Origin of the sequence: Jeotgalibacillus sp. R-1-5s-1 (genome assembly GCF_004405105.1) — a bacterium.
GTDB lineage: Bacteria > Bacillota > Bacilli > Bacillales > Jeotgalibacillaceae > Jeotgalibacillus.
This window is the reverse complement of sequence record NZ_SORW01000046.1, coordinates 1-115,343: the sequence shown is the minus strand read 5'-3', so window position 1 is coordinate 115,343 and position 115,343 is coordinate 1. Positions and strand designations below refer to the sequence as shown.

At 42.5% G+C, this 115,343-nt stretch carries 114 protein-coding genes, 1 pseudogene and 4 riboswitches (1 of these 119 running past the window's edge); of the genes and pseudogenes, 74 read left to right on the top strand and 41 right to left on the bottom strand.

The features are described 5' to 3' along the window. The 5 genes from E2491_RS14615 to E2491_RS14595 form a co-directional block, all read right to left on the bottom strand. Nucleotides 1–387, bottom strand: the 5' portion of a protein-coding gene (locus E2491_RS14615) for an ABC transporter ATP-binding protein (protein WP_134376369.1). It extends 375 nt beyond the left edge of the window; 387 of the gene's 762 nt are visible here — the first part of the coding sequence; the start codon lies at nt 385–387; the stop codon falls past the left edge of the window. A gap of 101 nt (nt 388–488) precedes the next feature. Next, nucleotides 489–1,493, bottom strand: coding sequence for a sensor histidine kinase (locus E2491_RS14610; RefSeq protein WP_134376368.1), 1,005 nt, complete (start codon nt 1,491–1,493; stop codon nt 489–491). Next, nucleotides 1,490–2,179, bottom strand: coding sequence for a response regulator transcription factor (locus E2491_RS14605; protein WP_134376367.1), 690 nt, complete (start codon nt 2,177–2,179; stop codon nt 1,490–1,492). The genes E2491_RS14610 and E2491_RS14605 overlap by 4 nt, the downstream gene beginning before the upstream one ends. 308 nt (nt 2,180–2,487) lie before the next feature. Next, nucleotides 2,488–3,876 (bottom strand): L-cystine transporter, encoded by a 1,389-nt coding sequence (locus E2491_RS14600; protein WP_134376366.1) that lies wholly within the window; start codon nt 3,874–3,876, stop codon nt 2,488–2,490. 82 nt (nt 3,877–3,958) lie between these two features. Then, nucleotides 3,959–4,062, bottom strand: a riboswitch (SAM riboswitch). Nucleotides 4,063–4,428: 366 nt separating this feature from the next. Next, nucleotides 4,429–5,001, bottom strand: a complete 573-nt coding sequence (locus E2491_RS14595; protein ID WP_134376365.1) for a CotY/CotZ family spore coat protein — start codon at nt 4,999–5,001, stop codon at nt 4,429–4,431. Between the two features lie 309 nt (nt 5,002–5,310). Between E2491_RS14595 and E2491_RS14590 the strand changes: the two genes are divergently transcribed. From E2491_RS14590 to E2491_RS14560, 7 genes are all read left to right on the top strand, one after another. Next, nucleotides 5,311–6,540: an acyl-CoA dehydrogenase gene (locus E2491_RS14590; RefSeq protein ID WP_134376364.1), complete on the top strand. Its 1,230-nt coding sequence runs from the start codon at nt 5,311–5,313 to the stop codon at nt 6,538–6,540. Continuing rightward, nucleotides 6,537–7,310: an SDR family oxidoreductase gene (locus E2491_RS14585; protein ID WP_134376363.1), complete on the top strand. Its 774-nt coding sequence runs from the start codon at nt 6,537–6,539 to the stop codon at nt 7,308–7,310. Before E2491_RS14590 ends, E2491_RS14585 begins: the two co-directional genes overlap by 4 nt. A gap of 56 nt (nt 7,311–7,366) precedes the next feature. Continuing rightward, on the top strand, nt 7,367–7,930 hold the full coding sequence (locus E2491_RS14580; RefSeq protein WP_134376362.1) for a TetR/AcrR family transcriptional regulator: 564 nt from the start codon (nt 7,367–7,369) through the stop codon (nt 7,928–7,930). A 66-nt stretch (nt 7,931–7,996) separates the two neighbouring features. Then, nucleotides 7,997–8,878, top strand: coding sequence for a 3-hydroxyacyl-CoA dehydrogenase family protein (locus E2491_RS14575; protein WP_134376361.1), 882 nt, complete (start codon nt 7,997–7,999; stop codon nt 8,876–8,878). A gap of 13 nt (nt 8,879–8,891) precedes the next feature. Continuing rightward, nucleotides 8,892–9,305: an acyl-CoA thioesterase gene (locus tag E2491_RS14570; RefSeq protein ID WP_134376360.1), complete on the top strand. Its 414-nt coding sequence runs from the start codon at nt 8,892–8,894 to the stop codon at nt 9,303–9,305. Next, on the top strand, nt 9,302–10,360 hold the full coding sequence (locus tag E2491_RS14565; RefSeq protein WP_134376359.1) for a phosphotransferase family protein: 1,059 nt from the start codon (nt 9,302–9,304) through the stop codon (nt 10,358–10,360). The genes E2491_RS14570 and E2491_RS14565 overlap by 4 nt, the downstream gene beginning before the upstream one ends. Nucleotides 10,361–10,387: 27 nt before the next feature. Next, nucleotides 10,388–12,166, top strand: coding sequence for an acyl-CoA dehydrogenase family protein (locus E2491_RS14560; RefSeq protein WP_134376358.1), 1,779 nt, complete (start codon nt 10,388–10,390; stop codon nt 12,164–12,166). A 609-nt stretch (nt 12,167–12,775) separates the two neighbouring features. Here E2491_RS14560 and blaI read toward each other — a convergent pair. The 3 genes from blaI to E2491_RS14545 all read right to left on the bottom strand — a co-directional run bounded on the left by blaI (nt 12,776) and on the right by E2491_RS14545 (nt 15,511). Beyond that, nucleotides 12,776–13,153 carry a penicillinase repressor BlaI gene (blaI, locus tag E2491_RS14555; protein WP_134376357.1) on the bottom strand — a complete coding sequence of 126 codons (378 nt, stop codon included), beginning with the start codon at nt 13,151–13,153 and terminating at the stop codon, nt 12,776–12,778. A gap of 49 nt (nt 13,154–13,202) precedes the next feature. Continuing rightward, a complete protein-coding gene (locus E2491_RS14550; protein WP_134376356.1) occupies nt 13,203–14,945 on the bottom strand; it encodes a BlaR1 family beta-lactam sensor/signal transducer in 1,743 nt (580 codons plus the stop codon). Between the two features lie 374 nt (nt 14,946–15,319). Next, nucleotides 15,320–15,511 carry a DUF6440 family protein gene (locus E2491_RS14545; protein ID WP_134376355.1) on the bottom strand — a complete coding sequence of 64 codons (192 nt, stop codon included), beginning with the start codon at nt 15,509–15,511 and terminating at the stop codon, nt 15,320–15,322. 631 nt (nt 15,512–16,142) lie between these two features. Between E2491_RS14545 and bla the strand changes: the two genes are divergently transcribed. The 4 genes from bla (at nt 16,143) to E2491_RS14525 (ending at nt 20,055) form a co-directional block, all read left to right on the top strand. After that, complete coding sequence (bla, locus tag E2491_RS14540) at nt 16,143–17,045, top strand: class A beta-lactamase (RefSeq protein ID WP_134376354.1); 903 nt, start codon at nt 16,143–16,145, stop codon at nt 17,043–17,045. A gap of 352 nt (nt 17,046–17,397) precedes the next feature. Next, the gene (locus E2491_RS14535; protein WP_134376353.1) at nt 17,398–18,360 is read left to right on the top strand and encodes a response regulator transcription factor; all 963 of its coding nucleotides are present in this window, start codon (nt 17,398–17,400) and stop codon (nt 18,358–18,360) included. Between the two features lie 154 nt (nt 18,361–18,514). Continuing rightward, nucleotides 18,515–19,363 carry an ABC transporter ATP-binding protein gene (locus E2491_RS14530; RefSeq protein ID WP_134376352.1) on the top strand — a complete coding sequence of 283 codons (849 nt, stop codon included), beginning with the start codon at nt 18,515–18,517 and terminating at the stop codon, nt 19,361–19,363. Next, nucleotides 19,363–20,055: an ABC transporter permease gene (locus E2491_RS14525; protein ID WP_134376351.1), complete on the top strand. Its 693-nt coding sequence runs from the start codon at nt 19,363–19,365 to the stop codon at nt 20,053–20,055. The genes E2491_RS14530 and E2491_RS14525 overlap by 1 nt, the downstream gene beginning before the upstream one ends. Before the next feature lie 221 nt (nt 20,056–20,276). On the opposite strand, the gene E2491_RS14520 is transcribed toward E2491_RS14525, so the two are convergent. Continuing rightward, nucleotides 20,277–20,861 carry a CGNR zinc finger domain-containing protein gene (locus E2491_RS14520; RefSeq protein WP_134376350.1) on the bottom strand — a complete coding sequence of 195 codons (585 nt, stop codon included), beginning with the start codon at nt 20,859–20,861 and terminating at the stop codon, nt 20,277–20,279. Between the two features lie 195 nt (nt 20,862–21,056). Between E2491_RS14520 and E2491_RS14515 the strand changes: the two genes are divergently transcribed. Next, nucleotides 21,057–21,914: an alpha/beta fold hydrolase gene (locus E2491_RS14515; RefSeq protein WP_134376349.1), complete on the top strand. Its 858-nt coding sequence runs from the start codon at nt 21,057–21,059 to the stop codon at nt 21,912–21,914. A 663-nt stretch (nt 21,915–22,577) separates the two neighbouring features. On the opposite strand, the gene E2491_RS14510 is transcribed toward E2491_RS14515, so the two are convergent. Next, the gene (locus E2491_RS14510; RefSeq protein ID WP_371414488.1) at nt 22,578–23,666 is read right to left on the bottom strand and encodes a type I restriction endonuclease; all 1,089 of its coding nucleotides are present in this window, start codon (nt 23,664–23,666) and stop codon (nt 22,578–22,580) included. A gap of 176 nt (nt 23,667–23,842) precedes the next feature. Between E2491_RS14510 and E2491_RS17625 the strand changes: the two genes are divergently transcribed. The 4 genes from E2491_RS17625 (at nt 23,843) to E2491_RS14490 (ending at nt 26,928) form a co-directional block, all read left to right on the top strand. Continuing rightward, a complete protein-coding gene (locus tag E2491_RS17625; protein WP_208528081.1) occupies nt 23,843–24,637 on the top strand; it encodes a hypothetical protein in 795 nt (264 codons plus the stop codon). Further along, complete coding sequence (locus tag E2491_RS14500; RefSeq protein WP_134376347.1) at nt 24,615–25,205, top strand: hypothetical protein; 591 nt, start codon at nt 24,615–24,617, stop codon at nt 25,203–25,205. The genes E2491_RS17625 and E2491_RS14500 overlap by 23 nt, the downstream gene beginning before the upstream one ends. Nucleotides 25,206–25,280: 75 nt before the next feature. Then, nucleotides 25,281–26,132, top strand: a complete 852-nt coding sequence (locus E2491_RS14495) for a hypothetical protein (RefSeq protein WP_134376346.1) — start codon at nt 25,281–25,283, stop codon at nt 26,130–26,132. A 31-nt stretch (nt 26,133–26,163) separates the two neighbouring features. After that, nucleotides 26,164–26,928 (top strand): AAA family ATPase, encoded by a 765-nt coding sequence (locus tag E2491_RS14490; protein ID WP_134376345.1) that lies wholly within the window; start codon nt 26,164–26,166, stop codon nt 26,926–26,928. Nucleotides 26,929–27,017: 89 nt separating this feature from the next. Here the strand turns inward: E2491_RS14490 and E2491_RS17850 are convergent. The 3 genes and pseudogenes from E2491_RS17850 to E2491_RS14475 all read right to left on the bottom strand — a co-directional run. Then, nucleotides 27,018–27,224, bottom strand: a pseudogene (locus E2491_RS17850) (manganese catalase family protein); the annotation flags it as partial. Nucleotides 27,225–27,233: 9 nt separating this feature from the next. After that, nucleotides 27,234–27,680 carry a YndM family protein gene (locus E2491_RS14480; protein WP_134376344.1) on the bottom strand — a complete coding sequence of 149 codons (447 nt, stop codon included), beginning with the start codon at nt 27,678–27,680 and terminating at the stop codon, nt 27,234–27,236. A gap of 245 nt (nt 27,681–27,925) precedes the next feature. Continuing rightward, the gene (locus E2491_RS14475; RefSeq protein ID WP_244093971.1) at nt 27,926–28,954 is read right to left on the bottom strand and encodes a serine hydrolase domain-containing protein; all 1,029 of its coding nucleotides are present in this window, start codon (nt 28,952–28,954) and stop codon (nt 27,926–27,928) included. Between the two features lie 136 nt (nt 28,955–29,090). Here E2491_RS14475 and E2491_RS14470 point away from each other — a divergent pair, with 136 nt between their 5' ends. From E2491_RS14470 to E2491_RS14460, 3 genes are all read left to right on the top strand, one after another. Continuing rightward, nucleotides 29,091–29,780 carry a hypothetical protein gene (locus tag E2491_RS14470; protein WP_134376343.1) on the top strand — a complete coding sequence of 230 codons (690 nt, stop codon included), beginning with the start codon at nt 29,091–29,093 and terminating at the stop codon, nt 29,778–29,780. A 113-nt stretch (nt 29,781–29,893) separates the two neighbouring features. Further along, nucleotides 29,894–30,316, top strand: a complete 423-nt coding sequence (locus tag E2491_RS14465; RefSeq protein WP_134376342.1) for a hypothetical protein — start codon at nt 29,894–29,896, stop codon at nt 30,314–30,316. A 312-nt stretch (nt 30,317–30,628) separates the two neighbouring features. Beyond that, on the top strand, nt 30,629–31,288 hold the full coding sequence (locus tag E2491_RS14460; protein ID WP_134376341.1) for a FusB/FusC family EF-G-binding protein: 660 nt from the start codon (nt 30,629–30,631) through the stop codon (nt 31,286–31,288). Nucleotides 31,289–31,391: 103 nt separating this feature from the next. Here the strand turns inward: E2491_RS14460 and E2491_RS14455 are convergent, their stop codons facing one another. The 7 genes from E2491_RS14455 to E2491_RS14425 form a co-directional block, all read right to left on the bottom strand. Beyond that, nucleotides 31,392–32,606 (bottom strand): CapA family protein, encoded by a 1,215-nt coding sequence (locus tag E2491_RS14455; protein WP_134376340.1) that lies wholly within the window; start codon nt 32,604–32,606, stop codon nt 31,392–31,394. A gap of 162 nt (nt 32,607–32,768) precedes the next feature. Next, on the bottom strand, nt 32,769–33,185 hold the full coding sequence (gene arr, locus E2491_RS14450; RefSeq protein WP_134376339.1) for an NAD(+)--rifampin ADP-ribosyltransferase: 417 nt from the start codon (nt 33,183–33,185) through the stop codon (nt 32,769–32,771). 239 nt (nt 33,186–33,424) lie between these two features. Continuing rightward, complete coding sequence (locus tag E2491_RS14445; RefSeq protein ID WP_134376338.1) at nt 33,425–33,826, bottom strand: hypothetical protein; 402 nt, start codon at nt 33,824–33,826, stop codon at nt 33,425–33,427. A 162-nt stretch (nt 33,827–33,988) separates the two neighbouring features. Further along, on the bottom strand, nt 33,989–34,567 hold the full coding sequence (locus E2491_RS14440) for an SCO family protein (RefSeq protein WP_134376337.1): 579 nt from the start codon (nt 34,565–34,567) through the stop codon (nt 33,989–33,991). Further along, the gene (locus E2491_RS14435) at nt 34,567–35,574 is read right to left on the bottom strand and encodes an ABC transporter substrate-binding protein (RefSeq protein ID WP_134376336.1); all 1,008 of its coding nucleotides are present in this window, start codon (nt 35,572–35,574) and stop codon (nt 34,567–34,569) included. Before E2491_RS14435 ends, E2491_RS14440 begins: the two co-directional genes overlap by 1 nt. A gap of 20 nt (nt 35,575–35,594) precedes the next feature. Continuing rightward, nucleotides 35,595–36,353 (bottom strand): ABC transporter permease, encoded by a 759-nt coding sequence (locus E2491_RS14430; RefSeq protein ID WP_134376335.1) that lies wholly within the window; start codon nt 36,351–36,353, stop codon nt 35,595–35,597. Beyond that, nucleotides 36,337–37,122: an ABC transporter ATP-binding protein gene (locus E2491_RS14425; protein ID WP_134376396.1), complete on the bottom strand. Its 786-nt coding sequence runs from the start codon at nt 37,120–37,122 to the stop codon at nt 36,337–36,339. The genes E2491_RS14430 and E2491_RS14425 overlap by 17 nt, the downstream gene beginning before the upstream one ends. Nucleotides 37,123–37,496: 374 nt before the next feature. On the opposite strand from E2491_RS14425, the gene E2491_RS14420 reads away from it, so the two are divergent. Both E2491_RS14420 and E2491_RS14415 read left to right on the top strand, forming a co-directional pair. Further along, nucleotides 37,497–38,360 carry a PPK2 family polyphosphate kinase gene (locus E2491_RS14420; protein ID WP_134376334.1) on the top strand — a complete coding sequence of 288 codons (864 nt, stop codon included), beginning with the start codon at nt 37,497–37,499 and terminating at the stop codon, nt 38,358–38,360. Between the two features lie 162 nt (nt 38,361–38,522). Next, entirely contained in the window at nt 38,523–39,506 is a 984-nt protein-coding gene (locus tag E2491_RS14415) for an aldo/keto reductase (protein WP_134376333.1), read from the top strand. A gap of 66 nt (nt 39,507–39,572) precedes the next feature. Here E2491_RS14415 and E2491_RS14410 read toward each other — a convergent pair whose 3' ends face one another. Next, complete coding sequence (locus E2491_RS14410) at nt 39,573–40,058, bottom strand: hypothetical protein (RefSeq protein ID WP_134376332.1); 486 nt, start codon at nt 40,056–40,058, stop codon at nt 39,573–39,575. Nucleotides 40,059–40,361: 303 nt separating this feature from the next. Here E2491_RS14410 and E2491_RS14405 point away from each other — a divergent pair, with 303 nt between their 5' ends. The 5 genes from E2491_RS14405 to E2491_RS14385 all read left to right on the top strand — a co-directional run bounded on the left by E2491_RS14405 (nt 40,362) and on the right by E2491_RS14385 (nt 43,860). Further along, complete coding sequence (locus E2491_RS14405) at nt 40,362–40,739, top strand: hypothetical protein (RefSeq protein ID WP_134376331.1); 378 nt, start codon at nt 40,362–40,364, stop codon at nt 40,737–40,739. A gap of 8 nt (nt 40,740–40,747) precedes the next feature. Then, complete coding sequence (locus E2491_RS14400; RefSeq protein ID WP_134376330.1) at nt 40,748–41,131, top strand: hypothetical protein; 384 nt, start codon at nt 40,748–40,750, stop codon at nt 41,129–41,131. Nucleotides 41,132–41,180: 49 nt separating this feature from the next. Further along, nucleotides 41,181–41,723, top strand: a complete 543-nt coding sequence (locus E2491_RS14395) for a GNAT family N-acetyltransferase (protein ID WP_134376329.1) — start codon at nt 41,181–41,183, stop codon at nt 41,721–41,723. A gap of 113 nt (nt 41,724–41,836) precedes the next feature. Further along, the gene (locus tag E2491_RS14390; RefSeq protein ID WP_134376328.1) at nt 41,837–43,333 is read left to right on the top strand and encodes a S41 family peptidase; all 1,497 of its coding nucleotides are present in this window, start codon (nt 41,837–41,839) and stop codon (nt 43,331–43,333) included. Between the two features lie 92 nt (nt 43,334–43,425). Next, nucleotides 43,426–43,860, top strand: a complete 435-nt coding sequence (locus tag E2491_RS14385) for an NUDIX hydrolase (RefSeq protein WP_134376327.1) — start codon at nt 43,426–43,428, stop codon at nt 43,858–43,860. Nucleotides 43,861–43,936: 76 nt separating this feature from the next. Here the strand turns inward: E2491_RS14385 and E2491_RS14380 are convergent, their stop codons facing one another. Next, nucleotides 43,937–44,629 carry an AIM24 family protein gene (locus tag E2491_RS14380; RefSeq protein WP_134376326.1) on the bottom strand — a complete coding sequence of 231 codons (693 nt, stop codon included), beginning with the start codon at nt 44,627–44,629 and terminating at the stop codon, nt 43,937–43,939. A gap of 461 nt (nt 44,630–45,090) precedes the next feature. Between E2491_RS14380 and E2491_RS14375 the strand changes: the two genes are divergently transcribed. From E2491_RS14375 to E2491_RS14340, 8 genes are all read left to right on the top strand, one after another. Then, on the top strand, nt 45,091–46,560 hold the full coding sequence (locus tag E2491_RS14375) for an Msr family ABC-F type ribosomal protection protein (protein WP_134376325.1): 1,470 nt from the start codon (nt 45,091–45,093) through the stop codon (nt 46,558–46,560). Between the two features lie 88 nt (nt 46,561–46,648). Beyond that, the gene (locus E2491_RS14370; protein WP_134376324.1) at nt 46,649–47,545 is read left to right on the top strand and encodes a macrolide 2'-phosphotransferase; all 897 of its coding nucleotides are present in this window, start codon (nt 46,649–46,651) and stop codon (nt 47,543–47,545) included. A gap of 127 nt (nt 47,546–47,672) precedes the next feature. After that, a complete protein-coding gene (locus E2491_RS14365; protein ID WP_371414487.1) occupies nt 47,673–47,999 on the top strand; it encodes an ArsR/SmtB family transcription factor in 327 nt (108 codons plus the stop codon). Beyond that, nucleotides 47,996–48,484 (top strand): SRPBCC family protein, encoded by a 489-nt coding sequence (locus E2491_RS14360; RefSeq protein ID WP_134376322.1) that lies wholly within the window; start codon nt 47,996–47,998, stop codon nt 48,482–48,484. The genes E2491_RS14365 and E2491_RS14360 overlap by 4 nt, the downstream gene beginning before the upstream one ends. A 117-nt stretch (nt 48,485–48,601) precedes the next feature. Beyond that, entirely contained in the window at nt 48,602–48,787 is a 186-nt protein-coding gene (locus E2491_RS14355) for a hypothetical protein (protein ID WP_134376321.1), read from the top strand. 197 nt (nt 48,788–48,984) lie between these two features. After that, nucleotides 48,985–49,407, top strand: coding sequence for an NUDIX hydrolase (locus tag E2491_RS14350; protein WP_134376320.1), 423 nt, complete (start codon nt 48,985–48,987; stop codon nt 49,405–49,407). A 206-nt stretch (nt 49,408–49,613) separates the two neighbouring features. Beyond that, complete coding sequence (locus E2491_RS14345; RefSeq protein WP_134376319.1) at nt 49,614–50,450, top strand: formate/nitrite transporter family protein; 837 nt, start codon at nt 49,614–49,616, stop codon at nt 50,448–50,450. A 552-nt stretch (nt 50,451–51,002) separates the two neighbouring features. Then, nucleotides 51,003–52,622 carry an FAD-dependent monooxygenase gene (locus E2491_RS14340; RefSeq protein ID WP_134376318.1) on the top strand — a complete coding sequence of 540 codons (1,620 nt, stop codon included), beginning with the start codon at nt 51,003–51,005 and terminating at the stop codon, nt 52,620–52,622. Between the two features lie 36 nt (nt 52,623–52,658). Here E2491_RS14340 and E2491_RS14335 read toward each other — a convergent pair whose 3' ends face one another. Next, complete coding sequence (locus E2491_RS14335; protein WP_371414486.1) at nt 52,659–52,988, bottom strand: DUF3784 domain-containing protein; 330 nt, start codon at nt 52,986–52,988, stop codon at nt 52,659–52,661. Between the two features lie 159 nt (nt 52,989–53,147). Between E2491_RS14335 and E2491_RS14330 the strand changes: the two genes are divergently transcribed. The 4 genes from E2491_RS14330 to E2491_RS14315 all read left to right on the top strand — a co-directional run bounded on the left by E2491_RS14330 (nt 53,148) and on the right by E2491_RS14315 (nt 56,212). After that, nucleotides 53,148–54,086, top strand: a complete 939-nt coding sequence (locus E2491_RS14330; RefSeq protein WP_134376317.1) for an NAD(P)-dependent alcohol dehydrogenase — start codon at nt 53,148–53,150, stop codon at nt 54,084–54,086. Nucleotides 54,087–54,197: 111 nt separating this feature from the next. Then, on the top strand, nt 54,198–54,392 hold the full coding sequence (locus E2491_RS14325) for a hypothetical protein (RefSeq protein WP_134376316.1): 195 nt from the start codon (nt 54,198–54,200) through the stop codon (nt 54,390–54,392). 360 nt (nt 54,393–54,752) lie between these two features. Next, nucleotides 54,753–55,493, top strand: a complete 741-nt coding sequence (locus E2491_RS14320) for a hypothetical protein (protein WP_134376315.1) — start codon at nt 54,753–54,755, stop codon at nt 55,491–55,493. Then, nucleotides 55,490–56,212 (top strand): hypothetical protein, encoded by a 723-nt coding sequence (locus E2491_RS14315; RefSeq protein ID WP_134376314.1) that lies wholly within the window; start codon nt 55,490–55,492, stop codon nt 56,210–56,212. Before E2491_RS14320 ends, E2491_RS14315 begins: the two co-directional genes overlap by 4 nt. Before the next feature lie 66 nt (nt 56,213–56,278). Here the strand turns inward: E2491_RS14315 and E2491_RS14310 are convergent, their stop codons facing one another. Together E2491_RS14310 and E2491_RS14305 are read right to left on the bottom strand one after the other, a co-directional pair. After that, complete coding sequence (locus E2491_RS14310) at nt 56,279–57,577, bottom strand: M48 family metallopeptidase (protein ID WP_134376313.1); 1,299 nt, start codon at nt 57,575–57,577, stop codon at nt 56,279–56,281. A gap of 86 nt (nt 57,578–57,663) precedes the next feature. Next, entirely contained in the window at nt 57,664–58,230 is a 567-nt protein-coding gene (locus E2491_RS14305) for a TetR/AcrR family transcriptional regulator (RefSeq protein ID WP_134376312.1), read from the bottom strand. Nucleotides 58,231–58,505: 275 nt separating this feature from the next. Between E2491_RS14305 and E2491_RS14300 the strand changes: the two genes are divergently transcribed. From E2491_RS14300 to E2491_RS14290, 3 genes are all read left to right on the top strand, one after another. Continuing rightward, nucleotides 58,506–60,446, top strand: coding sequence for an efflux RND transporter permease subunit (locus tag E2491_RS14300; RefSeq protein ID WP_244093970.1), 1,941 nt, complete (start codon nt 58,506–58,508; stop codon nt 60,444–60,446). A 2-nt stretch (nt 60,447–60,448) separates the two neighbouring features. Next, nucleotides 60,449–62,266: a YhgE/Pip domain-containing protein gene (locus E2491_RS14295; protein ID WP_166805898.1), complete on the top strand. Its 1,818-nt coding sequence runs from the start codon at nt 60,449–60,451 to the stop codon at nt 62,264–62,266. Between the two features lie 430 nt (nt 62,267–62,696). Then, nucleotides 62,697–63,239: a histidine phosphatase family protein gene (locus tag E2491_RS14290; RefSeq protein ID WP_134376309.1), complete on the top strand. Its 543-nt coding sequence runs from the start codon at nt 62,697–62,699 to the stop codon at nt 63,237–63,239. A 69-nt stretch (nt 63,240–63,308) separates the two neighbouring features. On the opposite strand, the gene E2491_RS14285 is transcribed toward E2491_RS14290, so the two are convergent. After that, nucleotides 63,309–63,866: an isochorismatase family protein gene (locus tag E2491_RS14285; protein ID WP_134376308.1), complete on the bottom strand. Its 558-nt coding sequence runs from the start codon at nt 63,864–63,866 to the stop codon at nt 63,309–63,311. Nucleotides 63,867–63,990: 124 nt separating this feature from the next. Here E2491_RS14285 and E2491_RS14280 point away from each other — a divergent pair, with 124 nt between their 5' ends. The 6 genes from E2491_RS14280 (at nt 63,991) to E2491_RS17770 (ending at nt 70,035) form a co-directional block, all read left to right on the top strand. Further along, nucleotides 63,991–65,133 carry a winged helix-turn-helix domain-containing protein gene (locus tag E2491_RS14280; protein ID WP_166805897.1) on the top strand — a complete coding sequence of 381 codons (1,143 nt, stop codon included), beginning with the start codon at nt 63,991–63,993 and terminating at the stop codon, nt 65,131–65,133. A gap of 62 nt (nt 65,134–65,195) precedes the next feature. Beyond that, nucleotides 65,196–66,470: an MFS transporter gene (locus E2491_RS14275; RefSeq protein WP_166805896.1), complete on the top strand. Its 1,275-nt coding sequence runs from the start codon at nt 65,196–65,198 to the stop codon at nt 66,468–66,470. Nucleotides 66,471–66,552: 82 nt separating this feature from the next. After that, nucleotides 66,553–66,655, top strand: a riboswitch (SAM riboswitch). A gap of 117 nt (nt 66,656–66,772) precedes the next feature. Then, a complete protein-coding gene (locus E2491_RS14270; RefSeq protein WP_134376305.1) occupies nt 66,773–68,086 on the top strand; it encodes a Na+/H+ antiporter NhaC family protein in 1,314 nt (437 codons plus the stop codon). 140 nt (nt 68,087–68,226) lie between these two features. Continuing rightward, on the top strand, nt 68,227–68,676 hold the full coding sequence (locus tag E2491_RS14265; RefSeq protein ID WP_244093969.1) for an RNA polymerase sigma factor: 450 nt from the start codon (nt 68,227–68,229) through the stop codon (nt 68,674–68,676). Between the two features lies 1 nt (nt 68,677). Continuing rightward, entirely contained in the window at nt 68,678–69,880 is a 1,203-nt protein-coding gene (locus E2491_RS14260; protein WP_134376303.1) for a hypothetical protein, read from the top strand. A 23-nt stretch (nt 69,881–69,903) separates the two neighbouring features. Next, nucleotides 69,904–70,035, top strand: coding sequence for a hypothetical protein (locus tag E2491_RS17770; protein WP_256369359.1), 132 nt, complete (start codon nt 69,904–69,906; stop codon nt 70,033–70,035). Between the two features lie 132 nt (nt 70,036–70,167). Here the strand turns inward: E2491_RS17770 and E2491_RS14255 are convergent, their stop codons facing one another. The 5 genes from E2491_RS14255 to E2491_RS14235 are packed head-to-tail and all read right to left on the bottom strand — an operon-like array spanning nt 70,168 to nt 74,563. Beyond that, a complete protein-coding gene (locus E2491_RS14255) occupies nt 70,168–71,616 on the bottom strand; it encodes a PTS mannitol transporter subunit IIBC (RefSeq protein ID WP_134376302.1) in 1,449 nt (482 codons plus the stop codon). A 23-nt stretch (nt 71,617–71,639) separates the two neighbouring features. Next, nucleotides 71,640–72,077: a PTS sugar transporter subunit IIA gene (locus E2491_RS14250; protein ID WP_134376301.1), complete on the bottom strand. Its 438-nt coding sequence runs from the start codon at nt 72,075–72,077 to the stop codon at nt 71,640–71,642. Nucleotides 72,078–72,103: 26 nt separating this feature from the next. Then, complete coding sequence (locus E2491_RS14245; RefSeq protein ID WP_166805895.1) at nt 72,104–73,267, bottom strand: mannitol-1-phosphate 5-dehydrogenase; 1,164 nt, start codon at nt 73,265–73,267, stop codon at nt 72,104–72,106. Between the two features lie 30 nt (nt 73,268–73,297). After that, a complete protein-coding gene (gene hxlB, locus E2491_RS14240) occupies nt 73,298–73,858 on the bottom strand; it encodes a 6-phospho-3-hexuloisomerase (RefSeq protein ID WP_134376299.1) in 561 nt (186 codons plus the stop codon). Then, nucleotides 73,859–74,563, bottom strand: a complete 705-nt coding sequence (locus E2491_RS14235; protein WP_134376298.1) for a ribulose-phosphate 3-epimerase — start codon at nt 74,561–74,563, stop codon at nt 73,859–73,861. Between the two features lie 176 nt (nt 74,564–74,739). On the opposite strand from E2491_RS14235, the gene E2491_RS14230 reads away from it, so the two are divergent. The 8 genes from E2491_RS14230 to E2491_RS14195 all read left to right on the top strand — a co-directional run bounded on the left by E2491_RS14230 (nt 74,740) and on the right by E2491_RS14195 (nt 82,801). Beyond that, nucleotides 74,740–75,489, top strand: coding sequence for a DeoR/GlpR family DNA-binding transcription regulator (locus tag E2491_RS14230; RefSeq protein WP_134376297.1), 750 nt, complete (start codon nt 74,740–74,742; stop codon nt 75,487–75,489). 660 nt (nt 75,490–76,149) lie between these two features. Continuing rightward, complete coding sequence (locus E2491_RS14225; RefSeq protein WP_134376296.1) at nt 76,150–76,524, top strand: DUF6173 family protein; 375 nt, start codon at nt 76,150–76,152, stop codon at nt 76,522–76,524. A gap of 270 nt (nt 76,525–76,794) precedes the next feature. Further along, a complete protein-coding gene (locus tag E2491_RS14220; RefSeq protein ID WP_134376295.1) occupies nt 76,795–77,553 on the top strand; it encodes a MerR family transcriptional regulator in 759 nt (252 codons plus the stop codon). Between the two features lie 137 nt (nt 77,554–77,690). Continuing rightward, nucleotides 77,691–78,551 carry an AraC family transcriptional regulator gene (locus tag E2491_RS14215; RefSeq protein WP_134376294.1) on the top strand — a complete coding sequence of 287 codons (861 nt, stop codon included), beginning with the start codon at nt 77,691–77,693 and terminating at the stop codon, nt 78,549–78,551. Between the two features lie 129 nt (nt 78,552–78,680). Next, nucleotides 78,681–79,826 carry a Gfo/Idh/MocA family protein gene (locus E2491_RS14210; protein ID WP_134376293.1) on the top strand — a complete coding sequence of 382 codons (1,146 nt, stop codon included), beginning with the start codon at nt 78,681–78,683 and terminating at the stop codon, nt 79,824–79,826. 114 nt (nt 79,827–79,940) lie between these two features. Next, nucleotides 79,941–80,753 carry an EcsC family protein gene (locus E2491_RS14205; RefSeq protein ID WP_134376292.1) on the top strand — a complete coding sequence of 271 codons (813 nt, stop codon included), beginning with the start codon at nt 79,941–79,943 and terminating at the stop codon, nt 80,751–80,753. Between the two features lie 75 nt (nt 80,754–80,828). Beyond that, complete coding sequence (locus tag E2491_RS14200) at nt 80,829–81,347, top strand: NUDIX domain-containing protein (protein ID WP_134376291.1); 519 nt, start codon at nt 80,829–80,831, stop codon at nt 81,345–81,347. 125 nt (nt 81,348–81,472) lie between these two features. After that, on the top strand, nt 81,473–82,801 hold the full coding sequence (locus E2491_RS14195; protein ID WP_134376290.1) for a hypothetical protein: 1,329 nt from the start codon (nt 81,473–81,475) through the stop codon (nt 82,799–82,801). A 52-nt stretch (nt 82,802–82,853) separates the two neighbouring features. Here the strand turns inward: E2491_RS14195 and E2491_RS14190 are convergent, their stop codons facing one another. Together E2491_RS14190 and E2491_RS14185 are read right to left on the bottom strand one after the other, a co-directional pair. Then, nucleotides 82,854–83,360: a GNAT family N-acetyltransferase gene (locus tag E2491_RS14190; RefSeq protein WP_134376289.1), complete on the bottom strand. Its 507-nt coding sequence runs from the start codon at nt 83,358–83,360 to the stop codon at nt 82,854–82,856. A 3-nt stretch (nt 83,361–83,363) separates the two neighbouring features. Then, entirely contained in the window at nt 83,364–84,353 is a 990-nt protein-coding gene (locus E2491_RS14185) for a glutathione S-transferase family protein (RefSeq protein ID WP_134376288.1), read from the bottom strand. Nucleotides 84,354–84,508: 155 nt separating this feature from the next. Between E2491_RS14185 and E2491_RS14180 the strand changes: the two genes are divergently transcribed. Beyond that, entirely contained in the window at nt 84,509–85,576 is a 1,068-nt protein-coding gene (locus tag E2491_RS14180) for a C45 family autoproteolytic acyltransferase/hydrolase (RefSeq protein WP_134376287.1), read from the top strand. Nucleotides 85,577–85,589: 13 nt separating this feature from the next. Here the strand turns inward: E2491_RS14180 and E2491_RS14175 are convergent, their stop codons facing one another. Beyond that, the gene (locus E2491_RS14175; protein WP_134376286.1) at nt 85,590–86,165 is read right to left on the bottom strand and encodes an HAD-IA family hydrolase; all 576 of its coding nucleotides are present in this window, start codon (nt 86,163–86,165) and stop codon (nt 85,590–85,592) included. Between the two features lie 145 nt (nt 86,166–86,310). On the opposite strand from E2491_RS14175, the gene E2491_RS14170 reads away from it, so the two are divergent. Together E2491_RS14170 and E2491_RS14165 are read left to right on the top strand one after the other, a co-directional pair. Next, nucleotides 86,311–87,129: an undecaprenyl-diphosphate phosphatase gene (locus tag E2491_RS14170; protein ID WP_208528083.1), complete on the top strand. Its 819-nt coding sequence runs from the start codon at nt 86,311–86,313 to the stop codon at nt 87,127–87,129. A gap of 366 nt (nt 87,130–87,495) precedes the next feature. Beyond that, nucleotides 87,496–88,194: a class I SAM-dependent methyltransferase gene (locus E2491_RS14165; protein WP_134376284.1), complete on the top strand. Its 699-nt coding sequence runs from the start codon at nt 87,496–87,498 to the stop codon at nt 88,192–88,194. A gap of 195 nt (nt 88,195–88,389) precedes the next feature. Here E2491_RS14165 and E2491_RS14160 read toward each other — a convergent pair whose 3' ends face one another. Together E2491_RS14160 and E2491_RS14155 are read right to left on the bottom strand one after the other, a co-directional pair. Further along, nucleotides 88,390–88,740, bottom strand: a complete 351-nt coding sequence (locus E2491_RS14160; RefSeq protein WP_134376283.1) for a hypothetical protein — start codon at nt 88,738–88,740, stop codon at nt 88,390–88,392. A 4-nt stretch (nt 88,741–88,744) separates the two neighbouring features. Then, the gene (locus tag E2491_RS14155; RefSeq protein ID WP_134376282.1) at nt 88,745–89,167 is read right to left on the bottom strand and encodes a hypothetical protein; all 423 of its coding nucleotides are present in this window, start codon (nt 89,165–89,167) and stop codon (nt 88,745–88,747) included. A 131-nt stretch (nt 89,168–89,298) separates the two neighbouring features. Here E2491_RS14155 and E2491_RS14150 point away from each other — a divergent pair, with 131 nt between their 5' ends. The 3 genes from E2491_RS14150 to E2491_RS14140 all read left to right on the top strand — a co-directional run bounded on the left by E2491_RS14150 (nt 89,299) and on the right by E2491_RS14140 (nt 92,544). Continuing rightward, nucleotides 89,299–90,249 (top strand): hypothetical protein, encoded by a 951-nt coding sequence (locus tag E2491_RS14150; protein WP_134376281.1) that lies wholly within the window; start codon nt 89,299–89,301, stop codon nt 90,247–90,249. Between the two features lie 96 nt (nt 90,250–90,345). After that, nucleotides 90,346–91,359, top strand: a complete 1,014-nt coding sequence (locus E2491_RS14145; protein ID WP_134376280.1) for an STAS domain-containing protein — start codon at nt 90,346–90,348, stop codon at nt 91,357–91,359. A gap of 87 nt (nt 91,360–91,446) precedes the next feature. After that, nucleotides 91,447–92,544: a serine hydrolase gene (locus E2491_RS14140; protein WP_244093968.1), complete on the top strand. Its 1,098-nt coding sequence runs from the start codon at nt 91,447–91,449 to the stop codon at nt 92,542–92,544. Here E2491_RS14140 and E2491_RS14135 read toward each other — a convergent pair. After that, nucleotides 92,541–93,287: a 2-phosphosulfolactate phosphatase gene (locus E2491_RS14135; RefSeq protein ID WP_134376279.1), complete on the bottom strand. Its 747-nt coding sequence runs from the start codon at nt 93,285–93,287 to the stop codon at nt 92,541–92,543. The genes E2491_RS14140 and E2491_RS14135 overlap by 4 nt on opposite strands. Beyond that, nucleotides 93,254–93,682 carry an NUDIX hydrolase gene (locus tag E2491_RS14130; protein ID WP_134376278.1) on the bottom strand — a complete coding sequence of 143 codons (429 nt, stop codon included), beginning with the start codon at nt 93,680–93,682 and terminating at the stop codon, nt 93,254–93,256. The genes E2491_RS14135 and E2491_RS14130 overlap by 34 nt, the downstream gene beginning before the upstream one ends. Before the next feature lie 80 nt (nt 93,683–93,762). Between E2491_RS14130 and E2491_RS14125 the strand changes: the two genes are divergently transcribed. Beyond that, nucleotides 93,763–94,524, top strand: a complete 762-nt coding sequence (locus E2491_RS14125; RefSeq protein WP_134376277.1) for an aminoglycoside adenylyltransferase domain-containing protein — start codon at nt 93,763–93,765, stop codon at nt 94,522–94,524. Here E2491_RS14125 and E2491_RS14120 read toward each other — a convergent pair. Beyond that, nucleotides 94,477–95,238 carry a hypothetical protein gene (locus tag E2491_RS14120; RefSeq protein WP_134376276.1) on the bottom strand — a complete coding sequence of 254 codons (762 nt, stop codon included), beginning with the start codon at nt 95,236–95,238 and terminating at the stop codon, nt 94,477–94,479. The two genes, E2491_RS14125 and E2491_RS14120, sit on opposite strands and share 48 nt — an antisense overlap. 106 nt (nt 95,239–95,344) lie before the next feature. Between E2491_RS14120 and E2491_RS14115 the strand changes: the two genes are divergently transcribed. Further along, a complete protein-coding gene (locus E2491_RS14115; protein WP_371414485.1) occupies nt 95,345–96,058 on the top strand; it encodes a nucleotidyltransferase domain-containing protein in 714 nt (237 codons plus the stop codon). 157 nt (nt 96,059–96,215) lie between these two features. On the opposite strand, the gene E2491_RS14110 is transcribed toward E2491_RS14115, so the two are convergent. Both E2491_RS14110 and E2491_RS14105 read right to left on the bottom strand, forming a co-directional pair. Next, a complete protein-coding gene (locus E2491_RS14110; protein ID WP_134376275.1) occupies nt 96,216–96,734 on the bottom strand; it encodes a DUF3231 family protein in 519 nt (172 codons plus the stop codon). 67 nt (nt 96,735–96,801) lie between these two features. Beyond that, nucleotides 96,802–98,334, bottom strand: coding sequence for an FAD-dependent oxidoreductase (locus E2491_RS14105; RefSeq protein WP_244093967.1), 1,533 nt, complete (start codon nt 98,332–98,334; stop codon nt 96,802–96,804). Between the two features lie 437 nt (nt 98,335–98,771). Here E2491_RS14105 and E2491_RS14100 point away from each other — a divergent pair, with 437 nt between their 5' ends. The 11 genes from E2491_RS14100 (at nt 98,772) to ptsG (ending at nt 114,906) form a co-directional block, all read left to right on the top strand. After that, complete coding sequence (locus E2491_RS14100) at nt 98,772–100,088, top strand: short-chain fatty acid transporter (RefSeq protein ID WP_134376273.1); 1,317 nt, start codon at nt 98,772–98,774, stop codon at nt 100,086–100,088. A gap of 598 nt (nt 100,089–100,686) precedes the next feature. Next, a complete protein-coding gene (locus tag E2491_RS14095) occupies nt 100,687–101,238 on the top strand; it encodes a cysteine hydrolase family protein (protein ID WP_208528082.1) in 552 nt (183 codons plus the stop codon). A gap of 20 nt (nt 101,239–101,258) precedes the next feature. After that, nucleotides 101,259–102,728, top strand: coding sequence for a nicotinate phosphoribosyltransferase (locus E2491_RS14090; protein WP_134376271.1), 1,470 nt, complete (start codon nt 101,259–101,261; stop codon nt 102,726–102,728). Nucleotides 102,729–102,743: 15 nt separating this feature from the next. After that, nucleotides 102,744–103,571: an ammonia-dependent NAD(+) synthetase gene (gene nadE, locus E2491_RS14085; RefSeq protein ID WP_134376270.1), complete on the top strand. Its 828-nt coding sequence runs from the start codon at nt 102,744–102,746 to the stop codon at nt 103,569–103,571. A 292-nt stretch (nt 103,572–103,863) separates the two neighbouring features. Next, nucleotides 103,864–104,808 (top strand): AAA family ATPase, encoded by a 945-nt coding sequence (locus tag E2491_RS14080; RefSeq protein WP_134376269.1) that lies wholly within the window; start codon nt 103,864–103,866, stop codon nt 104,806–104,808. Beyond that, nucleotides 104,808–106,025 carry a DUF58 domain-containing protein gene (locus E2491_RS14075; RefSeq protein ID WP_134376268.1) on the top strand — a complete coding sequence of 406 codons (1,218 nt, stop codon included), beginning with the start codon at nt 104,808–104,810 and terminating at the stop codon, nt 106,023–106,025. Before E2491_RS14080 ends, E2491_RS14075 begins: the two co-directional genes overlap by 1 nt. Then, nucleotides 106,022–108,241 carry a DUF4129 domain-containing transglutaminase family protein gene (locus tag E2491_RS14070; protein WP_134376267.1) on the top strand — a complete coding sequence of 740 codons (2,220 nt, stop codon included), beginning with the start codon at nt 106,022–106,024 and terminating at the stop codon, nt 108,239–108,241. The genes E2491_RS14075 and E2491_RS14070 overlap by 4 nt, the downstream gene beginning before the upstream one ends. Nucleotides 108,242–108,279: 38 nt before the next feature. Beyond that, nucleotides 108,280–108,381, top strand: a riboswitch (purine riboswitch). A 139-nt stretch (nt 108,382–108,520) separates the two neighbouring features. Further along, nucleotides 108,521–110,074, top strand: coding sequence for a glutamine-hydrolyzing GMP synthase (guaA, locus tag E2491_RS14065; protein ID WP_134376266.1), 1,554 nt, complete (start codon nt 108,521–108,523; stop codon nt 110,072–110,074). 118 nt (nt 110,075–110,192) lie between these two features. Next, nucleotides 110,193–110,294: riboswitch (purine riboswitch) on the top strand. A gap of 123 nt (nt 110,295–110,417) precedes the next feature. Then, a complete protein-coding gene (locus tag E2491_RS14060; RefSeq protein WP_134376265.1) occupies nt 110,418–111,752 on the top strand; it encodes an NCS2 family permease in 1,335 nt (444 codons plus the stop codon). Between the two features lie 105 nt (nt 111,753–111,857). Beyond that, entirely contained in the window at nt 111,858–112,694 is an 837-nt protein-coding gene (gene glcT, locus E2491_RS14055; protein ID WP_134376264.1) for a glucose PTS transporter transcription antiterminator GlcT, read from the top strand. A gap of 145 nt (nt 112,695–112,839) precedes the next feature. Then, nucleotides 112,840–114,906, top strand: a complete 2,067-nt coding sequence (ptsG, locus tag E2491_RS14050) for a glucose-specific PTS transporter subunit IIBC (protein WP_134376263.1) — start codon at nt 112,840–112,842, stop codon at nt 114,904–114,906. The last annotated feature ends 437 nt before the right edge of the window (nt 114,907–115,343 follow it).

Below are 115,343 nucleotides of genomic sequence, written 5' to 3'. Positions count from 1 at the left end.
TTTTGCGATCGATTCGAATTTCCCGAGTGCTTCTTTTTTTGAAGTCGCTGTAATCGAAAGAGGCAGAAGGATGTTTTCTCTTACTGTGAGTGTATCGAGCAGGTTATAATCCTGAAAAATAAATCCTAAATGATGTTTCCTGAATTCTGCCAGATTTTTTTCTTTACTTTTTGTCAGATCCTCATCCTCGATCATTAACGATCCATGACTAAGACGGTCAATGGTTGAGAGTACATTCAACAATGTGGTTTTACCTGAGCCGGATGCGCCCATAATCGTGACAAATTCGCCTTTTTGAATATTGATATCAATCCCTTTTAAGACTTCCTGCTTTGTGAATTTATTTCCATAGCTTTTATGGATTCTTTTTGCCTCAAGTATGATCATCACAATGTCCTCCAGTTAGTAAGATACATTTATTGTAACGATTCGATTTCGTGAAGTCCTTTGATTGTCCTAACAAAAGAGCAGAGCGTGTGACATTTTTGTCACACGCTCTGGATTTCAAGAAATGGATTTTCTTTTGGAAAGGTTAGGGTCATAGTGGTGCCATCTCCAACAGATGATTGAACAGATAGGTGCAGTTCAAGAGGGATAGCCGCTTTTTTTGCTAAGTAAAGCCCCATTCCGGTCGCACGCTGATCCTGATTGATGGTAGACGTGAAGCCTTTCTCAAAGATTCTCGGCAGATCACGGGGATCTATCCCACGTCCGTGATCAGTGAGTGTCAGAATGGTTTGACCTGCCTGTTCACGTGATTCGATGAATATATCTGACCCCTCATAGCTGTACTTCACGGCATTGGTTAAAATCTGACGAAGAATAAATGCCAGCCATTTTGCATCCGTGAGAACATGTGTTACACCCAGTTCCACATCAAAGCCGATTTTCTTTTTTAAACACCATGAACGCAGCGTATGAATTTCACTATAAATCAGCGATTCCAGCTCAACTTTTTCAATAAACAGGTCATTCTCAATGAAAGGGATCCGTTTTTGATGCAGCTGTTGATCGAGCAAATAGTGGACTCTCAACCACTCATACATCAGCTCAGATTTTAACTGACGATCTTCTGTGCGATCAATGATTAATTGCATCGCGGTTAAAGGCGTTTTCACTTCATGAATCCAGGAAAGGAGCTCGTCCTTTTCCTGTTCAAGATGCATTTGGTTTGCTGAAGCATCCTTATGAAGCTGTTCAATGGAAGCAGTCATCTGTTCATAAATGGCTGTTTCAAACGGGCTGTTAGGTTCTGGAAGACTGGTAGTATCAGTCGATGCTTCCCGTAGCTCGAGCTCTTTATAAAATGAGGTTTCTTTAAAATATCGAATCATCAAAAAAAGGGAAAAGACCACAAGTGACAGAAAGGCGTAATAGAACATGGAATTAATCGAAAGGGAGGGATCCAGATAAGCGATCAACAAAGCTAATAACTGTAATAGCACAATCAGCAGGATCCAGCTAAGTCTTTCAAGTAAATACTTCTTAATCATTTCTCCACCTGCTCAATGGCAATATATCCCTGGCCAACCTTCGTCTCAATCGCATCTCCAAGTCCAATCTCAGACAGTTTTTTTCGTAGTCTGTTTACATTAACAGTCAATGTATTGTCACTGATAAATCGCTGATCATCCCACAACAGATTGATTAAATAATCCCTCGTGACGACTTTATTTTTGCGTTCTACAAGAATCTTAAGGATAAAGATTTCATTCTTTGTCAGCTCGATCATCCCCTGATCGTTCTTTACGCGATTACTTTCCATATCGATCGTGGCACCCATCCACATCCTCAGGACGGAACTGGTGGTGCTGTAGTTGTACACCCTGCGTAAAATCGCCTGAATCTTTGCGATCAATACCTCAAAGTGAAAGGGCTTTTGAATAAAGTCATCTGCTCCTAAATTCATCGACATCACCATGTCAGTCGGATGATCACGCGAAGACAGGAAAATAATCGGTACATTCGAATGCTCACGGATCATACGGCACCAGTGGAATCCATCAAACTTAGGAAGCTGAATATCAATCATGACCAAATCCGGCTGGATCTCTGCAAAGGACACCATCACTTTCTGAAAATCTGTCACACCATATACTTCATATTGCCAGTCCATAAGCCGGTCTTTAATCTCTTTAAATAGCGTTTCATCATCTTCAATTAAAAGAATCTTAAACAAAAGAATCACCTGCTCTTTCAGTAGAAGTATAGCAAAAAGGGGGAAGGGAAGAAATTGGGAAGGTGTATGTGTGATGTTAAATAAAGGGACGGCTCTTCTTTACCCCGTATCGCTTTCTGTGAAAATGGGCTACAAACAAAAAATGCTGCGATCATCATGCTGAATAGATAACACGATTCATGACATAAATTTCTTCCGTGTCATGAAAACGATAGTGAAGCTTCAATTCAAATGTGATTCTAAATCATATAAAACGTACGAAAAAAGAGCAACCAATTGGTGGCTGCTCTCTTTTCGTACTTTACTTCTTAAGCCTCAACAGTCACTTTTGTAGATCTGTCATTATACATCTCAACATCCAACTCATTTGTCACCTTACTCGTTATTACGCCGGCTGTCATACTTCCGCTGACATTCACAGCTGTTCTGCCCATATCAATCAATGGTTCGATGGAAATGAGCAGACCTGCTAAGCCGATCGGAAGGTTCAGGGCTGACAGGACAAGAATGGCAGCAAATGTTGCACCGCCACCAACGCCTGCAACACCAAAGGAGCTGATTGCTACAACGGCGATGACCGTTAGTATAAATGTCGGTGTGAGAGGGTTGATTCCGACAGTTGGTGCAATCATGATGGCCAGCATTGCAGGATAAACACCAGCGCAGCCGTTCTGTCCGATTGACAATCCAAAGGAGCCAGCGAAATTAGCTGTTCCATCTTTTACACCTAAATTCTGCTGAGTCCGGATGTTCATTGGCAAAGCACCGGCACTTGTACGCGTTGTAAACGCAAAAGCGAGAACAGGAAATGCTTTTTTGACAAAAGTCACTGGATTTAACCCTGAGATTGTTAGCAGGATCAAGTGGATAATAAAGACAACAGCCAGTGCGACATAGGATGCAATAACAAATTTGCCGAGATTCACAATGGCATCAAAGTTTGTTGTTGCGACCGTTCTCGCCATTACCGCAAGCACTCCATAGGGCGTTAATCTTAAAATTAATGTGACGACACGCATCACAATCGCATAAAGTGAGTCGACAATCTTAGAAAACAATTCTGCCTGTTCCGGCTGTTTTCTTCTGACACCAATAAACGCCAGACCAAGAAAGACCGCGAAAATGACCACTGAAATGGTGGAGGTTGGGCGTGCTCCTGTAAAGTCCAGGAAAACATTCGAAGGTACTAAAGCAAGAATTTGCTGTGGAAACGTCACGTTTTCTACTGTACCGTATGTTTCTTCTAATGAAGCAGCCCGACCAGTTTCTGCTTCGCCCTGTTCGATTTGAATGGCTTCAAGATTAAAGCCGGCCGTTGTAGCAATACCAACAGCAGCTGCAATCGCAGTCGTTCCAACTAAAATGGCAATAATGAGTGCGCTGATTTTCCCGATATTTTTTGTTAAAGTCAGCCTCGTAAAAGCGGCAAGAATTGAAATAAAGACCAGTGGGATGGCGATCATCTGTAACAGTCTGATGTAAGAACCACCAATTAAATTAAACCAATCAGCCGTAGTCGTAATAATAGGAGATTCGGAAGGATAGATCCATTGCAATGCAAAACCAAATATGATACCGAATGCCAAACCAAGTAAAACCCTTTTTGAGAATGACACGTGCTTCTTCTTAAGTGTGTAAAGAAAAATAATGAGACCAACTAACACAAGTAAATTTAAACTGACTAAAAAAATGTTCAAGCGACTTCCTCCTTTAAATGAATGTTAAAAATAAAAAAACTTCCAGTTGTAAAAATAAACTGGAAGAAAAAACGTCAATCCAGTCTTATCTATCAAGAAATACTTGCTGGAATTGGCACAGTACTGATGAGTCAGTCTGTTGCCGAGGTTTCATTGGGCCAGTCCCTCAACCTCTCTTGATAAGACGATCTATTGAGTTTATGAAGTATTCCGATTAAAATACTTGGTTTTTATATTAGCGAACCAGAAATTAACTGTCAATATTTATTTTTTATGTTAAATCATTCTCTTCTGGAAATTGAATTGGAAATCGGCATGCTGAATCTTGTTTTATTCAAGCGGTAGAGATATCACAAGTATATTCATCGAGCTGATGTGTTAGGACAAAAATATAGGGATGATTCTGTTAGTGCTATATGTGAAAAATGACTTCTGAATTTCTAGTCAGACCTCATAAAACGTTAAAAACTTTACCAGAATAAAAACGCAGCAAAAGGATACTCTGTTGTATCCTTTTGCTGCCCCGTTTTAATCTCTGTAACGTCTTAGCTCTTAGTCTTCTTCATCCATTTTAAATTCAGATACTGGCAGAGGTGTGACGGGATCAAGGCATACGATGCCACAGAAGCAATTCAAATCGACTGTTAGGCAGATGCCGGTTGCTTGAAGGTTTCTGATGCTGTTTCCAGGGAAGAAATCACAGATGCTTTTTCCGTCTCCTGTTGGTCCAGGCGTAGATCCTCCCATTGTTACTGGAAGCAGCAGCTCCAGCTGGACACAGCACTGATCTTTTTCTCTGTCTTTATCTTTATCCACAAACTTTTTCGCCCGGAAGATAGGTGTTTCAACACATCGTAAAGCGGTCATTCCTGATCCGCCAACAGGAGCTCTGAAGACGCCACTTCCGATAAATGGTTCACAATCACCCTTGCAATAAAGTGCGAATGGCACAGTAGTAGGACCATTTCCATTGCCATTAACCCCGATTGGTGACAGCAGGTTTCTGATTGCTTTGTCACAGCCCGTTGAACAGCAGCCATTTGTGTTAGCAGCCACCTCATCCTGAACTCTCACAATCTCTTGAACGATTTGACATACACAAGAATCTTTTTTTCCGCAACTCATACATTATTCTCTCCTTTTCATTATTGTAGTTGCATTAATATTTATATGAAGAAGCGTGACTATATGCCTGTACAATAGCCTGATAGATTAAAATAGTGATGACCATTTTTGATCAATGAGAGTGAACGGGGGGAAGTTGTGGATCTATATCTGGTTCAAATCGTTGAATTTACGCCAGGTGGAGTCAGGGACAGACCCTGACTCTGAATCATTCACTCCCATTATTTAGTTGACTACCACTCTAAATCCGTTATACTAAAACCATACATACCGACCGGTCAGTTAGTAAATGGATAAGGGGATGGACGTATGGATTTTTCGTATTCTGCTAAGGTGAAAGATCTTGAGAAGAGGCTTTCTGCATTTATGGAGGAGCATGTGTATCCGAACGAATCAGTGTATGAGCGGCAGGTGAGTGAGGGGAATAGCCGCTGGGATACAGTGCCGCCGATCATGGAGGAATTGAAGGAGAAGGCAAAGGCTGAAGGGTTGTGGAATTTGTTTTTGCCGGAGAGTGAGTACGGGGCAGGGCTCAGTAATGTGGAGTATGCGCCGCTTTGTGAGATTATGGGGCGGTCGATGATTGGGCCTGAGGTGTTTAATTGTAATGCGCCGGATACGGGGAATATGGAGGTTTTAGTGCGGTACGGGACTGATGAGCAGAAGGAGAAGTGGCTGAAGCCGCTCCTTGCCGGGGAGATCCGCTCGTGTTTTTCGATGACGGAGCCTGATGTGGCGTCTTCTGATGCGACAAATATTGAAGCGCGGATTGAGCGGGATGGCGATGAGTATGTGATTAATGGGCGGAAATGGTGGTCATCCGGTGCCGGGGATCCAAGGTGTAAGATTGGCATTGTAATGGGGAAGACGGATCCGGAGGCAGGCCGGTATGAACAGCAGTCGATGATTCTCGTGCCGCTTGATACGCCGGGTGTGACGATTGAGCGGATGCTTCCGGTGTTTGGATATGATCATGCACCGCATGGTCACGGAGAGATCACCTTTGATCATGTCCGGGTACCTGCAGACCATATGATTTTAGGTGAGGGAAAAGGGTTTGCGATTGCCCAGGGGCGGCTTGGTCCTGGCAGAATTCATCACTGTATGAGGCTGATCGGGGCAGCGGAGCGCGCGCTTGAGGAGTTGTGTAAACGCGTGCTGGATCGTCAGGCATTTGGCAAACCGCTTGCCAGTCAGGGTGTGATCCGGGAATGGATTGCGGATTCACGGATTGAGATTGAGCAGGCGAGACTTCTGACGCTGAAGGCTGCCTATATGATGGATACAGTCGGAAACAAAGTGGCGAAAGCAGAGATTGCTATGATAAAGGTCGTTGCACCTTCGATGGCGCTGAAAGTCATTGACCGGGCCATCCAGGCGCTCGGTGCAGCGGGGGTATCAGAGGATTTTCCGCTGGCTGCGCATTGGGCGAGTGCGAGGACGCTTCGGCTCGCGGATGGGCCGGATGAGGTGCACCGCGCGCAGATTGGCAGACTTGAGCTGCAAAAATATGAGGGGAAAGGGAGGAATGACAAATGAAGGTGCTTGAATTATTTGATCTGACAGGAAAGACAGCGCTTGTGACAGGTGGCGGACGTGGACTTGGGGAGCAGATCGCTGAAGGGTTTGCGGAGGCCGGAGCGAATGTGGTGATTTGTTCAAGAAAGCTTGAAGCTTGCCAGGAAGTAGCGGATCGCCTGGCGCAGCTCGGGGTACGGACGCTTGCGCTGCAATGCGATATTTCGAATCCGGCTGATGTGGAGCGTGTCATTGAGGAAACGGTTCAGGCGTTTGGCTCGATTGATATTTTAGTGAATAACAGCGGGGCAACGTGGGGCGCTCGTGCAGAAGAGATGCCGCTTGAAGCGTGGCAGAAGGTGATGGATGTCAATGTGACGGGAACGTTTTTAATGAGCCAGGCGGCAGGGAGAAAAATGATTGAGCAGAAGTCCGGGAAAATTATTAACATTGCTTCAGTAGCAGGGCTTGGCGGGACGGATCCGAGGGTGATGGATACGATCGGCTACAACACAAGTAAAGGTGCTGTTATTACGATGACGAAGGACATGGCGGTTAAATGGGGACAGTATAATATTAACGTCAATGCGATCGCACCGGGCTTTTTTCCGACGAAAATGTCAAAGGCGATTATTGATCAGGGGAAGGACCCGATTTTAGAGGTGACGCCTTTGAAGCGCTTTGGTTCGGATCATGATTTAAAAGGTGCTGCGCTGTTTCTTGCTTCGAAAGCATCTGCTTATGTAACAGGGGATGTGCTGATTGTCGATGGCGGCACGCATGCGATGTAGGAAGGGCGATATGGTATAATTTTAGCCATACTTTTAAAAACAGAGGCGTGAAGACAGTGAAGGAAAAAATTACGGAGCAAAGCATACGATTATTTGAGAAGAAGGGTTTTAGTGAAACGTCGATTCAGGATATTGTGGAAGCCAATGGTGTGACGAAGGGGACGTTTTATTATTATTTTTCGAGTAAAGAAGAGCTGCTGATGGATATTCAGCTGCGCTATATTGATGATCTGCTGGCGCAGCAGGAGCGTATTATGAAGGATGAATCGAAAAACTGTAAAACGAAGCTGTATGACATGGTGCATATGCTGATCAGTAATATTAAGACGCAAGGGGCCAGTGCGAAGGTTTTTTTCAGGGAAATGAGGAACCTGAATGAAGAGCGGCTTGCTCAGATTATTCCAAAGCGGGATCAGTTCCGCGTAACGATTGAGACACTTTTACAGCAGGGCATTGATCAGGGGGAATTCCGTCCGGACTTAAACCCGCCGATTGCGACATTCGGGGTGCTTGGCATGGCGAATTGGAGCTACCAGTGGTTTAATCCTGAAGGTGATCTGTCTGAGGAGGAAGTGGCGCGTATTTTTACGGATATGCTGCTGAAAGGAATGGAGCTGTAGGAGAGGCATCTCTCCTTTTTTACTACAATCAACATACCAACCGGTTAGTACGAAGGAGGAAAAGGAATGAACGAAGTGAAACAGGTAACGGTCATTGGTTCAGGCAGTATGGGTCATCAGATTGGCATGCTGTGTGCGCTCGGCGGATACGAAACAGTGATTCAGGATATTAATGAGCAGGCATTATGTGAGGCGGAATCTAAGCTTCACACCATTATGGATCGCTGGGTTTCAAAAGAAAAGATTTCAGCGGACGATAAAATGAAAGCGTTTCACCTTTTGCGTTTTTCAAATGATCTTGAAGAAGCGGTGCAGCAGGCAGATCTGGTAATTGAGGCGGTAACAGAAAAGCTCGATGTGAAAAGAGAAGTATTCAGGCGGCTTGAAGCATATGCGCCTGCTCATACCGTATTTGCAACAAACAGCTCAACCATCGTCAACAGCCTGATTGCGGATGTGACAAAGCGTCCGGATAAAGTCGTCAACATGCATTTCTTTTTCCCGCCGCTTGTGATGGACTGTGTGGAGGTTGTGAAAAGTGAGGCGACGAGTGATGAAACGGCTGCCCTTGCGATGGAGGTATGCCGCGTCATTAACAGGACCGCCATACTTTTAACAAAAGAGATTTCAGGATTTGTTGCTAACCGTCTGCTTGGCGCACTGCAAAAAGAAGCGATGTCGCTGTATGAGCAGGGGATCGCGGATTTTAAAGACATCGATCTCATTTGTAAAAAAGCCTTAAATCATCCGATTGGTCCGTTCGAGCTGATGGATTTATCAGGGCTTGATGTCGCAAAGTTTGTGATGGAGCAGCGCTATCAGGAAACCGGTGACCCTGAGGACAGGCCTTTTCAGAGCGTGCTTGAAAAAGTGGACAAAGGGGAGCTGGGCCGTAAGACAGGCAAGGGATGGTATGACTATTCGAAAGCAGCAGTGACTAAGGGATAAGGGGTTGAATGACATGTATGTAAATGAAGTGACGGTTCGGTTTTGTGAGACAGATGCATTGGGTCATGTGAACAATACGAGTTATTTTATTTATTTCGAAGAAGCCAGGGTACAGTTTATCGCCTCACTCGGCTACAGCATGAACGTGGAGGACTGGCGCTTTATTATTGCCTCAACGAAATGTGAGTTTAAGAGTCAGGGATACTTTGACCAGAAGCTCAAAGTCGAAAGCTATATTTCCCGCATTGGCACAAAAAGCTTTCAGCTTGAACACCGTGTTACCTGCGCACAGACGCGGACGTTAATTGCCGAAGGAACAGCAGTCGTTGTGTATTTTGATTTTGCCAATCAGAGAAGTGCGGCGATCCCGGATGATATGAGGCATGAGCTTGAGCAGCATTTGATCGCTGAGGGTGAGCGGGTATGAAGCAGGCGGATACGATCGCGGTAAAAGAAGGAGAAGGGCTCGACCTTCGCACCCTTGAAACGTTTCTGAGGCGTAATCTGACTGATCTGCCGGATGGACATTTGACTGTCGAGCAGTTTTGGGCAGGGCATTCGAATTTAACGTATCAGCTTGCGATTGGGGATTGGGAGGCGGTGCTGAGACGGCCGCCATTAGGACCGGTTGCTCCGAAAGCGCATGATATGAACCGGGAGTTTAAGATTTTATCAGAACTTCATTCGCTTTTCTCACCTGCACCTGAGCCGATTCTGTTTTCAGACGACGAATCCGTTGTAGGCAGTCCGTTTTTTATTATGGAGCGTAAACGCGGAATCGTGCTCGATACGTCATTTCCGGAAGGGATCGAAGTGACGCCTGAGATCTGTCGCGGGCTGTCACACACGATGGTCGACTGGCTGGTGGAGCTGCACGCGATTGATTATACGAAAACACGTCTTGTTGAGATCAGTAACCCCGACGGCTTTATGGAAAGACAGGTGCACGGCTGGATCGGGAGGTATGAGCGTGCGAAAACAGATGACATACCTGAAGCGGAGAGGCTGAAGGTGTGGATGACGGCGAATATGCCAAAAAGCCAGCCGCCAACGGTGATTCACTATGATTATAAATTGAACAATGCGATGTTCAGTGGGGATCTGAAGGAAATGATCGGACTGTTTGACTGGGAGATGTCAACGGTTGGAGATCCTCTGGCTGATCTGGGTGCGGCGATGAGCTACTGGATTCAGCACGATGATCCGAAATTGTTAAAGTTCGGATTAGGAAAACCTTCAGTGACGATTACGGAAGGATTCATGAGTCGGCAGGAATTTATTGAAGCGTATGCGGCGAAAAGCAGTCGTGACGTATCAGATATGGACTTTTACTTGACGTTTGCGTACTTCAAGCTTGCCGTCATTTGCCAGCAGATTTATTTCCGTTATCGAAAAGGACAGACAAAAGATGCCCGGTTTGCTCATTTTGATCAGTTTGTTAAAACGCTGCTCGTTCATGCAGCAGGTGTAATCGAAGACTAATCTGACCACTCAGGGGAGGTTTTTGAAATGGAAAAACGGACTGTGTTACATAGGGGAGCGAGCTTTTTGTATGGAGCGCTTGATCCTGACGAGATCTTTACGCCGGAGGATTTTACTGATGAGCATCGAATGATCGGTGCGACAGCCAGGCAGTTTATCGAAAAGGAAGTCTCACCATTTGTGGAGAGGATTGAGCAGCAGGAATTTGAACTCGTGCCGGAACTGATGCGAAAAGCGGGGGATCTCGGTCTTCTCGCTCACAGCATTCCCGAGCAGTATGGCGGGCTGGGGCTTGATAAAATCAGCAAGGGAATCGTTGGTGAAATGATTGGTTCTGCAGGAGGTTATGGTGTCGCGCATTCCAACCATACGTGTATCGCAACGCTGCCTATTACGTATTTTGGGACAGAGGAGCAGAAGAAAAAGTATTTGCCAAAGCTCGCTTCAGGAGAATGGATCGGCGCGTATTGCTTAACAGAACCGAATGCAGGCTCAGATGCACTGTCTGCTCAAACGACTGCTGTACTAAATGAGGAAGGCACTCATTACGTGCTAAACGGAACGAAAATTTATATTACGAATGCGGTCTTTTCAGACACCTTTATTGTTTATGCAAAAGTGGATGGCCAGCACTTTACTGCGTTTGTTGTGGAGAAGGATTTTAAGGGATTATCACTTGGGCCTGAGGAACAGAAAATGGGGATCAAGGGCTCGTCTACCCGGTCCGTGATTTTGGAAGATTGCTTTGTGCCGGTTGAAAACCTGTTAGGGGAAGTCGGCAGGGGACACGTGATTGCACTGAACGTGCTGAACCTCGGTCGTTTCAATCTCGGATCTGCCTGCACAGGTGTTTCAAAAACCGGATTAAAAAAGACGATTCGATTTATAAAAGAAAGAAAGCAGTTTAACCGTGTGATCGCTGACTTCCCTGCGACAAAGCAAAAGGTAGCGAAAATGGCTGCCCGCATTTACGCAGCAGAATCACTGCAATACCGGACAGCCAGCCTGATCGAGGACGCGCTCGGTAATCTGGCAACGTCATCCGATCGCAAACTGATCGGCCAGCAGATGGGAGAATATGCGGTGGAGTGTGCAGTTTGTAAAGTGTTCGGCTCAGAAACGCTCGATTATGTCGTCGATGAAGCGCTGCAGCTGCACGGCGGTGCCGGATTCATTAAAGAATACGGCATTGAACAGATGTACCGTGATTCAAGAATCAACCGGATTTTCGAAGGTACAAACGAAATCAACCGCCTGCTCATCCCGACTCATCTTTTCCGGAAAGTAATGAAGGGGGAAGTGGACCTGGCAAGTAAGGTGCAGGAGGCTTTCAGCGCACTTCGTGACCCTTCACGTGTTGAAGGCAGCCTGGCACAGGAGCGGGCGGCAGTTGAAACGATCCGGAACCTGTTCTTAGTTAATGCGGGACTAGTATATGAAAAGTACGGTGAAACCTTAGTAAATGAGCAGGAAGCACTGATGAATCTGGCGGACCTTGCGATAACACTATTTGCTGCAGAATCAGCAGTGCTCAGAACGCAAAAGGCCGTAGTGAAAAACGGAGAAGAAAAAGAAACGATGAAAATGGATTTGACGAGATCGTATTTAGAAAGTGCAATTTGGGATGCCGAGCGAATTTCACGGGTGCTCGTCTGCAATGTTTGTGATGGTGAAAAGCGTGAAGAGATGCTGACGTTGACCATTCGTGCTTGCAGCGGCTTTAATTCTCTTGGAGGGCAGGTTGAAGTGAACCGGGGGATTGCGGATCGGTTGGTGGAGAGTGAATCATGGGGACGTATATTTTGAATCATTCGGTTGGCGAAACGAACTAGAAATCTTGGCTTAGACGTTTAGATGTATATTGAACATTGAATGAAGAAAACCATTGTCAAAATGACATTTTTCTTATAATCTTGTTCATGCGTGAGTCCTTTATTAATGGATTTGGACGGGTTACCACCTGACTAATCCATTATAAAGGACTTTTTCTTTGCGTTAAAATAAGTAAGTGAAGATGTTGAGTCTTATTAATATTAAGAATTAATTAGTGCAACACTAGTGGCCAAGTTTAAGTCTATGATTTTGAATTAATAAAAGCTTAGGCTTTGTGTTAACAAAAACGCGTATCAAATTCCATGAGGTAAGATGATCACTTGAAATCCAGTCAATCCAGATCGGCTACATGCAAAACCTTTAAAAAAAGACATCTTGTTTGGTAATCAACAAATAGCCTTAACCCCGTGTAAAGTATTGTTGTATCATTTAGGCTTTGCAAAATCCGATGCCGATTCTGACGCCTGTATTTTTTCACAAGTGCCGTCAGCTCTCATCTCCAATCAGCGAAAGAATAGTAAAAAAATATTAACGCTATAACTCAATCCTTCGGAAGTTTATAACTTCACGAAAGGCACCGTTCTAATCACTTTTTTTGTCGAGTATTTCCTTTAATTCTTTTATTTCTTCTTTTGTTAACGTTTCATCTTCAATAAATTGGACGATGAGCGTTTTAGTGATCCCGCCGTATATCCGGTTGATCAGAGATTTTGTTTCAGCACGTTGGCACTCATGCTCAGAGTAGAGTGGCGCAAAGGTGTATACGCGCTTTTCTTTATTAACTGTAATGACTTGCTTGTGATTTAGCCGGTCAAGAAGAGTGCGAATTGTTTTCGGCTTCCAACCTTCGTGTTCTTTTAAAGCGCTGTAAACCTCGTTCGCTGTTAGGGGCGACTTCTTCCAAAGTACTTTCATCACTTGCCATTCTGCTTCAGTAATTTTCGGCATTTCTTTTGACATGTTCATTCCTCCAATCTTCAGCCATAAAAGCAGCATTGGACAATTTATTCTAATACAAACCTTTATCTTTTAGTATCGACAGTGTAATTTCTGCAGCTTTGCTTCCACCGCCAGTATCAATGTTTGTAGCAAAAAACCACGTATCATCATTGGTTTCCACAAATCCAATGAACCACCCATTCACGGTATCCCCGTTAATGACACCTGTTCCGGTTTTTCCATACAGCTTTGAGCTGCTGTTTTCTTCAAGTGTTAGTGCTGATTTGACAGTTTCGATATTTACCGGGTTAAAATTTTGTTCATTTGTATACAGATTGCGAAGTAATTTAGCCTGTTCAAAAGGAGAGATTTTCAAGGTAGACTCAAGCCAATATTGACCTGTTCCACCTGACAAATCCTTGTTTCCATAACCGAACTGATCCAGATAGATGGCAGTTTTATCTTGTTCAATCCTCCCATCGAGAATCTCAAAGTACCAGTTAACGGAATATTCCATTGCGGAATATAGAGTCTGATCTCTATTCCACTCTTGGTAATCATATGTTTTTCCATTCCACTTAAACGAAGAATCATTAGGCGTTATGGCTTTCTCTTCAAGACCAATCAAAGCACTGTAAATTTTATAAGTCGAGTTAGGAGGTACTCTCAATCTGCTTTTCTGCTCATTGTAAATACGATATCTGTTATCCTTCAGGCTTGTTAAAACGAAGGTTCCGTCCTCTTTGTCAAAATAAGAGCTTAAGTCCTCAGTGATAACCTTTTGATCCTTTATATCATAATAATCTTCATTTTCAGAGGCAAGTGTGAATAAGGGCAGTTGCATAAAAATAAACAGTGTAGTGACAACAAAAAGTATCCTGCTTTTTATAAGTCTGTTACTGGAATTTCTGCTGAATAAGGCAATATGGGTGATCCTTTTCTTTATTTGTTTTTTGGAACCTGCCAGATGATTAGTGATTGTTAAGAAATCAGGATGTCGTTCATAACAAGAAAGAATAGTATGACCATATGCTTTATAAGAATCATCGTTTAGAGAATGGAGAACTGCATCGTCACAGGCTAACTCCCGATCCAACCGCATTTCTTTGAATGCAAGCCAGACGAATGGGTTGAACCAGTATAGAACCTGGTACAAAAGAAAAAGGTAGTTAAACTTTGTATGGTAGCTTTTTTCATGCTGCAATTCATGAAGAATCACATATCTTAGGTCTTTCAGTGACATTTTCTGCTCTAACTCTTTAGGTATCAAAATCGTTACCTTGAAAAATCCAAAGATTAACGGTGATCGAATGTGCGACGACACTAATAATGAAATGTTTTTCTTCATATCAAGATCATTTTTACAGGATTCGAATAGCGCATTAATAGCTGTATTTCTTACACGCTGCGCTGTTTTTACAATTTGATTCAATTTCAAATAAGATAGGAAAAAGCAAAAGCTGAAAATAATAATACCGGCTACCCAGATAATGAGAAAAATTGTATTAAAATTTGAATAGTCCAATTGATTGACTGATATACCGAAGTCTTGCGTCCAATTCCCGTTAAAACCGGAATTCGTTTCGGGCATTTCAGGCGGTGCAAATGGCACCGGGGTCTCGGTTCTTAAGTTTATATATGTGCTAAATGAAATCCACCCTTTTGGTAAAAAGGGAAACGTAAGAGTGACGATAAGTAAAAACCAAAGATGATAGCGCCAGGAGGCTGACAGGCGGAAATGACGCACAAGAAAGATCACAGCAATAGTTATTGCCGATAGTCCGACTGTCATTAGCATTTGAGATAAAATCAAAATTTCCCCTCCCTTTATGAGGTAATCACTTCAGCCTATCAATATAAGTGATATAAAGATATGTTTGTGAGTTTAATGGCGTTATTTACAATATTCAACAGAAACTAATCGCATAAAACGATAATAAAGACATACTGAAATAGTGAGATGTGACAGAATACTCTTTTTTATTAATGGAAATTAAATTAGCATCCATTTAATTCCTAAGTATAGTAACTTTAAGCAAAAACGTCTAACAGGTTGTCATACAATTTGTTAGACGTTTTTGCTTACATTTTTTAATGTTTGCGATAGGTAGCGTAACACTTTTTGTTAGGGTGCCTTTTACTATAGACAGGTTTTGTCCAGGTTTCTATCACCTGATGGTAAAGATATTAATTGAAATCCTTTTCTATAACCACATCACCATTTTCATCTAGTAATGGTGTAAGTGAAGTTCCCTGTGTAGACCAGGTATGCAGGTAATGGACACCTGTTTCTGTATCGATGAGTACTAAGATCATCCCGAACTGATAATGCTGCACTGATTTTTCAACAAACCTGTTATCATTTTTCTTACCAAACATGTTTATCACTCCTTGAATTGATTATCCAAAACTTTTCTGTTACTTGCATTCAGTGAACGAGCAAAAGCAGACAAATTCGTTTAAACCGTTAATACTTCCTATACCCCGCTGCTACTCGTTACAACTCCTAATTTGTTAATAAATGTTTTATTAAACTTCTACCTTAGTCTGCAGGGAAAGAGAGCCAGGATTTCTTCTTCACTGATACAGATAAGAATATCTTTTAAGGCCGTGTTTTTCGAACGTTTTTGATCAATGCCCGATCTGGATTAAATCCTTTGTCAACTCCTTTTCTTATGAATTGACTCATGGAGGCACGTCTTTTATCTACGCTATCTACCTGTTACTCAGCTTATAAAAGATCATTGGAAATGTCGTGAAAATCCCGTGAACAGTAACTATATGAAGCCCAAATGTACCGAATAAAGGGTGGAATGTTATTATTTCAACCTCAAATGACACTTAGGGTCTATTAATAGTTTCATCTCTTATCTTCCAATCAGTCTTTTGAGAAAAGTTGAACTCAAAAATAAAATAAAACAACTTGACTACAATTGTAATATCGGACTACAATTGTAGTCAAGTTTTTGAGGTGAAGTGGTTAATAAATATTTTCAAATGGAGGATTCTTATGAAACGTTTTTCAATGCGGAGATTTTTAGGAACAGTGATGCTAGGGAGTTTGTTTCTTGGAGGTTGTTTGAACAGTCAAAATGAACCTGATCAAAACGAAGAAAATGAAGAAGCGACAATGAATTCCAGTTTTGAAGACCTTGAAAAGGAGTATGATACAAAACTAGGCGTTTATGCGCTTGATACAGGCAACAACCAATCTGTTGCCTACAATGAAGATGAACGCTTCGGATATGCATCTGCACACAAGGCGTTGGCTGTAGGAGCACTTTTGAAGAAGAAATCAATGGAAGAACTTGATGAACGTATCAATTTTACAGAAGAAGATTTAGTGAATTATAACCCCGTTACTGAAGAGTTTGTTGATGAAGGAATGACTCTAAAGGAGTTGAGTGATGCATCGATCCGTTACAGTGACAACACAGCTGCCAACCTTATATTTGAGGCGATCGGAGGGCCTGAAGGATTTAAGGAGGTACTAAGAGAAATAGGAGATGATGTCACAGAACCAGCGCGTATCGAGCCTGATCTTAACGATGTGGAGCCTGGAGAAACGAACGATACAAGTACACCTAAAGCACTTGCTGAGAGTCTGCAGGCCTTCACACTTGGTGACGTTCTCTCTGAGGAGAAGCGGGAGATGCTAAATGACTGGCTGATACGAAATACTACGGGAGATAACCTGATTCGGGCAGGTGTGCCGGAAGAATGGATAGTCGGAGACAAAACCGGATCAGGCTCATATGGAACTCGAAACGATATTGCTGTCATCTGGCCACCGGATGAGGAGCCTATCATTCTTTCAATACTTTCCAGTCGTGAAGAACCTGATGCCGAGTATGATGATGAACTGATTGCCAAAGCCGCAGAAATAGCGGTTGAGAGATTAGAAGAAAATTAATTCTCGATTTTTAACTCTTTTATGTTTTTTATTGATAAATCGCTCGGCCGGTTTAATGGAAAGAAAATGCACTTACAAACGAAGACACAATTCCTTACCGGGGAATTGTGTCTTTTAAAAATGCAGCGTTAGTGAAGGGAAAAAAGCCTTGCTTTTTAAATAAATTGAGTATTCAGCATTTAGTGAGTAGAATTAAGAGATGCAGAAGTCATAGCTGCAGTTAAGCTGAAAATGAAATCTATGTGATAACGCCCTTTTATTGAATGAAACTACTAAGTTGTAGAATCATAACGAAATGATATTTGTTGCCATCCATTTATTATAATTTAATGTAATAGAAAGGACTGGGAAAATGTCACATTTTACAATAGACGAAAAAATAATAGGTAGTGAGTCGCTTCCTTTATTTACTCTTACCATCAACGACTCACAGGCAACGTCAATTTACAGTGATGGGGATTTACAGGCTGAATTGGTGAACACCCTACGCAGGAATACAAATATACCGATATTTGATCTGCAGGAGGGGTTATACATGCGCCTGTCAGTAGAAGATAATATCGCTTTTTTTCTAAAATGGTTCAATTGTAAAATGCCATTACCTAAAATTCTCGTGGAGTTTGAACTGCATACTTGTGCAAAGAAAGCTCTGGACAAATGCTCAGAATCTGAAATTCGACGAGTCTACTTTGCTAAATATTTTATAAGTGGTTATAAGAAAATGGTGTTCCAGGAACCGATACACGGCGTAGATGTTATAACAGTTAATAATTTTATTAATATGCTTCAAAAAATAAAGGATCTACAGATACCTGTGCTTATTTTAGTGTCCAGCATGGAACATGCCGTTTTACTTGGAGATCGTGTGTATAAGCTTAAGCAGGATGGTTTGCAGGAAGTTGAAGCTGATGAAGGTGAAGTTGAAGACACCTCTATACAGTCTGAATTGGAAAGTCCCAGAGGACCAGTTGCTGCAAATCTATTTAAGATACCAGCAAGAGTAGGAGATAAAATGATTCTATTTGATCCGACAGAGATCGATTATATCGAAAGTCAGGATGGAAAGACGATGATTATGATCAATGAGGAATCATATGCGATGGAAGACACACTGGCTGAAGCAAACAAGAAATTAGAGGTTTTCGGATTTTATCGTTGTCACCGCTCCTATATCGTGAATCTGCAAAAGGTACGTGAAATCATTACGTGGTCGAAAAACTCGTATTCACTCAGGATTAGCAATAAGGTTCAGTCAACTATTCCTCTGTCCCGTTCCAAAATTCAGGATATCCAGGAAAAATTAAACCTGAAATAGGTACAGTTCACCCTATCTGGAAGGTTTTTTAAATGATATTTTAACTTGATATAAGTACGATTCAATCTTCTTTCAGTACATTTCGGCTTGATATGACTGCATCCAGCCATTCATTCCATTACGATGAAGGAAATCGTCGAAAGGAGTGTTTTAGTTGGAAAATGCCATCGAAGTAAAAGGCATGCAGAAGATTTTTGGTGAGCATACCGCCATTAATAAAGTGAGTTTTAATGTTAAGCAGGGGGAGATTTTCGGATTTCTTGGTCCAAGCGGTTCAGGTAAAACAACTACTGTTAAGGTATTGACCGGAGAGCTGAAACAAACTGTTGGTGATGTTAAAGTACTGGGTATTGATTCGGAAAATTTTGGATCGTCAGCATTCAAATCGCAAGTCGGAATATTATCAGATAACAGCTCGTTATATGAGCGACTGACCATCTATGATAATTTGAAACTATTTTGTAAATTATATGGTGCGCCGCTGAAGCAAATCGATGTGGTACTGCGAGAAGTTAATTTGCATGATGAACGTTCAAAAATAGTGTCGACGCTGTCAAAAGGAATGAAACAGCGAGTATTGCTGGCCAAAGCGCTTATTCACAATCCTAAACTGGTATTTCTAGATGAACCAACATCTGCTCTGGATCCTGGAAATATGGCACATATTCACCGTGGACTGCAAAAACTGAATGAAGCAGGCACAACCATTTTCTTGACTACTCATAATATGGAGGAAGCGACTGAGTTATGTGATCGTGTTGCGTTTTTGCATAACGGAGAACTGCAGGAATTAGACAGTCCGAATTCACTTCGCTACAAATATTCCACACACGCTTTTCATGTGGAAACCTTTAAAGGCAATCGATTAGTCATTGATAATCAGCCGGATCAGGCCGATCAAATCAGAGACCTGATCGCAAACGGAGAAATCAAAGCCATGCATACGGATAATCCGACACTTGGACAGATCTTTCTAAAGGTAACTGGAAAGGAGCTAGAATAATGAGTGTTCAACGGATACATGCTATTTTTGAAAAAGACTTAAAAGATTTGCCGAGAAATATAGCGTTGTTGATGTTACCAGTAAGTAATATCTTACTCGCGTTAATCTACTCCTTGACTGTTGATGGGGAGCCTCCGATTGCTTTTCTATATTTAATTGCCGGGGCAACTTTTTCAATGGTTACATCAGGTATCATGATGAGCATGATAGCCGAAGAAAATGAGAAGAACACAATGAGAGGTTTGATACAATCTCCTGCTTCGCTATTGGATATCATTATTGGGAAAAGTCTGGTTACAGGGATTATCACAGCTATTTCTCTAATGGTTTCTCTAATGATCGTGGGTATTGAACCGCTTATGAACTTCAGGGCGATCATTGGACTTATTTTGATGTTCCTATTCTTTCTTTTAGTAGGGATCGGTATTGGGCTATTTTCAAAATCGCTTGCAGCAACATCCGGTTATTTGATGCCAGTCATGTTCCTGTTTGGTTTCACGCCAATGATTGCTACATTTCAGCTTGCGGAAGACAGTATTATCATTAGAACCACGAATACGTTCCCTATTATGCAAGCAATCGAATTGTACGATAATAATTTTTGGATGCCATTAGGTATACTCACTGCTTGGATCATCGGTGCAGCATTGTTTACGTTTATATGTTTTCGAAAGGTCATGACTGATGACTAAGATAGTAAGTTTGGCTGTTTGTCGTTAGTAATATAAGAAAACGTTCCCATCCCGCTTTTTCATTTCATCATCCAAAACATTTTAATAAATACAGCCAAAAAAAAGTCCGTGAGAAGATTTCTCACGGACTTTTCGCATCATTTTACCTATCTTTTCAATCACCTACTAACCGGATGTGGTTCTATTTTTTAACTTACTTTAAATATAAAATGTTACCAGGATTACTTTTTCTTTTTCTTCGAATAAAACTCTGCTGCTTTTTTACGGTTTCCACACAACTCCATGCTACACCAACGTCTTTTTCCTGCTTTAGATGTATCAACGAAATAGAGTCTGCATTCTTCATGATTACACTTCCTAATACGCTCAAGAGAGGTGTTTTCAAAAGTATTAATAATGGAATCCATAATGCCGTACATTATGTGATCTTCAATTGTTTTTCCTTGGAATGTTATTTTCAACTTTTCACTTTCAGAATTAATGGTTAGGCTGCCCTGCAATTTCTCAACAGCACTTTTTATTTTATTGGTTGTACGTAGCGAAAGTTTTCTATTTTGTTCTATCTCAGACAATATGGTGTTACAAAGAGTACGGGTTGATTGAAGCTCAACGATTAATGAATCTAATAATTTCTTTTTTTCTAAAGCTAATACATCAGACTCTCGCACTAGATTATTTTCCTTCATCCATTGGAGCACACTTGATGCATTAGCTAAAATATCAATCTCTTGTTTATTAGAGATGTAAATTGTATTGACAAGGTTTATCCACGAAGGTCCACCTAAAGTTAATATTGATTTATCCATATACTTATCACCTCTTCCATAATTATAACCACTAAAAATTTTTTGACAAGTTATAAAAATTAATGTATTGTTTTTTGTAACTTCTAAAAAGAATTTTAATGGTTATACAATTTAGTTTAAAGGCTTGTGAATAGGGTGCTCTAAATTCAATCGACTCTTTTAGGAGTTCAAAATTCAAATTTATGAGGTGGTAATATGTTAGTAAATCACAAAAAAGTTGTTGTTAAGGGTGTTAATATCTTTTATCGAGAAGCCGGTCTAAAAGAAAATCCAACCATTTTGTTGCTTCATGGTTTTCCTTCCTCTTCGCATATGTATAGAAACTTAATACCGGAATTAATGGAAGAATTTCATGTTGTAGCACCAGATTATCCAGGTTTCGGGAATAGCGACCAGCCAGAAATAAATGAATTCGAATACACGTTTAGTAACTATGCCCTTCTCATGAATGAGTTTGTCGAGCAATTAAACTTGGAGAAATTCAGTATTTACGTACACGATTATGGTGCTCCAGTAGGGTTCAGGCTGGCATGCGAACACCCTGAGCGCATTCAGGCCATTGTAACCCAAAATGGAAATGCCTATGAGGAGGGTTTAATGTCAGCCTGGGACCCTGTTCGCACATATTGGGAAAATCCTAACCAGGAAAATAAGGATAATATCAAATTCCTTTTATCGGCAGACTTTACAAAGCATCAATATACAAACGGTACTCGTGAACCTGAGCATATTAGTCCGGACGCTTGGAATATGGACCAGTTTGTTTTGGATCGTGCCGGAAATGACGAAATACAACTCGCTTTGCAATATGACTATAGAAACAACGTAAAACAGTATCCAAACTGGCAGAAATTTTTCAGAACATATCAGCCGCCTACACTAGCTATATGGGGAAAAAATGATATGTTTTTCGGACCTGAAGGTGCTTTAGCATTTCAGAGGGATATTAATGATTGCGAAGTACATTTATTGAACACTGGACATTTCCCATTAGAAGAAGATTTGAAAACAAGCGCAAATTTAATTAAACAGTTTTTGCAAGACCGACTGTAATGAAAACAATTCATTTCACCCTGTAACTAAAGTTTTTGAACAGCAAACGCATCTTTAATTAAATTTATTTACCAAAAAAACACCTTTCTTATTCGATGTTAAGCGACCAAATCAACATCAAAGAAAGGTGTTTTTTTATGAACTGATTTGTAACAATTCCCGCTTTATTTGATTATTTAATTTCAATAGAAGTGTTTCAATTGGTATTAGAAAAATACAGTTACACCGAATCGTGAGGACGCAAATACCGAATCATTCGATTGGCGAAAAGGATTTGGGAATCTTGGTTTAGCGGTACACGTATTTTGAATATGGAATGATTAAAACCCCTGCCTGGATGAAAAGCGGGGGTTTTGAGCTGTGTTGAAAAGATCATTTAGCATTTAATAGTACTGCATCAAATTAGATTGTCTGTAAAGATGGCAAATAAACATTTATAAAGTATTGATATCCAATAAATCCAGTTACAACAGCCGATACTAACCGGCATAATAAGGCAGGGGCTCTAAAAAGCTTTAATAAAAGAAAAGATACTACATATGCAAATCCTATTACTAGCACTAGATAAATGATTCTAATGCCTATCTCGTTGAATATAGATGATATTTGATCAGTGATTTCCATTACAAGTCCCCTTAGAAAATGAATTCAATAGATCTTTCTTTACCCTTCAAACTTCTGAATCACATTTAAAATTCTGTCTCTATATTTCAACACATCTGTGACCTTCTCGATCTGAACCTTTGCTTTGTCTTCATCATTAAAGCTGATTGTCTTTTTAGCACGGTCGAGTTCGAGTCTGACGATCCATTTACGAATGTTATCGTCAAGAAGTACATTGAAATAACTCTGATTGTCACGATAAAATACACGGTCTGCGTCAATGACTTCGCTAGCGATCACTTTGACGACTGTATAGCCCTGAATCTCGTCTTCAGTTGTTATAATGAGTGGTTCAGTTGGAGTGTCGATTGGTGAGTGATCTGGCAATGCGGTAACAGCTGCTTCCTGACTGGCCTGATCTGTTGCTGTCGTAGATTTCAATGCTTTACTTAATTTTTCATTTACTTGCTCATTAATAAATTGGCTGAATGATTTCTTTATGATAGGTTCGAATTTTTCAAGTGTGTTTTTTGTTTTCATCCCATCATATATTGCTCCAACAATGTATTTGATAAAATCCTCAGTTGGATTTTCCCATTGTTCGTATAGAAATGATTTTACTTTATTAAGATATTTCAGATCAGAAGCAGTGGTGAAGATTTTCTCAAGATCAAAGCTGTCTTTGCGGAATTTTGCGAGCTCAACGATGTGGGGTTCTTTTAGATCTTCCAGGTTAATTTCAAAGAAAGGGGCAGAGTCCATTTTGTTCTGTTCTTCTAAATCTGTGTAGAAACGATAAATAAGACCATTTGTCAGAATGGCAAACTTAGCAGCTGTCGTGCCAAAGTAACGGAATAGCTGGGAATCATGCTTGGACAATTTTTCAGCGACTGACTTCGCTTCAATTAGTATGACAGGCTGACCATCATTCATGATGGCATAGTCTACTTTTTCGCCTTTTTTAATTCCGACATCCGCGATGAATTCAGGTGTGAATTCTGACGGATCAAAAATGTCGTAGCCAAGAGCCTGAAAGAAAGGCAGAATTAAACTCGTTTTTGTTGATTCTTCTGTAGAGATATTGCCCTTGATTTTCTCAATCCTCTTTGCAATGATCTTGATTTGATCAGCAAACTGTTCCATATCCATTCCTCCTGAAATATATTAATACTGCTGCAGGTATATATGTAAATCTATTACCAACAAGTATTAATCAAATTTTACCACAAAATAAATCTAAAGTCGGATATAATAAGAAAATAATGTTATATTTTCAAAATGCTATTTTTGTAGATTTAATCTTGTTTTGCATAGGAGGTGGCTTCTTGTTAGCAGAGATTCATAACAAAATTTCGCAATCCGGGAGCAATTTATCAGATCGGTTGGAAGACAAGCTGACGGGGGATTTTTTTGGTGCACTGCGTTATTTACCGTTTGAACTGGGCATGAAAAATCTTTTAGAGCAGGTTGAGTTTAGTGAAAATGAGCCGAAGGATTTTTGGCGTGCAATCCTAAATCGTTATACAGGATTTCCGGCTGTGTGGAATTTCTGGCCCCGTGATATTGAAGGGGAGATTGATTTACTACTTTCCTTTGAGGATCTGATGGTTGGTATTGAGGTTAAGTATTTGAGTGGGATTTCATCAGAGGATGAAATGGACACGGGTGCTGTGGATCATACAGTCAGTGTCCATCAGCTGGCACGTTACGCAAGGATGCTGGAGCGAGTTTCTGAAGGAAGACCCGTTTATCTGATTTTCCTCGCTCCTTTTGCCATGATGAAAGAAGTGAGAGAGTCAATGGAAAATCGATCGATTATTGCTCCTGGTGTAAAGTTTGGATTTTTAAATTGGGAGGATATTCATGAGTCACTGACTCGGATGGATTTGGATCCACTAAATCAGGGACAGCAATTGATCATTGAAGATTTAAGAAATCTACTTTTGAAAAAGGGTCTAAAAAGGTTTAGGGGTCTGTTGTACACGAAGGCCGACATAATTGTTTCAAAGGATCATTATACATTTCATATAGAACGGAATGTCAGTACACAGAAGGATTGGAGCTGGCCTGCCGAACATGTTGAGAAGGAGAAAAACTATGTCTACAAAATCAAGAGCTGAAATCGGATCAAACATTTCAAATGCAGTTCATGTATTACAGGAAACGTATAAAAATCTAAATGTACTGTTTTCAGAAATGGACAGAGTGGGAGAGGAGCAGGGATTCATCTCGATGACGCCTAGATTTTTACGCTGGAAGTCCGACTCTCACTCAGAAGGCTGGCTGACCAGTAATTTCATTAAATTGTATCAAAAAGATGATGGCATACCACTAAGTCATTTACCTAACATGAATAACGGAGATGTGTTTGGAATTGAAGTAGATCTCGAAGGCAGCGAAAATATCCCGGCTATTTCACTCGTTAAATACAAATTCGATTATACCAGTTGGACAAGGACTCCATCTACATCAGATCATTGGGTATTCTGGGATCCGTTCCGCATAGATAAATTCTTCAAAATTAACAAAAAGGATGGGCAGTGGTTCAGCGAGACTAATGAAAAAGGTAAAGAAAAGTACTGGGGTTTAGAAAAGGCAGTGGCGATAGAGATTCCGTTGTTGGAAGTGAATAGTCCGGAGGATATTTCGGAGAAGATTTTTGAGGGGTTTGGGGTGTTGTTTATTTGATAAATTGGAACGTGATCAATCGTTGTTTTAATTCATTTATGAAATTTTATAACACGAAGAATATCTTAAAATGAGGTGAGAAAAATATTATTCAATACAAGAGAATGGGCAATTATCATTTGGACGATTGTGTTTTTCTTAATAGTTATATTTATTTTATATAAGAATAAGAAAAGTAACTCATTTTTAAGTTTACCAAAACAAATAATCCAGCTAATCCTCCATCCAATAATGCTGTTTTCTTTAAGTTATATTGTGTGCATGTTTTATCTTTTAATTAAGGTAGAATTCATAAATAATATAGGGCTTATCAAGGATTATTCAAAAATTTTAATATTTGCTTTGTTTCCAATGATTTTTAGAGTCGCAACAAAATTTGATCAAATTGAAATCACTCAGATAGCTAAAGGGATTATAAAGTTTAGTATCATTCCACTTTTTATAATAAATGAATATACCTTTAATATAATCTTAGAATTAATAATAATCTTAATAATATTTGTATTGAATATGTTAATTGCTATTTCTGACAATAATCCGAACTTCAATCTGATAAAAAAAATTTTAAATTGGATATTAGCATTTATTGTAATAAGTGTTATTGTATTTTCATTTAATCTCTTTTTCAATAATATAAATGATATAATGCAAAGTATTTTCTGGAAAAAGATGTTTTTAGAACTTTTGCTACTATTCTATGTACCTTTGCTTATTGTTGTTCGAGAATTAACTTACTATGAAAAAATATTGATCCATATAAAAATTAGAAATCGTTTAGGAAATAAATTTAAAGAGAGGATAAGTATTTTCTTAATACTTCTCAAAAACTGTCACTTTAGTAAAAGTAAATTGGACAAAGCTTTAAAGAAAGTAAAAATTAATAAAGTGGGTTCTTATAAGGACTTAAATATACTTCTGAAAATCTAATTTGTTTAGCCTATTAATTGGAGGTGAACTCATGACAAAACTAAGTTACGATTCTCAATATATAAGATCCGTTTACTTAAAGCGTGATGAGATCTCTTCTTTTGGTGAGTTTCCGCTTAATCTGCCAGTGATTCGGAATTTGGATGAGTTACTGTTTCACCCGAACGTGACGTTCATTGTCGGTGAAAATGGGATGGGGAAGTCAACGTTGCTGGAAGGAATTGCGGTTGCTTTTGGATTTAATCCTGAAGGTGGTTCGCTGAATTTCAGGTTTTCAAGCTATGATTCACACTCGAAACTGGATGAATATCTTCGTTTGAAAAAAGGAGTGAACCGGGCGAAGGATCACTTTTTCTTTCGGGCTGAAACGTTTTATAACGTTGCCACGAATATTGAACATTTAGATCGGGAACAGTCGTTTGGTCCGAGGATTATTGATTCCTATGGGGGGAAGTCACTGCATAAGCAGTCTCATGGCGAGTCCTTTTTCGCAGCTTTTATCGAACGTTTTCAGGGGAAAGGTCTATACATTATCGATGAGCCGGAAGCTGCCCTGTCGCCATTAAGGCAGATGTCGATGCTGACCAGAATCAACGAACTGGTTCACCAGGGGTCACAATTCATCATCTCCACCCATTCCCCGATTATCATGTCCTATCCGCAAGCCAAAATCATTCAGCTCACCCCGGAAGGAATCAGCGAACCAGCGTTAGAAGAAACACAGCACTACTCCCTTACAAAACAATTTTTTGAAGACAAAGACCGGATATTGCACCATTTGTTTCAGGAGGAGTAGAGGAGTGTAGAGGAAGGGTCTATCCCTAAAGTCTACTGTGTCTTCAATTAAGTGCATTTGATCTTATTAGGAAGCGTGATAAGTAAAAAATCCAGAGTAAGGACTCTGGATTTGTTTTCTGTACGACAATTCCAACCTTGAAACAGATATTGCATCATGGCAGACATCTCACAGTACTTACCACTAATTTTCTACTGGGGTTTCTTAGCATAAGCAGCATCAGGTTTTGAAGGTTTGGCATTGTATTAAAGTTCTTTTACATGATAAAACTTCTGATAGCTGTTTATGAAGGACATGGTGTCTCTTTATTTTTTGTCCGTGTCAGTAGGATACAATTCTGTTGAAGTCTCTGTCTGAAATTGATTTGATACATGCGTTCTTTCATTGACTGCGCTATTCGTCTTTTTTTCATGATCTAAACTTCTGGCGACTGATTGGTGGAAAAAGTATTCAAAGATAACCAGTGAGACTGTTGATATTGCGGTAGCCATTAAAACATCATCACCAACGGTCAGAGCATCTGTCATAAAATAAATAACTGCAAAGGCAAGAATGAAATCTGCAAAAGTTGCTACAGAGTTATTCGTTTTAGACAAAATTAATAAATCGCCGACCAGATAGGCAACTACAGTTAAGACAAGGGTAATATAAAATACGCTTTGAAATGATACATCAAACCCTGCGCTTAAGATGATACCTAGGACGATAAGAGTCGCAACAAACTTTAAGGCAAATAATTTTAAATGTGTCATGATCAACACCTCCATTCAATAGTAGGTTCTCCATTTGATCTGATTTTAACCAAATGATTAACGAAATTTGAATTGGAAACTTAATGTGTAGTCATGATGTTTTCGGAGAAAATATGATTAAGGTGACTCAGGCTATTCAGGTAAGGGGTTTGACAGGTAGATGATCAAGAGTATTTTTAAATTGCATATCTTTTTTTGGCGCATCTCTTTGATCGATTATATGTAAAGTAAAACTGACTCGATCTCTACGCCCATGACCTGTAAATCTCCCCGATAAATCCTTTCATCTGATGAAGTCCTGTATCGGTGTTTGTCATGATGATGATACCTTTTTTCAGATAGGGTTGAGCCACAACCATGCTTTGGTAACCGATGCCCCAGCCGAGGGAGGAGATTTCAGTTTCATGGTCTGCGCCGTCTAAAAATATTCCAAGTCCTGCCCAGGCTGCTGTTCCTTGAGGACTTAGCAGGGTTTTAGCGGCGTCAGAGGTTAGACCGATTTTGCTGTTATGATCCAAAGCATCCATTAACTCAATGACAAGCCTTGCTAAATCAGATGGCGTTGTCCAAAGTCCGGATGCTGCGGCATATGGATAGATAGGATATTTTCCGGGAATGACATTACCCTCTTTGTCGTGTCCGGCAGTAAAGTTTTTACCGTTAGGAAACGATTGACTGAAAGTACTGTTGTCCATATGTAAGGGTTCAAATATAAGATCATTCACAGCCTTTTCAAAAGGTTTCCCCGCAATATCTTCTATCAGCTGCTGGACCACACAATAACCCGCATCAGAATAATGAAATTCACTTCCCGGCTCCTTTTTCACTGCAATAGATTCCCGACAATAAGGTGTGTTGCCTTCCAGTAAGTCCACCATATTCGGCCCGTCATTTTGGGAATGAAGCGCATCAAAACTGCCCTCGGGGTCCAGAATTCCGGAGTGATGGCTTAGTAAATGACGCAGTGTCACCTTGTGCGTCGTCTTATATTCATTTACAGGTAAGGTCCATGAAACAAGCTTTCTGCTAATATCCTCATCTAAATCAAGATCTCCCTGAGAAACGAACTTCATCACAACAATGGCTGTTACAAATTTACTGATTGAACATGCATTGAAGATAGAGTGCCGATCTACCAGTTCAGTCGTTCCTGCTTCCAGCAAGCCAAAACAATGTGTATCTGCAAGTTTTCCATCTTTAATGACAGCAATTCCCGCTCCGGTTATATTAAATTGCTTCATTTTATTTAAAATAAATGCCTCTGATAGATTCATTCGATACCCCCTGAATTGTATAATCATTATAACAGTAATTAGTAAATCTGGAATCGTTCAAAGTCCAGCTTAGACTTGAGGGACAGACCCCAACTCTACGCAATCAAAGGAGGATGTAATTGAGAAATTAGCTGACATGAAAGAATTTAGCTGGATAGAGGGTCAAAAGATTCCTCTGCCTGAAGTTTGGAATGGCTGTCGTTTTAACAATTTAATTCCACCTGTTTTTGAGGCTTACTGTAAAATCATTCATCCGATTCGGCGGGAACTCAATGCGCCAAATGACACGATCACCTGGATGGAAGCAGGGGTTGATAATGGTTACCTGCAGCCGGGAGAACGGATCAGGCTTCGGGAGCTTGCGGTGAAATACGGATTAAAGGAAACAAAGGAACTTGGACTGCCATCGATTGCAAAGAAGCTTGGCGGACATCCCCGTTATTTAATGGGAGGAGACCCCGGTCTACTGGATTATAAGTCACTCAATCGTGTGATTAATATAATCAAGCTTCATTCGGGAGAGATAGACTGCTACTTTTACTATCATCTTTTAAAGACGTCGGATTACTACAGCAAGCTATATCGTGGACGGATTGAAGAAGTGAAGCAGTTTCTCATGATGGATGAGGTTAAGTTTACCCCGAGTTATATTTGGCCTGAGGATCGCAGCTGGTGTTTTTACAGTGACGTTGATTTGGACTTCACCATGATCGGTGGCAGCCGTGCGTTTGTTGACAAACTGAAAGCAGATGACTGGCTGGAGTGCATGGAGACAGATGAGGATACGAGGGTGGATGATGATGGGGATCAGCAGGTGGAAGGATAGAAGTGTGTGTTTTCTAAAAAAGTACTATGGATAAGAGGAATTCCCGGAAAACAAAGAGAATGAAATTAACAGTTTTAATTGTAAAGTGAATATCCGGAGGTGCCAGACGGTTTATGATTTTAAGGAAAATCATTGGGTTTTTTATCACTAGCTTCTTACTTATGCTTGGTTTGGCCTTTTTACAATATAGCACTGATCCAGCAGGCGGGTTCTGGGGCTGGTTTTGGTTCGTAGGAATCTTCGCTGCACCGTGCGTTCTGTTTTACGGGATGTTGATTTCATTCGTGTCAGATATCGTGTTAAACCGCTTTCAGCTGGTTCCCAGAGCCATTTATGCTTTCGCGGTCCATTTGACTTTTGGTGTGCTTTTTACATTCATCATTTATTCGTTCTACTATACTTCTTTCTCTCAGTACTGGTCAGAAGGAGGAAAGCTGATCTTTATGTGTGCAGCTGCAGGTTCAGTGATTTACTGGGGTGCGGATGAAATTCTAAGAAGGTTCGTTAACCTGGATAAAGTTCAAAGTGCGATGTAAAACGTAGACTTCAGGGACAGACCCTTTCTCTAAACTATGACTTTGATGTGGATTTCAAGTTGACAGGCTAAGCGGACTTCTTTTTAGGTCTTGCGATAAATCTCGATTGTGTATACGCTGTAGTTGGAGGTGATATCAGATGATAGTTGTGATGAATAATCATGCGTCAGCATTGGTACCAGCTCATGCAAAGCCTGAATAAGGGGCGATACTTTGCGTGGGGTTAAGATTGTTAATCGCCAGCCAATGTATCTTTCTATTCAGGTTTTGCACTTATCTATCATGATTTAAAAGATAAGGAGCGAATAGAAAATGGATGCATACAAAAAAACTGAAAAAATGTTTATTCGAAATGACCAATATAATTTTATTGCAAGGCAAGTCTACTTTATTGTGCATACTCAGCATACTGTAAATCATCAGGATACACGGGATGGGGTAAAACTTCATGCGATGGCAAAAGTAAGAGAGACGGTTCCTGATCTGACAGAAGAGCAGGAAAAGCTGTTGAACCGGATCGTTGACTTGAATGATGAGGCAGAGGCCAGGGCTTTTCTGAGTGAGTTGAAGCGTGATTATGTGATTCCGTTTCGACAAGTGACGAAGAAAACAGTCGAGAAATTGTTCCCAAAAGCGAAGAAGCTGCAGGTGCCTGATCTGGATGAGTTTGATTTCCAAAGGCATTCTTATTTAGGATGGTTCGATACTCGCGCCCATAAGCAGCATTTAATCGTTGAGTATCAGGGTAAGTTAAAGGGTATCTCAGGCCACTTTAACAACAGCAACAATAAAGGAATCTGCAGTATATGTAACCAGCTTGGAGAAGTCGCCTTGTTTGTGACGAAGGTGAAAAGCGGGAAAGAGACGTATGTGAGCAGAGGGAATTATATTTGTAAAGATAGTCAGTTATGCAATGAACATTTGACTGACCTGACTAAACTTGAGACTTTTCTCGACCACCTTTATCAATAATACTGAGAGTTTTCAACTGTCTATCATCAAGAACTTCTAAAAGCAAAAAACCACTGTTCAATTGCAGTGGTTTTTGTTTTTTCTGAAACCGTCATGGTTCAGCTTATTTGTTCTCCATTTCACCCATTCTAATCTCAATATCACTCATTCTTTCAGAAAGTGTTTCGATCACATTGTTTTTATGGGTTTCAAGGTTGCACCATCTGAAGTCATCTTGCTCAAAATCGCTTAATGGAAGAATTTGATAGTTTGTGTAGTCTTCAGAAAAAGAAGTGAATGTAGGGACAGCATAGACAGAGTCGATTTGCACCTGCTCGTTTTCTTTAGTCAGATCAAATCCGATCATGGTGCCTGTAAGCCTTTCGCAATCAAGGTGGGGCACACGATCGTCAAAAGGACCGGAGATGAAATTCCCGAGCGAATAGGCAACCAGCGCACGTTGATTCTCAGGTCCTTCGATCCATTCGATAGGCTGAAGCACATGCGGATGGTGTCCGAGAATGATATCGGCACCATTTTGTACAAGGCTCTGAGCGAGTTTTTCCTGTGCTTCCACAGGCTGTTGATACTCCTGACCCCAGTGCATTCCCACGACAACAAGGTCAGCCATTTTATCGGCACGGGCTACATCGTCTAAAAGCTGTTCTTCATTATCTGTAAAGATATTGACAGAGTATGGACGTTCAACTGGAAGATTGGAGCTGTATGTGCTTGAAATGAGTGCAATGGATATGCCTTCTTTTTCAATGATCGGAATCGTTTGACGTTCTTCAGAAGATAGATGGGCTCCGCTGAGTAAAACATCTGGATAGTTCTCTTCCCAAAAGGCTATATTTCGCTCCAGTCCGCTATATCCCATGTCGAGTGTGTGGTTATTGACCAGCTGAAGCATATTAAAGCCGGTTTCATAATAATAATGACCAAGCTCATAAGGATTATTAAAGACAAAGTTTCCATCACCAAGACCAAATTCGGAGCCTGTAATCGGTGTTTCCTGATTAGCGTAGGCAAAGTCTCCTTTTTCAATCAGATTCCTTACATTAGACATAAGAGGATCAAAATTGAAAGAACCGTCCTTTTGCATAGCATCATATAAAATCGGGCGTTCGACCAGTAAATCGCCAACTGCTGTAAAATGAGCAGTTTGAGTCGAACTTGTATTTTCTGCTGATCCTTCAATAGTATCAGCATGATCAACAGTATCATTTTTATTATTATTCAGACTGTCAGGACCAGCAGCATTAAAATAAATGGTTCCAGCAGCACAGGCACTTAGCAACAAAAACAGACTTAAAATAAACAGCATTCGACGATACAAAAAGCAAAACTCCCTGTTAATTAATAGAGTACATTTATCATGATTCTATTATCTTAACATGAAAAAATAATGAAATGATAGAATAAATTGGTTTGTTTTTGGAAAATTAGTGACAGATGACTAGGGGATAAAAGGTCGAGAAAGAATCTGTCCCTTTTCTCCCTAATCCAGCATGACATCTTTCCCCTCATCACGTAATGTCTTAAGTGATGCATGCATCTGATTAATTTGTTCATCAGAGTGCCTTTCCCAGACGCCAAGCTCTGCGATTATTTTTAAGGGTGCTCGTGACCGGTACGATCGTGTGGGGTTTCCCGGGAACCTTTTATCGGTAAGGTTCGGGTCATTTTCAAAATCCCCTGTAGGCTCGACGATATAAATTCTTTCCTGCAAATCGCCTTTTGCGAGTTCAGCTCCCCATTTCGCTGCTTCAAGCGTCGCTGTGAAATAAATATGATTGGATTTTTTATTCTGGTAATTGGACAAATGCTGCGGTTCAAGCAAGTCACCAATTTTTAATTTTGCCTTCGTACCATGAAAGAATGGACCCTGATCCAGTACTGCTTTTTTATCCTGCATACACTAACGCCCCCCTGGGAATTCGGATTTGTATGAACAGTATAGGGGAGTTATGCGGAAAAGAGTAGTCTGTTATTTAAGTGGGATTGGGATTATAATAGAAGTAGAAGGAAGCATTTCATACATAACTTTTCTGAAAAAACGCTGGTCTTAATGATTGGCGATTTTTTAAAAAAGGCAGAGAAGGGGTCTGTCCCTGAGGTCTACCGTAGACCTCAGGGACAGACCCTTTCTCTACCTTATTTGCAATGCTTTTCCCCGAGCCTCGTTGCCCAGCCTTCACACCAGAAATCATCGTACGGTTTCAGTGTGTGTCCTTTGCTTAGTTGATATTTTCTGTAATGATAGCGGACTGCTGAAGGGATGTTGACGGCAAAAGGCATCATGGGACCTAATAACAGGTTTTGAAAGCTGTGGCCATATTCGTGTGATTTAAGTCGGTGATGTGCATTTTTTTGAACGAAGAAGAATCCGCCAAAGTTCACGCCACCCCATTTTTCGCCGAACTCGAAATAAACCGCATGGTGAAATCTCTTCGGCTTGTTACCTCTGCAGACTAAAACGGCTGCGATCAGGAGCCCAGCTAAATTAATCAGTAATCCCCAGGATAATTGAATGAGCCAATACAGATAGATGTTCATGTAAGCTCCTTTTCATTCAGAGAATTTTTGTCCTGAAAACGAATTTGAACTTATTGTCATTGTATCTGGAATTGCTGAAAGATGGCAATGAAGTTAATGTTTCACTTCAACCTGCATAAAAAACCCGGACAAAGTATACATCACTTTGTCCGGGCAATCATTTTAATACCCATGCACCAACTCCACAGCCTCCACAATTTCCTCATAAGGCACATCCACAGACATCTCGTATTTCTCAAGAATCCGGTCGCCGATCATCAGGTAAAGGGAGGTGCTGTGAACAAATTGATCAGAGCCTTCGAGCTTTGCAGCAGGTGCGATAAAGCCCCGGTTAGCAAACAGTTCGATCTCTTCCTGCTCATAGCCCGTGACAAAATCCCAGTTGGAAAAGTCGGCATCCTGCTGTGAACCGTATTCCTTCAACACGTCAGGTTTGTCGTGTTCAGGATCGATTGAAAAGGAGACGAATCGGTAGTCGAGATCTTTTTCATCCAGCTGTGACTGCAGCTCTGCCATGTTATAGGTCATCGGCATACACACGGTGTCGCAGTTCGTGAAGATAAAGGCTGCGAGCCAGATTTCGCCTTCCAGGTCATCAGTGTGAAAGTCTTCTCCATCCTGATTAACTGCCTGCAGGTCGCTTACTTCTCCATTTAAAGAAAAGTGTTCATCCAGGTCAACCCTGGATGAACACCCTTGGAGGATAAGCACGGCAAGGCATGCTGTGATCCATTTTTTCATTATTCCTGTGCACTTCCAAGCAGTGTTTCCTGAGACACTACAAGCTCATCAAACTCAGGTTTTTCCTTCAGGAATTGCAGGTCGTGAGAGGAGTCAGCAAATGCCTGGATGACCTCTGCATTAACTTCCGTTGTATACGTCACGCGCTCCCATGCGCTGGCAATGATGGATTCATCCATACGCTGGTTCGTGATTTCTTCAATGGCGTCAATGGCGATCGTCTGGGCTTCCTCAGGATTTTCGTTAATAAACTGGATGCTCTTCTCGTGTGCTTCAACAATTTGTTTAACGAGTTCATTTTCTTCCTCGAGCAGCTTTCCGCTCGTTACAAGAACCGTATTCGGTAAAGTTGTTCCGTAGGCAATTTCATCCGTATCAACAATGACTTTCGCGCCATTTGCGACAAGTGTGGATGCCCATGGCTCAGGAACAGCTGCAAGATCAACCTTACCTGATTCAAACATGGCCTGATACTGTGCTGGATTTCCCGTCACGTGCTTCAGCGTTCCGCCAATACGGGCTGATGTAATGCCTTGTTCCTTCAGGAATGTTTCCATCTGAACGTCATGTGTACAGCCGATTCCAGGTGTGATAAATGTATGATTGCCAAGGTCCTCAATGCTTTCGATGCCGCTCTGCTCACTTGCCACAACGACCGTACCACCGGAGGATGCACCTGCGATAATTTTAACATCAGCCCCATTGGCATAGTTGTTCATGACTGGACCAGGTCCAACAAAACCGGCATCAATATCGCCAGTTTTCAGTGCCGTCATGAAGGCACCGCCATCCGGGAATGTCTTATAAGTGACTTTTTTATCTTCGCCAAGTGATTCTTCAAAGTATTGCTTTTCTTTTGCGATCATGGCTGGTACATGGTCAATATTCGGAAAGTAGCCGATTACGACTTCATCCTTACTGCCGCCTGACGAGCTGTCAGAGCCGCATGCTGCCAGAACCAGGACGGTCAATGATGCTAAAAATAGTAAGCTGAATCGTTTTTTCATGTGCTTTCGCCTCCAAAAAGTTAGTCTGTTGCCAGTCCCCATTTTTTAAGGACCTTCTTTTCAACCCGCTGGAAAAACATCAGGTCGACCAAAATACCAATCAGCATAATGATGAGCATAATCGCAATCACGCGGCTCATATCGCCAAAATCTGATGCGAATCGTAATGAATAACCGAGTCCGGGACCGGTGCTGAGTAATTCACCAGCCATCAGTGCGCGCCAGGCAAAGGCCCATGCAAGGCGGATCCCTGTCACAGCATATGGAACGGAAGCGGGGATCGTGACCTTTGTGAAAAGCCGGAAGCCCCTGTAATTCATCGTCCGTGCTGCTTTTATGTAAAGCGGCGGGACATTGATGATGCCGGTGCGGACATTGATCGTCATCACAATCGTTGCACCAAGTACGACAATAAAAATAACGGCCATTTCATTTAAACCGAACCACATGATCGCAAGTGGGAGCCATACTATACTTGGAACTGACTGCAGCGCTAGGATGAGGGAACCAAGTGTTTCATCGGCCGTTTTTGATTTAGCTAAAAACACGCCGAGTAAAAGTCCTAAAATAAGTGCAATCGCAAGGCCAATAAACAATCGCTGAAAACTCGCTAAAAGATCATACAATAAGGTGCGGTTACTGAACCCTTCATAAAGAGAAGCAAAAACATCGGTTGGTGCAGGAAGAAGGGACGGTGAAACCTGGAAAACATACACGGCTCCCTGCCACACTGCGAAAAGTAAGACATAAAAAATAATTCGTTTAACGGCTGGCTGCATGATTCTGCTCCTTTTCCGTTACCTTATCAATTTCAGATTTCAATAACGCCTGAATTTTTTCTTCATATGAAATGAGTTCTTCCTTTGACTGGGAACGTGGTCTTGGAAAGTCCAGTTCGATGACATCCAGTATCGTGCCGGGCTGTGTGCCCATAACAACGATTCGGTCTGAAAGCTTCAACGCTTCAGCAATACTGTGGGTCACAAAAAGAATCGTTTTCTTCGTTTCAAGGAAGATATTTTCCACGATCTCATGGAGTCTGGAACGCGTCTGTTCATCCAGTGCCCCGAACGGTTCATCCATCAGAAGCAGTGCAGGGTCCATTGCGAGGGCTCTGGCAATCGCCACACGCTGCTGCATCCCGCCTGAAATTTCATGTGGTGAATGCTTCGTGTAGGCACTCAGCTGCACCATTTTTAAATACTGGAGTGCTTTTTGCTGCGCCTCCTTTTTGGACATATCCGGCAGGAGGGGGAACATCACATTTTCCTCCACCGTCAGCCAAGGAAACAACGCAGCCTGCTGAAACACCATGCCCCGTTCCTTGCCGGGACCTTTAATCGCTTTGCCATTCAGCTCAATGGATCCTTCTGTAGCTGATGCCAAACCAGCCACAATCGATAAAAGCGTAGACTTACCACAGCCGGAAGGACCAAGAATTGAAACAAATTTTCCCTCTTTTACATCCAGCTGAATATTTGAAAGCACAAGCTCCGAGTTACCATTGTTCGTAAAAGACTTATTTACATTTTTTATTGATAAAAACAATACATCACCCACTAACCTCTTTAATCCTATGTATTTAATCGGAATTATATGAAAAGTATAGCGAATGAAAATGGAAAGTCAACACCTATTTTTCAATTCACTGACGCGTTGACCAAATAAAGTGAAAAAAGTGAAGTAACGGTTACTTCTGTAGAGTTGGGATCTATCCCTGAAGTCTATGGTAGAGCTGAGGGACAGACCCCGATTCTACAGATATTAGGAATGTTTAATATCTTATTACAGGAATATGAATTGTGTGAATGTACTCAGCCAGAGTTGAGTGGCGTCTCCGTAGTCCGCGTTCGTTTGATTTTTCATGATCTTGGGTAGTGAGGAAGATAATCAGTAAAAATGATGAAGGTGTGGGATGGACGATGGATGTGAATAAGTATTTGGTGGAGAGCAACAAGAAGATTAAGCTGCAGGACTATGCTACGCATGAAGATCACGGAATTGAAGAGTCGGAGCTGCTGGATGAGCTCGTTCCAAAGAGTATTGATAAGTTGAAGGAGCTTCATTGGAAGCTTCACGCAGAAGAGAAGAAGGGGATTGTGGTTGTCCTGCAGGCGATGGATGCAGCGGGGAAGGACGAGGCGATCAGCTATATTTTCTCAAATCTGACTGCACAGGGACTGAAAACAGCTTCTTTTCAAAAGCCCTCCGAGACGGAGCTGAATCACGATTATTTATGGCGAATCCGGGACGGGCTTCCGGCGAGAGGACAGATTGGGATTCTGAACCGCTCTCATTATGAGGAAGTCATTGCACCAAGGGTTCATCCGGACAGGCTGAAAGAAGGCAGTGTGCCTGAGGATATGGAGCTTGACGATATCTGGCCAATGCGCTACCGCCAGATCAATGATTTTGAAAAGCATCTGACGGAAAACGGCTTTTACGTAGTGAAGTTTTTCTTTTACATGTCAAAGGAAGAACAGAAGGACAGACTGCTCGAGCGTCTGAAAAACCCGAAGAAAAACTGGGAGTTTTCATTCAACGATATTAAAGAACGCAGATACTGGGATGATTATCATGAAGCATTTGAAGATATGCTGAATCACACATCAACTGAAGATGCCCCATGGTACATCCTGCCGGCAGACGATGAATGGTACTCGCGTTATATCATCACCGAAGTCATGATCGACTGCCTTAAAAAAATAGATCCGCAATTTCCGGAACTCTCTGAGGAAGATGAAGAGAAGCTCGATGAAGCGATTAAAGAATTAGAGAACGAATAAGCGTAGACTCCGGTCTGCGTTTTTTTATGCAGGGGAGTGGTCTGACCCATACACTACAGTAGACTTCAGGGACAGATCCCAACACTGCGCTGTCGTTTAGTGGCAGGGCTGTCCGGGTAGACACGAACCATATTGAAAATCCAATGAATGAGGTGTTTGGTGATGAAGAATCGTTTAGATATTAAGCACAAATTAGGTCTTGGAACGGCTCCGCTTGGCAATATGTTCCGGGAGGTGCCGGAGAAGGAAGCAATGGAGACGATTCAGACGGCATGGGATGAGGGGATCCGATATTTTGATACTGCACCGTTTTACGGAGCGGGGCTGGCGGAGTTGAGGTTAGGTGAGATCTTATCTTCTTATAAACGGGAGGATTATCTTCTGAGCTCAAAGGTGGGCCGGATTGTGCTGGATGAAGAGGAAGAAAAAGAGGGACTGTTCGAGTATGGACGCAAGAATAAAATTCAAACGGATTATACAGAGGATGGGACGTTACGCTCGATTGAGGATAGTCTGAAGCGCTTAAAGACAGATCGGCTTGATATGGTGTTTGTGCATGATATCTCGCCGGATTTTCTGAGAGATGAATGGGTGACGAAGTTTGATGAGGCTCGAAAAGGTGCTTTTCAAGTGCTGGATCGCCTGAGAGATGAAGGGGTGATTTCAGCCTGGGGGCTTGGCGTTAATACAACGATTCCGATTGAAGTGGCACTTGAGCTGGAGGAAGCACATCCAGATCTGAGTTTATCTGCGACGCAATACACGCTGCTTCAGCATGAACGCGCACTGGAGCGTATGATGCCATTGACGCAGCAAAAAGCTGCCGGACTTGTCATCGGCTCAGCTTTTAATTCAGGAGCTTTACTTGGTGGTGACTATTTTGATTATCAGAAGATCACGCCTGAGATCAAAGAAAAAGTCAATCAATTTAACGAAGTGGCATCGCGTCACAATGTGAGCCTGAAGGATGCAGCCCTTCAATTTTCCTCAGCGCATCCAGCTGTCAAGGCCATCGTCACAGGCTCAACCAGACCGGACCGCATCAAAGAAGATCTGGCAGCCATGAACGCCAACATTCCAGAAGCGTTTTGGAATGAACTCGTAGAAAAAGAGCTGATCTCAAAGCGTGCACCATTGCCAAAGTGATAAAAAGCAGCAGCCCCGGAATGATTTCCGGGGCTTTTTCGGTGTGTAGAGTTTGGGTCTGCTTTCTTAACTGTCTTCATTGCTGCCAAACATTTTGCTTGCTAATTGTTCGTCATTTTCTCCAGTTATTGCGACAATATAAGGTTTATCTGTTGGGAAGGAACTTAGTTTTATAAGTAATTCATTAGCAACATTAGTTATTTCAACCAGACGGTCTTCCGGGATTAGAGTAGGCTCGTATGAAATTTTTAAAATGAATGTTGTTAATTCAGGATGATAGTTAACGGTCATCCCATGATATTCATCGTAGACACTCTTTAAAGCCTCATCAATTTCGTAAGTCGGTACAAACCAGGTATTCTCTGAAGCAGACATGATAAATGAGCTTCGTTCATCAAGAAAATTCGTCTGATTAAGCAAAATATATAAAATGCTGACTACAAAAATTACTGTAACGACTTCGATCGTATGTTTCTTCATCTCTTTTTCATGTTCAATTGTTTTTCTGTATTTTTGCTGAATGCTTCTTGATTTCGGATGCATTTTTACCACAGTCTGCTAACACCTCCATGTTTAATTAATTATCGGAATATTGAGACTTTTGTGGGCTTAATTCTGCTACTAAATCATACACATCAGTTTAAAAGACAATGCAATGGCTTTGTAAAACGATTCATCCTAATTTTATCATAAGTCCTATCTATTGGAATTTAATTTATTGGAGCATGTCGAATCTTTTTGGTCATGTCTTAGACTTCAGGGACACACCAAGGTCTAAGGTCTGCCTTAAGGAGGTTTTTGGAAATGTTTTGTAGAATGTTAGGAGTGATAGACGTTTAGTGGGAGGGATGAAGGATGAAATATTTGTTGAGCATGGTGCTGGCATCTTGTTTTCTTCTTTTGGGCTGTAATGAACAGTCTTCAATATTGAGTATTAGCGAGATTGAGACTGTGCCGAATGAAGTTAAGGAAGCGATTGGCTTGGAGTACAATCTTCAGTTGATCCAAGAGGATGATCAGACATATTACTTGTTTTTCAGGTCTTCAGGTGATGTCAGCACTTCTTTAGAAACGGTAGAGGATACTTTGATGATCAAACTTGATGAAGACAATGCGAATGATGAAAATCCTATGGGCAAAGTATACAAGCTCACAATTGATCCTGTACACGAAGTGATTGAGGCAGTGATTAATGGAGAGACGGTACCCTTTGATAATGTGACAGGCATTTAAGCGAAATCGTGAATAGAGGTGTACCATGCAGTTTAAAAATAAACCTTCAATTTGTAGCGATCGTTTTCCTGCTGGCCGGATGTTCAGAGGCTTTTCAATCATCATCCCCGCAGGTTTCAATTGAATGGGCAAATATCGTTAAATGGGAAGATACCGAATATTATTATGATGACGAATTAACCAGTGATTTTGATGAAGACTTACTGGATCAGGTGATTGGCGAGGTCACCTTCACACTTGTTGGGAGTGAAGAAGAAACCAACAGCACCTATTCTTTTAAAAATGGAGACGCAACTTTTGCTTCAACAGGGAGCGAAATATATTCAGTAAAAGGTCAATCTGTTGAAGAGATGGTGGCTGTTCAAGGCAAAGTTTATGTAAGACGAGAGTAGTGGAGATTCGGGGTCAGACCCTAACTCTACAGTAGAAAGGATGAAAATCATGAGTTTCCCTGAATTAGAAACGAATAGATTAAAGTTGACGATGATGAGTGAGGAGTATGTTGATCCTTATTTTGAGATTATGTCTAACGATGAAGTAACAAAATTTTACGGGATGGATTCTTTGAAGCATAAAGATGATGCGGAAAAGATCATTTCATCGATGAAGAATACATATGAAAGCAAGCGCGGCATCAGGTGGGGTATGGTGTTGAAGGAGACAGGTGAATTTGTGGGGACGCTTGGATTAAACAACCTGAATATTCCTGGGAAGCGGGCAGAGATCGGATATGAGCTTGCTCCTGCTTATTGGGGACAGGGGATGACGAGTGAAGCTGTGAAGGAAGTGCTGAGGTATTCATTTTATGAGCTGGGTTTGTATAGAGTCGGAGCAGTCACCTATCCGCAAAATGAAGCGTCCATTCAACTGCTGAAAAGGTTAGGTTTTGAGCAGGAAGGACTGCTGCGAGGCTATCTTTATCAAAATGAACAATCTCATGATGCAGTGGTGTTTTCTCTTTTAGAGCCGGATTTTGAGGGATAATTAGCGGTATAGTGTAGACTTTAGGGACAGGACCCAAGTCTACACTCATTCAATAACCCGAAACCTTTCTAATCTTTTCCACGTATGTAAGTCATAGAGAGGTGGGGGATTGGATGAGAAAGGTGATGGGATTTGGTTTGGCGGCGGTGTTGCTGCTGGCGGCTTGTGAAGAGGCTGATCGTGCTGTTCAGGAGAATGAACAGTCTGATGAGCTTGTGATCAGTCGTGATGTTGAGGATCCGCCGAGTGTTGCGGCTTATTTGCCTAAGTTTGATGAGACGGAAATACCTGAGCTGGAGCCTGAGGTGCTCATGACATTGACTGAGGAGAAGGAACTTGCTGAAGCGTTAACGCAGGATGAGATGTATGCTGACTTTGAAATATTTATCAGAACGATGCGATACGGTTATGGGCCATATGAATTTTATGGTGGAGACGAAGCGTTTAAGGCTGCAGCAGAGGAGATGAATCAGTGGATCAGCTCGTCTGAAGGACAAGTGAGTGGGGAGGAATATGCCCGTAAGCTGAGAGATGCGTTTTCATTTATCAAGGACCAGCATTTTTTCATACAGGGTGTGCACGCTTTTATGAAGGAAATGGTTCCTTATGGAGTAGAGTCGTGGCAGTTTACGAAAGAGAATGATGATTATTTCTTCAATGATGAAAAGATTGTGTTGATAAATGGAGAACATCCTGAACTGTTTATCGAGCCTTCATTTAGCGAAGACGGAGAACTGATTTATCAGGCGATCACCATGGCTGACAGCAGTGGGGGAGAGTGGACGCTGGAAACAGAGTCTGATACTTACAAGTCAACGCCAGTGCAGTTTTTCACCAACCCTGAGAGCTTAGAGCCGTTTGAAATCAGCGAAACGGAAGATGGAATTCCTGTGGTTCGGTTTGGCACGATGATGGTGAATGAGAAGGATGAGTTTACGTATGATGATATGTTTGAAGCGGGAGAGTTAATAAAAGAATCACCTGAAGCGATTCTTGATCTTCGTGATAATAATGGAGGAAATGGGAATTTTGTAGAAAAATTCATTCATAATCTTACGGGTTCTCCACCTTCTAAACAGGAATATTTATTAATAGGTACCAATACACAACATGTACTTTTATCAAATGTCAGAGATCTTTATGAAGAAGCGGGATTTAATATCGAGACGTTTTATGATCATATGCCACCAATCCTGTATGGCTTACATAGCACTGACGCGATACCGGTAGAACCGGTTTCGAAAGTGGTGACATTTGGGACTTCCTGGGCTGGAACAGGAGTGGAGATCGATAAAGAACCATCACTTGACACGAAGCTGTATATTTTAATGAACAAAAATACGGTTTCAGCAGCCGAGTGGATGACTGAGGCACTAATGGAGTACGAAAATGTTGTCCTGATCGGAACGCCAACGGCAGGTGCCTTCACAAGTGATGCAGGAGCACCATTCTACCTGCCGAATTCAGGTGTCCTTATCAATATGCCATCTACTTATTCGATCAGTCCGTATTCCTACCAGAGAGAAGCAATCGGCATCGAACCCGATGTCTGGATTCACGGAACCGGCGCGCTTGAGCGAACAATTAAGTGGGCTGAGCGGGAAGGATAGAACAAGGGTCTGTCCCTAAGGTATGGGGACAGACCCTAAGACTAAGCTTTGAAGTTTTTATCATTAAACTTATAACTGGAGTCGACATTAATATGATTACCTTTGGAGAAAAGGAAAGTGGAATAGATTATGTTTTGAGACCTGCGGTATATGTTCTGATCTTTAATAACAAGAGAGATAAAATCGCTATCATCCGAAAAAGGGATGGTAAGTACTTTCTTCCTGGCGGCGGGATAGAAAACCGCGAAACACATGAGGAGTGTTTAAAAAGAGAAGCCCTCGAAGAGTTGGGGTTTCAAGTTGAAATCAGTACCTTTATAGGCAGTGCCAGAAGGTATTTTTATTCTGTTAATGAAGGTATTCATTACTTGAACGAAGGGCACTTTTATTTTTGCAGTAAGATCAAAGAAGTCATCAAACCAACAGAAGATGATTATGAACTAATTTGGTTGGAGCCTGATCATGCGATAGATTGTCTTATTCATGACCACCAAAAGTGGGCAGTAAAAGAAGCTTTAAGAAGGTAGACTTAAGGGACAGACCCCAATTCTACGAGAAATCAAAACGCCACGCTCCTCATCAGGAGTGTGGCGTTTTCTGTAGTCAGCTCTGCTGTGTCTGATAAATTTCTTCGAATGGCTGAACGACGACAAATCCGTTGCCAGAGAATTTCATTTGAACGGATTCTCCGCTGCCGCGGCCGAAGAAGCTCTTCAGCTGAACGTCTGTGACGAATTCCGGCTCGAGGTTTCCGGACCAGGCAACAGTTGCGTTTGGATCCGTAAATACGGGTCTGTCAGGAGTCACGAGTAAAGTCAGTGGCTCATAATGAGAGGTGAAAGCAACAAGGCCCTGACCTTCAAGTCGAACATTAAATAGTCCGCCAGCCATCATCCCAGCCACTCGACGCATCAGCTTAATATCCCATTCCAGGCCGTCCTGAAAGGCGAGCAGATCATTGCCGTTAATAAATACACTCTCGCCCTCAAGGTCCAGGACCGTGATCTTTTTCCCCTGGTCCGCGACATACAGGCGTCCTTGACCATTCGCCTTCATCAGCTGAGCACCTTCTCCACTCAGGGCTTTCTTAACAAATCGGCCGAGACCGTGCTCCATCATACCTTCACGCTCAAACTTGATATTCCCCTCATAAGAAATCATCGAACCAGCCTTCGCCCAAACCTTGCCATTTAAATTAACCTCTAAAATCCGATCCGTCTCAAGCTCAAAAAAGTCCCGCGAGCTATCTTCCTGCTTCGTTTCCTGTACAAATTCTTTAATGGAGTATTTAGACATGTTAAAATTCCTCCTTTAATTGGATAGTAGTTATACGGATATAGAAGGAGAAAGTTCCATCAGTGTAGAGTTGGGGACAGACCCTCAGACTCCAACTCTACACTCAGATGACAAAGCTCCAAAAGTGGGGTATGATAATAGTTAACTTTAGTGATAGGAGGGTTATTAATGATGTATTCAGGTAGGCTACGACAGGATTCTTTGAACAATCAGTAATTTCATATGTTCAAAGGCTCTGTTTTCATAAGCAGAGTAAACGGGAGTAGTCTGCACATTTTTAATAATCTTCAACGGATCAGTTTTTACGTGGAGAAGGGCAGCTGTTGTCTGTCTTTCTTTTTGCGTTTAAAGGGAGGCGATTATTTGTCGTACGCCCGTTTACTCTACCCCCGCAAACAGGCTTGTTTCGGGGTTTTTTTATGATTACATTCCTTTTAAATTCATCAAAAGGAAGTGTTATCATGGAACGTCTTGTGCTCGAATTAAAAGATATTGAGGTTTCGTATTTAGATAAAACGATATTGAATGTGGATCAGTTGCGTATTCATCAATTCGACCGGATTGGTATTGTGGGGACGAACGGTAGTGGAAAGAGTACGCTGTTAAAAGTGATCCACGGTCAGGTCACGCCGGAGATCGGAACGATTAATAGGCAGATTGATTTCGGTTATTTTAAACAAAAAGAGGCACCTTCCCTGGATCATCAGCCGGATTATAAGCTGCTTGGACAGTTGAATGTCCCTGATCGATCGACCCATGAGATGAGCGGAGGTGAGCAGACAAGGCTGAAGCTTGCGCAGCTGCTCACTGATTATCATGAAGGGCTGTTGATTGATGAGCCAACGACCCATTTAGATGCAACAGGAATTGACTTTCTAGTAGAAAATCTGACCTATTATTACGGTGCACTCGTGCTCGTCAGTCACGATCGATATGTGCTGGACCGGCTCGTGACAAAAATCTGGGAGGTTCAAAATGGCTGTGTTAAAGAGTACACGGGGAATTATTCTGACTATCAGATGACAAAAAAGCTTGAGCAATCCCGGCAGCAGGAGCAGCATGAACGGTATGTAAAAGAAAAGCAAAGACTGCTTGCAGCTGCTGAGGAAAAGATGAAAAAAGCCAGTAAGATCAACCAGGCGAATGAGTCGATGTCAAAACGGCAGGCACGTGCAACAGCAAACCGGATGTTCATGACTAAACAGAAGGATACGAGTCAGAAATCTGTTGAAAAGGCTGCAAAAGCATTGGAGAAGAGAGTGGAGCAGCTGGAGCGGATAGATGCGGTGCAGGAAGAAAGAGCAGTCCATTTCCCACAGTCAGAAGCGGTTCAGCTCCACAACCGATTCCCGATTATGGCAGACAGACTCACCTTAAACGCTGGTGATAAAATGCTGCTGGAAGAGGCAAGCTTTCAATTCCCATCAGGTAAAACGATTGCGATCAATGGGGCAAACGGCTCAGGGAAATCAACACTGCTTCATTATATTTTACAAAAAGGAGAAGGACTGACGGTTTCTCCAAAAGCTTCGTTTGGAGTGTACCAGCAGCTTGGTTACCAGCTGGATGGGGATAAAACCATGCTTGATCTGATTAAAAGGAACAGTGAATATGATGAAGGGAAAATACGAGCTGTCTTGCATGAAATGAACTTCACAGGCAATGATCTCATCAAAAAAGTCTGTCAACTGAGCGGTGGTGAAGCCATCAGGCTGAAGCTTTGCGAGCTATTTCTCGGATCCTACAACATTTTGATCCTGGATGAACCAACCAACTTTCTGGACCTCGGCAGCATTCAGGCACTCGAAGCTTTCCTGAAACATTACGAAGGCACCGTCCTGCTCGTCAGCCACGACCGTGAATTTATCAAGAAAACAGCGGATGTGGTGTATGAAATAAAAGAAAAGAAATTAGTGCATATAGAAGGATGAGTGTAGAGTCAGGGTCTGTCCCTAAGTCTACAGTAGACTTCAGGGACAGACCCCAAACTCTCCAATAGACATATAAGGAGGAGAAAAAATGAATGCAATTGAAGTGATAAATTTAGCAGGAAAAGAAGGGCTCGTTATTTCTGAAGAAGGTCTTAAGATCAATGAATCTGGTGTGGATTTCAGGGTGGCATCGGGAAAAGATCAAGCTGGTGATAAGTGGATTTTGAGAATGCCACGCAGAAAAGAGTCGATGAGGCATGCACAAAAGGAGAAGCGTGCATTGGATACCTTATCAAATTTAGTGGATTTTCAGGTTCCTCATTGGTCTGTTTTCTCGGAGAATCTGATCGCATATAAGCAGCTTGATGGTGTTCCTGCGGCAACGATTGACATGAAAAAGCAGGCTTACGTATGGGAACTTGATGAGCACAATCCACCGGATATTTTTTATGAGTCTCTTGGAAAAGTCATGGCGGGCTTGCATTCAGTGGACGTTCGAAAATTTAATGATACAGGTGTGCCAATCATTCAGGAGCAGGATCTGAGAATTTCCATGAAGAGCAGGATGGATAAAATAAATGAACAGTTCGAGATTCACCCTGCTTTATGGGAACGCTGGCAAACCTGGCTTGCGAATGAAAAGCTCTGGCCTCATCACATAGGTGTAAGACACGGTGATTTGCATCCGGGCCATATTTTAATCAATGGGCAGCAGGCAGTAACTGGTTTAATAGACTGGACAGAAATCGCTGTTGATGATGTATCAATCGACTTCACTGCTCATTATCAAATTTTTGGTGAAAAGGGATTGAACAAACTGATTAGCGCTTACGACAATGCAGGAGGCATCACCTGGCCAACCATGCAGGAGCATATTAATGAACTCCTCGCAGCCAGCCCCTTGACCGTAGCAGAATATGCACTTGTTTCAGGCATTCCGGAAATGAAAGAAATGGCTGTGCACATGCTGAGTCAGGGTGAATAGCAGTGTAATAAAAGGGTCTGTCCCTAACTCTCCTGTAGAGTTAGAGACAGACCCCAACTTTACGTTATAATATTCTTATTGACGAATATTCTAAAAATGGTATATTTAAATGGAGAAGGTGATGTTGATGTCGGATGCGAAGTATATGAGGGTGTTTCAGGCTGTTGCGGATGAGAAGCGTTTTGAGATATTAAAGCTTTTACAGAGCGGAGCCAAAACGGTTGGGGAGATTGCTGATTCGCTTGGCTATCTTCAGCCTCAGACCTCCAAACATTTGAAGATATTGCATCAGGCGGGACTGGTTCGCGTTGAGGCTGTTGCGAACAAACGGATTTACCATTTAGAAAAGGATGGATTTACCGTATTGGGAGATTGGCTGTCATCGTACATTCAACGGTGGGAGGACCAGCTTGACCGGCTGGATGCTTATTTAAAAGAGGAGGAAGAATCATGAACGTTCAAACAGAGGGGACAAAATTAATTATCGAAAAAACGTTTTCCGTTTCACAGGAAAGACTGTTTAAGGCTTTTTCGAACTCAGATCAGCTAGAGGCATGGTGGGGTCCAAAAGGCTGGAAAACAGTTAATAAACGGTTTGAATTCGAAGAAGGCGGCTACTGGCATTATTGCATGACGTGCGAGGATAAGAGCCAGGGAGATTTTTACGGTATGGAATCATGGGGGTTGGCAAAGTTTAAGGAAATCCAGGCACCTGAGCGCTTCCTTTATGAAGACATGTTTTCTGATGAAGCAGGAAATGTGAATCCGGATATGCCGGGGATGGATATTGAAGTGGCGTTTGTACCGGTTGAGGGTGGTACAAAACTTGTGACCACAACATTCTTTGATTCAGTTGAATCCCTTGAGAAGCTGAGTGAAATGGGAATGGTTGAAGGATTCAGTTCGCAGATGGATCGGTTGGAGGAGTATTTGCGATAAATCAATTCAAAAAAATAACATACTCCATTCTTCAACACATAAGGAATTCGTGATATGATATTAAATATTCAGAATATTTTAGTATTGGGCCTATGATCATTTCAGGAGGATAGAACTTTGTTAAAAAAGTACGGATTGGCTTTTTTGTATTGCTTTACAGCATTTCTGGTCATTGGGTGGTTGTCATTCGATAATTGGATATCAACTTCAGTATTTGCCATCGTGATGGGAGGCGTTTTTGCCTGGGTGATTGAAGGGTTTTCGCCACGGAAAGCGGCGGGTAGCGGTACTGAAAGAGCTTAAAAGAACAGGGGGACGGTTCCCCTGTTCTTTTTTGATGTATGAAGATTGTTTAACTGTTGGAAAAACAGATTTTTGAGTAATTTTCATTACACGGTTTTAAAAAAGAAAATATGTTTTTGTAAATAAAATTAGTATTTTTTGTAACTGATTATTCGAATGAATCGTCTACTTTATCATCAGACATAAGGAGGATGAGAATGGAGAAAGTGACATATACACCGCCAAAACATATTGTATCTGCAGCAACGATTGTACTAAATGACCGAAATGAATTATTACTCATTAAAGGTCCGAGAAGAGGATGGGAGATGCCGGGCGGACAGGTTGAGGAAGGGGAATCGCTTGAAGCGGCGGCGATCCGTGAGACGTTTGAAGAGTCAGGAATTGAAGTGGAGATCACGAAGTTTTGCGGTGTGTTTCAGAATGTGGATCGCTCTGTTTGTAACATGCTTTTTCTGGCAAAACCAATTGGTGGTCAGCTGACAACTTCACCAGAAAGTCTGGAGACAGGATTCTTCCCTGTTGAAAAGGCCCTTAAAATGGTTGATTATAAGAATTTCAGAAAGCGTATCGAATATTGTCTCGATGAAAGTAAACATCCATTTTATATAGATTTCTAAAGCATACATATAAAACAGAAGAAACAGTGCAGAGATGGGGTCTGTCCCTAGGTCTACTTTAGGACCAGAGATAGACCCTATCTCAACAGTAAATTAACTTACTACTCCGACAATAATAAACCCTATTGTACTGTGAGCGCTTACCATCCTACACTTATATGTGAATTGAATCACAAAAATTTACATGGATTTCAGGATGGTGAAGGATGGAAACCTCTACGATAGATAAGTTATTGGGCGCGGCGGCGATGAAACGCGATTTGCTAAGAGAGCAGCCGAATCATTATATCGTGCGTGCGATGCTTGCGGGTATGTATGTGGGAATGGCGGTTGTGATGGCATTCCGCCTGGCACAGCCTTTTTATGAAGCTGGGTCTCCGGCGACATATTTTATTAATGCGATTTTCTTTGGTGTCGCGTTCTGTCTCATTTTATACGGGAAAACAGAGCTGTTTACGTCAAATACGATGTACATGGTCGTTGGTGCGATGAAGAAAACGACGAACTGGATGGATACGCTGCGTGTTTGGGGTGCATGTTATCTCGGAAATCTGGTCGGCATTTTATTTTTCACAGGTCTCATTATCATGACCGGTTTATTTGCAACGATGGACCCGTCTGAATCGTATCTGATCACAGCCGCTGAAAAGAAGATGAACCTGCCTTATTCCGAAATGTTTTTCAGAGCGATTTTAGCGAACTGGCTTGTGTGTCTGGCTGTTTGGATTCCGCTTCAGGTTAAGGATGATATCGCAAAAATTGCGCTGATGATTTTGTTTGTATTTACGTTTTTCATTTCAGGCTATGAGCACAGCATTGCCAATATGGCGCTGTTTTCGATTGCGTTAACAGCTCCGCATACAGCGCTAGTGACGATGCAGGCTGCGATTGAAAATGTCGTGATCGTAACACTTGGCAATATCGTCGGCGGTGCGTTTTTCGTTGGCGTGCTATACACTTATTTGAATTCAGCGAAAAAAGAAGCTGCTGTTCAATCTAAAGTGAAAGCAGCTTCAGGAGAACGTACAGCGTTAGAGAAATAAGAGTGGGGATGCCTCACTCTTTTTTATATGGGAAAAAATGATTTAGTTTGCCGCGGAAGCGGGCTGATTGATGCCGGATCGTGTGGCGTCGCGTCAAAAAGTAGCGTTACAATTATTTTGTGGAACAGTACAATTTTGAATTGGAACAGTACATTTACTTTGAGGAACACGACAAATAGAGTGCTCTGAAGAGGCTGCAATACAATTAATTATTGAAACGATGAATATAGAAAGGGAAACAGTACATAAACTTCCGCAAACGATACAAATCCAAGCAGTCGCACCCGCTCCCCCGCAAATGGTACAAATCCCAGCCAGCAATCCGCTCCTACCTTCCCGCATCAAAATCACCCTACATCCAAAAAAACCTTACCTAACTACATCCAAAAAAACCTTACCTAACCTGATTGTTCTCCCCAAATACGGGTATCGTACCTTAAACCCATCAATATCCACACTGAATTTCAGCACTGTTCCTAGCCATACCCCGTAATTGTTTATATAATTTATAACAACAGGCTCAATATCCATATCACGGAAAGGAGCACCCTCATGACTTCTATTATTGAAACAGATGTCCTTATCATTGGTGCCGGCCCCGCTGGTCTGATGGCGGCCAATGAACTGCAAAAACGGAATGTTGATTTTGTGTGTCTTGAAAAAAGACCGGGTCCGACGAGGCTGTCAAAAGCGCTTGGGATCCAGGCAAGAACGCTTGAGCTGCTTGAGTTTCTTGGGATTCACAAGCAGTTTCTTAAAGAGGGGTATCCGGGTCCTGGTGCCAAGCTTCATTTAGCGGGTGAAAAGCCTTCTTATGTAGAGTTATTTCATATTAAAAGCCGTTATCCGTATTTATTTATTCTTCCTCAAAATGAAATCGAAGCGCTTTTCATTGAGCATCTGGAGAAATCAGGCGGTTCGATTCAGATGGAGCATGAAGTTGTTGATATGAGCCAGAGCAGGGATGGCATTCTGGTAACTGTCAGCCATAACGGCGTGCATAAAAAATACGCAGCAAAATATGCGCTGGCCTGTGACGGAGCGCACAGCAGGGTTCGCGATCTTCTCGGCATTGATTTTGTCGGAGAAGATGAGGGTTACACCTTTTTTACCGCAGATGTCGAGATCCCTGGGTTAAATGAGATTTACATTAATATGCACCTGAATGACCGTGGAGCTGTTGCGGTATTTCCTTATAAAGACGGCAGCTACCGCGTTGTGGGAATGGACCGTGCGAAGCAGGGACTTCCTTATAAAAAAGAGCTGAAACTTGAGGAGCTGCAGGAGAGTCTCGATCGCATCCTTGAAGTTCCATACCGCGTGGAAAAGCCGAGGTATTTATCCTCGTTTGGTACAGCTCACCGGCAGGTAAGGCGTTACCGGATCGGCAATGTGTTTTTCCTTGGTGATGCGGCTCATATTAATAACCCACTTGGCGGTCAGGGGATGAATCTTGGTCTTGAGGATGCATCCAACCTTTGCTGGAAGATCGATACGGTGCTGAGAGGTCTGGCGGACGAGTCGTTTTTAGATAGCTATAACGAGGAACGCTACCCGATTGCACAGGGCGTGATTCGCGATACGACACGTGAACTGAAAGCCATCGATTTAAAAGGTCCGGTTGGTAAGGTGCGTAACTGGTCCGGTAAAGCAGCGCTGAGCCAAAGCTGGGTGCAGCCAAGGATTGCAAACTACCTTTCCCACATTCATCATGAATATCATAAAGTCAAACGCAATAAGCTGATGAAAAACACGGCTTTATCAAGAAAAGCCGTTCAGCCTGGTCAGCGTGTGCCGGATCAGACACTGTTTTTTGAAGGGAAATCTTCTGCGAGGCTGTATCAGTTTATTCACAAACATAACTTTGTCTGTCTGATTTATATTGATTGTTATGATGAAAAGCTGATTCATTACGCACATTCACTCTCTAAATTGTTCAGCGAATTTTATCCGGACCTGATCAAAGTATTTCTCGTTGCTAGAGGTGGAACGGTTCAGATTGAAGAAGATCGTCTGCCGATTATTTATGATGTTCACCGTAACATTGAACGCAACCTGGGCATGGAGAGAGGGAATGCTCTGCTGATTCGTCCGGATGGCCATGTGGCGTTTCACGATCATTCGCAGGATGCTGAAAAGTCACTTGAAATGCTCGAAACATTTTTATCATAAGAAAAAGCAGGTGAGCGGATCACCTGCTTTTTCTATTTATGAAAGATGTTTCTTAAATCGATCCTTTGTATTTGAATAAATCAATGTGAATATGATGAGGCCAAATAGCAGGATTAGTCCTATTATAAGTAAAGTCTGCTGATCCAACAGTTCACTTAATCCCATCAGAAAAATGCTGAAGCTGATACCAAACATAACCTTCCCCATGAATTTGCATATAGCGGTTTCATCATACTGTGCTTTTTCATTTTTAGGCATGGTATTATAGCCCGCAATTAAAAATGCACCCTTCCCTCTTGATAAAACGATTGCCATGATTAAAAGTGGAACCATCACGATAAAGTTAACCACTGCTCCTACCATCATCCACGCCTCCAGTTCTCACGTTCTCTTATCTTCTTTACGTCTGTTTGAATGGTGTGGTTTCAAACAGGTTTAAAAAATCTGTCGAACTTATGCAGGAATATGGTTCCTTTGCGTCGTAATTCCTATTTAACAAAATAAAGCTTTGCGAGGAGGTACACGATGAGAGCAGTGATTTGTACCGCATATGGTCCGCCGGATGTGTTAAAGCTTCAGGAGGTTGAAAAACCTGTGCCTAGAGAGTTCGATCTTCTGATTAAAGTTCACGCATCAGCCGTTCAGTCAGGGGATCGCCGTGTCCGTTCGCTCGATGTGCCGGCAGCCGGAAAGTTCCCGATGAGGGTAGCGCTTGGATTTAAAGCGCCAAGGAACCCTGTTTTAGGTGTTGTCGTAGCAGGTGAAGTGGTGGAAACAGGCAGTCGCGTTCAGCACTTTAAGGTGGGAGATCGTGTTTATGGGCTGACAGGAATGCGCTTTGGCGGCTATGCAGAGTACGCATGCCTCAAGGAGCACAAATGTGTCCAGCTCATGCCTCTGAACGCAAGCTTTGCAGAAGCAGCCAGTCTGCCATTTGGCGGGACAACAGCCCTTCATTTTTTGCGCAAAGTGAAAATCCAAAAGGCAAAGACTGTCTTAATTTATGGAGCATCAGGGGCAGTAGGTTCCATGGCGGTTCAAATTGCTAAATATTATGGTGCCCATGTGACAGCTGTCTGCAGTGGACGTAACAGAGAACTTGTTAAAAGTCTTGGGGCAGACGTGGTTGTTGATTATACAAAAGAAGGATATGACCAGGAGCTGACAACGTATGACGCTGTCTTTGATGCGGCAGGAAAGATTAATAAAAAGATGGCTCGCAAACATGCCGGGGAACAGGGACTTTTCAGTTCAGTTGCCGGACAGGGCGTTGCGACGGAATTTAAGGAAGATCTGACCCTATTGAATCAAATGTTTGAAGCAGGAAACCTGAAAGCCGTCATTGATTCGATTTATCCAATGGAGGAAATCGTCGCAGCCCACCGTTATGTGGACGCCGGACAGAAAGTTGGCAATGTCATTGTGTCGGTGGTACATGAGGAAGAACAGAAAATACCGGTTTAAATAAAAAAGTTGGCTCCATGAAATGAAAATGGAGCCGGCTTTTTATTTGACTCCGTATCATTAAATCCCTGTATTTGGTATAATAGATCATAATAAAAGGAGGATGACCATATGAGTACAAGTAAAGCAAAAAAGAAACGGCTTCATGACAGACGTAATGGCGCATTTGATGTGGAAATGAAACGAGGCAGTGCGGGAATCAGCACGCATGTCAGAAAAACAAAAACGAGAAAAGAGAAGCTTGATCAGCTTCACAAGAAACACAAAAACTCAACATCAGGGTGGAGGGTAGAAAAAGTTGCCTGATGGAATAAGGAATAGAAAAAGGAGAGCTCTGATCAAGTCTTGGTTGAAAGCGTTGGTGATGCTTCTGATCATGACAGCTGTCTGCGTTGTCGGTTATTTCCGGTTTGTTTACACGGAGCCAGCTTACACAGAAGAGTTGAGCACTGAAATGACAGACATGATAATAGATTCTAAATGAAAAAACAGGCTCCAGTTAAGACTTTAATTGCTGTATATCTTGCTGGAAAACGTGAAAATTCATTTGAATATGATCATTCTGAAGCGATCTGAGAGGGTCGTTTTTTTTGGACTGATTTGGATTTTTAACCTCAAATTGTTAAGATAGTTGTATTCATTTTTTAACAACACGGGGGGTTTAGTGTGGAATTTACTTTCAATATGGACTTTAGTGTTATTTCTATACTTTTATCAGTGATGATCTGGGGAATTATTATTCTTCTGATTCGCAGAGTTTATGTTGCACAGCCAGAAGGAGAACGGCCGAAGGTCATAAAGCTGATCATTGTATTTTTAGTCGGTTTATTTTCATTTTCAATTGATCTCCCTTTTTCAGGTGAGATACTAAAGGTCTCAATTCTTCCATTAGGTGTGTGGGTTTTATACTGGATTTTAAAGCGTAGAAATCGATGGGGGAACTACAGAAAATATGCATGGATAGGTTTTTTCAGTAATTTTCTATTTCTTGCATCTGTCCTGCTGACAATTTGGCTGACGGATCTGATTTATCCTGAAGATGAATTGGAAACCTACATATCTGATGTATCGAATGCAGAATTAATGGTTTCTCATCCAACGGGTGATCAAGCAAGTCTCGATACAGAGAGCCTTAAAAGCTCTATTCAATCATTCCAACTCGCGGATACTGATGTAATTGAGTGGTATCATGACTCGGAGGATTGGGATATAGAAACAAATGAGCCAAAAGAGGAAGATGAAAAATTCCCTTATCTTTTAATCAATACAGAAAATCAGCAAAAACTGCAGTATCTGATTTACATAGAATCGGATGGGAAAGGCCTGCTTGTAACTACTAAAGATCAGCAGTATTATTTCCGATCGGATGAAGCCGAATTTTTATTGAAGGGAGAGGATGAATCGTGAAAAAACCGCTCCTTTTCATCAGTATTTTTGCGGTTATTTCCATCATATCCGTTTACTTTATTTATCAACATTTTGTACCGGACGAATTTTTAACAGAAGAGGATATGCGATCTGAGTTTAGTCTGGCAGATCGTGAAAGAACGATTCAGGACGTCATTAAAGTGGATGATCAAACTTATTTTGTACCTTACCAATTTGGGGAGGAGGCTTATGGGGCAAGTGTCTGGGTATGGCTTGATGGAAAGTGGGAGAACGTCGGTGATGGAACGACCTCCGGCTTGCACTTGTTGAGTACTGATCAGGGGAAAGAGTATGTATATTGGAATGTTCACCCTGATGATCGAGTTGAAAAATGGGAAACAGTAATGAAGTTTGACCGGAATTACAGGATTTTTTCTCCTGATGGAAAGGTACAGCATGAAATCTATTACCCAGGTATCGAATTTAAAAAAGAGTTTGAGAGTGGTAATAAAACATACGGGATTGTTGAACTGCCTGAAGAATGGTCAGAACAAGCAGCATTTGAAGAGGAGTTTCCAACGGAACCAAGTATGATACCTAGCAAAAATGCCTTTACTTATGAATGGCAGGCTTTTGATGAGGATGGGGAAGTAATTGTTCACTTGGAGAATACACTTGAAGAAGGGGGAGGAGGTACTTTTGGAGGAAACTATGCCAGACCGCTCTCTCAGGTATCATTGCAGGAGAGTGAAGAATGATCCATCACGATTCTTAAAAATAAACCAGAAAAGCACCGGGCCCCCGCCCGGTGCTTTCTCAATCCATTATTGCATCATCCACATCTCAAACTCTTCCACACTGTCCAACCCAAGATAATTAATTGGGGTGTCACCGTATGGGTCGGCCATTTCAGGGTCTGCGCCGTATTCATATAAGATTGCGGCCATTTCTTTATCATCATAGAAAACAGCCTGCATCAGCGGTGTTGTGTTGATATCGATTGTGTTCGGATCTGCGCCTTCATTCAGCAGCATTTCCATCATTTTGAGATCGGAATTATATGCAGCATATAATAACGGCGTAGTACCTTCAGAATCTCCTTCTTCTAAGCTCGCGCCTTCATTAATCAAAGCTGAAACAGCCTCACTATCACCTGAATTGACGGCATCGATTAATGGCGTCGTTTCATAAAGGTAGTCACTGTCATCAAAAAGAGCGTCCTCAGATGCTGCGAGTTCATCCGGGATCAAGGACCCGAACACCACACCAGCAAGCGTGATACTAACGAGAACGGCTACGTAAGCGCCTGTTGCTCCACCAACTAACAATCCGGCACCAAGCGCAATACGTCCCGGCTTTTGTGTATAGGCATAAATTGAATTAGGATTCATAAAACGCTCGACTGAATAAATGCGTTTCGGTAAATTTGGATGAGTAGAAAGAATTTCACTGATCCAGACCGCTCCGTGAGATTCTGATTCAATCTGCTCAAGATACGCATCTTCATTGACTTCACGATACATCACTTTTCCAACACCAAGCAGCGTCAATGCGCGTTTCGCGGCTTCTGCATTTTGTGTGTAGTAAGCAGCTTCGCGGTCACACGTATACTCGCATGAACGGCTGTATGCCTGTGCGAGAAACGGGATGAACTGGGCAGGCATGGTCAGGATGTTTTTCCATATGTGGTTTCTTTTAATATGAGAAAGTTCGTGTGCAATAATGAAATCAAGCTCCTCTGAACCATTCTGTCTGGCAAGCTCAAACACTTCTGAATACACCACAATCATGTTGCGACCGAAGAATCGCGTCGCAAAAGCATTGAGCGCACCTTCACTTTGAACGACAAAGAAATCAGGTGTGTTCTTCAGCCCCATCTCCTTTGATAACGCAACAGCCCGTTCATAGACGTCCGGGAACTGACGCTCGCTGACCCGGACGCCGTTTCCACGGATCGATCCAAGCATGAGTGCGTTCATAAATAAAACAACCATTAAAACCGCAAGTGCGATACCGATTCCGACAATGGAGATGGCAGCACCGATATAGACCATGACACTAAATACAATCGCAATGACAAAATAAATGGTTTCTCTTTCTGACTTAATTCCACGTTGATTCATTTCTATATTCCTCCTGATATTGTCAACCATTTCTAAATAGTAGCCGATTTACAGGAGGAAAACAATATGAATATAGTAAAATTTCTTTATTCAAGATAAGAGAATCCGTAGTTTACAAAGCTGTTAATCATTTTAGCGAGGTCTTCCGGAGACTGGTCCATGTCCTGTTCGATCCAGTCTTTAATGACATGAATGGCACCACTGATCACAAAAGTACTTAAATACCTTGATTCTTCAGCATTTACTACATTTTCCTTCATCCAATTATTGATCATATATTGGCGGGTCAGCTCCATCAGCTTTTTTTCAAAAGTCGGTGAACCGTTGGATTGCAGCAGAGTTTGCAGTACAAGCTTGTTCTCAATAATATAATTGAGGATTTTCTGTGTAATCTGAATGGCTTCCTCTTCCGCCTCATAACTGTAGGTTTGGAGGTACTGGTTCATATCCTCAATGATTTCTTCTTCGATTTTATTGAGCAGATCCAGATGATCCGCATAGTGCGTATAAAAGGTAGACCGGTTTATATCAGCCATTTCACAGATTTCCTTGACGGTAATAGAGGAGATTGGTTTTGTTGCCAGCAGTGAAATGAGGCTGTCTTTTAATACTTTCCGTGTATAACGTTTGCGGTGATCGAGCTTTTTTTTCATTAGAGAGATCCCTCCCGTTGTTAACAATTTGTGAAATTCCAACACTTTTTTAAAATGTGTTGGATAACTGACATGCGTTTGCAAACTGTTTGTTGAATATCCAACACGGTGTCCATACAATAGTAGAGTACAGAATTGGGACTTGCAAGAGAGGATGACGACTTATCGACTGGACTAGCCGGGTCATTAAACATAAAAGAAGTATTGTAATCGTATTTTTCATTTTAGCGCTCGTGAGTGTAGCCGCTCAGTTCGCTGTTTCGGTTAACTACAATATGGCTGACTACTTACCGGATGATGCACCGTCGATTGAAGCGGTGGAGCTGATGGAGCAGGAATTTGATGAGCCTGTTCCAAATGCCCGGGTCATGATTCAGGATGTGACGGTTACAGAAGCACTCCAGGTGAAGCAGGATCTTGAAGAAATAGAAGGGATCAGCGCCGTCACCTGGCTTGACGATGTAATGGATCTCACGGTGCCGCTTGAAATGGCCGATCAGGACATGCTTTCTTCCTATTATCAGGATGGAGCGGCTCTGATTTCGGTCACAATTGAGGAAGAGCAGGAAGTCGCAGTGACCAATGAAATCTATGATCTGATTGGAGAAGATGGGACGATCACGGGTGAAGCCGTGACAACGGCTGTTTCGCAGACGATGGCAGGCGATGAATCCATGTATGCCGCGCTGCTGCTCGTACCGATTATTATCATCATCTTAATTTTATCAACGAACTCATGGGTGGAACCGGTGCTGTTCTTAACGGCAATTGGGGTTTCGATCCTGATTAATCTGGGGTCGAATATCTTTTTGGGAGAAGTGTCGTTTATCACGCAGTCGGTTGCACCGATTTTGCAGCTAGCCGTGTCACTGGATTATGCGATCTTCCTGCTGCACAGCTTCTCAGATTACCGCAAGCAGGTATCCGACCCTACAGAGGCGATGAAGCTTGCGATGAAGCGATCCTTTCCGGCGATTATTGCCAGTGCCTCTACGACTTTCTTTGGGTTTATGGCACTGACCTTTATGGACTTTGGGATTGGCTCTGATTTAGGTATTAACCTTGTGAAAGGGATACTGCTAAGCTTTATCAGCGTCATCATCTTCCTGCCGGCGCTTACACTGATGTTTTATAAATGGATTGATAAAACGCAGCACCGTCAGTTTATTCCTGACTTTAAAAACGTCGGGTCAAAAGTGATGAAGCTGAGAGTTCCGAGTCTGCTTATTGTCATGTTACTGATTGTGCCGGCCTTTTTGGCGCAGAGTAATACGACATTCATTTATGGAGCGGGTGAATTTCCAGAGGATACACGTGCCGGTCAGGACGTGGTGAAAACAGAGGAAGTGTTCGGGAAAGAAATGCCGATGGTGCTGCTTGTTCCGGAAGAGGACCGCGGGACAGAAGAAGCGCTTGTGCAGGAGCTTGAAGGGTTGCCGAATGTTTCAAGCGTGATGTCTTACGTAAATGTCGTGGGGGCTGCAGTCCCACCTGAGTATCTGGATGAAGCTGTGACTGAACAGTTTTACTCCGGCAATTATGCGCGAATTACGATCTTTGCACAAACGGATGCTGAAGGAGAAGCTGCTTTTTCGCTGATCGAACAGGTGAAGGAGACAGCAGACCAGTATTATGATGATACACACCTGCTAGGTGAAAGTGTGTCGCTGTACGATATACGCGAGATCGTTCAGGAGGATAATACTTTCGTAAACATCATGACTGTTGTGACTGTGGGACTGGTTTTATTAATCACTTTCCGCTCCTTATCTATACCGGTCGTACTGCTGCTGGCGATTCAGGCGTCCGTCTGGATCAACCTCGCAATCCCGTATTTTACAGATGCGCCGCTTGTCTATATCGGCTATTTGCTGATCAGTACGATTCAACTGGCTGCAACGGTGGATTACGGCATTCTGTTTACTGAAAACTATTACAAGCTGAGACAGGAAATGAGCGCGATGCAGGCGATTAAAAAGACGATTGATGAAAAGCTGTTTGCGATTTTTATCTCAGCCTCCATTTTATCAAGTGTCGGTTTTATCCTGTGGCTGACATCAACGAATCCGGTTGTATCATCGATCGGTCTGTTACTCGGCCGCGGAGCGCTGCTGGCGTTTGTCATGGTCGTGTTCGTCCTGCCGGCGATGCTTGTTGTTTTTGATAAAATCATTGAAAAAACGTCATGGAAACCAAACTTTTATAAGGGGAAATGAACATGAAATTAAAGCGCACAACAGCCACCTTCACGGCATTTCTTCTGGCTATGCCAACGATTCTCGTATCTGCTGAATCAGAGGAGCCTGCAGAGGACTCTTCTGCTCAGGGACCGGGTGCTTTTGATAAAAAAGATGAAGTCATTTATGCGAATCTGGATTCATCAGGCGCGCAACAGGATCTTTACGTCGTCAATAACTTCACGGTTAGCGAGGAAGGCACCATCACGGATTACGGATCGTATTCGAGCGTGCAGAACTTAACAGACCTGACTGCTATCGAGCAGGAGGATGACCGGATAGAGTTCACAGCACAGGAGGATGAATTCTATTACCAGGGGAACCTTGATAATCAGGCTCTGCCATGGGAATTTGATATCACCTACGAACTGAACGGTGAAGAAATGACTGCTGAAGAGCTTGCCGGGGAAGAAGGCGAGCTTCAGATTCAGATTGATACCGCTAAAAATGAAGAGGGACAGGAAGTATTCTTTAACAATTACCTGCTTCAGATCACGATGACCTTTGACTCTGAGCGGTATAAAAACATTCAGGCACCGGATGGCACGATTGCCAATGCAGGTAAGGACAGACAGGTAACCTTTACTGTGCTTCCTGAATCCGAGGAATCTTTTACCGTCAACGCAGACGTAACAGATCTTGAAATGGATTCCATTCAGATCGCAGCTGTACCATCCAATATGGCGATCGAAGCACCGGATACAGAAAACCTGAAGGAAGAAGTGATGCCGCTTGCGGATGCCACATCAGAGGTCAACCGCGGGGTCGGCGAGCTGAGAGATGGAGTAGCTGAGCTGAACGATGGTGTAGGCAGTCTTTACAACGGCTCAGCACAGTATCTCGACGGCATTAACCAGCTCCAGGCAAATTCAGGATCCCTCGTTGAAGGCTCTGATTCCATTAAAGGAGCACTGCAGCAGCTGAGTCAGGCAGTCGGAGCGGGATCAGGCAATATGAATCTCAGCCAGTTTACAGAACTGACAGGCGGCTTACGTCAGATTGCCGGCGGTCTTGGTGAAGTTCAGGGTGGTTTAACGGAACTCAGCGGCCAGTACAGCCAGGCATATGGAGCTCTGGATCAGGCAGTAGCAGCCATCCCGGACGCCTCCGTTTCAGAGGCTGACATTCAGGCCCTTTATGAAAGCGGAGCGGATCCGGCAACGGTTGATCAGCTGGTACAAAGCTATCAGGCATCGCTCACTGTAAAAGAAACGTATAACGCAGTCAGCCAGGCGTTTGATGCCATTTCACCGGCACTTGAAACGAGTGCAGGTGCACTGACTGACCTGCAAAGCACGCTGAATACGATGGCAGATCAGCTTGAAACGAGTCTTTCTGCTACCAATATGGACGAATCCCTGCAACAGCTGCAGGAGGGGCTTCAGACACTGTCTGCGAATTATGATCAGTTTCATTCAGGACTGGTTTCATATACCGGCGGCGTTGGAGAGCTTGCGAACTCATACGGTGAATTGCACAACGGCTTAGCCGGTGTAAATGAGGGAACAGGAGAGCTTGAAAACGGCGCTGCCCAGCTAAACGACGGTACAGCTGAACTCGCTGATGCTACGAGTGACCTGCCGGATCAGATTGAAGTCGAAATCAATGAACTGATCGGAGAGTTTGACAAATCCGATTTCGAGCCGGTTTCATTTGTATCCGAGCAGAATGAAAACGTGGAAACCGTTCAGTTTGTCATTAAGACAGCGGCGATTCAGAAGCCGGATGAAGAGCAGACAGAGGATGCGGTTCAGGAAGAGAAAAGCTTCTGGGATCGTTTAGTGGATTTGTTCAGGTGATGATTTGACCTTCTCACAGTATATGTGGGGAGGTTTTTTAGATTTGTGCAGGGGTCACCTCATGAAGGAGGATCACGCGGAAGCGGCTGTGTGGTTTGATTGTGGGGCTGCTCCGCGGGATTCCATCACTTGAGTGAGAGATTCAATCGTTTCAGAATTTTATTCCATCTTTCTGGGAATTATTTCAGTCTTTTGAGAAATTAATTCCCTCACTACCTCAAGCAGCCTCATTTTTTCCATCACAACACCCTGTTAATTCCTTCATTCCTGACCGTCATTCAATCGTTTCAAAATTTAATTCCATCACTTCCAATTCAAGGATCGGGACTTTCATTAGACATCCATCTAACTTGCACACATTGTATGATAAAATATGTAAAAAGAAATTTCAGTATTCTGTTAACAAGGACCAAAAATGGGGGATAGGGTTATGATTTATGTCATCAGGCACGGCCAGACAGATTTAAATTTGCAACGAAAAATGCAGGGCAGAACAGGGCTTCCGTTAAATGAAAACGGTATTTCACAAGCACATTCATTGAAGACTGAACTACAGAATGTGAAATTTGATTTCGTATATTCTTCACCACAGGAAAGAGCAGTCCAGACAGCGGAGATAGTGACAGGGAAACAGGCACTCACAGATGAAAGGTTAAATGTGATTGATGTAGGTGAGGCTGATCAATTACCAGTGAAAGATATACATATGAAAGGGCCGTTACCCGATCCTGACGTGTATAAAGGGGTAGAAGATCCTGAGTTGTTTGCAAAACGGATTTTCAGCTTCATGCATGAAATCGAGAAGAAACATGGAAATGATAATGTAAATATCCTATTGTCTGGACATCGTTGCACAACGGGCTGTATCGGTGCTTATTTTGAAGGAATACCTGAGGATCGAAATGTTTTAAAATTTTCTTCAGACACTGGGAAATATCAGGTTTATGAATTTAGTACAACACATGGCCAGTGAACCCTGACAACAGGAATGAATATTTATATTTAAAAAAGTTTCCCAGTTTGCAGGGAAACTTTTTTCGCGTTAACGATATTCATCGTGTGTCGGAGTAAACAATTCTTCAGACGACTGACGGACAAGAGAAAAGTGTTCAACGTTATAGTGTCCATGGAGTGTCGAATTATGATGCGCAATAATCTGTTCACCAGATAAGGCAGCTGAATCTGATGTAGAATGGGCATCTCCCACTAAGGTGACATCGAACCCATTAATGGTAGCAGTGCGAACAGCAGTATCAATACAATGCTCCGTTTTGCAGCCGGCAATGACGAGGTGGCCAATTTCCTGCTCCTTCAAATACTCAAGCAAAGGCGTCCCGTGAAATGAATTCGTTGCATATTTTTCGAATTTCACTGCCCCTTGCGGAATGTTAATGTCCTGATGTACCTCGAACCCATCTCCCTCTCCATTGGCTAAATCTTTATCACGGATAAAAATAATCTTACTTTCAGCACCAAGCGCCTTTTGAATGACAAAGTTGATATTTTTGATCAATAATTCCTTATTTACAATGCCAGCTTCCTGTTCATTTCCTTCAATCAGCTCCTGCTGGGCATCAATGACGATTAAAGCATGTTTCAATTTGACTGCTCCTTTCCTGTTCCTCACGCTACTATTCTGTTATCCGGGTGAAATCTCCTTTAATTTCCACGTAATCAAGAATTATCGATATAATAAAAGAAAACTTGTTATAAAAGGTGATTTCATGTCTCAACTAACCTTTAATCTTGCAGACTATACTGCATCGTATAAAGGCACTCAAGTTCAATTATTAAGAAAAGAATTTTTTCTTTTACAGTTTCTTTATGAACGTGCCGACCAGGTATTTTCGAGGTCTCAGCTGCTCGATGCGGTTTGGCCGATGGATGCGCCTACAGACAGAACGGTTGATGATCATATTTACCGTTTGAGGAAGAAACTGAAGAAGCTGTCTGATTTTATTGTGATAGAGACCGTAAAAGGTCATGGATATGTGTTGAAGAAAATTGATGTTGGAATGGATGACGCAGCCTATCAGGATCCGGAAATAAATAAGATGCTTGAAGGTCTGATTAAGCGATATCATCTATTTGGTCATGGAGAAGCCATGCAAACGTTTATTGAGGAAAAGCATTTAGGGTTTATGGTTCCGGAAGAATATAAGCCTGTTTTTGCCTTTATGAAGGCTGATATTGACTGGTTCATCAATGATCATGCCAATATGGATCAAAAACTGTATTACATGATTCATATTTATCACACTCAGACTGGCAATTTTCGTGAAGCCATTCAGTATATTCAGCGTGGACTCGAGAAAGAGGTGTTTTCTGAAAGATCACATTTTGAAGCTGAGACATTAGGTTTGTTTTATTTATTTGTAATGGATCAAGACCTTAAAAAAGCTGATCGACAGTTTAAGTCGATGACGTTAAAATACCCTGAACTGCTGAAATCTGATCACGGATTTAACCCTTCCCTTATGAATTTTAGGTTGATTCTATTGCTATGCGGTGGAGAAACGAGTGAATTTAATCGACTATTTATTGAGATGGAACAGTTTTATCAGAATAATCCTTTGCAAAGGGAGCTTGGCATATTTTATGTGATCACTGGAATTCTCCATCTCCAGCGGGGCTCGTTTAAAAAAGGTCGTGAGGATATAGAGCAGGGATATCATGTGGTGAAAAATACAAAGTTTACATCTCATCTCTTTTTTTACTTTGAAATCACGCTTCTCTTACTAGATAAACTTAAATTGGATGAAGAATTATTTATGCTTTTAAAAGCAAAGGCAGACGAAATGAAACGGGAGTATTTGCCGGATCGAAAGGTAAGTCTGGTAAAACAGCGTCTGAATCTGTTCATTTGATCATCCTCTGACATTGAGCCACTAAACTGATGATATTAATCAGGAAGCAGGGTGATTGTTATATGTCAGCAGGTAAATTAGATCGTTCTATTTGGGGCAATCGTTTGTTTGTAAAGATGTTTTCGTCTTATTCAATTTCTGTCATGGGAAATTATTTTGATGCTGTCGCGATTATGATTCTATTTGGATTCGTCTGGCAGGCAGATCCCTTTTTAATCGCTTTAATTCCCGTTGCAATGGCATTGCCGCAAGCGCTATTAGGTCAGTTCTCAGGAGTGTTTACCGACCGGACTGACAAGCTGAAAATGATGTTTTTGGCTGATCTTATCAGTGTGGTGTTGACGCTTATGCTGGTCTTCGTTTCGGGTCCATGGCTCGCGCTACTCATCATTGCGTGCAGATCAGTGGTGAATGTGATTCATTATCCTGCTCAACAGGGGATGGTAAAAGAGGTGGTGCCAGAGCATCAGCTTGTCCAGGCTTTTTCTTTAAATGGAATCATGCTGCAGTTTTCTAAAATTGCAGCACCGTTAATTGGAGGCGTAATAGCAGGAGCAGTATCACCGCAAATATGTATTTTGATCAACGCAATAATGCTCATTATTTCGTGTTTTGTTTTATTCAGTATGAGAAGAGAATATTCAGTGTTTGAAAAAGATTCTTATGCTATGGCTCACAATAATAGAGGTGATTTTTGGATTTCATGGCGTGAAGGCTGGCTGATCATTTTTACCAGCCGTCCACTATGGGTCAGCTTTATGCTCGCTTTTTTAGGTTTACTTACAATCCAGATGATTGATATTCAATTCACTACATGGTTCAGAGAGCTGTCACCTGATCAACCTGAATTAATCGGTTATCTGTTTGCCTCTTCCGGAGCGGGTGCCGTTGTCATGATTGTGCTGTTAAATCGATTTTCAAATCTGCGGGATTACGGTTGGCTCATGGGTGGAAGTCTTGCCTGTGTTGGAATTGGATTTGGAGGAATTGGATTACTTGAGGCAGGATTCCCTTTATGGCAGCCCATCATTTTCGGTGCTATCATTGGTCTTGGTGTGGGTTTATACTCGGTGGGATTTCAATATATCATCCATAAGCATACTTCGAAAGAGAATATTGGGAGAGTATCAGGTATTAATCAGACCATATCCAGCTTGTGTGTTGTAGTTGGCCCATTAATCGGTGGGATACTTGTCAGGTTATTCGGTGCAGGTGCGGTTTTTATGTTTGTGGGGTTATTTTGCTTGCTTATAGGGATGGTTGCTTTTACCCTTAGAAATGTATTATGGAAGGAAACGGTTTCAGCCGCTCAGGTAATCAGCGACGAAATAATATGAATCTTCCGAAGTTAACAAGATCTGTTGACATCCTTTTTTAAATCTTTTATCATTCAACAATCAATTAAATACCTGCAAGACCTTCTTATGAAGAGAGGTGGAGGGACTGGCCCTTTGAAGCCTCGGCAGCAGACTTAAAAAAGTACTGTGCCAATTCCAGCAGGCATTTGCCTGGGAGATAAGAAAAGTGGTTTGCTTTTGATTAAAAGCTTCTTCCTTTTCTTAAGGGAGAAGCTTTTTTATTTGGTGCAGGTTTGAAATTTAAGAGATTTGTTTAAACAAAAGGTTGGAGGTGCGTTCTTATGACGAATCAGGAAATTCCTCAGAGTAATCCGTTTGCTCTGATTCCGTTTGGCATATTTATCTTGTTATTTATTGGATCCGGTGTGATTACAGGTGATTTTTATTTAATGCCGGTGCTGGTTGCGTTATTTATTGCTATTTTAGTTGCGTTACTGATGAATCGTAAAACTGATTTTCAGACAAAGGTAATGCAGCTGTCTAAGGGTGGAGGTCATCCGAATATTATTTTAATGGTCATTATTTTTCTTTTAGCCGGAGCCTTTGCATCCGTAGCTGATGGAGCTGGCGCAGTAGATTCGACGGTCAATCTTGGACTGTCCTTTTTACCGCAGAATCTGTTGATCGTCGGGTTATTTATTATCGGATGTTTTATCTCTATTTCGATGGGGACATCAACAGGTACAATTGTGGCGCTGGCACCGATCGGACTTGGTGTGTCGGAGCAGACGGATATCGGCGTCGCGCTTGCGATGGGTGCGATTGTGAGTGGCGCGATGTTTGGTGATAACCTGTCCATTATCTCAGATACGACAATCGCAGCAGTCCGCACGCAGGGCACTAAAATGAAGGATAAGTTTAAAGCAAATGTAAAAATTGTTTTGCCGGCTGCGATTATTACAGCGATCATTTTTGCTGTGATGACGGCAGGTTCGAGTGCCACGCTGGAGGAGTCTAATCCTTACAACCTCCTGCAGGTGCTTCCGTATTTAGGTGTACTGATCTTTGCGATTGCAGGGGCAAACGTGATTCTTGTTCTCCTTGGTGGGATTATCTTTGCCGGAATTGTCGGTCTCGGACTTGGGGAATTCAGTCTGCTGACGCTGATCGAGCTGATTGGAACAGGATTTTCAAATATGTTTGAGCTTGCGATGATTGCCATTTTACTTGGCGGACTGGTAGAGCTCATCAAACAGAATGGTGGAATTGAATTTCTGCTTCAGTCTGTTACAAAACGCGTTAATTCAAAGCGTGGTGGAGAAGCAGGGATTGCCGGTCTTGTAAGTACGGTGAATTTTGCTACAGCGAACAATACGATCTCGATCATCACGGCAGGTCCACTTGCAAGACAGATTTCAGAACGATTTAGCATTGATAACAGAAGATCTGCAAGTCTGCTTGATATTTTCTCGAGCTCTGTACAGGGACTCATCCCTTACGGTGCACAGCTGCTCGCGGTAGCGGGTGTCGCAGGCATTTCGCCAGTGGAAATCGTACCATTCTGTATTTATCCAATGCTGATCGCATTATCAGGGATCATCGCGATCGCCATTCAATTCCCACGCTTTAAAACGCCGGGTGTTGTAGAGGATTAAGGTGAAAAGCTTCTCTCTTTGAGGGGAGCTTTTTTCTATGGGGAAAATTATTTTTAAAAAAGGTCCAACACTTTCCGATGCAGAAACGTTATATACATGAAACCACGAAAAAGTGAGTGAAGCCGATGGAGTCCAGTGAGTTGTATCAGGAATTGGAAACGGATCTGCGCAGGTTTGCCAGGTCAATTGCAAGACATGAACAGGAGGCAGATGACCTGATCCAGCAAGCTGTGATCAAATCTCTCGCTCATGAAAGTATGCTGCAGAACCTGCCTGTTCATAAACAGCGTGCCTGGTTTTTCAGGGTGATGAAAAATCAGCTGGTTGATGACCGGAGAAAAGAGCAGCGGCTGACGGGGTGGGAGGATGACTTTGAGCAGATCAGACTGGATCAGAGATTTACTCATATTGAGGTAATAGAATTACTTGCCGATCTGTCACAGGAATACAAGGATATTATCTTTAAGCGGTACTGGATTGGATTATCAAGTAAAGAGATTGGTAACCAGCTGCAACTGCCTGCGGCTACGGTCCGCTACAAATTAAGTCAGGCGTTGAAACAATTAAAAAAGAAATTGGAGGAAGACTAACATGAAGAAACAGCGAATTGGGAATGTAGGAGTCATTAATTTAACGAAAGCGACGGAGAAAACGGTCTCTGAAATCGAAAGCATTGAAAATGTAGGTTGTATTATTTATTCGAGAGAGACGGCTCACTTGTTATCTTCATTAAAAAGTAAAAACGTTGGGGCAAGCATTGAAATAAACGGAGAGTTTAAAACCCTTACAGGTGAAACCGTTCTGTCACGGCAATACTTTCAGTCAATTGTGGACCCCGTTCAATTACTTACAGTTGGAAGTGTTATTTTCGATGATGACATTGAAGAAGAAGACCTTCAAGGTAAAATCGAAGGACTATATGTTGTTGGCTCGATAGTCTCTCCGGTACATTTGCAGGGAATCATTCAAAGCAAAGTAAAGCATATGACTGGCATGTCTGAAACGTATTCAGGTGAAAAGCCAAGAACAATCAATGGGAAACATGAGCTGACTAACGCATACCTCGATTCAATACAGTCTTCTGTGAAGCTGACCGTAAACGGAAAGTTGACTCTTGAAAAAGACTTATCTGTTGAAGAATTAAAGACAAAAATTGAACATCTCACTGTAAATGGATTGTTCTATTTCCATGAATCTCAGGAATCAGCTGTATTCGCTCTTTCACACACGGTTAACGGGGAAACAGTCAAAATCCCGGAAGGTTTTACTTTACTGACTTCATCACAGTCTTATTCAGCACGTACGTTGCGCCGCCTCAAAGGAGCAAAGCTCATGACATCAAAACCGATCTATTTTGAAAACGACGTGACCCGTGAGCAGTTGGAGCAGGCGATTGATCAAATCCAGACGACCTCTATTGTTGTGGTAAATGAAAATCTTGAAGATCTGCTCTACGAGAAGACAAATATTGAGGCTGAAATCCTGTCATATGAGGGACAATACGTGCTGATTGAAAACGATGAACAGTGGGCCACAGAAGAGTATGCAGCCTACGATAAACCGGTCACACTCATTGTAGCTGGAAAGCTTAGATTTGGAGAAGATCTGGATATCTCAGAACTCAAAACGACGATTAAACACATCGACCTTTTGGGCACAATGATAGCAGATACACCAGAAATCAGAGGGACGGTTAAGGCGCTTCTCCGATTAAAAGAAGGTAGTGTAGAAGGTGCTGAACAGCCGGCTGATTCTGACTATGATGTTGCGAATTATGGTGAACTCAGCTTGTAAACAGAAGGCAGGTGAACATAGAGATGTACTATCAGGACAGAAGCCTCATCGAAAGCAAGATGAATGACCGCCGTAAGCAGGTTGAGGAGCAGAGACTGGCAAAGCGTGTAAAAAAGCGGAAGGTTAATAAAGACGAGATGTGGAGTATTTTTTAACATAGAGCCCGAACTGCTTTAAAGGATCGTTTATTGGTGGTAAATGAACATAAATAAGATCCCAACCGAACTTTATCATGACAAAGTTTGGTTGGGATCTTTGAGTTTACGATTAAAATGATAGGTAAAGGTTTAATCTTTACTTAATTGATCTAAAAGCTCATCCAGGCTCGGATCATTCAGGTAACTTTCAATCGTAATGATTTTCTTATCACCGTGTGCCATTCTTGCACGATCCGATAAATTCTTGTGAACAACAATGATATCTGATGATTCAGGTACATCCTCAATACGGTAATGCTTGACTTCGATATCGGAAATACCTTTCTTTTGCAGCTTCTTTCTAAACGTAGTCGCGCCTAATGCACTACTTCCGGCACCTGCATCACAAGCGAACGAGATCTTGCTGATTTCCTGTGTTGTTGCAGTGTCAGCTGCAAAGTTCATTAACTGTTTTCCTTCAGCCTTCATCGATTGTGATTTAGCGATTGAGCTCGTTAAGTCAGCTTCATCATCTGTGTTTTTATCAAGCTTTAGTATAATTGACGTTACTGCAAACGTTACAGCAGCAGCGACTAAGACACCTGAAATGATGCCGAGGAAATTTCCTCTTGGTGTCAGAGCAAGATAAGCGAAAATAGAGCCCGGGCTAGGTCCTGCTACAAGTCCGGCATCAAAGAAGCTGAATACAGCAATCCCTGACATACCACCGGCAATCATCCCGATAATTGTAAGTGGTTTCATTAATACGTATGGGAAGTACAATTCGTGGATACCACCAAGGAAGTGGATAACGATCGCACCAGGTGCTGTTCTTCTTGCGATTTTAGTTCCAAAAAGCGTGAAAGCAAGCAATAGTCCAAGTCCCGGTCCAGGGTTTGAAGCAACTGTAAAGAAGATTGATTTTCCAGCTTCAAGCGTATCCTGCATGCCGAGTGGATAATAAATACCCTGATCAATAACGTTATTTAAAAATAATACTTTCGCAGGTTCATTGACTAACGAAAGCAGTGGCAGGAAGCCTGTCTGTACGAGGGCTTGAATGGCCGAGGTCATAGCGTCATTTACATTTTCAATGACTGGTCCAATGAACAGGAAGGATACGATCATCAAACCGAAACCAAGTATACCGATTGAGAAGTTATTGACGATCATTTCAAAACCGGCAGGAATTCTGTTTTCGATCAGCTGATCAAATTTCTTGATCACATATCCGCCTAAAGGTCCGATAATCATTGCACCAAGAAACATTGGAATATCAGAGCCGACGATCAATCCGATGGCCCCGATCGCACCCATCACGGCCCCTCTTTGGCCGGCAACCATTCTTCCTCCTGTGTAAGCAAGAAGCAATGGGAGGAGGTAGGTAATCGCCGGGCCAACGATTTCACCAAGCTGTTCGTTAGGAATCCAGCCAGTAGGAATAAATAGAGCAGTCAAAATACCCCATGCAATAAATGCGCCGATATTCGGTAATACCATATTCGTCAGGAATCCACCAACAGCCTGAATTTTAGCGCGGACAGATGGTTTTTTTTCCGGCGTATGACTATGCTCTTCAAAGTTCGCCACGTTTGTCATTTCTTTCACATCCCCTTTATTGTTTATTCAAGTGAATTGATCAAACTAATAACCTCTTCTTCAGCATTGGCGTGTTTTAACTGCTCCATGACGTCCTCATCAATCAGCAGTGATGACAGGTCTGAGATCAGCTCGAGGTGACCGTTACTGTCTTCAGCTGCAAGGACAAACAGAATGTTTACTTCTTTGTCTTCAGGATACGTTACGCTATTTTCAACTTTTAGAAATGAGATCCCGGTCTTTAAAACTCCTCCCTGATTTTGAGCGTGCGGCATTGCAATACCAGGCGCAATCACGATATATGAGCCGTTGATCTGTACATTTTTGATCATATCCTGAACATAATCTTCTGTAATAAAGCGCTTACTTAAGAGGGGGGCAGCTGCCACTTTTATTGACTCCTCCCATGTTGGCAATTCATCCGTAAAATAAATATTTCCTTTTAAAAGATCAGCTAACATTCTTAAGTTCCTCCTCTAATTCATGACTAAACAGACAATCTTTTTTTCTTTAAAGCATTGTACTTGTTGCTTATTTCTTCAATTAGTTCAGTGTTTTTAATACCACTAATTTCTTCGACCGCCTTGTTGATTCCTTTTGCAGAAATGAATTCCTGAAGCTTTTCTGATTCTTCATCCTCGGGGTTATCAAACAGAAAGCCTGCAGCAATCGCTTCTGACAGATAGTTGACAGGCACCCCGGCATTGAATAATGTTAACGCCGGCTTCAGCATTCTTTCATTATTGCCAAGCTTACGGATAGGTGATCTGCCTACTCTTTTCACATCATCATTCACACGGGGGTTTTTAAAGCGGCTCAAAATTTTATCAATAAAATCATTCAATTCCTCAAGATTGGCGTCAAATTTCATCTCGATGTAACGGGCTGCTTCCTGCATCGATCCTTTTACGATAAATGCGATCTCAGCATCTTCAAGTGTTTCCCTGATGGTCTGGTATCCAGCTAAATGGCCCAGGTAAGCAGTAGCGGCATGTCCCATATTGACGATACAAAGCTTTCTTTCAATATAAGGCAGCAAATCATTTGTATAGGTTACGCCCTGCAGAAGGGGAAGATGGTCTTCAATTCTTTCGGATTGATCAATGACCCATTCATAGAAGGGCTCTACCATAGGGATTTCCCCGTTATCGCCTGGCCTTGAAAGTGCCAATCGATCCACTGCAGTATTTGGAAAAGAAGTCATTTCGTCGATGGCTTCGGCTTCACCCTGAGTTAAGTTTTTATAAACCTCTGTTTTCAGGGTTGAACTTGCATGAATGGCATTTTCATTCGCCATGATATTGATTTCCCTGGGATTTGATTTCACTCGTTTTTTCAATCCCTCAGCAAGGATAACCGCGACCTTCGAAAGGTTCTGAACACCTACAGATGTCGTAATGATATCAGCATGAACAATGCTACCTATAACCTCATTTTGCTGGGTGATGCTGTTTAGAGCTGTAACAGATGAGATTGTTTCCATATGAAGCTCTTCACTTAGAATTTCAACCTCATAACGGTTGTGTTGATTAATATCGTCAATCATCCGCTGATTAACATCCACAAAGCAAACGTCATAGCCATTTTTACTAAGCAAATAACCGATAAATCCTTTTCCGATATTCCCTGCTCCGAAGTGTAATGCGCGCATCTTCATGTCTCCCTTGTAAAAGATTTTCACTCACTCGAGGTTTGCGTGGAACTCCCAAAGATTTTTCATGTTAATTTGCTGTTCCTTAATCATGATCAAAGCTAACGTATCTCCGAGTAACAGCAGACTTTGTTCGAACAGACTCGTCATTGGCTGAACGGATGGAATTTCATTAGGTTTGTTTAACTTCGTAGTCACCGGGATCCGTACAAAAACGTCAGCAAATTCTCTCATAGAGCTTTCAGGGTTTGCTCCAATGTGGGCAACTCTTGCATTGTGCTGCTTAGCTTTTTTAGCAATGATGAGCGGGAAGGCTGTTTCTCCGCTGCCTGAACCAACAATCAGCAAATCCTTTTCCGTAATAGCAGGTTCAGTAATCTGGCCTACGATATACGTGTTAACTCCGAGGTGTGCAAGTCTTTTCGCTACTGACTTGAGTGATAGCAACACTCTCCCGACACCCACGAAGAATACTTTGTCCGCCTTGCTGATTTCATTTAGCAGCAGTGCAACTTCTTCCTTATTAATGCTTTGTAATGTAGTCGTCAGCTCTTTCGTGATCTCATCAACTGATTCAAGGTATTGGTTCATTTATTTTACCTCCTCGTATAAACCTTTCATAATTTGCTCGTCCATCAGCTTTTTATTTTCCTCAAGGCTCTGGTTCGCGGCAAAAAGGCTTGTGCTTCCGGCAACAAGAATATCTGCACCAGCTTTCACTAATTCAGGAATGGTTTCGAATGAGACTCTTCCATCTACTTCAATGCGTGTATTTAATCCTTTAGCATCAATCAACTGACGCAAATCCTGAACTTTTTGTGCAGCATATGAAACCTGTTTTTCGTTCTTATCAGTGGCGAAGCCCGGGTTGATCAGCATGAGTAAAACGGTGTCACATAAAGGCAGGATGTATTCAAGCTCTGATAGTGGCGTTGCAGGATTTAATGCAATTCCCGCCTTCAGTCCGCTTTTCTTAACCAGCTGCAGGTGTCTGTCAATGTGATTACTCGTCTCTAAATGGAACGTAATCTGGTGAGCACCAAGCTGAATCATTTCCTGAATAAAATACTCATTCTCTTTTGCCATAATGTGCACATCAAATTTCATGTTTGTGCGTGTTTTTAATTGTTTGATTGTATCGATTCCAAGTGGCATGCTCGGGCTGAAGTATCCATCAATGACATCGACATGTAAAAGGTCAAGACCTAAATCCTGAATTTCATTAACGCTGCTCTCTAGATTGCAAAGGTCCGCACACATAATGGACGGCGCAATATCGATTTTTCTTTTATGCACGTTAGTGCCTCCTTGTAATTGTTTTTGCTTGTTTTTAATTATTATAAGCGCTTTCAATTAATATGTAAAGCCTGTTTTTGCGTTTTTGAGCACGTTTTGTGCATGTTTGTTGCTGTTAAATGCATAAAATGTGGTAAAATAAGAATGATATTTCATGAACAAAGGGGTTAACAAACATGCTTAAAGAAGAACGTCAGCAAAATATCCTGCAAATACTTAATGAAGAACATAAAATTATCGCAAGCGACATGAGCCGGAGATTATCCGTTTCAGAAGATACGATTCGAAGAGACTTAAAGGAACTTGATAAAAAGGGATTAATTAAGAGAGTTCATAGCGGGGCGCTCAGAATTGGACCTCCTGTGGTTGATTTCACTACACGACAGCACATATCAAGTGACATCAAAACGAGGCTGGCTAAAAAAGCGATGGACTTTATCAATGATGACATGGTAATTCTGATTGACGGCGGTACGACAAACTTACAATTTGTCAAACAAATACCTCTATCACTGAAAGCCACGGTTATCACCAATAGTCCGCCAATTGCGATGGCGCTCGGAGAACATCAGGATGTCGAAGTCATTATGGTGGGAGGGACCTTATTCAAACAATCCATGGTGAATTTAGGTATCGATACTGTTGAAGCTTTGGATTCAATGAGAGCGGACCTTTATATTATGGGTGTATACAACATCGATCCCCATATTGGAATAAGCGTACCAAGCATTTCCGAGGCGCTTGTTAAAAGAAAAATGGCCAATATCTCAACTGAAATTCTTGCGATGGTGACATCAGATAAATTAGATACAGTCTCCAATCATATTATTTGTCCGACAAGCGAGTTAACATATTTGGTTACAGAGAACGTCAATGCGAATGTGAAAAAACTGTACAATAATCATGAGATTGTCGTGGTGGAATAATCTGCTGGTGAGATGAAGTGTTTTAAGAGTGAGGAACCGCTTCTTTGATGGAGTGGTTTTTCATGGTGCTGAATGCATAAGCCGTGCCGGGTCATTCCTTCGCTTTCCGCGGCCGCGCGGTGAGCCAGCTGTGCTACGCACATCTGTCTCACCTGTCGCTTCACTGCCGCAGGAGTCTACGGAATGACCCGGCACTTAGTGAATTTACAATTTCATGAAAGGTCGTTGTAAGTGTACAAACCTTCATCAGAATTTTATGACCATATAATATTATCTCGTGAACTATACATATTATTTAGCGAAACACATTCGTAATCCCATCAATGAAATTTAGCTTTTAATTACTTTTTTGATCTATCATTATATAATTCATTTTAATTGAACATTCTGAACAATAAAGGTAAGCTTTTTGTAAGGAAATGTTAGGGAGGGGTTTGATGAATAATAAAATAAAAGGTACTTTGCTGTTTGTTGCAGGTTTACTCGTTGGTGTTTTTATTGTACCGCCTCTATTTTAACCAGTAAATCCATCCATGCTGTCCAGATATGGGCAGCATGGATGGATTTATTTGTGAGTTGATCGTGTAGCAGTAACTAAGATGATTCGTGGTAAAATATAGTTAAAGAGTACAAGGTCACAAAATGAAGGAGTGCAGTGTCATGGAATTTAAACCGCCGAATGTGCCGGATCCTTCCGTTATAAAGCCGATTGAACAGCGGTTGGCTGAAGAGAATTATGCGAGTGCTTTTTATACAAAAATTGTTGATATGATCAAAGAGTTTGAGAAAGGGCTGGATCGAGATCATGAAGTGGGAGCGAGGCTTGTCAATTATGGACAGTCGGTTCAGTTTCACATTCAGGATCTCGGCTATTATAATCCGAGCCTGATCCGGTTTATGGGGACACTGGATAACGGATCGCGTATTGAATTGATCCAGCACGTGAATCAGATCAGTTTTATCTTAATGGCGCTGCCGAAACTGAAAGAGGATGAACCGCCTAAGCGGATTGGGTATAAGCTGGCTGAGGAGTAAGCTGGTTCCCAAGATTTTAGACGAGGTTCAAAGAATTTGCGTTTTGTTTCGCAGAATGTTGTGCCTGGTTCGTAAAATATGGGAGGCAGTTCGCGTGATTTCATGCGTGTTTCGTAGAATTGTGATATTTGACCTATCCGGATTTTGTCCACTTAAGCCTTCCGAACAGCCATTTCACAAACCGAAATGGCTTTTTAAAATTTTTTATTTTTACCTGTTGACCTTCACGTTACGTCAAGCCTTATGCTGAGATTGTCAGGAGGGGATCACATGGAATATACCGTTAATCAGCTGGCGAAGTTATCGGGAGTCAGCGGCCGCACTCTTCGATATTATGATGAAATTGGGCTGTTAAAGCCGGCCAGGGTCAGCTCGTCCGGTTACCGTATTTACGGGCAGAGGGAAGTGGATCTGCTGCAGCAGATCTTATTTTACCGGGAGCTCGAGGTGAGTCTGGAGGAGATCATCCGGATCATTTATCATCCGGAATTTGATCAGGTTTCGGCTTTGCAGCAGCATTATCAGCGCCTGCTTGAAAAACAGTCCCGTCTTGAGCAAGTCATTTCAACCGTGAAAAAGACGATTGAAAGTAAAGAAGGAGGCATTCCAATGTCAGATCGTGAAAAATTTGAAGGGTTTAAAGAAAAACTCATTCAGGATAACGAAGCGAAATATGGAAAAGAAGTGCGTGAGAAGTACGGGGATCAGGTAGTCGATGACAGCAATGCGAAGATGATGGGGCTGTCGGAGGAAGATTATAAGGAGATGCAGGAGGTTGAACAAAGCTTTTTCGAGCAATTAAAGCTTGGTTTTGAAACGGGCAATCCTTCATCAGAGGAAGCACAAAATGCCGTTGAACTTCATAAAAAATGGCTCAGCTACACCTGGCCACAATATTCAAAAGAAGCGCACGCAGGTCTTGGAGAAATGTATGTCAGCGATGAGCGATTCACCGCTTATTATGATCAACACATTCCAGGCGGTACCGCATTTCTTCGTGATGCGATCAATGTCTATGCAGGAAAATGATTGAAAAGAGACGAACCCTTTTAATATGGGGTTCGTTTTTTTATGGAGAATGATTAAATGATCCTGTTCACACAAAGCAAAAACGGACAGGTTTTGTTTTCCCGGATGAATTAAGATGAAATCAGGGAGTGATATTGATGAATTGGATCCAGTCTTTACAGGCATCTATTGATTATATTGAGGATCATCTTTTAGAGGAGCTGCCGACAGAGAGGATTGCACAGCAGGCCAATGTTTCGCCGTTTCATTTTCAGAGAATGTTTACCCTGCTGACGAATATGCCTGTCGGGGAGTATATTCGAAAAAGAAGACTGACGCTCGCTGCGCACGAGATTGTCAGGGATCAAATTAAAATCATTGATGCTGCTTATAAGTTTGGTTATGACACTCCTGAAGCATTTTCAAAAGCATTTAAAAAACAGCATGGTCTTTCACCGAGAGAAGCAAAAAGTGGCAGTGGAAAGTTGAAATACTATAACCGCCTGGTGATCCAGGTGACATTGGAAGGGGAAAAGGCGATGAATGTTGAGATGATTGAAAAAGGGGCTATCAGACTTACAGGGGTGAAGCGGGAGGTATCGATGGAAAACGGAGAAAATACAAGAGAGATCCCGAAGCTCTGGCAGGAAGTGAATCAGGATGGAACGACAGCCGAGCTTGTGGCTATGAATGATGGTGAAATCAAAGGGGTGCTCGGTGTATGTGTGGATAAAAGCAGTGAAAGGCCTTATTTATTGGATTACTGGGTTGCCGCCTCGCATAATGGAGAAGGAAATGAGCGATTTGAAAAGCTTGAGCTCCCTCCATCCAAATGGGCAGTCTTCGGAGTGAAAGGTGCTATGCCGCATGCTATTCAGGGGATGTGGAAACGCATTTATTCAGAGTGGTTTCCTGTCAGTGGCTATAAGCATGCAGGAACGCCGGATCTTGAAGTGTATCCGGATGGAGATCCGATGAGTGAAGATTATTATTGTGAAATTTGGATTCCTGTTAAATAATGGATTAGAAAAACGGAGCGCGTATGTGTGCTCCGTTTTATGCTGTTTAAAAATTCTGCCTATTAATTTCTGAAAAATCCAACAAAATCATTTAAAATAATAGTAGATTTCAGAACAGGGGGAGTGCAGATGGGGAAGATGATTCGGGCAGCTGTGATTGGCACGGGTTTTTCAGCAATGGCACACTTGGAAACGCTTAAGCGATTGCCTGGGGTGGAAGCGGCGGCAATTGTTTCACGGTCATTTGAAAAAGCCGAAGAAATTGCGGCTGAATATCGGCTTGCTTTTGCTTATGACTCGATTGACGAACTGTTACATAATCCTGAGATTGATGTAGTACATAACTGTACGCCAAATGTATTGCATTATGAACTGAATAAGAAGATTTTGCTGGCAGGTAAACATGTGCTTTCAGAAAAACCGCTGGCGTTAAATAGTGAGGAGTCAGAAGAGCTGCTGGAATTGGCTCGATCAAAAAATCTGGTGCATGGTGTGTGCTTTAACTACAGGCATTATCCGATGATCGAAGAAGCCAGAGTAAAGGTCTCGTCACATTCATATGGAAAACCTCATTTGATTGGAGGAGGCTATCTTCAGGACTGGTGCTTGTATGATACAGATTACAGCTGGAGAATGGATCCGGACCTGAATGGGCGATCTAGAGCGGTTGCGGATATCGGATCGCACTGGTGTGACACAGTGCAACACGTACTTGGTCAGCGGATCGTGCGTGTATGTGCAGACTTGTCCATCGTTCATCCAATGAGAAAGAAACCGCTTGAAGGGGATTCTTCCACTTTTTCAAACGAAGAAACTGATCGATACGAAGAGGTTCAGATTCATTCTGAAGATGCAGGAAATGTACTCGTTCAATTTGAGGATGGATCAAAAGGAATGTTCAGTGTTTCGCAGGTAACAGCTGGAAAGAAAAATCACCTTCATTTTACCATTTCGCTTTCAGACGGAACGCTTGAATGGGATCAGGAAAACCCGAATCAGCTGTGGATCGGGAAGCGTAGCGAGGCTAATCAGCTTTTAATGAAGGATCCAGGCCTGCTGACAGACAGTGCCCGGACTTACGCTCACTATCCGGGTGGTCATCAGGAGGGATGGCCGGACTGTCTGAAAAACCTGATGATTTCTTTTTATGACTCTGTGAGAGACAGTGGAATGGGGAAACAGGATTTTGCAACGTTTGAGGATGGTCATTACAATATGAAAATTGTGGATGCGATTTTGAGGAGTTCCGGGGAGGAGAGGTGGGTTGAGGTGTGAGCATGGGGGACGGAGCGGGTGTTACTTTTTTGAAAAAAGAACACCCGCTCCGTCCCCGTTTTGAATCTTTAACCCATCTTCATCCGTAACATAATCATTACGGAAAGGGCGGGAATGATTATGGAGTCACAGCACGAGCTTTTAGCAGAGTTGAAGAAGATTGAGAAATGGGAGAAGGATCAGAAGGGTGGCTGGATTTGGGATAAGCTGATCCGCCTGCCGTTTAAGCTGCTGGATAAGTTTACGCCGAAGTTTATTCAGAATAAAATTGGTGAGCTGCTTGATGAGCTGGGCAGTTTTATTCAGACGGGTGGACGGTATTTGTTCAGTGAAAAAGCGGTGTTCCGGTTTCTTGAGAAGACGTCCGGCTGGGAAGTGACGCAGCTTTCTGATTTTGATCATGTGCCGATTGAAGTGATGAAAGAGGCTTCTTTGAAGCTTGGTGGGCGAAGGAAGCAGACGGCAACGGTTCAGGGGGCAAGTACAGGAGTCGGTGGAGTGTTCACGCTTGCGATTGATATTCCAGCAATTCTTGCGATGTCACTGACCACTCTTCAGGAAATTGCGATGCTTCACGGTTATGATCCTAAGGACAAAAAAGAAAGAGTGTTTATTTTAAAATGTCTTCAGTTTTCACTCGCTGATGTAGTGGGGAAAGAAGCCATTTTAAAGGAGTTGTCCCAGTTTGATTCTGAAGCAAAATCAAGGGATATGGCTTCACAACTGCAAGGGTGGAGAGAGGTAACGCTCACCTTTACAGAACAATTTGGATTTAAAAAGCTGCTGCAGATGGTGCCTGTTGCCGGTATTCTTTTTGGTGCGATTTCCAACCGGTTTTTAATTGGGGATCTGGCTGAGGCTGGTACGATGCTGTACCAAAAGAGAAGAATTCTTGAGCGGTTAAAGAAAGAAGAGCAATTGACTTAAAAAATCTTGAGCTATCCCGGGCTGATTACAGAGTCCGGGTATTTTACACTTTTAAAGACAAAGGGGGATGGAAACATGTTTAGAAAATATTACGGGCAGGATCATTTGCCGGACTTACCAAAAAAGAAAATACGAACGGCTGTCAGAGCCATTATTTTTAAAGGGGATCAAATAATGGTGGAAAGGTCAAATGTAAATGACGTTAAGCTGCCAGGAGGCGGGGTAGAGAATGGAGAAACGCATAAACAGGCGCTTATACGTGAAATCAAAGAAGAAACAGGATATACATGCCGCCATGTTGGTGAGAAAGTTGGGGAAGTGATTGAGCATCAACGGGATCTTTTTGAAAAAGACACCCTGTTTGAGATGATTTCACACTACTATATTTGTGAGATTGATGCTTCTGATCAGTCTGATCTAAAACTTGATGCATATGAAGAAGAGCTTGATTTTACACCTGTCTGGATGACATTAGAAGAAGCAATTGCCTTAAATAAAGCTGCTGATGAAAACGGTACGGGTAATGGCTGGATCAGACGTGAGAATGATGTGTTTGAATTGCTGGGGGACGGAGCGGGCGTTCCTTTTCGATAAAAGGAACATCCGCTCCGTCCCCATGTTACATAATTACCATTCTATTTCGAAAATGACATTTACCATTCAACTTATGTAAAATTTCTGTTACGCTTGTTAAAGTGTTAAAGAAGGGAATTTTATATATGTTTTATAAAGTGATTGTTACAGCGGGACTCGCACTGCTATTAGCGAGCTGTATGCCGGCAAGTCAGGCAGCAGAACCATTTAATCCAAAAGATCATCATAATCGTTTAATTCCGTTCTCTGCTTTGGAGAAGCAGGGGGTACCGAAAAATTTATTATATCCAATTGAAGAATATACAGATGAAACGGCGGCTGAAGTGCCGGCTAAAGTTGTGTTTAATGATTTAGAGAGCTATGTTTCTGTTCCTTTTTATATGGGGGGAACGGTTGAATTGACGACTACTTATAAAGGTGTTGGTGAAGGTTTTGAGGGGGCAAGTTTTGCGATTGATGTCACGGAGCATGAAAGTGGCAGGACTTCTACCTTTTATCTTGACCGGCAGGAATATAAAGATTTTTATGAGGAATTGAAAACAAAACGTGCGGATGTTTATCTCACAGGGTATTTTCCGCCGGAACGTGAAACTGGTGACGTTTCAGCGACTGGATTCATTTCTGATTTGCAAGTATTGAAGTATACAAAAGACAGAGATTTTGAACCGTCAGAGGAATTACAGCAGTTTATGGCTGAAAAGGGAACGTCTATTTCAGCAAGAGATGTGAAGTACGATCCTTATGCGCATAATGGACGATATTTTGCCCTCGAAGGTCAGGGACAGTTGCTGCAGCATCTGGATGGATCAGAAGCTGATCAATTATTAAAAACACATTTTAAGATGAAAGTATCTTCATGGAGTTCAGATTATACCGATCACTGGACATTATATTTTGACCGTGAAAAGTTTGCGGATCTATATGAGGATGCGCTAAATGGGTTTGTCCGTCTTAAGGCGATTGGACTGTATGAAGATGATATCACTTCAAGATATGATCTTCAGAAAGCGATCGTCCGGGATGTTGAATACGAAATGGTAAAACCTTCATTTACGCCTGTTTCAGAGCAGGGAACCGATTTTATGAAGCAGCACAATGTTTCACTTGAAGGAAAGAATTTTTTTTATGAGACATTCAACCATTTAGATCAGCCTTTTTTTGCAGAGGGTACAGCAGAACTGGTTGATGTTTTCCCGGGAAATGAAAAACTGAAGGGGCTTGAGGATCAGTATGTGGCGATCCGTCTGAGATATGATCCTTTTGTTGACCAGTATGTGGATCTGATTTATCAGGTGGAGCATTGGATGTTGTTATTAGATGTGGAGAAGCATAATGAGTTAATACAGCGTCTGCAGAAAAATCCGACAAACATTAGAACGATTAATGTGATTCCTTCAGAATTCTACGCAGAGGGAGATCGTCCGGTTGGCGTTGTGCAGGAGGTAGAGTGGTAGAGAATATTTTGCCTAAGTATAAAGTAAAAACAGGTCTGAATCAGACCTGTTTTTACCCGTGGATTTTTTTCCTGAACGCTTTTACAATAATTCCGTCATTCGCCGGCTCGAAGTCGTACTGAGGCATTCTTTCAAAGCCGTATTTCGCATAAAGGGCGATCGCGTCTTTCATAAATTCTCCGGTGTGGAGACCGATATAGTCATAGCCTTTTGCTTTGGTGCGTGCAATGCATTCGTCAATCAAGGCGGAGGCAACACCTTTCCCGCGGGCTTCCTGACTAACGGCAAGAACACGGATTTCAGGATAGTCGAGCTCGTCTACATACCCTTCGTAAGCATCCGTTTTTGCCGGGAATAATGCCACACTGCCTAATATGACGCCATTTACCTCAGCAACAATCAGATCGACACCTTCCTGCTGATCGGCATCTGAGGAAATCGCTTTTTTTAGCGCTGCCCAATGTTCTGTAGGGATATTTGAACTGTGCTCTTCATAAGCCTGAACCCGCTGTTCTCTGATGAATGACAGCTCTTCTTTACGTGCATTCCGTAAGATCATCGCTTATTGCACCTCAAAACGCAGGAATTTGTCCTGATGCTTACTCAGCTTCTCGCGGTCATGCGCTTCATGCCAGACGGAAAGGTCAGGGCCTTTTGGCAAAATGCGTTCATCTGTCTGATCAGGATTGATGGTAATCGACAGATGATAATGTTCTTTGATCGCATCAAACTCTGTCGTATCTCCGAAGCCCTCTGTCTGATACAGATCGCGTGCATAACCCCAAAGGTTCGGGAACTCACGAAGAAGATTCCGATTAGTATTGAAGCCGTTATAGTAAGCGGCATCAAAGCGCGCCAGTGTCGTATAAAGTCTTACATCTGAATCCGTAATGAAGTTGCCATGGAGAAAGCGATTCGTTTTCAGATGTTCTTCAAGCTGATCCAGCCGGGCGAACAGTGTATCGAATGCTGCTTCATACGCCTCCTGAGACTGGGCAAATCCACATTTATAAACGCCGTTGTTCACCTCGTGGAAAATGATTTCGTTCAGCTCGTCTATCTGAGGACGAAGGGCTTCAGGGTAAAGATCAGGTGCATTCTCTTTGTGAAATGGACGCCACACCGTTTCAAAATAATTGGTCAGCTTAAAGTAATCGTTGTTCACAGCTTTTCCAGTCGTGGTATCGACTATTACAGGCACAGTCGGACGCCCTGTATAATCAGGATCTGCTTTTAGATAAACGTCACTTACATACTGAATGCCAAGTTCCGGGTCCTTATCGTTTTCATCAAGCGAAAACGCCCAGTCAACACGACCGATTTTTGGACGAAGCGGACTTGCTTTGCCAAGGCTGATCGCATCTTCAAGACCCAGCACCTTTCTTACAATGACTGCACGGTGAGCCCATGGACAGGCGGCAGACCAGAGTAAGCGGTAGCGGCCAGCTTCAACAGGGAGCTCGCCGTCGTTCGATCCAAATGGTGTAACAAAACGGTTCGTCTGGCGTTTAAATGAACCGTCTTTACTGATTTCAACGGGTTTTTTTGACATGATATTCCCTCACTTATCTGAAAGTTATCAATACTCTGTTTCGGTTATCTCATTTCCGAGTAAAACAATCAAGAATAACAGCTCGATGATTATGTTTTGATTTCATGATGAATCTCTTTTAGACTGATGAGGAGCCAAATATTGGAGGGAACAGCATGAAATCAATTTATAGCGAGATCCTGCAATTTCGTGGAACACATTACGATTTTGGTCGGTTTCAGGGAGAGAAGCTTAAGGATTCCTGGACTGTCAAAAATCGTGAAAAGCAGTGGAGAGTAAGAAAACCGAGATTTACGGTTGAAATAGAGGAAGCGAGACAGGCTATTGTCAAATTTGCACCGGGTTTATGGGAGGAGTTGAATGGCCTCCGTGATGCGCTTGACTGGCCGATGGAAAGAATTTTAATGGAGTTTGGCGGTTATCGTGTAGATTATAAGCGTTCAGGGTGTTCGATTTTAACGGGTGATGGCTATTTGATCAGAAATTATGATTATATGCCGAAAACGTATGAAGGGCGATACAGCTTTTTTCAGCCAACTGATACCGGTTATGCGATCGCAGGTCCTACCCAGCGCATTACAGGGCGAATGGATGGGATGAATGAACATGGGCTTTCTATGGGATATAACTTTATGCACCGTAAGAAACCCGGTGACGGTTTTATCTGCTGTGCGATTGGAAGATTGATTTTGGAATCGTGTGCAACCGTTGAGGAAGCGATTGATATGCTGAAGGAAATTCCCCACAGACATTCGTTCAGCTACACAGTATTTGACAAAAGCAATCAGTCGTTTGTAGTGGAAACGTCACCGCGTGGCGTTGCGGTCAGAGAGGCAGATGTGTGCACGAATCATTTTGAGATCATGAAACAGGAAAATCGTCATCATCTTGTAGATTCCATGAAGCGGATGGAAGCGATGAACAGCCAGAGGGATCAGATCACAACCGCCTATGATGCGTTTCGTCTGATGAACGATAAGGACAAAGGTGTCTTTTCTGAGCTGTATGATCAATGGGCTGGAACGATACACACAGCTGGCTATTTACCAGGTGAAATGAAGACATGGATCGCACTCGGTGGCAATCAGGAGCCTGTTGAATTTGATTTCGGACAATGGCTTAAGGGAGAGGACTTCAGGCTGGAACAGATTCAAGGGGAAGTAAATACGGATCTGCCGTTTGTTCATATGGAAGACGGTGCTTACTGGAGTGCACGTAAATAAAAAAATGGACTTCTCACCGGGGAAGTCCATTTTTAAATACACGGAAAAAATCGTGATAGTTTTCAAGGTGGTAATCTGCGAGTTGACTATCGTTTTGAAATAAACAGGTTGCGATACCAAGCTTCTTAGCCGGGATAATATCCAGTTCACGATCACCAATTGCCAGGTCAATATGGTGTCTTTCGTGAAGGTACTGATAAGAAGCGGGATCCGGTTTGCGCGGAAAGCCGTGGTCGATCGTAACGATTTCTGTAAAGTAGTCAGTAAAACCATGAAAATCAAGAATCTCTAAAGCGCTCTTTTGATCCTTATGTGTCATGATGACGTTTTTATTTGCAGACTTCAGAACGGCCTCCACGCCATTAAAAGGGACCATTTCATCCGGAGAAATCTGTTTTGTTAGGTCATCATAGGTTTTGCGTTCTTCATTAGAGAGATCAAAGAAATTCAAAGCGTGAGAAGCGGAAATCTTTAATTGGGTATATGCTTCCTCCTGAGATGCCTTACCAACCAGTACATCATGTAATCTTTTCGAGTAAGCAGGGTATGTATCGAAAAGCGTTCCATCAAAATCCCATAGTATATTCATAGTGTACCTCCAGTGTGAATGTAAAATAGTGGACACATAATAAGGTCTATTTCACCTGTTTTATCCATAGAAAATAAAGTATGATTTTCTTCTTTATATCTTAACATCAATTCATCTGTTTAAAAGGAGATTGCATAGAATGAGTATGTGGGAGCTGTTTGTCGCTTTTTTGCTCGGTTTAGTGGAAGGGTTAACTGAATTTGCACCGGTTTCTTCAACAGGTCATATGATTGTGGTAGATGATTTATGGCTGAGATCCTCAGAGTTTCTTGGCAGTCCCGTCGCCAATACGTTCAAAGTGGTTATTCAACTGGGATCTATTTTAGCGGTGGTTGTGATTTTCAGGCAGCGGTTTATTGATTTGCTGGGACTGAACAAAGAGACAAGGGGAGAGACTGGAAAGCTTCGGCTGACCCACGTCATTGTGGGGTTGTTTCCGGCAGGTGTGCTTGGACTTTTGTTCGAAGATTATATTGATGAGAATCTGTTTTCGCTGGAAACGGTACTGATCGGACTTGTCGTTGGAGCCTTTCTGATGATTGCTGCTGATCTTTTCAGCGGGAAAAAAGTGAAGGTTGAAACGGTTGATAAGATTACATATAAGCAGGCGTTATCGATCGGATTGATTCAATGCCTGTCTTTATGGCCTGGATTTTCAAGATCCGGCTCAACGATTTCAGGAGGAGTTCTGCTTGGACTCAGTCACCGGGCAGCGGCTGATTTTACGTTTATTATGGCTGTGCCTATTATGATGGGAGCCAGCGGGATTTCGCTGCTTAGTAAATGGGAGTACTTTACGATGGATATGCTGCCGTTTTTTGCGGTTGGGTTTGTGAGTGCGTTTGTGTTTGCGCTTGTGTCGATTAAGTTTTTCCTGAAGCTGATTAACCGGATTCGTTTGATTCCGTTTGCGATTTACCGGATTGTGTTGGCAGGTGTGATTTATTTGCTTTATTTTACTTGATAGGATTCCTGAAACCGTGCCGGAGACATCCTTCGCTTTCCGCGGCCGCGCGGTGAGCCAGCTGTGCTACGCACATCTGTCTCACCTGTCGCTTCACTGCCGCAGGAGTCTTCGGATGTCCCCGGCACTGAGTGTTTTGTAAAACCAGCAGACATTTATGAAGAGTATAAAATAAAAAATTGAATCCGTTGATCATTATTTAAAAGTGAAATAGCTTGTCAAAAAGAGGGGAGGTCCCTCTTTTTTATTTTGTCTGAATATCGAATTTTTTGTATCGTCGAGTCGGGTTTGTCAGATTGTGGTACAGTAAATTTATAACATTTGAATGGTTGACTTTAATACTTTTAAATTTAAGGAGAATGACTCATGAAATCTATTTTATCAAATGAAGATTTATACGAAGCGCTGGATGATCTTTTGAGGGAGCCGAAGCCATTTTGGGAATCGTTTTATGAAGACCGCACGAAGGATATTCCTTTTTTTACGTGTGATGGTCCGGATGAAAATCTGACAGCTTTTATAGAGGGCTGCATGACTAAACCTGTAAAAGTGCTGGAATTGGGGTGCGGTCCCGGACGAAATGCGATTTATCTGGCGAAGCAGGGTTGTCAGGTGGACGCAGTGGATTTGTCTGAAGGTGCGATTAATTGGGCAAAAGAAAGAGCGGAATTAGAAGGTGTGGACATTAATTTTATTTGCGAGTCGGTTTTTTCACTTTCTCTTCAGGAAAATACATATGATTTGATATACGATTGCGGCTTATTCCATCACCTTGCACCTCATAGACGGTTATCTTATATTGACCTGGTTAAATCAGCATTAAAGGATGGCGGGCATTTTGGGCTCATTTGCTTCAATGAAGACGGTGCTGTGGCGACAAGTGATTATGACATTTATAAAGAGCGAAGTATGAACAGGGGAATCGGGTATTCAAAAGAACGGCTCATTTCATTATTTGAAAGTCACTTTGACATCACAGACATCCGCCAAATGAAAAAAATCCAGCAGCCTTCAGCTGTTTTTGGTGAGGATTTTCTGTGGACTGTTTTGATGCAGAAGAAATAAAATGTTGGTTATTCGATAAGGTTATTACAAGGTATAAAATGCTTGAATATGTTTTATTTTTCTTAATAGAACAATCATCAGATCAGCACTCGAGCACCCGGATTGATTGAAAACAAAAGTGTCTGGTCATTCCGAAGGCACTTACGGCAGTAAAGCTCACCGCAAGGCCGTGTCAGGAATGATCAGGCACGTTTTTTAGTTAACTTCACTATTCGTCCTGCCAATAAAACTAGGAGCACTTTTAATGAAAAAGCTGATTAACCAGAACAGTAAATACAGATAACCAAGAGCGATTAAGATGGCTGTCCCTGAGCCTTCCTGAAGCTGAGTGAATAAAAACTCATATTCCGTTTGTGTTAATGACCTTGAGGCAGAAGCGCTGAAAAAGAACCCGACGACAGGCAAGAATACAAGAACAATCATAGTGAAGACAGACAGCTTGATCCTTTGTCGTTTAAATAAGCTAAAGACAGCCGTACCGAGGCTTATGAGAAAAAACAGATAATGAATAATCCAGAACCATTCAGGCATGGTTTCCCAGTACATACGTTCACTCCTCAACAAGTATTTGGTTTTTGAGCTTTCGATCAGCTATGAAGATAAACGTGAACATAGCTGCGGTGATTAACGTTCCGAACATAAGGATGATCATGGCCCCTAATCCGACCCACCCCACAGTAACGGAAAGGATCAGGTTATGAAGGAAAAGGGAAGTAACAAAAGTTAATGCAGCCACGTTGTAGGGAGATGTCATTCTGTTCCACAGGATCATAAGCAATGCGATAGAGAAGAGTGAGATTCCTGCATACAGGCTGATTTCCTCTGTTGAAAATGCGAAATATGATTGATCACCATCTGAACCGGCTTCCGTGTCTGCTGTTTCCACAAAGATAAACCCAACAAAAATCAACCCGATAAAAAGCGCAGTACCGTATATGATCCAGCTTGTTTGAATAAGTTTGGAACGCTCCATCCCATACCCTCCTTTTATTTGGTAATTTCAGTATATCAAAGATCTTTATGAGAAGTTAGAATATTTCCATTAAATCAGGAACTTCTTCCATTTTAAACCGTATCATTATTACATTGATAACGGAGGAGATTATGTTGAAAACAGATATGGATAAAAAACAGATTGAGCTTCGAAAAAGAGTGGATGAAAAAGACAGGTTGGAAAAACGGTTCCTGACGATTGAAAAGCAGTTCAGGGAACATGAAGACAAAAAGGCAGAGCTTGAGAAAAGTCTATCTAAAGAGCAGCTTGATCTGCATAAACTGGATCGCTTTTCTTTAGTAAACGTTGTTCGCAAATGGAATGGTACGCATGAAGAGCTTAGGGAAAAAGAGTATGATGAAGCAGCTAAGGCTGAATTAAAACTGAATGAGCATGAACAGATGCTGGAGGATTTAAGGATTGATCTGAACGGAATCGAAGAGAAGCTCAGATCCTATGAGACAGCATCTGATGAATGGGAAGCGTTTTTAAAAGAAAAAGAGCATTGGATTAAACTGAATAACTTTGAAGAAGCAAGGGAGATTGATCTTCACTTAAATCAATATGCAGACCTGGGGGCACTTCTTGATGAGATTGAAGAGGCGATTCAGGCGGGTAACGCAGCTGAATCATCATTGGATTTTGCCTTAAGTAAGTTGAACTCTGCTCATGGCATGTCTACATGGGATACGTTTCTTGGGGGCGGTATGATCGTTACGGCCATGAAACATAACGATCTGGATCAATCGAAAAATGCCCTTCATCAGGCTCAGCTGAATCTTCGTCGTTTTGAAGCTGAGTTAACGGATGTTAAAGATGCATCGATTGAGTCTATGGATGTGGAAAGAGGATCGTTTATTACGTTTGCAGACTACTTTCTTGACGATATTTTTTCAGAGTGGACGATTCATAACCGGATTAATGAGTCGATTAGCAAAGTGAAGGACACAAAAGCCAAAATTACCAGAGCCATTGGAAATCTCCAAAAGCAGCGCGATCAGATTCGTCATCAGCAAGAACTCGTGTGGGATGAGTATCAGGAAGTCATTGAGCAGGCATGACCGTTTTTATTTATAAAAAATAGATCTTTTCATGTGGTTTTTTGTTATGTTAGGAGGGAAATGTGAATTTAAGTCACAATAAAAAAGGTGAATGACATGGCAGACTATGGTGAAAAGCTTGATGTAGCAGGAAGTAAGTTTCAATGGGATATGCAAAAAGGGATCTTCCATTTTGAAGGGCAGGAAGGAATCGTTTTCTGGGTTCGCAATGCGATGAAGGAGTTTTTCGATACCATCGAAGAAATTTCCGGACAGGAAGCGTCCCATCTGGTTTTTGAGGTAGCCGGTTTTCGCCAGGGTACCGTGGTTGGTGATTATTTTGACGGACTGACCGCTGCAGAGGCTGCTCATAAGATTACAGATACTTATGCTGCGGTAGGGTGGGGACTTGCGAAAGTCGTTAATCTTAACGAAGAGAAAAAGACCTTCTCTATTCACATAAAAGACAGCTGGGAGTACAGGATTAATCATTCACAGGGGAAGAGCTCCACAGGACCATTTTTGGCTGCTCATTACGCAGGTGTATTTTCGAGGCTGTTGGATGAAAATATCTGGTTTGAAATTAAAGAGGATCAGTTACACGGTCATGATCAGATGATTGTTGATTATTTTCCATCCGTCACGACGGTAAAGAAAAACATTCACCAGTTATCCAGAGCGAAGGAATCAGCGAGAATCCATGAGCTGGAGAGAATGGTTGAAGAGAAGACGCAGGGTCTCAGGGAAGTCATTAAACAAATTTCATCTCCTGTGATTCCTGTACTGGATGGTGTTGTCGTTGTTCCTTTACTGGGGAAATATGATGAAGAAAGAGCAGAGGAATTAGTTTATAGTACATTAAATAAGCTTCCGAGATATAAAGCTGATTATCTGATTCTTGATCTAACCGGGCTGGATGGAAGTGTAGATCATCTTACAACGAGTCTGCTGGAGAAAATAGGTTCAGCAGCTGATTTGATCGGTTCTAAAACAATATTGGTAGGTTTGTCAGCAGGGCTGGCAGTTGAAATCACCCAAACTGGTGTAAACCTGGGGAGGTTTGATTGCTTCCAGACATTACAGCATGGGATTCATTATGCAATTGGTCAAATGGGAAAGCAGATTATATAATGTTGGTATGTGTAAAAATCCGTCGAGTTGTATTGACGGATTTTTTAGCTATATGGCCAATATTGTTATAAAGGAAGTGTTTGTTTCATGAATTGGGTATCAATAGGAGCGATTTTACTCGTTTCTTTTATCGCATTCGGTGTCGTATTTCTGATGATGAAAACACGGGGAATGTCACCAAAAGCGTTTGTTGAATTTATCAAGAAAAATAAAGAGTATACAGCCGTTAAAATTGTGAGAAATGACGAAACAGTTGTTTCTTATCAGGAGGAAAAGATGCTGCCTCTGGCCAGTACAGCAAAGATGATCATTGCTGTTGCCTATGCGAAACAGGCAGCGGCAGGTGAAATTGATCCGAATGAAAAGATTTCACTGTCAACGCTCAATTCCTTTTTTATTCGTAAAACGGACGGTGGGGCACATGAAGCATGGCTGTCAGAAATCAACAATCAGGACCCGGTGACGCTGGCTCAGGTTGCGGAAGGAATGATGCATTACAGCTCTAATGCGAATACGGATTATCTTTTACATCGTTTAGGATTGGAGCGGGTGAATGAGGTTCCTGCTGAAATTGGAATTGCGGATCATGAAGACATTTATCCGTTTGTACCTGCTCTCGCCATCCCTTACATACTGATGGAGGAACAAAACATCACGCTGACTGGCGCGATTGCAAAGGTTCGCGATATGCCGTTGGAGGAATATCGTGAGAAGGCTGTAGAGATCATGAACCAATGGTTGGAAAAGCCTTTACCGAAAGATAAAAAGCTTATGCTGGTCAAAAGTCTGATTATGGATGTTCAGAAAATCTGGTCTGATCGCCTGCCACGGTCAAATGCGAAAAGCTATGCCGATTTTATGAAAAAGCTCAATGATAAAACATTTTTCAGTCAGGAGGTTCATGAGCATCTTGATCCATTACTTGAACCGCTGATGAGCAGTCCTGAGAACCAAACATGGCTGAAGCATGCGGGTAAAAAGGGCGGATCAACAGCCATGGTGCTGACATTCTCTATGTATGCAACCGACCTTGAAGGAAACCGGACAGAAGCGGCGTTTTTTACTGATCAGCTCATGCTACTCGATCAGGTGAGACTCTCGAAATCTCTCAATGAATTTCAAAAAGCGATTTTAAAGGATGAAAATTTCCGGCGCTACTGTCAGGATGCATTCAGGCAGGATTAATACTTTATAAAATGATCCTTATTCAGGATGGGCACAACGTTATCTGCGTTTAATTGACTACAGTAGTGCACATCGGCTTCAAATCCGCGCTCGCGCAGTTCACGGCCGCTTCCGCATTCGAAAATCAGCTCGCCAAGCTCGCTTTTTCCATGTTCGAAAGCCATTTTACACAATGCTGCTTCAGGTGAGATGCGTCCTGTAAGTCCGGCGAGAATGGCTCCTGCTCCCAGATAATCTTCAATGGATGGACGTAATGAATCCTCATGCTGCAATGGCTGATTCCATTGTTCACCACATGGTACGAGGGTGATGTCTTTTCTTAATTTCATTTGAAGTTCGTTAGCTGCCTTTGCCGTTGCTGCTGCATTTCTGAGGGATCCGATCAGCAGAGCGGGAACGTCTGCTGCGAGCCAGGTGCAATGAGCTCCGTTCAAAGAAGACAGAACAAAACGTTTATTGGCATGTTCGCTGCCAAAGGTAACAGGAGAGAGTGTGGGCAGTCCGCGTTTGGCTGCCTCTGCTCTTCCTAAAATATACTCTGCGTCTTTTTCTTTTGCATAACGCTTACCGTCTTGTGACGGCGGATAGGGAAAAATGGTTGCCTGTACATTCATAGCAGCTGTGACTGTTGATGAAAAACTTAATACGTCAACGATAATGATAATATCTCCTCTTTCAGCCGCTTCACGTGCTCCACGCCGTCCCCATTCTAATTTGATTTCGTACCCATGCTGATCGAACATATGGCTTCCCCCTGTTGATAAAGTTTTTGTGCTACTTCTTCCGGTAACACATTGTGTTGAGGTAATTCACTTATCTTCAACCAGACTGGCTCATAGGAACCCCGGTTATCCCCCTGTTTAAATTCGTCTCCCTGACCTGAACCGAAAACGCCACTGACTCTGTGTGCCAGGTAAAAATACTGTTTTCCGTCAAAATAGTCGGTCGTGAAAAGTTCTCCAAGCTCAACGCGTATCCCAAGCTCTTCAAAAGCTTCCCGCTTTGCTGCTTCCTCAGGGGTTTCGTGAGGTTCAATTCCACCACCAGGAAATACATAATACGTTTGTCCCGAACGAACCCGCTTTATTAATGCTATCCGATTTTGATCAATCAAAATAACAGAGCCGCGATTTCTCATAAGATCAGTCCTTTACGATAGTGTAGTGAAGATAGAATAAAAGTTTGATAAAATACATTTATAGGAAATGGGGGATTGTAATGAGTGTCATACAAAAAATAGATTATATAACAGAAGAACTAAAAAATATTCTTGGAGATACCCTTAAAGGAATATATCTTCATGGCTCTATGGCACTCGGTGGATTTCAGCATCATCGCAGTGATCTTGACTTAATTGGCGTTATCACGAAACGAATGACAAACGAACAGGCGAAACAATTAACTGATTTTATACTAAGAACATCAAATCAGCCTTTTCCTATAGAAATAAGCTTTTTACAAGTGGAGACGCTTGAGAAGTGGATTCATCCCGCTACATATGAATACCATTACAGTGAAATCTGGCGTCCAATATTTGAAGAGAAAACAGTATTAGACTCCTTTTTAAATAGCGGAGTTGATCCGGATCTGACGGCACATCTTGCAGTTCTTCATCAGGCGGGTTTAACACTTTTTGGTCCACCGGTAAAAGACGCATTTCCTTCATACAATTCGGAAGATTTGCTGATAACTCTTCAAAGCGAAATGAAGGACTGCCTGCTACACATAACAGAGGATCCGATATACTGCAGTCTTAATCTGCTTCGCTACTGGCGATATGAACACGAGGGGATCATCTGCTCTAAACTTGAAGGAGCTGAATGGTCCCTTAATAAAGTTCCCGCTTCTTACAGGCAGATCATCCTACAGATAATAAAATGCTATAAAGGTACTTTAAAAGAATCAGATCTTGAAAGGGAGAATATCAAACAATTATCTCTCTTTATTCAGGAGGTAACCACGTTCAAACCAGCTTTTTGACTCTATGAAAAAATCCACACCTGTTTCAATCAGGATTAGAGCTTTGGCGTCGCTCTTTTGAACGTAATAAGCTGTTAATTGATCAAAAAAATCTGCTGCAATTTCCTGAAGTTCAGTTGTAGGGAGCAGGGGGACCAGTTCTGTTTTAGGAAGGTTCCACACACGGATCGAATCCTGTTCTGTCAACGTAACAACCTGGTAAAGTAAAGGAAAGAGCTGGGTACTCATCAGTCTGACGGTACGATCAATTCTTTCATGCCCGAGATCAAGCAGATTCATGAGAAAAGGCGGAGCTGTCTTTAATTCTTTTAATGAGACAACAGCACTTTCTTTTAATTGCTCATGGGTTGCTTCAGGGACAGGTAAATGCCCGGACACGGTTACATAACTCCCGGGAACTGGTCCGATAAAGCCATCCGGCAAATGATCGTTATGAACATCACATTGAATGTAGTTAAAAGGTTCATAGTTAATGGATTGAAGATCTCTTTGAATATCGAAGATCAGTTTTGCAGGGAGGTTCCCATTTTTGAGAAGCTGATCTTTAACATACAGTTTAAGGTCCAAATCGCTGGATCCATTAATAACCCCACCTTTAACAGCAGAACCATGAAGGATTAAACAGAGCACATCTTCTCCAATATGTTTTAGGAAGACACTATTGGCCTTATTAACTATTTCTTGCGTATGAACCGGTAACATCTCAAGATTCAAAGTTTCACCTCATTTATAGAAGAAATTAGGAGTAATTATCATATCAAACTTCCATCTGGAAATGTACATTTATTTCCGGGGAAATAATAGACAAGTAGGGGTGTTAATGATGAATAGATTAGATCCAATTCAGGCGTCAAAAGCTTTTGTTAATGAGTATTTCCCTGATTGCAATGCAGCTGTTTTAGCAGGAAGCGCTTCAAGAGGGGAGGCTACTCCAACGTCTGATCTTGATATTGTGGTGTTTGATCCGGGAATCAAACAGTCCTATCGGGAATCTTTGATTAAATACGATTGGCCTATTGAAGTTTTCGTACATAATTTAAACTCATATGTTCACTTTTTTGAGGACGACTGTAAACATGGAAAACCTTCCATGCCGCATATGGTCGCCTGTGGAATCGTTTTAAAGAGAAGTAATGAACTGGATCAGATCAGAAAGGAAGCGGATCTGATGTTAAAAAAGGGCCCGGCACCATGGAGTGAATCGACAGTTGCGCTTAAACGATATATGATCACTGATCTGCTGGACGATCTGATGGGTTCAAATGATCGAGGGGAAGACATAATGATCACAGCTGAGCTCTCGATTCTCTTACAGGAATTTATGCTGAGAGTGAACAATAGATGGATAGGGTCTTCAAAATGGATGATTCGTGAGCTGAAGCGTTTCGATCCTGATTATGCAGAGGCATTCACTGAAGCATTTGATCAGCTATATACGAGTGGGGATAAAGCAGCAGTAAAGAAGCTTGTGGAAGAAAGTCTCCAGACTCACGGAGGTTTATTGTTCGAAGGTTTTTCGATAGGGAAAATCTGAAGAGATAGTGCATTTGGAAATGCAACTTTCTGTATCCATTGCAACGGTCTTTTTCATGGTGCGGGATTGAATTTGACTTGCTGCACATTGCATTTGGAATTAAAAAAGCTGGAACAACGCTCAAAAAAGAGTATTGTTCCAGCTCTTTCTTAAGGCATTAACGCTGATATTCCACTTCTCTTACCTGATAAAGTGGAGGTGGGATCAGCCAGCCTTTTTCTTTGCTGTTTCGCAGGTTTTTCGCCGCAAATGCGACTTTTTGTGTGTGGAGTTGTGCGAACATAAGTCCAATATCCTCACGCACGCACTGGGTGATCATTTGACTCGCTGCGATAATCCCGGCTCCTGTGCTCATCGTAAGCGATGCTGCAATTTCAGGATCCTGGAAACGTGCGCCGTCCGGAATCTGATCAAGGTTTGCCTTTGCCCGGGCTGGCGGTGCAGGAGGAACCTGAATCTGGTTCTCAATAAGCAGCTCCTCAAGCTGGCGGCTTTCCTGTTCGCCTAGTTTGATCGCTTCCTCCAGAAGTTCCTGAAGATCCCGGTCTCCTGCGTGGTTACGCATTGTCTGATAAGCGGCGACATTGCCGTTTACCGTTAACAGTGCAGTCCAGACGCCATACACTTCCCCGTAATGCATTGGTTCATCTTTTGGTGACCCGCTCAAAATTCCCATTTATAATCCCCCTGTAAGCAAATTGACTTTGTTAAGTCAGTCCGTATTATGTGCAGGTCGGACGACTTTACTCAGTTTGATCAATGGTAATGCTTTCTAAGGACATAAAAGCAGGCCCTTCAATGACTTCACCGGTATAGGAAAATCTTGATCCGTGACACGGACAGTCCCATGTACGCTCACCGTCATTCCAGTTACATTCACAGCCCATATGCGTACACGTCGGATCAACAGCATGAAATTGACCTTGAGGATCCTTATAGACGCCTGTTTTCTGTCCGTTTACTTTCACAATGGCTCCCTCATCATTTTCCATCTCATCAAGCGTTTTATCAGCAGGTTCCAGTTTTCCTTTGATGAGTTCACCCGCTACTTCCATGTTGGCAGCGAATGCCTGTTTAACAGACGGATCTGCCTTAAACCTGGACGGTGTGAATAGATCTATATAAGGATTATCTTTTTCTTCGATTAAATCTGACAGTAAAAGGGCAGCTGCCGTTCCGTTAGTCATTCCCCATTTACGATAGCCTGTGGCAACGAAAATGTTTGGAGAGCTTTGATTAATTGGACCGATATACGGCACTTTATCGAGTGTTATTAGATCCTGTGCAGACCATCTGTTAAGATACTGTTTAATGCCGAAAGCTTCGTCAGCATAAGCTTCGAGTGCAAGGTAATTGGACAGGGTATTTGATTCACGGCCAGTTACATGACCTTCACCACCAATGAGCATAATAAATGAATCTTGACCTGCAGCCTGACGGATAGATCTGACGGGGTTGCCAGCTGTGATATACATACCACCTTCGAATTCATTTTGGGGCTCAACCGCAATCAGGTAGGATCGCTGTGGCTGAAGACGTGAAAAGTAAGCACCTTTTTTATCGATAAATGGAAAGTGTGATCCCACAACCAGCTTTTGACACGTGATCTTTCGTCCAGTTGCCGTCACAACCTTCATCTGACTGCCTTCCTCGACACTGACGGCAGGAGAGTGTTCGAATACCTTTCCGCCCAATTGAATAAACTCCTCTAAAAGTGCTTTTAAATATTTGATCGGATGGAATTGAGCCTGCTGCTTCATTGTTAAAACCGTTTTAGCGGTGGCATCAAATGAAAGCCCACTGGCAATTTCAAATGGAATATCAAGCTTTTCATAAGCTTTCTGTTCCAATTCAATTTGTCTTTGTTCATCATCATTTGTGGCAAAAACAGAGGCACCCTGGAATGAAAAATCATACTTTTCCGATTGACTGCTGCAGTAAGTGCTGATGAAATTTAATGCCTGATTGGAGGCTTCATAAAACTTGCGTGCGCCCTCTAATCCAATATGTGAAATCAGCTCGTCGTAAATGAGTCCATGCTGAGCAGTGACTTTAGCTGTTGTATAGCCGGTTGTACCACTGAACAATTCACGTGCTTCAAGAATAATCACCTTATGACCTTTTTGAGCCAGCAAATAGCCCGTTGTAATGCCGGTCAATCCACCTCCTGCAATCACAATCTCTGTTTCGAGATCCTCCTGAACCGGCGGAAATGTTCCTGCCTGATTTTCTTCCTCCAGCCAGTATGAGGAGGAATATGCTGGTCGTTTCTCCATGTTATCCATCACCTTTCAATCCCTTAATCTGCCTTTCAGTATGACCCTCGGGAAGTAGAAATATTCGCAGAAGGAGTTTCAGGAAATGTAACACGCTACATTATTTGTAGACGAGTAATAGGTATATGGTCACAATTCTGCGAACCAATACTAAAATCTTGCGAAACAGGTCTCATATCCTGCGAACGTGCACCGCTATCTTGCGAAAGACGTACCCTATTTTACGAACCTCACACAAAATCCAGCGAACCTCTACTTCTTCATCCGCAAAACATAGAAAAGCCGCCGTCCTTAAATAAGAGAGCAGCTTTCTTACATTGATCTATATAAAGCTGATTTCAAACTTTTCCTTAAAAATGAAAGGGTTTTCATTTTCAGTGTCGAATAGTGTCTGCTGTGGAGAAATTGAAAAACTGAACAAAGGGGAGAAAATCAGCATGAAAAGAGTGATTCGTTTTTCCAATTCATTAATGGAGCGTTGGCTGCCGGATCCGTTCCTATTTGTCGTGATCCTGACGCTTGTTGTGTTTGCGCTCGGGATCGGGTTAACCGGTTCAACACCTGTAGAAATGGTTGCCTTTTGGGGAGAAGGTTTTTGGGCACTTTTAGCATTTTCCATGCAGATGGTTCTGGTTCTCGTAACCGGATTTGTATTAGCAAGCAGTCCGATTTTTAAAAAGGGACTTGGTTCCCTGGCCTCCGTGGCAAAATCACCTGGCAGTGCAATCATCTGGGTAACGCTGATTTCACTTGCTGCCAGCTGGATTAACTGGGGGTTTGGACTTGTCATTGGCGCGCTTTTTGCAAAAGAACTGGCGAAAAGAGTGCAGGGGGTGGATTACCGCCTGTTGATTGCCAGTGCCTATTCAGGCTTTCTGATCTGGCACGCCGGCTTTTCAGGTTCCACTCCGTTATCCATTGCAACAGAGGGGCATCCGTTAGTAGATAAGATTGGGATCATTCCAACGAGTGAAACGATTTTCGCGGGTTACAATCTGATTATTATTCTTGCACTTATTGTGATTTTGCCGCTGCTTAACCGTTTGATGATGCCGGCAAAAGAAGATACCGTCACCGTTGATCCTGCTGTTCTGGAAGAAGATGAGGTTGCTGTTACAATGGCAGAGCCTTTAACACCTGCAGAAAAGCTTGAAAACAGCTGGATTTTATCAATGGTCATAGGCGTGCTGGGTCTGGCTTTTCTGACCTATTATTTTGTACAGAATGGATTCGCCCTGAATCTTGATTTAGTTAACTTTCTGTTTCTATTCCTCGGTATCCTGTTCCATGGAACACCGCGCCGCTATTTAAATGCAGTGCAAAATGCGGTGAAAGGAGCAGGGGGCATTATTATTCAGTTCCCTTTTTACGCTGGAATCATGGGGATGATGACAGCATCAGGACTGACCTTAATGATGTCTGATATGTTTGTCAGCATTTCAACAGATGTAACTTTCCCACTGTTTGCTTTCTTAAGCGCAGGCATTGTTAACTTCTTTGTTCCATCGGGTGGAGGCCAGTGGGCAGTACAGGGGCCGATCATGATGGATGCCGCAATTGCTCTCGATGCGAGTACTGCAAAAGTAGCGATGGCAGTCGCATGGGGAGATGCCTGGACAAACATGATCCAGCCATTCTGGGCCCTGCCGGCACTTGCCATTGCAGGACTGAAAGCAAAGGATATCATGGGCTTTTGTTTAATCGTTTTGTTTGTAAGCGGGATTGTGATTGGGCTTGGATTAGTGCTCATTTGATAAGAGAAACAACCGGGATTGCGCTTTGAGTGGTTCCGGTTGTTTTTGTTCAAGATTGTTTGACGCGGAGTAGGACTGGATGATGAAGGAGGTTGGTTTTCGCGGCAAATTGGGGGGGATGGTGGAGTGGCTGCCTGGAGGAATCCTTCATTCGAGTGAGTTATTCAGGCTTTTGAAAAAATAATTCCATCTTTCTGGGATTTAATTCGTGCTTTTGAAAAAATAATTCCATCACTGCTTCTCCGAGTCTCCATTTTTCCTTCACAAGGTTTAACGATTCAATCATTCCCGTACACTGATTCCTTCGTTTGAAAATTTATTTCCATCAAACTCGAACCCCATATTCAAGCGTGCCGAGTTTCAATTAAAGCTGCAGTCCTTATCCAAGCACCCTGGGTTTCAATCAAAGCCACACCCCATATTCAAGTATCCTGACTACCCACAGCCCCACAGCCCTTATCCAACCATCCAATACTTCTCCGAAATCAACCTATCCCCAAACCTCACTTCTTGTGTCTTTACACAAGTAAAGCTAAAATAATAAGTGAATAATTGAGCATACCAACTATACGAATACATAATTAAAGGGGATGGCATGATGGCTAAAAGAGCTTTAATAAACATTGATTATACATTTGATTTTGTAGCAGAAAATGGTGCGTTAACATGCGGGAAGCCTGGACAGGACATTGAAGATCAGATTGTCAGTCTGACAAGAGAGTTTCATGAGCGTCAGGATCTTGTTGTTTTTGCAATCGATCTGCACGATGAAAATGACCCTCATCACCCGGAAACAAAGCTTTTTCCTCCACATAATATTCGTGGCACAAAGGGCAGGGATCTATATGGGTCGCTACAGGCATTGTATGATATGATTCAAGATGATGAAAATGTGATATATATAGATAAAACGCGTTACAGTGCTTTCGCCGGTACAAATTTGGAACAGCTGCTGAGAGAGCGTGGGATTACGGAGCTGCATTTAGTGGGTGTATGCACCGATATTTGTGTGCTGCATACGGCAGTTGACGCTTATAATAAAGGCTTTCACGTAACGGTTCATAAACAAGCGGTTGCCAGTTTTAATCAGGCTGGCCATGAATGGGCACTAGAACATTTTGCTTCATCGATTGGGGCGACAGTACAGTAAGGCATAAGGAGATAATGGATATGAGGGATTCGTACACGGATGACAGTCTGATGCTGCACACTGATCTGTATCAGATTAATATGGCAAAAACGTATTGGGAGGACGGTATGCATGAGCGGCAGGCGGTGTTTGAGCTGTTTTTCCGTACATTACCGTTTGGAAATGGTTATGGTGTTTTTGCCGGTCTTGAACGTGCACTGGATTATTTAAAGGATTTCCGGTTCAGTGAGACTGACCTCCAGTATTTAAGGGAAGAGGTCGGTTACGAAGAGGACTTTGTTGCGTTTCTTCGGGAAATCCGTTTTACCGGAACGGTCCGGTCTATGAAAGAAGGGGAGCTCGTTTTTGGCAATGAGCCGATTATGCGGGTGGAAGCGCCGCTGATTGAGGCACAGCTTGTCGAGACAGCGCTTTTGAATATCGTGAACTACCAGACGCTGATCGCCACAAAGGCATCGCGGATTAAACAGGTGGTCGGGAATGAAACCCTGATGGAGTTTGGAACGCGCCGGGCACACGAGCTTGATGCTGCAGTGTGGGGGACGCGCGCTGCATATATCGGCGGTTTTGCTGCGACGAGTAATGTCCGTGCAGGTAAGATGTTCGGTCTTCCGGTAGCGGGTACGCATTCCCACGCCATGATTCAGGCATATAGAGATGAGTATACCGCTTTTAAAAAATACGCGGAAACGCATAGAGACTGTGTGTTTTTAGTTGATACCTACAATACGCTAAAGTCAGGGGTGCCTGCTGCCATTGCAGTGGCGAAGGAGATGGGTGATGCGATTAACTTTGTCGGTGTCCGTCTCGACAGTGGGGATATTGCGTATTTATCAAAAGAAACGAGGAAAATGCTTGATGCGGCTGGTTTTGAGGACGCTAAAATCATTGCCTCCAACGACCTTGATGAGTACACGATTTTAAACCTGAAGGCGCAGGGCGCAGTCGTTGATATCTGGGGCATCGGTACAAAGCTGATCACAGCATACGATCAGCCGGCTTTAGGTGCAGTGTACAAGCTGGTGTCAATCGAAAATGAGTCCGGTGACATGGTCGATACGATTAAAATCTCGAGTAACGCTGAAAAAGTAACAACCCCGGGACTTAAACGGGTGTACCGCATCATAAACCGGGTAAACAATAAGTCAGAGGGCGATTACATTACCCTTGAAGGTGAAAATCCTCAGGAAGAGGACCACCTGAAAATGTTCCATCCGGTTCATACGTTCGTGACGAAGTTTGTCACGAATTTTGAAGCGAAGGATCTCCATCATACCGTCATTAAAAATGGTGAGATTTGTTATGATAATCCTTCCCCGGAAGACATTAAGCATTATTTACAGGAGAACCTGGATTTACTGTGGGATGAGTATAAGCGTTCAATGAATCCGGAAGAATATCCGGTCGATCTCAGTCAGAAGTGCTGGGATAATAAGATGCGCAACATTCAGGAGGTCAAGCAGGCCGTTAAAAAAGCACAAAATATTTGATAGAGGTGATTTGTTTTGTCAGCACTGCAACAGAAAATCGTCGCAGAGATGGGTGTTAAGCCCGTTATTGATCCTGAAGAAGAGATTCGCAAGAGTATTGATTTCTTAAAGGAATATGCACATAAGCATACATTCATCCGGTCATTTGTACTGGGCATTTCAGGCGGTCAGGATTCTACTTTAACAGGAAAGCTGACACAACTGGCAGTCGATGAGCTGAATGAAGAGGCGGGGGAAGAGAAGTATTCCTTCATTCCTGTCCGTTTACCTTATGGCACGCAGGGAGATGAATCGGATTGTCAGGATGCGCTCCGTTTTATTAACCCGAAAGAAACGCTGGTCGTAAACATTAAGCCGGCTGTTGATCAGAGTGTCGAATCATTGAAACAGGCAGGCATTGACATCAGTGATTTTGCCAAGGGAAATGAAAAAGCGCGTGAAAGAATGAAGGTTCAGTATTCCGTTGCTGCCATGAGAAATGGTGTAGTGGTTGGAACGGATCATCCGGCGGAAGCAGTTACCGGCTTTTACACGAAGCACGGTGATGGCGGAGCTGACATTCTGCCATTGTTCCGTCTGAATAAACGTCAGGGCAAGCAGCTGTTAAAAAAGCTTGGCTGCCCGGAGCATCTATACCTCAAAAAACCGACAGCAGATCTTGAAGAAGATCGTCCTCAGCTTGCAGACGAGGAAGCGCTCGGTGTTACCTATGATCAGATCGACGATTATTTGGAGGGTAAAGAAGTATCATCCGAAGCCAGGGAAAAGATTGAGCAGCATTATTTGAAAACACAACATAAGCGTCATATGGCGATCACCATTTTTGATGATTTCTGGAAATAGCGGTTAATTCGATTCAGGCTGGTCTATAATGGGACTATCCCTTTTTCACCGCTTCCTGGATTCAGAAACCGGATTGAGAAAGGGAAACCGACTCAATCCGGTTTTTTCTGTTTAAAAACGTACCGGGTAGTCAGTTACTGTTGTAACACTTTGTTTTTTCTTATATTCTAAATAGAGTGTATATTTCAAAAAACAGGACTTTTTGCCAACAGGTGAAAGTACTGCTGCAACTGATACATTTTTACGCAAGTTTAATAGAAATAGATCGAGTTGAAAATGGGAGGGAACCAACATGTACCATGAAAAATTAGAAACGATTCTTCACAATATTGAAAAAGTCATGATAGGAAAAAGAACGGTTGCTGAATTAAGCATTGTGTCGCTCCTGGCACAAGGGCATATTCTTCTTGAGGATGTTCCGGGTGTCGGAAAAACGATGATGGTTCGTGCGCTTGCAAAATCAGTTGGCGCAAAGTTTACCCGCATTCAGTTTACTCCAGATTTACTTCCTTCAGATGTTATTGGTGTATCCATTTATAATCCTAAAGAGCTTACCTTCCAGTTCCGGCCGGGTCCGATTATGGGAAATATTATTTTAGCGGATGAAATCAACCGTACTTCACCAAAAACACAATCTTCACTGCTTGAAGGAATGGAAGAGGGCAGTGTAACGGTCGATGGTGTGACTCACAGGCTGGCCAGACCGTTTTTTGTTATGGCAACGCAGAACCCGATTGAGTATGAAGGAACGTATCCACTGCCGGAAGCGCAGCTTGACCGTTTCCTTCTCAAATTGAAAATGGGTTACCCGAATGCAAAAGAAGAGCTCGAGGTGTTAAATCGAATTCAGCATTCACCTCCAATTGAAGATCTGGAGCCGGTTATTACACTTGAGGAGCTTCAGGCTCTTCAGAAAGAAGTTAAAAATATTGTCGTAGATGACAAGATCAAGCAATACATTGTGGATCTGGCAGGCAGCACGCGGGAGCATCCGAACGTGTATTTAGGGGTAAGTCCACGTGGATCCATTGCGTTAATGAAGGCAGCTCAGGCGTATGCGATGCTTCATGGCCGAGATTACGTGATTCCGGATGATATTCAGTTCCTGATCCCATACATTTTCTCACACAGAATGATTTTGAAATCAGAAGCGAAATATGACGGAATCGAGCCGGAGGATGTTATTGAACGGATTGTCGCAAGAACGAGAGTACCAGTTCAGAGAGTGGCGAAATAATGAAAGCGATTTGGACATTTCTGCAGGAATTCGGGAAGGTGCTGCTGCTTCTCGTTTTATTGGCAGGGACGTTTTCATATGCGATGTTTCAGGGTGGATTTGTCAGCTGGTTTTTGTTTTACAGCTTTCTCCCATTCGGACTTTATTCGCTCATTCTGATGCTGTATCCGCTTGGTGATTTTAAGGTTGTCAGAAGGATCAAATCAAAGGAATTAAAGGCGGGATCTTATGTGACGGTTCAGATTCAGCTGACCCGTAAAGTACCCGTGCCTTTGTTTTATATGATTGTACAGGAGCATGTATCGACCGATGTTTTTTCCACGCAGGAGATTGGCCAGGTGAAAAAAATGGTTAATCCGTGGTTTAGAAGAAAGTTGATTTTGGAATACGATATTCCGGATCTTCCACGTGGAGAGCATACGTTCAGAAGTGTTGAGCTGAAAACGGGAGACTTTCTCGGCATTATCCAGAAATCAAGACACCTGGTGTGCGAAGAGACGATCCTTGTTTATCCTGCTCATATTAATATTAATTATCAGCCGATTCAGGCCAGGTTTGATCAGGGTGTCTCATCATCCAATGTAAAGTTCCAGCAGGATACAACGATGGCAACCGGAGTCAGGGATTATCAGACCGGGGACCGTGTATCTTGGATTCACTGGAAGTCCTTTGCACGGACAAATGATCTGAAAACAAAGGAATTTGAAGAGCGTAAGTCTCACGACGTCTCGGTGGTGCTCGACAGGACCCCAACTCCTGCTTTTGAAGATATGGTTGTGCTGGCCTCATCGATTGCCCGGGGTGTCATGAAAAAAGGAGCTCAGGTTGGCTACTTTTCACAGGGAAGCACTGTTCAACAGGCGCCTGTACGAAGTGGTGAAGCCCACCAGAAGCAGGTGAATTATTATCTTGCCAAGGTCCAGGGGGATCATACAGGCGCATTTGCTGATGTATTGAAAGAAAACGCGACATCGTTAATTCGCGCCTCAGCCCTTATGATCGTTACATCAAGGTTATCGAGAGAAATGGTCGATCAGGTGAGTGCCATTTCCAAAAATGGACAGGCTGCAGTCATTTTTCTTGTGCGCCATCCGGCTGTGACGCTGAATGCTGATGATCAACAGCTGAAAGGACTCGCTGCTTCAAAAGGCATTATTGTCAAAGAACTGAATAAACGTCAGTTTTCATCTGTGTTCAAGGAGGTGAAGCATGCATGAGAACCGACTTTGGATGGAATACGGTTACGCTGTTGGTTTTATACGTACTTAGCTTCTTCCTGTTATGGGAGTGGCTGCGTCCGATTGACCAGATTACGGATACAGATAACCTGTCTTTCTTTATTATTTTTGCCGGACTTTCGCTGCTGCTTTACTTCTTTGAGGTCGATTGGCGGATTTCAGGCTTGATTAAGCTGCTTTACGTCGTGATTGTTTTACAAACGCTATATTTTTCAGTCCCTTTTATTGGAGAAGGGGAGTGGGTGGCTGCGTTCTTAGCCTCAGTATGGGAAAGTGTGATTTTAACCGTTCAGCAGGACTGGAATAATGTCAGTGATTTGTACCGGAGTCTATTATTCTTTATTTTGCTATGGTTAAGCACGTACTTACTTCATTACTGGCTCGCTGTCAGAAAGCAGTTGTTTTTATTTTATTTGTTTACTATCGTTTACGTCACACTTCTTGATACGTTCAGTCCGTATGATGGAACGAATGCGATTATCCGGATAATTTTATTCGGTTTTCTGTTAATGGGTCTTCTGACGCTTCAGCGTGTAACCGATCAGGAGCGGCTGCATCAGTCCGCAGGGCAGTATCAGAAATGGCTGATTCCACTTGCGCTGATGGTTGCCTTCAGCTCCGTTATTGCCTATGCTGCGCCAAAGTCAGAACCGATATGGCCGGATCCGGTTCCTTTTCTACAATCATTTGCCGGGGGATCAGGCAGTGGTTCCGGAGTGAACAGGCTCGGTTACGGAGAGGATGATTCTTCGCTTGGTGGGCCATTTGTCGGCGATGAGACTAAAGTTTTTGAAGTGGTTACAAATGACGAGCAGTATTGGCGTATTGAAACGAAAGATCTTTATACGGGGAAAGGCTGGGATCAGTCTCAGGAATCTGACGGAAGTGGTGCCGCATTTGCGGTAGGGGAAGATATTCCGCTTAATATTTCCGATATCGATGAGGAATCTGAGCCTGTGACAGCCTCGATTGAAGTGGATCTTACTTACAATCATCTCGTTTACCCGTACGCGCCGGATCAGGTGCTTGAAGCCGATGCTGACCGGATGGTAGTTGATTCGATCAGTGAAAAGATCGTTTCGTATCAGGGTGAAGAAGAAGTTGAGCTTGAACAGTATGAGTGGGAGTTTCGTGAACCCCGTTACAGTCTTCAGGCGATGAGAGATACAACCGGTCTTGGGGATTACGAAAGAACGGGCGATTTGCAACGTTATTTGCAGCTGCCTGAGAATTTACCTGACCGCGTTCGTGAGCTGGCGGTTGAAATCACAGAAGGTGAAGACAACTGGTACGATAAAGCAAGTGCTGTGGAGGATTATTTTTCACGGAATGGTTTCGTCTATGATCAGTTTGATGTGCCGGTTCCGTCCGGTGATCAGGATTATGTTGACCAGTTTTTATTTGAAACGCAAAGAGGATACTGTGATAACTTTTCTACCTCAATGGTTGTGCTGCTGCGTTCAGTTGATATCCCGGCACGCTGGGTAAAAGGCTATACGCAGGGTGAGGAAATCACCCGTAATGAAGATGGACTCACGCGTTATGAGATTACAAACAACAATGCCCATTCCTGGGTTGAAGTATTTTTCCCGGAAGTAGGATGGGTACCGTTTGAGCCGACAGTCGGTTTTTCAAATAACGTATCTCTAAATTACGATTTGGATTTGGATACAGAAACGGAAACACCTGATACACCTGAGCCACAGGAACAGGAAACACCTGAAACGCCTGCTCCTCTTGAGGAGGACACGCCTGCCGGAGGCGGACCTGCCGGTGATGGATCACTGTTCGGGAATATGTGGGATGGTATTAAAACATTTGTGTCAGAAAATCGTTTTATCTCCGGCCTGATCGGTGTGGCGTTTATTCTGGCAGGGGTGATCATTTACCGACTCAGATTCCGCTGGATGCCTTACGTTTTAATTTATTATTACAAATCGAAACGCGGGGATGATGTATACCCGGATGCTTACTCAGCGCTGTTAAAGCAGCTCAGAAGATATGGTTTAAAGCGTTCTGATAACCAGACCCTGAGATCGTATGCAAAAGAGATTGATGAGTTTTTCGGATCCCGCGAAATGAGCAGGCTGACAGATGAATACGAGCGAATCATTTATCGCAAGGATGACCCATCTGCCAAATGGCCTGAAATGCGTGAATTATGGGAAGATTTAATTAAAAGAACAACCGGTTGACCACCTGTTATTCAGGCGTTAAAATGGTGAAAATTAATGACAGCAAGATAGCCCCCCTTCATATATGTCCGACAATATGGGTCGGATGTTTCTACCGGATCACCGTAAATGGTCTGACTATGAAGGTGGTCTTTTCCTTTTGGTAAAAGACCGCCTTACAGAACGCTTGAAGGGAAGAGTAGAACGTGACTCTTATCAGTTGAGCGTTCTTTTTCTATTTACCGGAGAAATAACCTGGCACATATGCCGGAGAAAAATATTACTTGATGAGGTGACCCCATGCTAGGTAAAGAAGAGATGCACAATCAGGAAATGATCGTTGTTCTGGATTTTGGAAGCCAATATAACCAGCTGATCACAAGACGTATTCGTGAGTTTGGTGTTTACAGTGAACTGCACCCACATACAATTACAGCTGAAGAGATTAAAGAATTAAATCCGTCAGGCATCATTTTCTCAGGTGGACCTAATTCGGTTTATGACGAAAATTCCTTCCGTGCAGATGAGCGGATTTTCGATCTTGGTATTCCGGTGCTTGGTATTTGTTACGGTATGCAGCTGATGACGATGCACTTTGGCGGGAAAGTAGAAAAGGCGAAAAATCGTGAGTACGGAAAAGCGGATATTCATATTGAAAAGGCAGAGGGACTGTTTAAGGATCTTCCATTAACGCAGACCGTATGGATGAGCCACGGCGATCTTGTGGTTGAAGCTCCACCTTCTTTTGATGTAGTGGCTACAAACCCATCGTGTCCGGTTGCCTCGATCAGTAATGACGAGCAGAAGCTTTATGCAGTTCAGTTCCATCCTGAAGTACGCCATTCCGTATACGGCAACGAGATGCTTCGTAATTTCGTCTTTGATGCATGTGGCTGTAAAGGCGACTGGTCGATGGAGAACTTCATCGAAATCGAACTTGAGAAAATCCGTCAGGAAGTCGGCGACCGTAAAGTGTTATGCGCATTAAGCGGCGGTGTTGACTCTTCCGTTGTTGCCGTGCTGATTCATAAAGCAATCGGTGATCAGCTGACATGTATCTTCGTTGATCACGGGCTTCTCAGAAAAGGTGAAGCGGACAGTGTCATGAAGACATTTGCTGACGGTTTCAACATGAATGTGATTAAAGTAGATGCACAGGACCGTTTTATGAACAAACTGAAAGGCGTTTCTGATCCTGAACAAAAACGTAAAATCATCGGAAATGAATTTATTTATGTATTTGACGATGAAGCAACGAAGCTTGACGGCATTGACTTCCTTGCGCAGGGAACGCTTTACACAGACATCATCGAAAGTGGAACAGCAACGGCACAGACGATCAAGTCTCACCACAATGTCGGCGGGCTGCCTGAAGATATGCAGTTCACTTTGATTGAACCGCTGAACACACTGTTTAAAGATGAGGTTCGTGCGCTTGGAACAGAGCTCGGTATTCCGGATGAAATTGTCTGGAGACAGCCGTTCCCAGGTCCGGGTCTCGGAATCCGTGTCCTTGGTGAAATTACAGAAGAGAAATTGGAGATTGTTCGTGAATCTGACTATATTCTTCGCGAGGAAATCAAAAAAGCAGGCCTTGACCGCGATATCTGGCAGTACTTCACTGTCTTACCAGATATCCGCAGCGTAGGTGTTATGGGAGATGCGCGTACGTATGACTATGCGATTGGTATTCGTGCAGTAACATCTATTGACGGCATGACATCTGACTGGGCACGTATTCCTTGGGATGTACTGGAGAAAATTTCTGTACGCCTGGTCAATGAAGTGAATTCCATTAACCGCGTGCTGTATGACGTGACGAGTAAGCCACCTAGTACCATTGAATGGGAATAAGCGAATATTAATAAAATAATATGTTTTAATGTTCGTATTTTGTGTTGACGTACTATACAGTCGCTGATACAATTACAACTATCGTGTTAAAGCGGTTCTTATTCAGGTTCTGCTTTACTGAAACTTAATAGTCTTTCGTCGTATAACGTCGGGAATAGGGCCCGAAAGTCTCTACCAAGTCACCGTAAATGACTTGACTACGCGGATTGAATTCATATGTGCTTTTTTCAGCTTTTGACGGGCTGGAAAAGTGCGTCTTCGATCACTACAGTCAACCCTGAACGACGATCATCGTTCAGGGTTTTTTCGTTATACTTCGGAGAAATCTCTGGAGGGAAAAGCATTGAAGAAGTATTTTCAGTTTGAAGAATTAAACACGAATTACCGCCGTGAATTTATCGGAGGATTAACCACGTTTCTGGCAATGGCGTATATTCTTGTCGTTAATCCGTTAACGCTTACCCTTGCTGATGTGGAAGGTCTGCCTGACGCACTGCGTATGGATTATGGCGCTGTCTTTGTTGCAACAGCCCTTGCAGCAGCTATCGGTTCATTTGTGATGGGGGTATTTGCGAAATATCCAATCGCTCTTGCACCGGGAATGGGTTTGAATGCGTTTTTCGCTTATTCGGTTATTTTAACGCAGGGGATTCCATGGCAAACAGCTTTAACAGGGGTTTTATTATCTGGAATTATCTTTATGATTCTTACCGTGACAGGCGTTCGTGAAAAAATCATTAACTCAATTCCTGCTGAACTGAAATTTGCAGTAGGAGCCGGAATTGGACTTTTTATTACGTTTATCGGTTTTCAAAATGCGGGCATCATCGTTGGAAACGATGCGACAATGGTGGCGCTTGGTGATCTGACAGATCCTAATACATTACTTGCTATTTTTGGTATTTTTATTACCGTTATTTTTATGACCCGCAAAATTAAAGGTGGTATTTTCTTCGGGATCGTATTAACGGCAATTGTCGGAATGATTGTTGGACTGATTGACCGTCCAAGCGGCATTGTTGAGCCTGCGCCTAGCATTGCGCCAACTTTCGGTGCAGCACTGGACCCGATTTTTAATAATCCGGCTGAACTATTCACCATACAGATCCTTGTCGTTGTGCTGACTTTCCTGTTTGTTGATTTCTTTGATACTGCAGGTACACTCGTTGCAGTGGCGAACCAGGCAGGACTCATGAAAGAAAATAAGCTTCCGCGTGCAAGTAAAGCTCTTTTCGCTGATTCAACGGCAACAGTTTTTGGTGCGGTTCTTGGAACGTCGACGACCACATCTTACATTGAGTCCTCATCAGGTGTAGCAGCCGGAGCGCGCTCAGGATTTGCTTCAGTCGTAACGGCAGGCTTCTTCCTGCTATCGATTTTCTTCTTCCCGCTGCTTGAAGTCATTACAAGCGCAGTAACTGCTCCTGCGCTGATCATCGTTGGTGTACTGATGGTGTCAGCTCTTGGTAAAATTGATTGGTCACGTTTTGAAATTGCGGTACCGGCTTTTCTGACGATTATTGCGATGCCGCTATCTTACAGTATTGCTACGGGTATTGCGGTCGGATTCATTTTTTATCCGATCACCATGATTGTGAGCGGAAAAGGAAAACAGATCCACCCGATCATGTACGGGCTGTTTGTAATCTTTGTTCTTTACTTCATTTTTCTTTCGTAATACCATATAAGGACTGTTTCCGTTTACCGGACAGTCCTTTTTTAAATGGATCAGGCGGGTAAACGGAATACCGGATCGAAATTGACATGGACGGAAGTGAATGAGATGAGCTACACAGTCAAAAAAGTGCTGAATAATAATGTGCTGATAGCGGGGACCAATGATTCGGAAGTCGTTATGATCGGTAAAGGGATTGGCTTCAAACGGCAAGCCGAGTCGACGATTAGTGAAGCAGAGGTTGAAAAGCTGTTTGTCCTGAGGAATCAGCAGGAGCAGGATCAGTTCAAAAAACTTCTTCCTCATGTGGATGAAGAACTGTTGAAGGTTGTCATTTCCTCCATTGAGCTTATTCGTGAACGGACCCAGTCATTTTTGAATGAGCATATTCATGTAGCGTTGACAGACCATATCGTATTTGCTGTAAATCGTCTGATGAGAGGGATGTCCATCTCCAATCCATTTCTTCTGGAAACGAAAGCGCTTTATCCGTATGAATATGAAATTGCCAAAGAAGTTGTTCAGCTCATCAATGACCGTGCCCATATTTATCTGCCTGAAGGAGAGGTTGGTTTTATTGCCCTCCACATTCACAGCGCGATGATGAATAAAAATGTGCGGGAAGTGAACTCACACTCTCAGCTGATCGGGCGTCTGATCCAGCTGATTGAAACGCAGTTCGATGTCCAGTTGGACAAAGAGAGTATTGATTACATGAGGCTTGTCAGGCATTTGCGTTATACGATTGAGCGTGTGGTCAGGGGAGAAAAAGTGGATGAACCGGAAAAAATAGCTTTACTCTTGAAAGAGGAATATCCTCTGTGCTACAATCTCTCTTGGAAACTGATAAAAATTATGCAGCAAACATTAAAAAAACCTGTCTACGACGCAGAAGCCGTGTATTTAACGATGCATCTGCAGCGGATTCAGACCAAAATGAAATAATTCACTTACGTGTTACTGATACGATCAGGCATGAGTAAGGAATAGATGATCCATAGGGATTCGTGTACCCTCACGACCCGAACTGGGACTCTTTTCTTTACTCATGCCTTTTTTGTTTGCTGCAGAATAAAAAGGAGGAAATAAAATGTTCAAGAAGTTTTTCGGTCAGCTTCAGAAAATCGGGAAAGCGCTGATGCTTCCTGTAGCGATTTTACCGGCTGCCGGTTTATTGCTGGCATTTGGTAATGCGCTGCAAAACGAAACACTGACTAATCTGGCTCCGTTTTTAACGAGTGACTGGATCGTCATGATTGCCAGTGTCATGGAACAGTCCGGTGGTATAGTTTTTGATAATCTACCATTGCTATTTGCTGTAGGGGTAGCCATTGGTCTTGCAGGAGGAGATGGTGTTGCCGGTCTTGCTGCGATTGTTGGTTACTTAATTATGAATGCCACAATGGGTACCGCACTAGGTCTTGATCTTGAGACAGTAACGAGTGGAGAGGATCCTGCTTATGCGCTTGTTCTTGGTATTCCTACACTGTCATCCGGCGTATTCGGCGGAATTATCGTAGGTGCATTGGCTGCTGCCATGTACAATCGTTTTTACAATATCGAGCTTCCGACATACCTTGGATTCTTCGCTGGTAAACGATTTGTTCCAATCGCAACAGCAGGTTCAGCTGTTCTGCTTGGATTGATCATGCTGTTAATCTGGCCGCCTGTTCAGGAAGGATTAAACTTCTTCTCTAACAGTCTGTTAAGTGTCAACCTTGCACTATCTGCATTTATTTTCGGGGTGATTGAGCGTGCGCTGATTCCGTTCGGTCTTCACCACATTTTCTACACACCATTCTGGTTTGAATTCGGTACGTATACGAATGCTGCGGGTGATATCGTCCGTGGTGACAACTCAATCTTCCAGGCGCAGATTCGTGACGGCGTTCAGGATCTGACAGCCGGAACATTCATGGCTGGTAAATATCCATTTATGATGTTCGGTCTGCCGGCTGCAGCGCTTGCGATCTATCATGAAGCACGTAAAGAAAAGAAAAAAATCGTTGCAGGAATCATGGGCTCGGCTGCCCTGACTTCTTTCCTGACAGGTATTACAGAGCCGATTGAATTCGCATTCCTGTTTGTAGCACCACTTCTATTTGCAGTGCACACTGTTTTTGCAGGACTATCTTTCTTAACGATGCACCTGCTTGACGTTAAAATCGGAATGACATTCTCCGGTGGTCTCATTGACTTCCTTCTGTTTGGAGTACTAAACCCACAGACAAACTGGTGGTTAGTGATTCCGGTAGGGCTTGTATTTGCAGTGATCTATTACTTCGGATTCCGCTTTGCAATCCGTAAATTCAACCTGGCTACACCAGGCCGTGAAACAGAAGAAGATGAGGGAGAAGAGCGCGTTGTTTCTTCTAAATCAGATCTTCCACACGACATTCTTGATGCAATGGGCGGTTCAGCAAACATTGCGAATCTTGATGCTTGTATCACGCGTCTTCGTGTTCAGGTAAACGAGCCATCAAAGGTAGACAAAAAAGAATTAAAGCGTCTTGGCGCATCAGGCGTTCTTGAAATTGGAAACAACATTCAGGCCATCTTCGGACCGCGTTCAGACAGTCTTCGTCACCAAATGAAAGACATTATGGACGGAAAGACACCACGTCCTGTGAAAGTTAATGCTGATCAGCAGGTACAAAAGGAAATTGAAGAAACAACGTCAACTGCTGTCCGCAATGATGTGGAGATCTTATCTGATTTTGTTGCACCAATCTCCGGTGAAGCAGTATCAATCACAGAAGTGCCTGACCAGGTCTTCTCCGGCAAGATGATGGGAGACGGGTTTGCGATTATTCCTTCAGATGGAATCGTTCGCGCACCTGTAAACGGTAAAATCGTTAACGTATCTCCAACAAAGCATGCGATTGGTATTGAGTCTGACAACGGTCAGGAAATTCTGATCCACTTTGGTATTGATACAGTGAAGTTGAACGGTGAAGGCTTTAAGGTTCATGTAAATGAAGGGGATCAGGTGAAAGCCGGAGATCTTCTACTTGAAGCAGATCTTGCTGCCATAAAAGATCGCGTTCCTTCTATTATGACACCGATTGTGTTTACGAATCTGATGAACAACGAAAAGGTGGAAGTGAAGAAGAATAAGATCAGTCGTGGAGATAAAGGAATTATTGAAGTGAAGTAAGGTTGTTTGAAAAGCGTCCACTGAGTGGGCGCTTTTCTTTTTGGGTGGGAGATCATTCTAATAGAGGGGAAATTTTTTTATATAAATGTGTTGTAATATTCAGAATTAAATTATATAATGGAATTGCTCTTAACACATTGACTACATTCATGGAGGTGTGATAGATTAGTAAAGTTCTCTTAAAGGGAACGGGATATTTATAGTGTTCCGTAAGGCTTTTTTGTTTTCTCTTTTTTAGACGGTTTTTATCGCCAGAAAAAAAGATGAAAAAAGAATTTAAAAATGCTTTACAAACTAATCTATAACATGATATGATGTTCTAGTCGCTTACGAGAGCGGCGCTTCAAACAAGAAGCACTGAACCTTGAAAACTAAACAACCAAACGTCAACGTTTAAGATTTTAAGTCTTTTTCGAATAAAAAAGACAATGAGCTTT

Bases quoted from the DNA above. Each gene is read 5' to 3' on its own strand.
- hxlB (WP_134376299.1), bottom strand. From the start codon at position 73,858: ATGAACCAATACCTTGAATCAGTTGATGAGATCACGAAAGAGCTGACG.
- E2491_RS14080 (WP_134376269.1), top strand. From the start codon at position 103,864: ATGTACCATGAAAAATTAGAAACGATTCTTCACAATATTGAAAAAGTC.
- E2491_RS14295 (WP_166805898.1), top strand. From the start codon at position 60,449: ATGAAATTAAAGCGCACAACAGCCACCTTCACGGCATTTCTTCTGGCT.
- E2491_RS14290 (WP_134376309.1), top strand. From the start codon at position 62,697: ATGATTTATGTCATCAGGCACGGCCAGACAGATTTAAATTTGCAACGA.
- E2491_RS14330 (WP_134376317.1), top strand. From the start codon at position 53,148: ATGAGAGCAGTGATTTGTACCGCATATGGTCCGCCGGATGTGTTAAAG.
- E2491_RS14610 (WP_134376368.1), bottom strand. From the start codon at position 1,493: ATGATTAAGAAGTATTTACTTGAAAGACTTAGCTGGATCCTGCTGATT.
- E2491_RS14160 (WP_134376283.1), bottom strand. From the start codon at position 88,740: ATGTACTGGGAAACCATGCCTGAATGGTTCTGGATTATTCATTATCTG.
- E2491_RS14170 (WP_208528083.1), top strand. From the start codon at position 86,311: ATGTGGGAGCTGTTTGTCGCTTTTTTGCTCGGTTTAGTGGAAGGGTTA.
- E2491_RS14475 (WP_244093971.1), bottom strand. From the start codon at position 28,954: ATGAATCTATCAGAGGCATTTATTTTAAATAAAATGAAGCAATTTAAT.
- E2491_RS14070 (WP_134376267.1), top strand. From the start codon at position 106,022: ATGAGAACCGACTTTGGATGGAATACGGTTACGCTGTTGGTTTTATAC.
- E2491_RS14345 (WP_134376319.1), top strand. From the start codon at position 49,614: ATGGAAACCTCTACGATAGATAAGTTATTGGGCGCGGCGGCGATGAAA.
- E2491_RS14535 (WP_134376353.1), top strand. From the start codon at position 17,398: ATGTCACATTTTACAATAGACGAAAAAATAATAGGTAGTGAGTCGCTT.
- E2491_RS14385 (WP_134376327.1), top strand. From the start codon at position 43,426: ATGATTACCTTTGGAGAAAAGGAAAGTGGAATAGATTATGTTTTGAGA.
- E2491_RS14260 (WP_134376303.1), top strand. From the start codon at position 68,678: ATGAAGAAACAGCGAATTGGGAATGTAGGAGTCATTAATTTAACGAAA.
- E2491_RS14090 (WP_134376271.1), top strand. From the start codon at position 101,259: ATGAGGGATTCGTACACGGATGACAGTCTGATGCTGCACACTGATCTG.
- E2491_RS14520 (WP_134376350.1), bottom strand. From the start codon at position 20,861: ATGGATAAATCAATATTAACTTTAGGTGGACCTTCGTGGATAAACCTT.
- E2491_RS14575 (WP_134376361.1), top strand. From the start codon at position 7,997: ATGAACGAAGTGAAACAGGTAACGGTCATTGGTTCAGGCAGTATGGGT.
- E2491_RS14195 (WP_134376290.1), top strand. From the start codon at position 81,473: ATGTTTTATAAAGTGATTGTTACAGCGGGACTCGCACTGCTATTAGCG.
- E2491_RS14545 (WP_134376355.1), bottom strand. From the start codon at position 15,511: ATGTTTGGTAAGAAAAATGATAACAGGTTTGTTGAAAAATCAGTGCAG.
- E2491_RS14200 (WP_134376291.1), top strand. From the start codon at position 80,829: ATGTTTAGAAAATATTACGGGCAGGATCATTTGCCGGACTTACCAAAA.
- E2491_RS14115 (WP_371414485.1), top strand. From the start codon at position 95,345: ATGATGAATAGATTAGATCCAATTCAGGCGTCAAAAGCTTTTGTTAAT.
- E2491_RS14180 (WP_134376287.1), top strand. From the start codon at position 84,509: ATGAAATCAATTTATAGCGAGATCCTGCAATTTCGTGGAACACATTAC.
- E2491_RS14480 (WP_134376344.1), bottom strand. From the start codon at position 27,680: ATGACACATTTAAAATTATTTGCCTTAAAGTTTGTTGCGACTCTTATC.
- E2491_RS14280 (WP_166805897.1), top strand. From the start codon at position 63,991: ATGTCTCAACTAACCTTTAATCTTGCAGACTATACTGCATCGTATAAA.
- E2491_RS14470 (WP_134376343.1), top strand. From the start codon at position 29,091: ATGAAAGAATTTAGCTGGATAGAGGGTCAAAAGATTCCTCTGCCTGAA.
- arr (WP_134376339.1), bottom strand. From the start codon at position 33,185: ATGCAGGATAAAAAAGCAGTACTGGATCAGGGTCCATTCTTTCATGGT.
- E2491_RS14500 (WP_134376347.1), top strand. From the start codon at position 24,615: ATGTCTACAAAATCAAGAGCTGAAATCGGATCAAACATTTCAAATGCA.
- E2491_RS14420 (WP_134376334.1), top strand. From the start codon at position 37,497: ATGGATGTGAATAAGTATTTGGTGGAGAGCAACAAGAAGATTAAGCTG.
- E2491_RS14210 (WP_134376293.1), top strand. From the start codon at position 78,681: ATGGGGAAGATGATTCGGGCAGCTGTGATTGGCACGGGTTTTTCAGCA.
- E2491_RS14125 (WP_134376277.1), top strand. From the start codon at position 93,763: ATGAGTGTCATACAAAAAATAGATTATATAACAGAAGAACTAAAAAAT.
- E2491_RS14350 (WP_134376320.1), top strand. From the start codon at position 48,985: ATGGAGAAAGTGACATATACACCGCCAAAACATATTGTATCTGCAGCA.
- E2491_RS17770 (WP_256369359.1), top strand. From the start codon at position 69,904: ATGTACTATCAGGACAGAAGCCTCATCGAAAGCAAGATGAATGACCGC.
- E2491_RS14250 (WP_134376301.1), bottom strand. From the start codon at position 72,077: ATGTTAGCTGATCTTTTAAAAGGAAATATTTATTTTACGGATGAATTG.
- E2491_RS14560 (WP_134376358.1), top strand. From the start codon at position 10,388: ATGGAAAAACGGACTGTGTTACATAGGGGAGCGAGCTTTTTGTATGGA.
- E2491_RS14335 (WP_371414486.1), bottom strand. From the start codon at position 52,988: ATGATGGTAGGAGCAGTGGTTAACTTTATCGTGATGGTTCCACTTTTA.
- E2491_RS14445 (WP_134376338.1), bottom strand. From the start codon at position 33,826: ATGAACATCTATCTGTATTGGCTCATTCAATTATCCTGGGGATTACTG.
- E2491_RS14365 (WP_371414487.1), top strand. From the start codon at position 47,673: ATGTCGGATGCGAAGTATATGAGGGTGTTTCAGGCTGTTGCGGATGAG.
- guaA (WP_134376266.1), top strand. From the start codon at position 108,521: ATGCTAGGTAAAGAAGAGATGCACAATCAGGAAATGATCGTTGTTCTG.
- E2491_RS14435 (WP_134376336.1), bottom strand. From the start codon at position 35,574: ATGAAAAAACGATTCAGCTTACTATTTTTAGCATCATTGACCGTCCTG.
- E2491_RS14370 (WP_134376324.1), top strand. From the start codon at position 46,649: ATGAATGCAATTGAAGTGATAAATTTAGCAGGAAAAGAAGGGCTCGTT.
- E2491_RS14390 (WP_134376328.1), top strand. From the start codon at position 41,837: ATGAGAAAGGTGATGGGATTTGGTTTGGCGGCGGTGTTGCTGCTGGCG.
- E2491_RS14300 (WP_244093970.1), top strand. From the start codon at position 58,506: ATGGCTGACTACTTACCGGATGATGCACCGTCGATTGAAGCGGTGGAG.
- E2491_RS14075 (WP_134376268.1), top strand. From the start codon at position 104,808: ATGAAAGCGATTTGGACATTTCTGCAGGAATTCGGGAAGGTGCTGCTG.
- E2491_RS14245 (WP_166805895.1), bottom strand. From the start codon at position 73,267: ATGCGCGCATTACACTTCGGAGCAGGGAATATCGGAAAAGGATTTATC.
- E2491_RS14270 (WP_134376305.1), top strand. From the start codon at position 66,773: ATGACGAATCAGGAAATTCCTCAGAGTAATCCGTTTGCTCTGATTCCG.
- E2491_RS14185 (WP_134376288.1), bottom strand. From the start codon at position 84,353: ATGTCAAAAAAACCCGTTGAAATCAGTAAAGACGGTTCATTTAAACGC.
- E2491_RS14595 (WP_134376365.1), bottom strand. From the start codon at position 5,001: ATGAGTTGCGGAAAAAAAGATTCTTGTGTATGTCAAATCGTTCAAGAG.
- E2491_RS14155 (WP_134376282.1), bottom strand. From the start codon at position 89,167: ATGGAGCGTTCCAAACTTATTCAAACAAGCTGGATCATATACGGTACT.
- E2491_RS14230 (WP_134376297.1), top strand. From the start codon at position 74,740: ATGCTTAAAGAAGAACGTCAGCAAAATATCCTGCAAATACTTAATGAA.
- E2491_RS14585 (WP_134376363.1), top strand. From the start codon at position 6,537: ATGAAGGTGCTTGAATTATTTGATCTGACAGGAAAGACAGCGCTTGTG.
- E2491_RS14510 (WP_371414488.1), bottom strand. From the start codon at position 23,666: ATGGATATGGAACAGTTTGCTGATCAAATCAAGATCATTGCAAAGAGG.
- E2491_RS14430 (WP_134376335.1), bottom strand. From the start codon at position 36,353: ATGCAGCCAGCCGTTAAACGAATTATTTTTTATGTCTTACTTTTCGCA.
- E2491_RS14165 (WP_134376284.1), top strand. From the start codon at position 87,496: ATGAAATCTATTTTATCAAATGAAGATTTATACGAAGCGCTGGATGAT.
- E2491_RS14590 (WP_134376364.1), top strand. From the start codon at position 5,311: ATGGATTTTTCGTATTCTGCTAAGGTGAAAGATCTTGAGAAGAGGCTT.
- E2491_RS14255 (WP_134376302.1), bottom strand. From the start codon at position 71,616: ATGACAAACGTGGCGAACTTTGAAGAGCATAGTCATACGCCGGAAAAA.
- E2491_RS14375 (WP_134376325.1), top strand. From the start codon at position 45,091: ATGGAACGTCTTGTGCTCGAATTAAAAGATATTGAGGTTTCGTATTTA.
- E2491_RS14515 (WP_134376349.1), top strand. From the start codon at position 21,057: ATGTTAGTAAATCACAAAAAAGTTGTTGTTAAGGGTGTTAATATCTTT.
- E2491_RS14105 (WP_244093967.1), bottom strand. From the start codon at position 98,334: ATGGAGAAACGACCAGCATATTCCTCCTCATACTGGCTGGAGGAAGAA.
- E2491_RS14095 (WP_208528082.1), top strand. From the start codon at position 100,687: ATGGCTAAAAGAGCTTTAATAAACATTGATTATACATTTGATTTTGTA.
- E2491_RS14405 (WP_134376331.1), top strand. From the start codon at position 40,362: ATGAAATATTTGTTGAGCATGGTGCTGGCATCTTGTTTTCTTCTTTTG.
- E2491_RS14360 (WP_134376322.1), top strand. From the start codon at position 47,996: ATGAACGTTCAAACAGAGGGGACAAAATTAATTATCGAAAAAACGTTT.
- E2491_RS14135 (WP_134376279.1), bottom strand. From the start codon at position 93,287: ATGTTCGATCAGCATGGGTACGAAATCAAATTAGAATGGGGACGGCGT.
- E2491_RS14145 (WP_134376280.1), top strand. From the start codon at position 90,346: ATGGCAGACTATGGTGAAAAGCTTGATGTAGCAGGAAGTAAGTTTCAA.
- ptsG (WP_134376263.1), top strand. From the start codon at position 112,840: ATGTTCAAGAAGTTTTTCGGTCAGCTTCAGAAAATCGGGAAAGCGCTG.
- E2491_RS14100 (WP_134376273.1), top strand. From the start codon at position 98,772: ATGAAAAGAGTGATTCGTTTTTCCAATTCATTAATGGAGCGTTGGCTG.
- E2491_RS14150 (WP_134376281.1), top strand. From the start codon at position 89,299: ATGTTGAAAACAGATATGGATAAAAAACAGATTGAGCTTCGAAAAAGA.
- E2491_RS14110 (WP_134376275.1), bottom strand. From the start codon at position 96,734: ATGGGAATTTTGAGCGGGTCACCAAAAGATGAACCAATGCATTACGGG.
- E2491_RS14130 (WP_134376278.1), bottom strand. From the start codon at position 93,682: ATGAGAAATCGCGGCTCTGTTATTTTGATTGATCAAAATCGGATAGCA.
- E2491_RS14490 (WP_134376345.1), top strand. From the start codon at position 26,164: ATGACAAAACTAAGTTACGATTCTCAATATATAAGATCCGTTTACTTA.
- E2491_RS14310 (WP_134376313.1), bottom strand. From the start codon at position 57,577: ATGAATCAACGTGGAATTAAGTCAGAAAGAGAAACCATTTATTTTGTC.
- E2491_RS14380 (WP_134376326.1), bottom strand. From the start codon at position 44,629: ATGTCTAAATACTCCATTAAAGAATTTGTACAGGAAACGAAGCAGGAA.
- E2491_RS14460 (WP_134376341.1), top strand. From the start codon at position 30,629: ATGGATGCATACAAAAAAACTGAAAAAATGTTTATTCGAAATGACCAA.
- E2491_RS14215 (WP_134376294.1), top strand. From the start codon at position 77,691: ATGAATTGGATCCAGTCTTTACAGGCATCTATTGATTATATTGAGGAT.
- E2491_RS14220 (WP_134376295.1), top strand. From the start codon at position 76,795: ATGGAATATACCGTTAATCAGCTGGCGAAGTTATCGGGAGTCAGCGGC.
- bla (WP_134376354.1), top strand. From the start codon at position 16,143: ATGAAACGTTTTTCAATGCGGAGATTTTTAGGAACAGTGATGCTAGGG.
- E2491_RS14415 (WP_134376333.1), top strand. From the start codon at position 38,523: ATGAAGAATCGTTTAGATATTAAGCACAAATTAGGTCTTGGAACGGCT.
- blaI (WP_134376357.1), bottom strand. From the start codon at position 13,153: ATGTCAAAAGAAATGCCGAAAATTACTGAAGCAGAATGGCAAGTGATG.
- E2491_RS14140 (WP_244093968.1), top strand. From the start codon at position 91,447: ATGAATTGGGTATCAATAGGAGCGATTTTACTCGTTTCTTTTATCGCA.
- E2491_RS14395 (WP_134376329.1), top strand. From the start codon at position 41,181: ATGAGTTTCCCTGAATTAGAAACGAATAGATTAAAGTTGACGATGATG.
- E2491_RS14465 (WP_134376342.1), top strand. From the start codon at position 29,894: ATGATTTTAAGGAAAATCATTGGGTTTTTTATCACTAGCTTCTTACTT.
- E2491_RS14205 (WP_134376292.1), top strand. From the start codon at position 79,941: ATGATTATGGAGTCACAGCACGAGCTTTTAGCAGAGTTGAAGAAGATT.
- E2491_RS14305 (WP_134376312.1), bottom strand. From the start codon at position 58,230: ATGAAAAAAAAGCTCGATCACCGCAAACGTTATACACGGAAAGTATTA.
- E2491_RS14565 (WP_134376359.1), top strand. From the start codon at position 9,302: ATGAAGCAGGCGGATACGATCGCGGTAAAAGAAGGAGAAGGGCTCGAC.
- E2491_RS14190 (WP_134376289.1), bottom strand. From the start codon at position 83,360: ATGATCTTACGGAATGCACGTAAAGAAGAGCTGTCATTCATCAGAGAA.
- E2491_RS14570 (WP_134376360.1), top strand. From the start codon at position 8,892: ATGTATGTAAATGAAGTGACGGTTCGGTTTTGTGAGACAGATGCATTG.
- glcT (WP_134376264.1), top strand. From the start codon at position 111,858: ATGAGCTACACAGTCAAAAAAGTGCTGAATAATAATGTGCTGATAGCG.
- E2491_RS14325 (WP_134376316.1), top strand. From the start codon at position 54,198: ATGAGTACAAGTAAAGCAAAAAAGAAACGGCTTCATGACAGACGTAAT.
- E2491_RS14340 (WP_134376318.1), top strand. From the start codon at position 51,003: ATGACTTCTATTATTGAAACAGATGTCCTTATCATTGGTGCCGGCCCC.
- E2491_RS14175 (WP_134376286.1), bottom strand. From the start codon at position 86,165: ATGAATATACTATGGGATTTTGATGGAACGCTTTTCGATACATACCCT.
- E2491_RS14525 (WP_134376351.1), top strand. From the start codon at position 19,363: ATGAGTGTTCAACGGATACATGCTATTTTTGAAAAAGACTTAAAAGAT.
- E2491_RS14275 (WP_166805896.1), top strand. From the start codon at position 65,196: ATGTCAGCAGGTAAATTAGATCGTTCTATTTGGGGCAATCGTTTGTTT.
- E2491_RS14440 (WP_134376337.1), bottom strand. From the start codon at position 34,567: ATGAAAAAATGGATCACAGCATGCCTTGCCGTGCTTATCCTCCAAGGG.
- E2491_RS14225 (WP_134376296.1), top strand. From the start codon at position 76,150: ATGGAATTTAAACCGCCGAATGTGCCGGATCCTTCCGTTATAAAGCCG.